100 protein-coding genes and 1 pseudogene (2 of these 101 only partly in view) are annotated in these 114510 nt (G+C 72.5%); 50 read left to right on the top strand and 51 right to left on the bottom strand.

Features of this window, described 5'->3' with window-relative positions; genetic code table 11:
• Positions 1 to 1846, bottom strand: the 5' portion of a protein-coding gene (locus U5C87_RS02120) for an NADPH-dependent 2,4-dienoyl-CoA reductase (RefSeq protein WP_330474994.1). The gene continues 176 nt to the left of window position 1, outside the view; the window shows 1846 of its 2022 coding nt (coding positions 1–1846); the start codon lies at positions 1844 to 1846; its stop codon lies beyond the left edge, outside the window.
• 87 nt (positions 1847 to 1933) lie between these two features.
• Here U5C87_RS02120 and U5C87_RS02115 point away from each other — a divergent pair, with 87 nt between their 5' ends.
• Positions 1934 to 3379 (top strand): flavin-containing monooxygenase, encoded by a 1446-nt coding sequence (locus tag U5C87_RS02115; protein ID WP_330474993.1) that lies wholly within the window; start codon positions 1934 to 1936, stop codon positions 3377 to 3379.
• Between the two features lie 101 nt (positions 3380 to 3480).
• Here U5C87_RS02115 and U5C87_RS02110 read toward each other — a convergent pair whose 3' ends face one another.
• Positions 3481 to 4440 (bottom strand): IS1595 family transposase, encoded by a 960-nt coding sequence (locus tag U5C87_RS02110; protein ID WP_330474992.1) that lies wholly within the window; start codon positions 4438 to 4440, stop codon positions 3481 to 3483.
• Positions 4441 to 4468: 28 nt separating this feature from the next.
• Between U5C87_RS02110 and U5C87_RS02105 the strand changes: the two are divergent.
• A pseudogene (locus U5C87_RS02105) lies at positions 4469 to 4729 on the top strand (DUF3072 domain-containing protein); the annotation flags it as partial.
• A 168-nt stretch (positions 4730 to 4897) separates the two neighbouring features.
• Here the strand turns inward: U5C87_RS02105 and U5C87_RS02100 are convergent.
• Complete coding sequence (locus tag U5C87_RS02100) at positions 4898 to 6163, bottom strand: DUF4921 family protein (RefSeq protein WP_330474991.1); 1266 nt, start codon at positions 6161 to 6163, stop codon at positions 4898 to 4900.
• Positions 6164 to 6194: 31 nt separating this feature from the next.
• Between U5C87_RS02100 and U5C87_RS02095 the strand changes: the two genes are divergently transcribed.
• From U5C87_RS02095 to U5C87_RS02085, 3 genes are read left to right on the top strand one after another with little or no spacing between them, the layout of a single operon-like run.
• Positions 6195 to 8483: a glycoside hydrolase family 3 N-terminal domain-containing protein gene (locus U5C87_RS02095; RefSeq protein WP_330474990.1), complete on the top strand. Its 2289-nt coding sequence runs from the start codon at positions 6195 to 6197 to the stop codon at positions 8481 to 8483.
• Positions 8484 to 8493: 10 nt separating this feature from the next.
• The gene (locus U5C87_RS02090; RefSeq protein ID WP_330474989.1) at positions 8494 to 9465 is read left to right on the top strand and encodes an NADPH:quinone oxidoreductase family protein; all 972 of its coding nucleotides are present in this window, start codon (positions 8494 to 8496) and stop codon (positions 9463 to 9465) included.
• Between the two features lie 10 nt (positions 9466 to 9475).
• On the top strand, positions 9476 to 10306 hold the full coding sequence (locus U5C87_RS02085; protein WP_330474988.1) for an SDR family NAD(P)-dependent oxidoreductase: 831 nt from the start codon (positions 9476 to 9478) through the stop codon (positions 10304 to 10306).
• A gap of 7 nt (positions 10307 to 10313) precedes the next feature.
• Here U5C87_RS02085 and U5C87_RS02080 read toward each other — a convergent pair whose 3' ends face one another.
• Positions 10314 to 10856 (bottom strand): AAA family ATPase, encoded by a 543-nt coding sequence (locus U5C87_RS02080; protein ID WP_330474987.1) that lies wholly within the window; start codon positions 10854 to 10856, stop codon positions 10314 to 10316.
• A gap of 123 nt (positions 10857 to 10979) precedes the next feature.
• Here U5C87_RS02080 and U5C87_RS02075 point away from each other — a divergent pair, with 123 nt between their 5' ends.
• Positions 10980 to 14501 carry an ATP-binding cassette domain-containing protein gene (locus U5C87_RS02075; RefSeq protein WP_443082120.1) on the top strand — a complete coding sequence of 1174 codons (3522 nt, stop codon included), beginning with the start codon at positions 10980 to 10982 and terminating at the stop codon, positions 14499 to 14501.
• Between the two features lie 62 nt (positions 14502 to 14563).
• Positions 14564 to 15244, top strand: a complete 681-nt coding sequence (locus U5C87_RS02070) for a class I SAM-dependent methyltransferase (RefSeq protein WP_330474986.1) — start codon at positions 14564 to 14566, stop codon at positions 15242 to 15244.
• Positions 15245 to 15314: 70 nt separating this feature from the next.
• Here the strand turns inward: U5C87_RS02070 and U5C87_RS02065 are convergent, their stop codons facing one another.
• Together U5C87_RS02065 and U5C87_RS02060 are read right to left on the bottom strand one after the other, a co-directional pair.
• A complete protein-coding gene (locus U5C87_RS02065; protein WP_330474985.1) occupies positions 15315 to 15779 on the bottom strand; it encodes a TY-Chap domain-containing protein in 465 nt (154 codons plus the stop codon).
• Positions 15776 to 16249 carry an acyl-CoA thioesterase gene (locus tag U5C87_RS02060; RefSeq protein WP_330474984.1) on the bottom strand — a complete coding sequence of 158 codons (474 nt, stop codon included), beginning with the start codon at positions 16247 to 16249 and terminating at the stop codon, positions 15776 to 15778. The genes U5C87_RS02065 and U5C87_RS02060 overlap by 4 nt, the downstream gene beginning before the upstream one ends.
• A 90-nt stretch (positions 16250 to 16339) precedes the next feature.
• Between U5C87_RS02060 and U5C87_RS02055 the strand changes: the two genes are divergently transcribed.
• The 3 genes from U5C87_RS02055 (at position 16340) to U5C87_RS02045 (ending at position 21129) form a co-directional block, all read left to right on the top strand.
• Positions 16340 to 19801, top strand: coding sequence for a DEAD/DEAH box helicase (locus U5C87_RS02055; RefSeq protein WP_330474983.1), 3462 nt, complete (start codon positions 16340 to 16342; stop codon positions 19799 to 19801).
• A gap of 76 nt (positions 19802 to 19877) precedes the next feature.
• Positions 19878 to 20354: a heme-degrading domain-containing protein gene (locus U5C87_RS02050; RefSeq protein ID WP_330474982.1), complete on the top strand. Its 477-nt coding sequence runs from the start codon at positions 19878 to 19880 to the stop codon at positions 20352 to 20354.
• A 154-nt stretch (positions 20355 to 20508) separates the two neighbouring features.
• The gene (locus U5C87_RS02045) at positions 20509 to 21129 is read left to right on the top strand and encodes a superoxide dismutase (protein WP_141822755.1); all 621 of its coding nucleotides are present in this window, start codon (positions 20509 to 20511) and stop codon (positions 21127 to 21129) included.
• A 55-nt stretch (positions 21130 to 21184) separates the two neighbouring features.
• Here the strand turns inward: U5C87_RS02045 and U5C87_RS02040 are convergent, their stop codons facing one another.
• The 7 genes from U5C87_RS02040 to U5C87_RS02010 form a co-directional block, all read right to left on the bottom strand.
• Entirely contained in the window at positions 21185 to 21784 is a 600-nt protein-coding gene (locus U5C87_RS02040; protein WP_330474981.1) for a hypothetical protein, read from the bottom strand.
• 10 nt (positions 21785 to 21794) lie between these two features.
• Complete coding sequence (locus tag U5C87_RS02035) at positions 21795 to 23237, bottom strand: pyridoxal phosphate-dependent decarboxylase family protein (protein ID WP_330476651.1); 1443 nt, start codon at positions 23235 to 23237, stop codon at positions 21795 to 21797.
• 5 nt (positions 23238 to 23242) lie between these two features.
• A complete protein-coding gene (locus tag U5C87_RS02030) occupies positions 23243 to 24652 on the bottom strand; it encodes an MFS transporter (protein WP_330474980.1) in 1410 nt (469 codons plus the stop codon).
• A 266-nt stretch (positions 24653 to 24918) separates the two neighbouring features.
• Positions 24919 to 26103, bottom strand: coding sequence for a galactokinase (gene galK, locus U5C87_RS02025; RefSeq protein ID WP_330474979.1), 1185 nt, complete (start codon positions 26101 to 26103; stop codon positions 24919 to 24921).
• On the bottom strand, positions 26100 to 27227 hold the full coding sequence (gene galT / locus U5C87_RS02020) for a galactose-1-phosphate uridylyltransferase (protein ID WP_330474978.1): 1128 nt from the start codon (positions 27225 to 27227) through the stop codon (positions 26100 to 26102). Before galT ends, galK begins: the two co-directional genes overlap by 4 nt.
• Complete coding sequence (locus tag U5C87_RS02015) at positions 27227 to 28003, bottom strand: DeoR/GlpR family DNA-binding transcription regulator (protein ID WP_330474977.1); 777 nt, start codon at positions 28001 to 28003, stop codon at positions 27227 to 27229. Before U5C87_RS02015 ends, galT begins: the two co-directional genes overlap by 1 nt.
• Positions 28004 to 28005: 2 nt before the next feature.
• The gene (locus U5C87_RS02010; RefSeq protein WP_330474976.1) at positions 28006 to 30003 is read right to left on the bottom strand and encodes a beta-galactosidase; all 1998 of its coding nucleotides are present in this window, start codon (positions 30001 to 30003) and stop codon (positions 28006 to 28008) included.
• 387 nt (positions 30004 to 30390) lie between these two features.
• Here U5C87_RS02010 and U5C87_RS02005 point away from each other — a divergent pair, with 387 nt between their 5' ends.
• Genes U5C87_RS02005 through U5C87_RS01990 form a run of 4 tightly spaced genes read left to right on the top strand, consistent with a single transcriptional unit; the run spans position 30391 to position 35775 of the window.
• Complete coding sequence (locus U5C87_RS02005) at positions 30391 to 31743, top strand: ABC transporter substrate-binding protein (protein ID WP_330474975.1); 1353 nt, start codon at positions 30391 to 30393, stop codon at positions 31741 to 31743.
• A 16-nt stretch (positions 31744 to 31759) separates the two neighbouring features.
• On the top strand, positions 31760 to 32653 hold the full coding sequence (locus tag U5C87_RS02000) for a carbohydrate ABC transporter permease (RefSeq protein WP_030198626.1): 894 nt from the start codon (positions 31760 to 31762) through the stop codon (positions 32651 to 32653).
• A gap of 1 nt (position 32654) precedes the next feature.
• Positions 32655 to 33572 carry a carbohydrate ABC transporter permease gene (locus U5C87_RS01995; protein ID WP_330474974.1) on the top strand — a complete coding sequence of 306 codons (918 nt, stop codon included), beginning with the start codon at positions 32655 to 32657 and terminating at the stop codon, positions 33570 to 33572.
• A gap of 1 nt (position 33573) precedes the next feature.
• Entirely contained in the window at positions 33574 to 35775 is a 2202-nt protein-coding gene (locus tag U5C87_RS01990) for an alpha-galactosidase (protein WP_330474973.1), read from the top strand.
• On the opposite strand, the gene U5C87_RS01985 is transcribed toward U5C87_RS01990, so the two are convergent.
• The 3 genes from U5C87_RS01985 to U5C87_RS01975 all read right to left on the bottom strand — a co-directional run bounded on the left by U5C87_RS01985 (position 35748) and on the right by U5C87_RS01975 (position 39125).
• Entirely contained in the window at positions 35748 to 37493 is a 1746-nt protein-coding gene (locus U5C87_RS01985; RefSeq protein WP_330474972.1) for an ABC transporter permease, read from the bottom strand. The two genes, U5C87_RS01990 and U5C87_RS01985, sit on opposite strands and share 28 nt — an antisense overlap.
• Positions 37490 to 38497: an ABC transporter ATP-binding protein gene (locus U5C87_RS01980; RefSeq protein ID WP_330474971.1), complete on the bottom strand. Its 1008-nt coding sequence runs from the start codon at positions 38495 to 38497 to the stop codon at positions 37490 to 37492. Before U5C87_RS01980 ends, U5C87_RS01985 begins: the two co-directional genes overlap by 4 nt.
• 94 nt (positions 38498 to 38591) lie before the next feature.
• On the bottom strand, positions 38592 to 39125 hold the full coding sequence (locus U5C87_RS01975; protein WP_330474970.1) for a Fur family transcriptional regulator: 534 nt from the start codon (positions 39123 to 39125) through the stop codon (positions 38592 to 38594).
• 32 nt (positions 39126 to 39157) lie between these two features.
• On the opposite strand from U5C87_RS01975, the gene tdh reads away from it, so the two are divergent.
• Positions 39158 to 40195: an L-threonine 3-dehydrogenase gene (gene tdh / locus U5C87_RS01970; RefSeq protein WP_030198646.1), complete on the top strand. Its 1038-nt coding sequence runs from the start codon at positions 39158 to 39160 to the stop codon at positions 40193 to 40195.
• A gap of 11 nt (positions 40196 to 40206) precedes the next feature.
• Positions 40207 to 40869 (top strand): alpha/beta fold hydrolase, encoded by a 663-nt coding sequence (locus U5C87_RS01965; protein ID WP_330474969.1) that lies wholly within the window; start codon positions 40207 to 40209, stop codon positions 40867 to 40869.
• 67 nt (positions 40870 to 40936) lie between these two features.
• On the opposite strand, the gene U5C87_RS01960 is transcribed toward U5C87_RS01965, so the two are convergent.
• Positions 40937 to 41317: a hypothetical protein gene (locus U5C87_RS01960; RefSeq protein ID WP_330474968.1), complete on the bottom strand. Its 381-nt coding sequence runs from the start codon at positions 41315 to 41317 to the stop codon at positions 40937 to 40939.
• A 143-nt stretch (positions 41318 to 41460) separates the two neighbouring features.
• On the opposite strand from U5C87_RS01960, the gene U5C87_RS01955 reads away from it, so the two are divergent.
• Entirely contained in the window at positions 41461 to 42027 is a 567-nt protein-coding gene (locus U5C87_RS01955) for a dihydrofolate reductase family protein (protein ID WP_330474967.1), read from the top strand.
• Here the strand turns inward: U5C87_RS01955 and U5C87_RS01950 are convergent.
• The 3 genes from U5C87_RS01950 to U5C87_RS01940 form a co-directional block, all read right to left on the bottom strand.
• Entirely contained in the window at positions 42017 to 45280 is a 3264-nt protein-coding gene (locus tag U5C87_RS01950) for a CHAT domain-containing protein (protein ID WP_330474966.1), read from the bottom strand. The two genes, U5C87_RS01955 and U5C87_RS01950, sit on opposite strands and share 11 nt — an antisense overlap.
• A gap of 3 nt (positions 45281 to 45283) precedes the next feature.
• The gene (locus tag U5C87_RS01945) at positions 45284 to 46111 is read right to left on the bottom strand and encodes a caspase family protein (protein WP_330474965.1); all 828 of its coding nucleotides are present in this window, start codon (positions 46109 to 46111) and stop codon (positions 45284 to 45286) included.
• Positions 46112 to 46199: 88 nt separating this feature from the next.
• Positions 46200 to 46619 (bottom strand): TIGR03668 family PPOX class F420-dependent oxidoreductase, encoded by a 420-nt coding sequence (locus U5C87_RS01940; RefSeq protein WP_330474964.1) that lies wholly within the window; start codon positions 46617 to 46619, stop codon positions 46200 to 46202.
• A gap of 37 nt (positions 46620 to 46656) precedes the next feature.
• Between U5C87_RS01940 and U5C87_RS01935 the strand changes: the two genes are divergently transcribed.
• Together U5C87_RS01935 and U5C87_RS01930 are read left to right on the top strand one after the other, a co-directional pair.
• Positions 46657 to 47592: an alpha/beta fold hydrolase gene (locus U5C87_RS01935; protein ID WP_330474963.1), complete on the top strand. Its 936-nt coding sequence runs from the start codon at positions 46657 to 46659 to the stop codon at positions 47590 to 47592.
• A gap of 62 nt (positions 47593 to 47654) precedes the next feature.
• Entirely contained in the window at positions 47655 to 48848 is a 1194-nt protein-coding gene (locus U5C87_RS01930; protein ID WP_330474962.1) for a glycine C-acetyltransferase, read from the top strand.
• A 98-nt stretch (positions 48849 to 48946) separates the two neighbouring features.
• Here U5C87_RS01930 and U5C87_RS01925 read toward each other — a convergent pair whose 3' ends face one another.
• From U5C87_RS01925 to U5C87_RS01915, 3 genes are all read right to left on the bottom strand, one after another.
• Complete coding sequence (locus U5C87_RS01925) at positions 48947 to 50368, bottom strand: PepSY-associated TM helix domain-containing protein (RefSeq protein ID WP_330474961.1); 1422 nt, start codon at positions 50366 to 50368, stop codon at positions 48947 to 48949.
• A 70-nt stretch (positions 50369 to 50438) separates the two neighbouring features.
• On the bottom strand, positions 50439 to 51146 hold the full coding sequence (locus U5C87_RS01920; RefSeq protein WP_330474960.1) for a hypothetical protein: 708 nt from the start codon (positions 51144 to 51146) through the stop codon (positions 50439 to 50441).
• A gap of 48 nt (positions 51147 to 51194) precedes the next feature.
• Positions 51195 to 51623, bottom strand: a complete 429-nt coding sequence (locus U5C87_RS01915; RefSeq protein ID WP_330474959.1) for a pyridoxamine 5'-phosphate oxidase family protein — start codon at positions 51621 to 51623, stop codon at positions 51195 to 51197.
• Between the two features lie 126 nt (positions 51624 to 51749).
• Here U5C87_RS01915 and U5C87_RS01910 point away from each other — a divergent pair, with 126 nt between their 5' ends.
• Together U5C87_RS01910 and U5C87_RS01905 are read left to right on the top strand one after the other, a co-directional pair.
• Complete coding sequence (locus tag U5C87_RS01910; RefSeq protein ID WP_330474958.1) at positions 51750 to 53792, top strand: NAD(+) synthase; 2043 nt, start codon at positions 51750 to 51752, stop codon at positions 53790 to 53792.
• Positions 53793 to 53802: 10 nt separating this feature from the next.
• Positions 53803 to 54303, top strand: coding sequence for a GNAT family N-acetyltransferase (locus tag U5C87_RS01905; protein ID WP_330474957.1), 501 nt, complete (start codon positions 53803 to 53805; stop codon positions 54301 to 54303).
• Between the two features lie 25 nt (positions 54304 to 54328).
• On the opposite strand, the gene U5C87_RS01900 is transcribed toward U5C87_RS01905, so the two are convergent.
• Complete coding sequence (locus tag U5C87_RS01900; protein ID WP_330476650.1) at positions 54329 to 55369, bottom strand: zinc-dependent alcohol dehydrogenase family protein; 1041 nt, start codon at positions 55367 to 55369, stop codon at positions 54329 to 54331.
• Between the two features lie 26 nt (positions 55370 to 55395).
• On the bottom strand, positions 55396 to 55863 hold the full coding sequence (locus U5C87_RS01895) for an Hsp20/alpha crystallin family protein (protein WP_330474956.1): 468 nt from the start codon (positions 55861 to 55863) through the stop codon (positions 55396 to 55398).
• A gap of 287 nt (positions 55864 to 56150) precedes the next feature.
• On the opposite strand from U5C87_RS01895, the gene U5C87_RS01890 reads away from it, so the two are divergent.
• The 6 genes from U5C87_RS01890 to U5C87_RS01865 all read left to right on the top strand — a co-directional run bounded on the left by U5C87_RS01890 (position 56151) and on the right by U5C87_RS01865 (position 61370).
• Positions 56151 to 57482, top strand: a complete 1332-nt coding sequence (locus tag U5C87_RS01890; protein ID WP_330474955.1) for an AMP-binding protein — start codon at positions 56151 to 56153, stop codon at positions 57480 to 57482.
• An 81-nt stretch (positions 57483 to 57563) separates the two neighbouring features.
• Entirely contained in the window at positions 57564 to 58577 is a 1014-nt protein-coding gene (gene pdhA, locus U5C87_RS01885) for a pyruvate dehydrogenase (acetyl-transferring) E1 component subunit alpha (protein ID WP_330474954.1), read from the top strand.
• Positions 58574 to 58750, top strand: coding sequence for a hypothetical protein (locus tag U5C87_RS01880; RefSeq protein ID WP_330474953.1), 177 nt, complete (start codon positions 58574 to 58576; stop codon positions 58748 to 58750). The genes pdhA and U5C87_RS01880 overlap by 4 nt, the downstream gene beginning before the upstream one ends.
• A 55-nt stretch (positions 58751 to 58805) precedes the next feature.
• Positions 58806 to 59672: an alpha-ketoacid dehydrogenase subunit beta gene (locus tag U5C87_RS01875; protein ID WP_330474952.1), complete on the top strand. Its 867-nt coding sequence runs from the start codon at positions 58806 to 58808 to the stop codon at positions 59670 to 59672.
• Positions 59665 to 61113, top strand: a complete 1449-nt coding sequence (locus tag U5C87_RS01870; RefSeq protein ID WP_330474951.1) for a 2-oxo acid dehydrogenase subunit E2 — start codon at positions 59665 to 59667, stop codon at positions 61111 to 61113. The genes U5C87_RS01875 and U5C87_RS01870 overlap by 8 nt, the downstream gene beginning before the upstream one ends.
• A 5-nt stretch (positions 61114 to 61118) precedes the next feature.
• Positions 61119 to 61370, top strand: coding sequence for an acyl carrier protein (locus tag U5C87_RS01865; protein WP_330474950.1), 252 nt, complete (start codon positions 61119 to 61121; stop codon positions 61368 to 61370).
• Positions 61371 to 61381: 11 nt separating this feature from the next.
• Here the strand turns inward: U5C87_RS01865 and U5C87_RS01860 are convergent, their stop codons facing one another.
• Together U5C87_RS01860 and U5C87_RS01855 are read right to left on the bottom strand one after the other, a co-directional pair.
• The gene (locus U5C87_RS01860; RefSeq protein WP_330474949.1) at positions 61382 to 62125 is read right to left on the bottom strand and encodes a phosphotransferase family protein; all 744 of its coding nucleotides are present in this window, start codon (positions 62123 to 62125) and stop codon (positions 61382 to 61384) included.
• Positions 62126 to 62223: 98 nt separating this feature from the next.
• On the bottom strand, positions 62224 to 64428 hold the full coding sequence (locus U5C87_RS01855) for a DEAD/DEAH box helicase (protein WP_330474948.1): 2205 nt from the start codon (positions 64426 to 64428) through the stop codon (positions 62224 to 62226).
• A gap of 343 nt (positions 64429 to 64771) precedes the next feature.
• Here U5C87_RS01855 and U5C87_RS01850 point away from each other — a divergent pair, with 343 nt between their 5' ends.
• Complete coding sequence (locus tag U5C87_RS01850; RefSeq protein WP_330474947.1) at positions 64772 to 66433, top strand: APC family permease; 1662 nt, start codon at positions 64772 to 64774, stop codon at positions 66431 to 66433.
• A gap of 147 nt (positions 66434 to 66580) precedes the next feature.
• Here the strand turns inward: U5C87_RS01850 and U5C87_RS01845 are convergent, their stop codons facing one another.
• Positions 66581 to 67330, bottom strand: a complete 750-nt coding sequence (locus tag U5C87_RS01845) for a VIT1/CCC1 transporter family protein (protein ID WP_330474946.1) — start codon at positions 67328 to 67330, stop codon at positions 66581 to 66583.
• A 193-nt stretch (positions 67331 to 67523) separates the two neighbouring features.
• Between U5C87_RS01845 and U5C87_RS01840 the strand changes: the two genes are divergently transcribed.
• Positions 67524 to 70808, top strand: a complete 3285-nt coding sequence (locus tag U5C87_RS01840) for a response regulator (protein ID WP_330474945.1) — start codon at positions 67524 to 67526, stop codon at positions 70806 to 70808.
• Between the two features lie 129 nt (positions 70809 to 70937).
• Here the strand turns inward: U5C87_RS01840 and U5C87_RS01835 are convergent, their stop codons facing one another.
• A complete protein-coding gene (locus tag U5C87_RS01835; protein ID WP_330474944.1) occupies positions 70938 to 71633 on the bottom strand; it encodes a hypothetical protein in 696 nt (231 codons plus the stop codon).
• A 148-nt stretch (positions 71634 to 71781) separates the two neighbouring features.
• Between U5C87_RS01835 and U5C87_RS01830 the strand changes: the two genes are divergently transcribed.
• The 6 genes from U5C87_RS01830 (at position 71782) to U5C87_RS01805 (ending at position 79328) form a co-directional block, all read left to right on the top strand.
• Positions 71782 to 72519 (top strand): response regulator transcription factor, encoded by a 738-nt coding sequence (locus U5C87_RS01830; RefSeq protein WP_030198718.1) that lies wholly within the window; start codon positions 71782 to 71784, stop codon positions 72517 to 72519.
• Positions 72497 to 74236, top strand: coding sequence for a sensor histidine kinase (locus U5C87_RS01825; RefSeq protein ID WP_330474943.1), 1740 nt, complete (start codon positions 72497 to 72499; stop codon positions 74234 to 74236). The genes U5C87_RS01830 and U5C87_RS01825 overlap by 23 nt, the downstream gene beginning before the upstream one ends.
• Before the next feature lie 296 nt (positions 74237 to 74532).
• On the top strand, positions 74533 to 75375 hold the full coding sequence (locus U5C87_RS01820; protein WP_330474942.1) for a CHAT domain-containing protein: 843 nt from the start codon (positions 74533 to 74535) through the stop codon (positions 75373 to 75375).
• Positions 75376 to 75468: 93 nt separating this feature from the next.
• The gene (locus U5C87_RS01815) at positions 75469 to 76605 is read left to right on the top strand and encodes a hypothetical protein (RefSeq protein ID WP_330474941.1); all 1137 of its coding nucleotides are present in this window, start codon (positions 75469 to 75471) and stop codon (positions 76603 to 76605) included.
• Positions 76606 to 76698: 93 nt separating this feature from the next.
• The gene (locus tag U5C87_RS01810) at positions 76699 to 78777 is read left to right on the top strand and encodes a glycosyltransferase family 39 protein (RefSeq protein WP_330474940.1); all 2079 of its coding nucleotides are present in this window, start codon (positions 76699 to 76701) and stop codon (positions 78775 to 78777) included.
• A 5-nt stretch (positions 78778 to 78782) separates the two neighbouring features.
• Positions 78783 to 79328 carry a GtrA family protein gene (locus U5C87_RS01805; protein ID WP_330474939.1) on the top strand — a complete coding sequence of 182 codons (546 nt, stop codon included), beginning with the start codon at positions 78783 to 78785 and terminating at the stop codon, positions 79326 to 79328.
• A 38-nt stretch (positions 79329 to 79366) separates the two neighbouring features.
• Here the strand turns inward: U5C87_RS01805 and U5C87_RS01800 are convergent, their stop codons facing one another.
• Positions 79367 to 80464: an MBL fold metallo-hydrolase gene (locus U5C87_RS01800; protein WP_330474938.1), complete on the bottom strand. Its 1098-nt coding sequence runs from the start codon at positions 80462 to 80464 to the stop codon at positions 79367 to 79369.
• Between the two features lie 151 nt (positions 80465 to 80615).
• Positions 80616 to 81932: an MBL fold metallo-hydrolase gene (locus U5C87_RS01795; protein WP_330474937.1), complete on the bottom strand. Its 1317-nt coding sequence runs from the start codon at positions 81930 to 81932 to the stop codon at positions 80616 to 80618.
• 105 nt (positions 81933 to 82037) lie between these two features.
• Between U5C87_RS01795 and U5C87_RS01790 the strand changes: the two genes are divergently transcribed.
• The 5 genes from U5C87_RS01790 to U5C87_RS01770 all read left to right on the top strand — a co-directional run bounded on the left by U5C87_RS01790 (position 82038) and on the right by U5C87_RS01770 (position 85038).
• Positions 82038 to 82598, top strand: a complete 561-nt coding sequence (locus tag U5C87_RS01790) for a toxin-antitoxin system HicB family antitoxin (RefSeq protein WP_330474936.1) — start codon at positions 82038 to 82040, stop codon at positions 82596 to 82598.
• A gap of 102 nt (positions 82599 to 82700) precedes the next feature.
• On the top strand, positions 82701 to 83570 hold the full coding sequence (locus U5C87_RS01785) for a DUF4097 family beta strand repeat-containing protein (RefSeq protein WP_330474935.1): 870 nt from the start codon (positions 82701 to 82703) through the stop codon (positions 83568 to 83570).
• Entirely contained in the window at positions 83567 to 83836 is a 270-nt protein-coding gene (locus U5C87_RS01780) for a hypothetical protein (RefSeq protein ID WP_330474934.1), read from the top strand. Before U5C87_RS01785 ends, U5C87_RS01780 begins: the two co-directional genes overlap by 4 nt.
• Before the next feature lie 166 nt (positions 83837 to 84002).
• On the top strand, positions 84003 to 84626 hold the full coding sequence (locus U5C87_RS01775; protein WP_330474933.1) for an FMN-binding negative transcriptional regulator: 624 nt from the start codon (positions 84003 to 84005) through the stop codon (positions 84624 to 84626).
• Between the two features lie 118 nt (positions 84627 to 84744).
• On the top strand, positions 84745 to 85038 hold the full coding sequence (locus U5C87_RS01770) for a hypothetical protein (RefSeq protein ID WP_330474932.1): 294 nt from the start codon (positions 84745 to 84747) through the stop codon (positions 85036 to 85038).
• A 143-nt stretch (positions 85039 to 85181) separates the two neighbouring features.
• Here U5C87_RS01770 and U5C87_RS01765 read toward each other — a convergent pair whose 3' ends face one another.
• The 4 genes from U5C87_RS01765 to U5C87_RS01750 all read right to left on the bottom strand — a co-directional run bounded on the left by U5C87_RS01765 (position 85182) and on the right by U5C87_RS01750 (position 90441).
• On the bottom strand, positions 85182 to 86867 hold the full coding sequence (locus tag U5C87_RS01765) for an FAD-dependent oxidoreductase (protein WP_330474931.1): 1686 nt from the start codon (positions 86865 to 86867) through the stop codon (positions 85182 to 85184).
• 10 nt (positions 86868 to 86877) lie between these two features.
• Positions 86878 to 87744 (bottom strand): phosphatase PAP2 family protein, encoded by an 867-nt coding sequence (locus U5C87_RS01760; RefSeq protein ID WP_330474930.1) that lies wholly within the window; start codon positions 87742 to 87744, stop codon positions 86878 to 86880.
• Between the two features lie 319 nt (positions 87745 to 88063).
• Positions 88064 to 89227, bottom strand: coding sequence for a fatty acid desaturase family protein (locus tag U5C87_RS01755; protein WP_330474929.1), 1164 nt, complete (start codon positions 89225 to 89227; stop codon positions 88064 to 88066).
• Positions 89228 to 89292: 65 nt separating this feature from the next.
• Complete coding sequence (locus U5C87_RS01750; protein ID WP_330474928.1) at positions 89293 to 90441, bottom strand: ferredoxin reductase; 1149 nt, start codon at positions 90439 to 90441, stop codon at positions 89293 to 89295.
• 86 nt (positions 90442 to 90527) lie between these two features.
• On the opposite strand from U5C87_RS01750, the gene U5C87_RS01745 reads away from it, so the two are divergent.
• Positions 90528 to 91769 carry a PucR family transcriptional regulator gene (locus tag U5C87_RS01745; protein WP_330474927.1) on the top strand — a complete coding sequence of 414 codons (1242 nt, stop codon included), beginning with the start codon at positions 90528 to 90530 and terminating at the stop codon, positions 91767 to 91769.
• A 4-nt stretch (positions 91770 to 91773) separates the two neighbouring features.
• Here U5C87_RS01745 and U5C87_RS01740 read toward each other — a convergent pair whose 3' ends face one another.
• Positions 91774 to 92268 (bottom strand): DUF4385 domain-containing protein, encoded by a 495-nt coding sequence (locus U5C87_RS01740; RefSeq protein WP_330474926.1) that lies wholly within the window; start codon positions 92266 to 92268, stop codon positions 91774 to 91776.
• Positions 92269 to 92318: 50 nt separating this feature from the next.
• On the opposite strand from U5C87_RS01740, the gene U5C87_RS01735 reads away from it, so the two are divergent.
• Positions 92319 to 92906 (top strand): DNA-3-methyladenine glycosylase I, encoded by a 588-nt coding sequence (locus tag U5C87_RS01735; protein ID WP_030198783.1) that lies wholly within the window; start codon positions 92319 to 92321, stop codon positions 92904 to 92906.
• A 6-nt stretch (positions 92907 to 92912) separates the two neighbouring features.
• On the opposite strand, the gene U5C87_RS01730 is transcribed toward U5C87_RS01735, so the two are convergent.
• From U5C87_RS01730 to U5C87_RS01705, 6 genes are all read right to left on the bottom strand, one after another.
• Positions 92913 to 94469, bottom strand: a complete 1557-nt coding sequence (locus U5C87_RS01730) for a phytoene desaturase family protein (RefSeq protein ID WP_330474925.1) — start codon at positions 94467 to 94469, stop codon at positions 92913 to 92915.
• Positions 94470 to 94570: 101 nt separating this feature from the next.
• Positions 94571 to 95644, bottom strand: coding sequence for an SGNH/GDSL hydrolase family protein (locus U5C87_RS01725; protein WP_330474924.1), 1074 nt, complete (start codon positions 95642 to 95644; stop codon positions 94571 to 94573).
• Between the two features lie 168 nt (positions 95645 to 95812).
• The gene (locus tag U5C87_RS01720; RefSeq protein ID WP_330474923.1) at positions 95813 to 96427 is read right to left on the bottom strand and encodes an AI-2E family transporter; all 615 of its coding nucleotides are present in this window, start codon (positions 96425 to 96427) and stop codon (positions 95813 to 95815) included.
• A complete protein-coding gene (locus tag U5C87_RS01715; protein ID WP_330474922.1) occupies positions 96424 to 96882 on the bottom strand; it encodes an AI-2E family transporter in 459 nt (152 codons plus the stop codon). Before U5C87_RS01715 ends, U5C87_RS01720 begins: the two co-directional genes overlap by 4 nt.
• 34 nt (positions 96883 to 96916) lie before the next feature.
• A complete protein-coding gene (locus tag U5C87_RS01710) occupies positions 96917 to 98662 on the bottom strand; it encodes an alkyl/aryl-sulfatase (protein WP_330474921.1) in 1746 nt (581 codons plus the stop codon).
• Positions 98656 to 98790 carry a hypothetical protein gene (locus U5C87_RS01705; RefSeq protein ID WP_330474920.1) on the bottom strand — a complete coding sequence of 45 codons (135 nt, stop codon included), beginning with the start codon at positions 98788 to 98790 and terminating at the stop codon, positions 98656 to 98658. Before U5C87_RS01705 ends, U5C87_RS01710 begins: the two co-directional genes overlap by 7 nt.
• 139 nt (positions 98791 to 98929) lie before the next feature.
• On the opposite strand from U5C87_RS01705, the gene U5C87_RS01700 reads away from it, so the two are divergent.
• The 5 genes from U5C87_RS01700 (at position 98930) to U5C87_RS01680 (ending at position 103151) form a co-directional block, all read left to right on the top strand.
• Positions 98930 to 99388, top strand: coding sequence for a DUF6325 family protein (locus U5C87_RS01700; protein WP_156035303.1), 459 nt, complete (start codon positions 98930 to 98932; stop codon positions 99386 to 99388).
• Positions 99385 to 99777 carry an SHOCT domain-containing protein gene (locus tag U5C87_RS01695; RefSeq protein WP_330474919.1) on the top strand — a complete coding sequence of 131 codons (393 nt, stop codon included), beginning with the start codon at positions 99385 to 99387 and terminating at the stop codon, positions 99775 to 99777. Before U5C87_RS01700 ends, U5C87_RS01695 begins: the two co-directional genes overlap by 4 nt.
• A 7-nt stretch (positions 99778 to 99784) precedes the next feature.
• Positions 99785 to 100456 carry a GAP family protein gene (locus U5C87_RS01690; protein WP_330474918.1) on the top strand — a complete coding sequence of 224 codons (672 nt, stop codon included), beginning with the start codon at positions 99785 to 99787 and terminating at the stop codon, positions 100454 to 100456.
• Between the two features lie 176 nt (positions 100457 to 100632).
• Entirely contained in the window at positions 100633 to 101337 is a 705-nt protein-coding gene (locus U5C87_RS01685; protein WP_330474917.1) for a PH domain-containing protein, read from the top strand.
• 50 nt (positions 101338 to 101387) lie between these two features.
• Positions 101388 to 103151, top strand: coding sequence for an AMP-binding protein (locus U5C87_RS01680; RefSeq protein ID WP_330474916.1), 1764 nt, complete (start codon positions 101388 to 101390; stop codon positions 103149 to 103151).
• A 17-nt stretch (positions 103152 to 103168) separates the two neighbouring features.
• On the opposite strand, the gene U5C87_RS01675 is transcribed toward U5C87_RS01680, so the two are convergent.
• On the bottom strand, positions 103169 to 104860 hold the full coding sequence (locus U5C87_RS01675) for a metallophosphoesterase family protein (RefSeq protein WP_330474915.1): 1692 nt from the start codon (positions 104858 to 104860) through the stop codon (positions 103169 to 103171).
• Between the two features lie 106 nt (positions 104861 to 104966).
• Here U5C87_RS01675 and U5C87_RS01670 point away from each other — a divergent pair, with 106 nt between their 5' ends.
• Positions 104967 to 105179: a hypothetical protein gene (locus tag U5C87_RS01670; RefSeq protein WP_330474914.1), complete on the top strand. Its 213-nt coding sequence runs from the start codon at positions 104967 to 104969 to the stop codon at positions 105177 to 105179.
• 9 nt (positions 105180 to 105188) lie between these two features.
• Positions 105189 to 105872, top strand: coding sequence for a histidine phosphatase family protein (locus U5C87_RS01665; protein ID WP_330474913.1), 684 nt, complete (start codon positions 105189 to 105191; stop codon positions 105870 to 105872).
• Between the two features lie 40 nt (positions 105873 to 105912).
• Here U5C87_RS01665 and U5C87_RS01660 read toward each other — a convergent pair whose 3' ends face one another.
• The 8 genes from U5C87_RS01660 to U5C87_RS01625 all read right to left on the bottom strand — a co-directional run bounded on the left by U5C87_RS01660 (position 105913) and on the right by U5C87_RS01625 (position 114272).
• Entirely contained in the window at positions 105913 to 106545 is a 633-nt protein-coding gene (locus tag U5C87_RS01660; protein ID WP_330474912.1) for a proteasome activator, read from the bottom strand.
• A gap of 99 nt (positions 106546 to 106644) precedes the next feature.
• Entirely contained in the window at positions 106645 to 109527 is a 2883-nt protein-coding gene (locus U5C87_RS01655) for an FtsX-like permease family protein (protein WP_330474911.1), read from the bottom strand.
• Position 109528: 1 nt separating this feature from the next.
• The gene (locus U5C87_RS01650; protein ID WP_443082095.1) at positions 109529 to 110269 is read right to left on the bottom strand and encodes an ABC transporter ATP-binding protein; all 741 of its coding nucleotides are present in this window, start codon (positions 110267 to 110269) and stop codon (positions 109529 to 109531) included.
• Positions 110266 to 110883, bottom strand: a complete 618-nt coding sequence (locus U5C87_RS01645) for a PadR family transcriptional regulator (protein ID WP_330474910.1) — start codon at positions 110881 to 110883, stop codon at positions 110266 to 110268. The genes U5C87_RS01650 and U5C87_RS01645 overlap by 4 nt, the downstream gene beginning before the upstream one ends.
• An 86-nt stretch (positions 110884 to 110969) precedes the next feature.
• Positions 110970 to 111581, bottom strand: coding sequence for a hypothetical protein (locus tag U5C87_RS01640; RefSeq protein WP_330474909.1), 612 nt, complete (start codon positions 111579 to 111581; stop codon positions 110970 to 110972).
• 172 nt (positions 111582 to 111753) lie between these two features.
• A complete protein-coding gene (locus tag U5C87_RS01635; RefSeq protein WP_330474908.1) occupies positions 111754 to 112737 on the bottom strand; it encodes an NAD(P)H-quinone oxidoreductase in 984 nt (327 codons plus the stop codon).
• Positions 112738 to 112747: 10 nt separating this feature from the next.
• Positions 112748 to 113464, bottom strand: a complete 717-nt coding sequence (locus U5C87_RS01630; RefSeq protein ID WP_330474907.1) for a Type 1 glutamine amidotransferase-like domain-containing protein — start codon at positions 113462 to 113464, stop codon at positions 112748 to 112750.
• Between the two features lie 37 nt (positions 113465 to 113501).
• Positions 113502 to 114272 carry an IclR family transcriptional regulator gene (locus U5C87_RS01625; protein ID WP_030198860.1) on the bottom strand — a complete coding sequence of 257 codons (771 nt, stop codon included), beginning with the start codon at positions 114270 to 114272 and terminating at the stop codon, positions 113502 to 113504.
• Positions 114273 to 114373: 101 nt separating this feature from the next.
• Between U5C87_RS01625 and hutH the strand changes: the two genes are divergently transcribed.
• Positions 114374 to 114510 carry the 5' end (the start) of a histidine ammonia-lyase gene (hutH, locus tag U5C87_RS01620; RefSeq protein WP_330474906.1) on the top strand. It continues 1462 nt past the right edge of the window, so 137 of the gene's 1599 nt are visible here — the first part of the coding sequence; the start codon lies at positions 114374 to 114376; its stop codon lies off the right edge, out of view.

Genomic DNA, 114510 nt, shown 5'->3' with positions numbered 1-114510 from the left:
CCTGCGGGTCCGAGTGCTCTTCGCCGTGGCTGATGTGCAGCCCGGCGTCGTCGATGCGCTCGTAGTTCACGCCGACGTGGTGGTGGACTCCCTTGGCCTTCAACGCCGCCCGGTGCACCCAGCCGGTCGTCTTGCCGAGCCCCTTGCCGATGGGCGTCGCCTTGCGCTGGAGCAGGTGCACTTCCCGCTGCGACGGTGACGGGTGCGGCTCGACGAGCCCGCCGCGCGACGCGTCCGGCTCGCCGACACCCCACTCGGCCATCCACTGCTCGACGGTCATCGGCGACTCGACGTGCGTCAGCAGCTCCGAGACGTCGACCCCGATCCCACCGGCACCCATGACGGCCACGCGCCGACCGAGCGGTGCCTCGCCGCGGATGGCGGCGGCATACGTCACGACCTTCGGGTGGTCGATGCCGGGCACGTCGGGCACGCGCGGCTCGACCCCGGTGGCGACGACGACCTCGTCGAAGTCCGCGAGGTCCTCGACGGTGGCGCGACGGCCGAGGTGGACCTTGACGCCGCCGAGCTCGAGCCGGCGGCGGAAGTAGCGGATCGTCTCGGCGAACTCCTCCTTGCCGGGGATGCGCATGGCGAGGGCGAACTGGCCGCCGATGTCGTCACCCGCCTCGAAGAGCTCGACCCGGTGGCCGCGCTCACCGAGGGCGACGGCGGTCGCGAGGCCGGCCGGCCCTGCGCCGACGACGGCCACGTGCTTGGAGCGGCGGGTCGGGGCGAGGACTAGCGTCGTCTCGCGGACGGCGCGGGGGTTCACGAGGCACGTCGCCGTCTGCTTGGAGAAGGTGTGGTCGAGGCAGGCCTGGTTGCAGGCGATGCACGTGTTGATCTCGTCGGCGCGGTCGCCCGCGGCCTTCGCCACCCAGTCGGGGTCGGCGAGGAAAGGCCGGGCCATCGAGACGAGGTCGGCGCTGCCGTCGGCGATGACCTGCTCGGCGAGGTCGGGCATCGAGATGCGGTTGCTCGTCACGACCGGGATGCCGACCTCGGGGCGCAGCTTCGCGGTGACGCGCGTGAAGGCGCCGCGGGGCACCGACGTCACGATCGTCGGGACGCGCGCCTCGTGCCAGCCGATGCCGGTGTTGATGATCGTCGCGCCCGCAGCCTCGACCTCGTGGGCCAGGGCGACGACCTCGTCCCACGACTGGCCCTCGGGCACGAGGTCGAGCATCGACAGGCGGTAGACGACGACGAAGTCGGGGCCGGCCGCCTCGCGGACCGCACGGACGACGTCGACCGCCAGGCGGCGGCGGTTCTCGGGCGACCCGCCCCACTCGTCGGTGCGCTGGTTGGTGCGCGGCGCGAGGAACTGGTTGATGAGGTAGCCCTCGGAGCCCATGATCTCGACGCCGTCGTAACCGGCCTCACGCGCCAGCCGGGCACAGCGGGCGTAGGCCGCGACCGTGCTCCGGATGCCGCGCGCACTGAGCGCCCGCGGGGTGAAGCGCGAGATCGGGGACTTCAGGGCCGACGCCGAGACGGCGAGCGGGTGGTAGGCGTAGCGGCCGGCGTGCAGGATCTGCAGGGCGATCTTGCCGCCCTCGCGGTGCACGGCGTTGGTGATGACCCGGTGTCGACGAGCCTGGCGCTCCGTCACGAGCACCGAGCCGCCGGGGTAGAGGGAGCCGGCGAGGTTGGGCGCGAAGCCGCCCGTGACGATGAGGCCGACCCCGCCGCGCGCCCGCTCGGCGTAGTAGGCCGCGAGCCGGTCGAAGTCCTTGGCGCGGTCCTCGAGGCCGGTGTGCATCGAGCCCATGACGACGCGGTTGCGCAGCGTCGTGAAGCCGAGGTCGAGCGGTTCGAGCAGGTGGGGGTATGCCGTCGTCACCCGCCCGAGGGTAGCCGCTGGTTACCGCTCGGTAGCTGCTCAGGCGGCCAGCGTCACAGTGCGGGACGCGTGGGTGAGAATGGCGAGGTGAGCGATCTCGAGCACCTGGACGTCCTCGTCGTCGGCGCCGGCCTGTCCGGCATCGGCGCCGGCTACCGCCTGCGCACCATGAGCCCCACCCGCACGTGGGCGATCCTCGAGGCGCGGGACTCGCTCGGCGGCACGTGGGACCTCTTCCGCTACCCGGGTGTGCGCTCGGACTCGGACATGATGACGCTCGGCTTCCCGTTCGAGCCGTGGACCGACCCGGACGCGATCGCCGACGGGCCGAAGATCCTCGACTACCTGCGCCGCACGGCCGACAAGCACGGCATCACCGAGCGGATCCGTCTGGGCCACAAGGTCGTCGCGGCTGAATGGTCGAGCGACGAGGCGCTGTGGACGGTGACCGTCGAGCACGGCGGCTCGCGACGGCAGCTGACGTGCAGCTTCCTCTACCTCTGCAGCGGCTACTACGACTACGAGCGCCCGCACGACCCGCAGCTGCCGGGCCTCGAGACCTTCGAGGGCCAGGTCGTGCACCCCCAGTTCTGGCCCGACGACCTCGACGTGTCGGGCCGGAAGGTCGTGGTCATCGGTTCCGGCGCGACGGCCGTCACGCTCGTGCCGTCGCTCGCCGACGCCGGCGCCGACGTGACGATGCTCCAGCGCACGCCGACGTGGATCGCGTCCCTGCCCAGGCAGGACCGGGTCCGCGACGTCCTGCAGAAGGTGCTTCCCGAGCGTGCGGCCGGGACCGCGGCCCGCTACAAGAACGTCCTCGGCACGATGGGCGTCTACGAGCTTAGCCGCCGCCGCCCCGCCGTCATGCGGTCGATGCTGTCCAAGGGCGCCGCGAAGTCCCTCGGCTCCACCGACCTCGTCGCGGACCACTTCACCCCGACCTACGACCCCTGGGACCAGCGCCTCTGCGTCGTCCCCGACGGCGACCTCTTCGAGGCCGTGCGCAGTGCACGCGCCCACGTCGTCACCGACACGATCGAGACGTTCGTGCCACACGGCATACGCCTGCACTCGGGACGCGAGCTCGACGCCGACGTCGTCGTCACCGCGACGGGACTGCGGATCAAGCTCGCCGGCGGCATCGCCCTGACCGTCGACGGGCAGGCCCGGCCCACCGGCGATCTCACCGTCTATCGCGGCGTCATGTTCGCCGGCGTGCCCAACCTCGCGGTGTGCGTCGGCTACGTCAACGCGTCGTGGACGCTGCGTGCCGACCTTGCCAGCCGCTACGTGTGCCGGCTGCTGGGCCACATGGAGCAGAACGCGTGGCGGGTGGCCACGCCGCACGCACCGGAAGGCATGAAGGGGCGGCCCCTGCTGCCGCTCGCCTCCGGCTACGTCCAGCGGGCCGCCGCCGACCTGCCGCAGCAGGGCGACGGCGCGCCCTGGCTGATGCGGCAGAACTACCTGCTCGACCGCCGCGACATGCTGCGCAGCGACGTCACCGAGGCGATGTCGTTCGGTCGCTGACCGGGCCCCTGCAGGGACGTGTCGAGGGTTCCGTGCCGGGCGGGTGACGATCGGGTACGGAGCCGGCATGAGCGACTCGAACACACCTTCTGCATATCTGCTTAGGTGAAGTCCGGTAGGCCGGTTTCTGTGGGCTTGAGGAGGTCCTTGAGTCGGTGGGGGTCGGTGTCGACGGCCTGCTCGAGCAGAGGGTAGAAGAGCAGGCCGCGGGACTTCGCGTTCCGCCGGTTGAAGCGGAAGGTGTACTCGTCGAGGTAGTAGGGCAGGTGCTGCTCCTCGACGCGGAAGTGCAGGGTGCCGATGAGCCAGCGCTTGAGCAGTGAGGCGACCAGGTGCACGCCAGGCAGGACGCTGGCCTTGTCGGGGGCGGAGTAGCCGAGGGTGAACTCGTGGGTGTAGCCGAGGTCGGCGAGCCGGCGCAGGGTGCGGGCTCCGTCGGTGCGGACCGTTGAGCCGGGCTCGATGACGGTGGTGGCGAAGTCGACGAGCTGGGACGTGCCGGGGTGGTCGGCGACAGCGAGCCGGACCCGGCCCAGGCGGCGGGTTTCGTTGTGCTCTATGGCGATCATGACGGCGACCTTGTCGCCGTAGCCGCCATGACTGTTCGCGGTGACACCGCCGATCATCGTCTCGTCGAGCTCGACGATCCCGGACAGCTTGTCGCGTTCGGGGCGGACCATGGCCCGGCGCAGCTTGTGCATCCAGGCCCACGCGGTCTCGTAGGAGCCGAACCCGAGGACGCGTTGCAGCCCGAGGGCTGACATGCCGTTCTTCTGCGAGGTCAGGAACCAGATCGCGGCGAACCAGGTCGACAGCGGCGTCCGGGTCCGGTCGAAGATCGTGCCGGCAGTCACCGACGTGCGCCGCCCGCACGAGCGGCACATCCACAACCCGGCCCCGGTGCGCCAGAACTCCCGCGCCCCACACTTGGGGCAGATGAACCCGTCCGGCCACCGCAGGCCCGCGAGGTAGTCCAGGCACGACTGGTTGTCCGGGAACCACTCCAGCAGCTGCTGGTACGTCGCCGGGTAGTCCACTCCCCGAACCGGATTCGTGGTCATCCACAGATGCTACTTCACCTAAGCAGATATGCAGAACACACCTTCGAACGACGACGTCATCGGCGCCACCGGCGCCACCGGCGCGGCAGCGGACGCCGGCGGCGACTCCGCCGTCAAGGACCCCGAGGACTGGGTGACCGGCGACGAGCCGATGACCGGCGCGCAGCGCAGCTACCTCGAGACGCTGGCCCGCGAGGCCGGCGAGACCCTGCCCGGCGACCTCACCAAGGCCCAGGCCTCCGAGCACATCGACCGTCTCCAGCAGTCGACGGGCCGGGGCGCCGACAGCGCCGGTGGCGCCGACAGCGCCGACAGCGCCGGTGGCGCCGACAGCGCCGGTAGCGCCGGCAGTGCCGACGTCGGCAACGGGCCCATCGGCGCGGACGGCAACGTCGGCCGCACCGAGGGCCACGGCAGCGAGCTCTGACGGGGCCGTGCCGAGATCGCCTGACTGCGGTCAGGCGATCTCGATGCGGTCGGAGACGAGCCCGTCGGCCGCGAGCCGCCGCAGCTGGGTGACCGCCCGCCGCTGCACGGCCCACGGGTCAATGGTGTTGACGTAGATCTTCGTGCCGCCCTCGAAGCCGGCGAGCGTCGAGATCCGCCACTTGATGACGGCCCGCAGCGGCATCGGCACGTCGACGGACGGCGGCCGGTGGTGCCACTCCTCGTTCGAGGGGACGTGCACCCCGGTCGCGGCGTGGCAGGCGTGGACGAGGTCCGAGAAGTCGCGCACCTGCTCCTCGCCCAGCTCCCACGGGCAGCCCTCGCCGTCGGTGACGTGGACGACGAGCGCGGGGTAGCGGTGCCCGACGCCGGCGAACGCGACCGCGTGCTCGGTGCGCGCGACGACGAGACCCTGCGACGCGGCATACTCCGCACCCCACCGGGCGAACATGTCGGGCTCGGTGCGCAGCCGCTCGACCTCGCGATCCTTCTGGGCGCCGAGCTCGTCGATCGCGACGACCTGCTTGTGCAGGTGGTCGAACGACGCGCCCGCGGGGGCCAGCCAGTTCTGGAAGACCGAGACGTAGCGCGCGCACTCGTTGTCGCGGTAGAGGTCACGCATCGCGCGGATCGTGAACTCCGTGTATCTCCAGTGCTCTTCGGGTGTCAGGGTGCCCGACCCGGCGAGCTGGGAGTCGTCCGTCGCGTCGTCGACGTAGTGGCGCCGGGAGATGACGACCTGGTGGTTGCCGGCGAAGAGCCCGACGGCCTCGCGCTCGAGGTCCTCCTCGGCGAGCGGCTCGGCATCGGCGCCGGCCGTGCCGCGCGCCCGCATGCGGATGCGGGCGAGGGACGTGACGTGCTCGCGGCCGCCGGGGGTGGAGAGGTATGCCGTCCGGCGGGCTCGCGAGTCGGCCGTGGGCTGCCAGCCGTGCGCGAGGTGCCAGTAGTCGTAGCTGAGGATCTCGAAGAGGTTGGGGATGAGCCGGAACTGCGGCGTGCTGTGGTCGAGGTCCTCGGCGAGCAGGCCCCGCACGTCGTGCCAGCCGTCGGGCTCGTAGACGAGCCGGGCTATCTCGGGGGTCGTCTCCCGCATGCGGCCCCAGCAGAAGGCGCAGTGCCGGTCGTGGTCGTGGGGGTCGATCGGCAGCGGGTGCCGGCTCAGCTGCCCCAGGGGACGGGCCGCCCTGCCCGGGAGCGTCCACACCTTGGTGCCGGTGATGGGGTTCACCTGCTTGATGGTCCCGTCGGGCAGTCGCGTCAGGGGCTCGATCACGTCTCCAGCGTAGGTCGACTAGCGTCGGAGCGTGCCCGCCGACGCCCCGACCGACCCGCCGTTCCGTGATCCGTCCCTCACCGTCGAGGAGCGGCTCGACGACCTGATCGGGCGGATGACGCTCCCCGAGAAGGTCGGCCAGATGCTCCAGCTCGACGCGCGGGGCGACCTCACCGACATCGTCCACGGCAAGCTCGCGGGCTCGATCCTGCACGCCTCGCCCGAGGACCTGCCGCGGGCCATGGCGCTCGCCGGGCAGACCCGCCTCGGCATCCCGCTCCTCACGGCGGACGACTGCATCCACGGCCACTCCTTCTGGCCCGGCGCGACGATCTTCCCCACCCAGCTCGGCATGGCCTGCTCGTGGGATGCCGAGCTCGTCGAGCAGGCCGCGCGCGTCACCGCGGTCGAGGTCTCGGCCACCGGTGTGCACTGGACGTTCTCGCCGGTGCTCTGCATCACGCGCGACCTGCGCTGGGGCCGTGTCGGCGAGACTTTCGGCGAGGACCCGCACCTCATCGGCGAGCTCGGCGCAGCGATGGTCCGCGGCTACCAGGGCGACGGACTGACCGATCCCACAGCGGTGCTCGCGTGCGCCAAGCACTTCGCGGGCTACTCCGAGACGCAGGGCGGCCGCGACGCGAGCGAGGCCGACCTCAGCCGCCGCAAGCTGACGTCGTGGTTCCTGCCGCCGTTCGAGCGCGCCGTCCAGGAGGGCTGCCGCACCTTCATGCTCGGCTACCAGGCGATCGACGGCGTGCCCGTCACGGCGAACGGCTGGCTGCTGGACGAGGTGCTCAAGGGGGAGTGGGGCTTCACCGGCACCCTCGTCACCGACTGGGACAACGTCGGCCGGATGGTCTGGGAGCAGAAGGTGTGCGCCGACGACGTCGAGGCCGCGGCTGTCGCGGTGCGCGCTGGCAACGACCTCGTCATGACGACGCCCGCCTTCTTCGAGGCTGCCCAGGAGGCCGTCGCCCGTGGGCTGCTCGACGAGCGTCGCATCGACGAGGCCGCTCGCCGCGTGCTGCGCGTCAAGCTCGAGCTCGGCCTCTTCGAGCACCCGCGTCCTCCGGACGTCGAGCGCCAGCAGCTGGTGATCGGGTCCCCGGACCACGCCGCGCTCAACCTCGAGGTGGCCCGCCGCTCGCTCGTGCTCCTCACCAACGACGGCTCGCTGCCGTATGCCGTGGGCGACGTCCCGCGCACCGTGGCCGTCATCGGCCCCAACGCCGACGACCCGCAGGCCAACCTCGGCGACTGGGCCGGCGCCTCCGGGCAGGTCGACTGGATGCCCGACGGCCACCCGCGCGAGACGGTCGAGACCGTCCTCGACGGCTTCCGCGCGGTCGTCCCGACGACGTGGACCGTCACCCACGCCCGCGGGGCCGAGATAGAGACGCTCGTGCCCGATCCCGAGGGCCCGCTCTTCCCCGACGGCCAGCCGCGTCCGCCGGTCTCGGCGCCGGCGCCCGTCGACCCCGACCAGCTCGCCGAGGCCGTCGCCGCGGCGCGGGTGGCCGACCTCGCCGTCGTCGTGCTCGGTGACACGATCGCCCTGACGGGAGAGGGCTGCTCGACCGCGACCCTCGACCTGCAGGGCGGTCAGGTGGCCCTGCTCGACGCCCTCGTCGACGAGCTCGACGGCACGGGCACGCCCGTGGTCGTCGTGCTGCTCCACTCCAAACCCAACGTCCTGCCGCCCAGCGCGCTCCGGGCCTCAGCGATCGTTGAGGCGTTCAGCCCCGGCATGCGCGGCGGCCGCGCCGTCGCCGAGCTCGTCCTCGGCCAGATCGAGCCCGCCGGACGCCTGCCGGTCTCCGTCCCGCGGCACGTCGGCCAGCAGCCGACCTACTACAACCAGGTCCGCGGCCAGCACGGCCACCGCTACGCCGACCTGACCCAGGAGCCGCAGTTCGTCTTCGGCGAGGGCCTGAGCTACACGACCGTCGAGTGGTCCGACCTGACCCTCGAGGCTGCCGAGCTCGCGCCCGACGACGTCCTGGTCGCGGAGGTCACGCTGACCAACACGGGCGGGCGGACGGCATACGAGGTCGTGCAGGCCTACGTCACCGACGTCGTCACGAGCGTCACGTGGGCGACCAAGGAGCTCAAGGCATTCCGTCGGGTCACGGTGCCGCCGGGCGAGTCGGTGCGGGCACGCGTCGAGGTGCCCGCGGCGGCGTGCTCGATCGTCGACGCCGGCGGTCGACGCGTCGTCGAGCCCGGCGAGTTCGAGCTGCGTGTCGGCCCGAGCTCCCGCGACGCCGACCTGCTCCGTGTGACCTTCACCATCACGCCGGGGGCTCCGCCTGACTAGGCTCGCAGGCATGAGAGCAGCGCGCGTCACCAGCCTCGGCGGCCCGTCCACCGTCACCGTCGACGAGGTCCCCGAGCCCACGCTCGAGCCGGGCCACGTCCTCGTCGACGTGCACGAGGCGGGGGTCAGCTTCCCCGACGTCCTCATGACCCGCGGGCTCTACCAGATGCGTCCCGACCTGCCCTTCGTGCCGGGCGCCGAGTGCGCCGGTGTCGTGCGCGAGGCGGCCGAGGGCAGCGCCTTCCGGCCGGGTGACCGCGTCGCCGCCTTCCCGGTGCTCGGCGCGTTCGCTGAGACCGTGGCCGTGCCCGAGGCGATGGTCTTCCCGCTGCCCGACGGCGTGTCGTTCGAGGTGGGCGCGGCGCTGCCGATGAACTACCTCACCGTCCACTTCGCGCTCACCCAGCGCGGCCGGCTCGAGCGTGGCGAGGTCGTGCTCGTCCACGGTGCGGCCGGCGGCATCGGCACCGCCGCGATCCAGCTCGCCCGGGCCATGGACGCCCGTGTCATCGCCGTCGTCTCGTCCGAGGACAAGGTCGAGACGGCCCGCGCCGCAGGTGCCCACCACGTCGTGCTCGCCGACGGGTTCCTCGCTGCCGCAAAGGAGCTCACCTACGGACGAGGTGTCGACGTCGTCGTCGACCCGGTCGGCGGTGACCGCTTCACGGACAGCCTCCGCAGCCTCGCTCCCGAGGGGCGCCTGCTCGTCATCGGCTTCACGGCGGGCCAGATCCCCGAGGTCAAGGTCAACCGGCTGCTGCTCAACAACATCAGCGTCGTCGGTGTCGGGTGGGGCGCCTTCTGGATGCCCGACCCCTCGTACCTTCGCACGCAGTGGGAGTCGATCCTGCCGCTCCTCGAGTCCGGCGCGCTCGCCCCGCCCATCGGCTCGCGCCACCCGCTCGACGACGTCGCCGCGGCGCTCACCGAGATCGACGAGCGACGCGCCCAGGGCAAGGTGACCCTCACCGTCCGCCAGTAGGTTGGGACGTATGCCGTCCCTGCCGCTCCGCGCGTCCGCTCGCTCCTCCGCCCCGACGTCCCCCCGGCGCGTCCTCGTGACGGGCGGCGCCTCCGGGCTGGGACTCGCCCTCGTGCGCGCCCTGGTCGCCCGGGGTGACCACGTGCTGGCGACCGACGTGCAGACCGACCGGCCCGACGCACTCCCCGAGGCTGCGGCATACCTCCCCCTCGACGTGCGCAGCGACGAGGCGTGGGCGGCAGCGCTCGCACACGTGCGCGAGACGTGGGGCGGCCTCGACCTGCTCGTCAACAACGCCGGCGTCGCCGCGGGCGGGCGCATCGACGTCGCGACGATGGACGAGTGGCACTGGATCGTCGACATCAACCTGCTCGGCGTCGTGCGCGGGTGCCGCACCTTCACGCCGCTCTTCAAGGAGCAGCGCAGCGGCCACATCGTCAACACCGCCTCGCTCGCCGGGCTCGTCCACGCCCCCGGAATGGCCGCCTACAACACCGTCAAGGCCGGCGTCGTCGCCCTGAGCGAGACGCTGTCGCACGAGCTCGCCCCGCACGGCGTCGACGTGTCGGTCGTCTGCCCGTCGTTCTTCCGCACCAACCTCGGCGCGTCGTTCCAAGGGGCCGACACCGAGATGGAGACCGCGGGCAAGAAGATGGTCAGCGGCTCCAAGCGCTCGGCCGAGCAGGTCGCCGACGTCGTCGTGCGCGGCATCGACGCCCGGCGTGACGTCATCCTCACCGACCGAGACGGCCGGATCGCCTGGCGCGCCAAGCGGTTCGCCCGACCCGCCTACACGGCCGTCATGAAGCGCGCGGCGAAGCGGGTGGCAGCCGGCCGCTGAGGTCGTGTCACCCGATCGACGAGGGCCAGCGGTCCCTGCGCCACTGCTCCCACGTCGCGAAACCCGCCGGCGGGTCATCGACGGGTTCGCTGCCGTCCAGCTCTCCGGCCGTGGGGATGCTGATGATCCCCGCCCAGGTGGCCAGCTCGGCGTCCGACATGTGCCAGGTCGTGTGGGGCTCCTCGGCCTGTCGCCGGTCGAGGCGTCGGCGCTGCTCGGACGGCGTGAGCTCGAAGTAGCGCAGCTCCACCGCAGCGCCCAGGTCGGCCGCGAGGGCTCGTAGGGCCGAGCGCTCGTCCCTGCCCCAGAGCCCGAAGTCGATCACGACGTTGATGCCGAGCTGCAGAGCGCGCAGCCCGATGTCGATGAGCCGACCCTCGACCACGTCCGAGGCCGCGGGAGGATTCGCCGGCCCGAACAGGGCCTTGACCCACTCGTCCTTCGTCAGACGGAGGGCGTCCTCCTCCGCCTCGATGGCTCGCGCCGCCGTGGTCTTCCCGGTGCCCGGAAGCCCCACGGTCAGGAACAGGGTCGGCCTCGTCGTCGTCACGGTCCCCATTGAAGCGGCTGCTCCGTCGGGTGGGTCCGCTTCTTCCGGTCGGAGCCGTCGGTGGGGCCTGAAAACGGGAGGCGTGGTGTCGGTGCCGGTCGGTACCGTCCAGTGATTGTGACGATGACGACGGTGGGGCACGACGACGCACGGGGAACGACGCACGACGGCGCTCCCCGCAGTGGCGGTATGCCGCATGGCCGGGTCCCCGTGGACTGGCGCCGGGTGCGTCGCCCCCTCACGATCGTGTGCTTCACGATGTCCCTCTTCGGGGCCGTGGCCGCGTCGCTCGGGTCCATGGTCGCGGGCCGTCTGGCCGAGCACGCCACGACGATGCTCGTCGTGCTGCTCGCGCTCTGTGTCGTCGGCGGAGCCGTCATCGACACCGTCGCCAAGACGATGTGGGCGACCGTCTGCGACCGCGCCGAGGGGCGGCTGCGCGCCGACCTGCTCGACGCCGCCATGGCCCAGCCCCTCTCCGAGCTGTCCGAGCAGGCCGTCGGGGAGGTGCTCGACCGCATCGACGACGACACCTGGGAGGTCGGCCAGCTGATGCGGTGGGGCGTGTGGCAGGCCGTGCGCACCTTGCTCGCGTCGGGGCCGCTCTGGGTCGTCGCGAGCCTCGCGTGGTGGCCCGCGGCCGTGCTCTTCCCGCTCACGGGTCTCGCGACGTACTGGGTCGTGCGTCGGCTCCTGCCGCAGGTCGCCGAGCGCAAGGTCGTCGAGGAGGCCGCCTGGACCGACCACGCGGCATCCACCGAGGAGGGCGTCGCCGCCCGCGACGACCTGCGCACCGCCCTGGGCCAGGCGCACGTCCTGCGCCGCAACGCCCGCCTCGCGGCCACGGTCCACGCGGCCCTCGACCGGGTGCTCGAGGTCGAGGTCCGCATCACCCGTCGCAGTGGCGGCCTGCTCCACGGCGCCCTGGCCGCGGTCGCCGTGGCCGGCACCGCCCTCGTGCTCGCCGACGACATGACCACCGCTCGTCTGGTCACCCTCTTCCTCGTGACCACGATGTTCGTCGGCGGCGTCGACATGCTGGCGCGTCACCTGCCCGACCTCCAGGAGGGCTTCGGCGCCGTCCTGCGGCTGCGCGCCATGCTCGCGTCCCCGGCGGAGCCCGTCGGCGGTCTGCCGCTGCCCGACGGCCCGCTCGACGTCGAGTTCCGGGGTCTCGAGTTCAGCTACGGCACAGGCACGTTCGCGCTCCGCGACGTCGACCTCGTCGTCCCCGCCGGACACACGTGTGCCCTCGTCGGCCGCACGGGCTCCGGCAAGTCCACGCTCGCGTCGCTGCTCTCACGGGCCGTCGAGCCGCCCGCCGGCACCGTGCTGCTGGGCGGCACCGACGTCCGGGACCTCGACCTCCAGCAGCTCCGGGCCGCGGTCGGCGTCGTCACCCAGCGCACCGAGGTGCTCGCGGGCACGCTCGCGGAGAACATGACGCTGTTCGGTGACGTGCCCCGCGCCCGCGTCGAGGCCGCGGTCGCCGAGCTCGGCCTGACCGACTGGGTGGCCGGCCTCCCCGACGGCCTCGACACCATGCTCGGCCCGGGTGGGACGACGCTCTCGGCCGGCGAGGAGCAGCTCGTGGCCTTCGCCCGGCTGCTCGTGCGCGACGTCCGCGTCGTCGTCCTCGACGAGGCGACGGCCCGCATGGACCCCGTCACCGAGGCGCGCGTGGTCCGGGCCGCCGACCGGCTCATCTCCGGGCGCACCGGCATCCTCGTCGCCCACCGCCTGTCGACCACCGAGCGGGCCGAGCAGGTGGCCGTCCTCGAGTCGGGCCGCGTCGTCCAGCACGGACCGCGCGGCCGGCTGGCCGCAGCCGACGGCCCCTTCCGCCGCCTGCTCGAGGCAGCCGCACACGAGGTCGCCGTCGAGGAGCACCACCACGACGACGCCGCGATCGGGTCGGTGCGGCGCAGCACCACCCCGCCGCCGCCCCCGGTGCTGGCCCCGACCCCGAGCCTGGCCCGCCAGGTCCTGCACGCCGTGAGCATCCAGCCGCGCTGGGGCCTGCTCGGCGCCTCGCTCTTCCTCGCTGCGTCGCTGACGGGTGCGTTCGGCGCCCTCACCGGCTGGACCTGGGGCCTGGTCGTCACGCGCCTTCAGGCCGGGGAGAACCCCGGCTGGGTCACCGCGGCCCTCGTCGCCTCGCTCCTCGTGGGCCCGCTGCTGCTCTCGCAGGCCTTCCGTTCCTACCCGCACTGGTGGATCGAGGTCCGGCTGCGGGTGCGCGCCGCAGTCCTCGCGGGTCAGACCTCGCAGCGGCGTCTCGTGCGCACCCCGCCCGGCGAGGTCGTCGCCCGCACGATGGACGCCGACCGACTGGCCCGCTACACCGACCGCTGGGTCGACTTCACCAACGGGCTCGTCGTCGCGTCGTTGACGGCGCTCATCGCCGGCACCTGGCTCGCCGGCGCCGTCCTGCTCGTCGTCATGGTCACCTCGGCGCTGGCCTCGACCCTCGGGCGACCCGTGGCCGGGCGCTCGGCGGCCGCTGCCTCGACGGCCCGCGCCGACTTCGGCCGCTCGCTCGTCTCCGCCCTCGAGTCCATCCGTACGGTCAAGCTCGCCGCGGCCACCCCACAGGTGCACCGGCACCTCCACCGGGTCGACGGCGGACGCGTCGACGCCGCCGTCCGCGAGCACCGCGTCCAGGCCCTGCTCGACGGCGTGCCCGTCGTCATGGTCCAGGGCGGCGTCGTCGCCGCGTGGGCAGGCTTCCTGCACGGCACGTGGCCCCTCGCCGTCACCCTGCTCGTCGCCAACGCCGTCAGCGGCTTTGACTGGTTCGGCCGGGTCGCCGGCTCGGTCGTGACCGAGGCCCCCGGCGTGCGGGCCTGGATGAACGCCACGAGCGAGCTCGCCGGTGGCGGCGACCTCATGGACCTGCCCCGGGGCATGGACCTGGTGCACGGCACGGCCGACGACCCGGAGCCCGGGTCGCGCGAGCCGCTGCGCAGCCTGACCCTGCGAGGGCTGACGGCGGTGCACGACGACGGGACCATCGGCGTCGAGGACGTCGACCTCACCGTCGGCGCGGGCGAGCTGGTGCTCCTGCTCGGCCAGGTCGGCTCGGGCAAGTCCAGCCTGCTCTCGACGCTGGCCGGGCTCACGTCGCACACCGGTGAGGTCCTCTGGAACGGGCGTGCCCTGACCGAGCCCGAGGTCGAGCTGCGCCCCGGTCGGGTCTCGCACATCGCCCAGGTGCCGCGGGTGCTCTCCGGCACGTTCACCGGCAACATCGCCCTCGACCACCCCGACCGGCAGGTCGAGCCGGCGCTCGCGACGGCCCGCATGGAGCGAGACGTCGCCGAGGCCGGCGGACCCGAGGCCCTCGTCGGCCACCGCGGCGTCCGGCTCTCCGGCGGTCAGGTGCAGCGTCTGGCACTCGCTCGCGCGCTCGCGTGCGAGGCGGACCTGCTGCTCGCCGACGACGTCTCCTCGGCGCTCGATGCGGCCACCGAGATCGAGCTGTGGGCCGCGCTGCGCTCCGGCGGGGCCACCGTCATCGGCGCGACGAGCAAGGCCGCCGCCTTGGCCCAGGCCGACCGCGTCGTCGTGCTCGAGCGAGGCCGGGTCGTCGAGACGGCACCCTGGCGCGAGCTGTCGCAGCGCTGGGCCCACCTCGCCGGGTGACCGTCCATGACCCGGCGGCGCCCGGGTTGCCGGACCGCCCCCTGCCTGATGTGCTGCCACCCGTGACCGACGAGCCGACAGGCCAGACCGCCGCGGGTGCCGGGGCATCAGACGCAACGGTCGGACCCGGACCCACGACCACCGGTCCGGGTGACGTGCAGCGTGCCTACTCGCTGCTCTCTCAGCTCTACATCGAGCGGCTCGGGTCGATGGAGATCGTGCACCACGACGACCTCCGGCTCATCGAGCGCCACCTCGGCTCCGTCGACGGCCCGGTCCTCGACGCGGGTTGCGGCCCCGGCCACCTGACCGGCTTCCTCGACTCCATCGGGTGCGAGGTGAGCGGGGTGGACCTCGTGCCCGAGTTCGTCGCCCATGCTCGCCAGGCGCATCCGGGAGTCCAGTTCGAGGTGGAGTCGCTGACCGACGCGAGCCGTCCGGACTCCTCGCTGGCCGGTGTGCTGGCGTGGTACTCCCTCATCCACCTCGACCCCGACCAGCTCGATGCCGCGATGCCCGCGATCCGCCGGGTCGTCGCGCCCGACGGCACCGTGGTCGTCGGCTTCTTCGAGGGACCCGTCCGCGAGGCCTTCGACCACAAGGTCATCTCCGCCTACCGGTGGCCCGTGGACGAGATAGCCTCTCGCCTGGCGGCGGCCGGCTTCGTCGAGGTCGAGCGCCTGCAGCGTGGGCACGAGGGTGAGCGACGGCCGCACGCGGTGCTCGTGGCCCGGGCGGTCTAGGCGCGCCGGGCGCCAGACCGCCAGCGCCGGGCACCGCCCCGCTCGCCCCGGAGCGGGCGACCGGGCGCGCTCACGGCCGGGGCGCGCGCCTCAGGTCGACGTCCGCCGGCGTCTCGGCGCCGAGCACCTCGGTGAGGCTCAGATGCACGAGGTCCGCCGCCTCCCGCCCGTCGGTGAAGGTGCGGCTGAACTCGGGGTCCCGGCCCTCCCGCTCCCAGCCGAGCTCTGCGAGCGCCGCCTGCTGCTCCGGGCTGAGGTCGGTCACGCCTTCGAACTCCGTGTCCCCGATGCACTCGAGTGCGAGCACGCCGTCGAGGCGGCGCACCTGCACGAAGACGTCGGGGACGCGGGTCCGAGCACCCGACCGACCACCCGACCGGCGCCATCCGCGCGGAGCCCGCGTGCCGGCATACGCAGTCGTGGTCGGTGCGAGCACCGTGAAGGTCATCCAGTCTTCCTCGGTGAGGGCCGCGAGGTCCGCGCCGACGCGTGCGGTCCAGGCGTCCCACGACTCCTCGAGCGGCCCGTCGGTCATGCCGGGACCTCCACCACCGCGGTCTCCATGAGCGCGCGCAGGTGGTCCGGGATGGGTGTCGGACGGCGGGAGGAGGCGTCGATCTCCACGTGCACCCAGTGCCCCAGCGCCTTGATCGCCGGGTCGGGCGCGGCGCTGCGCTCCGGGTCGACGAAGAGTCCGAGCTGGTAGGTGACGCTGCTGCGCCCGAGCCGCACGACGCGGACACCCACGACGAGCGGCGCCGGGAAGGCGACCTCGGCGTAGAAGGCGCACGACGACTCCGCGACGACGCCTTGGGTCGCGTCGGTCATCGGGTCCACCGTGACGTGCTCGGCCTGCCAGCCGTTGATCGCCGAGTCGAACAGCTCGTAGTAGACGGCGTTGTTGAGGTGGCCGTACATGTCGTTGTCGGACCACCGCGTCGTCACCGGCCGGTGCACCGGGAAGTCGGCGAGCGTCAGGTCACGGGGGTCGGGCGTGCTCGGCATGCGCCCATCCTGCCCGACGGCGTATGCCGTGACGCGGGGACGCTGTGGACGGCGGGCCTCGGTGTCGGCGGGCGAACGTAGAGTTCTGGGGTGGCATGGAGCGTGGGTCGGGCGACGTGGGTGGGTGAGGTCACCGACCCCGACATCGCGCAGCAGGTCGGCGCGCGCACCTTCGACCGGGGGAGGGCGTACGCGCTCGAGCGGCGGGTGCGCTCGCTCGCCACGCGCCCCGACGGGATGATGCTGCTCGGCACCATCGAGGGCAGCGGCAGCGAGACCTACCAGACGATCATCGAGGCGCGACCGCACCCGAAGGGGCGCTCGCACCTGTGGAGCGGCCGGTGCAGCTGCCCGGTCGCCGCCGACTGCAAGCACGTCGTCGCGCTCATGCTGACGGCGCGGGACGTGGCGCAGGGCAAGGTCGTCGAGCCGCGCACCGGGGACGAGGCGGAGGGGGCCCCGGCGCAGGTCGTGGCCGAGGCGGCGCCGCCCGTCGTGCCCCCGCACTGGGCCGACGTCTTCGGTCACGTCCGTGCGCGCCCGGTCGAGGCGACCTCGGCGCCCGCGCGCCCCGAACCGCGCGGCGACCTCATGCCGGCGGGCCTGTTCGTCGACACCGTCTACCGCGACCAGCGCGGTCGGCGCGGCGTCCCCGAGCTCAGCTACGGCCTGCGCCCGACCCGGTGGACCCGCGCCGGCACGTGGCACCGCACCCTCTCGTGGCACGACGCCCTGCCCCAGTGGCGGCCGGGCATCCGCTTCCTGCCCGAGCACGAGCGGATCATGGGGCGCCTGCACGACGTCGCGCGGCACGGGTCCGGCGGCACGACGTACTTCTCCGCCACGCCCCCGCTCTCGCTCGACGCGAGCCCCGACGTGTGGGGGCTGCTGCGCGAGGCTCGCGCTGCCGGCATCGAGGTGATGCCCGGCGAGGGTGTCACCGGTCCGATCCACGTCGTCGACGACGCGGCCTCTCTCGTGCTGCTCGTCAAGCGCGCCGCCGACGGCAGCGGGGACCTCGACCTCGACGTCGAGCTCGAGGGGCTGCCCCCGGAGGTCACCGGCGAGCGGCTCTACCTCGGCGACCCCGTGCACGCCGTGGCGGTCGAGGGCGACGACGGGTCGCTGACGTTCGTGCCGCTCGACCAGGAGCTCGACCTCGGGCCCGACGCCCTCGCCTCGGCGCTCGCCGGGCTGCGGGTGCCCGCCGACGAGCGCGGCCGGTTCCTGCGCTCCGTCGTGCCGGGCCTTCGGCAGCGGTTACGGGTGCGCTCGGAGGTGCCGCTGCCGGCGCCCGAGCCCTCTGACGAGGCGGAGCCCGAGGTCGTCACCGTGCACGTCAAGGTCGTCAGCGACGTGCCGGGCGAGCTGCGCCTCGACCTCGGGCACGCCTACGACGGCACGCCCCGACCCTTCACGACGGCCCGGTTCGGCACCGTCGGCGGGCGCGACCGCGACGCCGAGGCCGCAGCCGTCCAGGCCGCGACGTCGCTGCAGTCGGTGCCGGGCGCGCTGCGCTCCGACATCGTCGGGCACGCCTACCTCGTGCCCCGCCTCGTGCTCAAGGGCCTCGCCGCGGCCCGGTTCGTCGCCGACACCCTGCCCCTGCTCGAGGCCGACGAGCACGTCACCGTCGAGGTCGACGGCGACGTCCCCGCCTACGAGGAGGTCACCTCGGCGCCCGTCGTGCGCCTCGGCGCGACCGAGGCCCCGCACGGTGGGGCCGGTGAGGCCGGTGGGGACGGCGCGCGGTCCGAGCGCCGCGACGCCGAGCCCGGCGACTGGTTCGACCTGCGCGTCTCCGTCGAGGTCGACGGCGAGGAGGTCCCCTTCGAGCCGCTCTTCGGGGCCCTCGCCCGCGGCGACGACATCATGCTGCTCGACTCCGGCGCCTTCTTCCGGCTCGACCGGCCCGAGCTGCACCGGCTGCGCGACCTCATCGAGGAGGCCCGCGACATCGCCGACCCCGAGACCGGTGGCTTGCGCCTCAGCGCCCACCACGCCGACCTCTGGGACGAGCTCGTGGCCCTCGGCGTCGTCGACGAGCAGAGCGCCCGCTGGGCGGCCAACGTCGAGGCGCTCGGCTCGCTCGAGTCCGGCCCGCTCGCCGAGGTCCCGCCCGACCTGCGGGCCACGCTGCGCCCCTACCAGCTCGACGGCTACCGCTGGCTCGCCCGCCTCTGGGACGCCCGCATCGGCGGCATCCTCGCCGACGACATGGGCCTGGGCAAGACGCTCCAGGTCATCGCGGCACTGGTCCGTGCGCACGACCGCGGCGAGCTCGGTGGTGACGGGCCCGAGGCGAGAGGCCCGGTGCTCGTCGTGGCGCCCACGAGCGTCGTCGGCACGTGGATGGGCGAGCTCGAGACCTTCGCGCCGCATCTGCGCGCCGTCGCGGTCACCGCCACCGAACGCAAGCGGGGAGTGCCGCTCGCCGAGGTCGTCGCCGACGCCGAGGTCGTCATCACCTCGTATGCCGTCCTGCGCCTCGACGACGCCGCCTTCCACGGCGTCCGGTGGGGTGGGGTCGTCCTCGACGAGGCGCAGTTCGTCAAGAACCGGCAGGCCAAGACCCACGTCGCCGTCCGCCGGCTAGGCGCCCCGTTCACCATCGCCGTCACCGGCACCCCGCTCGAGAACTCCCTCATGGACCTCTGGTCGCTGCTCTCGCTGACGGCGCCCGGGCTCTACCCGCGACCCGACGTCTTCACCAAGAGCTACCGCAAGCCCATCGAGTCGGGCGAGCGGCCCGAGCTGCTCGACCTGCTGCGTCGGCGCATCCGGCCGCTCATGCTGCGCCGCACCAAGGAGCAGGTGGCGGTCGACCTGCCGCCCAAGCAGATCCAGGTCATGTCGCTCGACCCGCACCCGGTCCACCGGCACATCTACGACCAGCACCTGCAGCGCGAGCGGCAGCGCGTGCTCGGCCTGCTCGACGACCCCGAGGCCAACCGCGTCGCCATCCTCGCCGCGCTGACCCGGCTGCGACAGCTCGCCCTCGACCCCGTCCTCGTCGACGAGGTCCACGCCGGCAAGGCGACGGCCGCCAAGATCGACTTCCTCGTCGACCAGCTGCGCGAGCTCGCCGCCGAGGGGCACCGGGCTCTCGTCTTCAGCCAGTTCACCGGCTTCCTGCGCATCGTCGAGGCCGCGCTGACGCGCGCGGGCCTCCACACGGCATACCTCGACGGGTCGACGACCGACCGGCAGTCGGTCGTGCGCGGCTTCCGTGAGGGCGACGCGGTCGCGTTCCTCATCAGCCTCAAGGCGGGCGGGTTCGGGCTGACGCTCACCGAGGCCGACTACGTCTACGTCCTCGACCCGTGGTGGAATCCCGCCGCCGAGGCGCAAGCCATCGAGCGCGCGCACCGCATCGGCCAGAACCGTCCGGTCACGGTCTACCGCCTCGTGTCGGCCGGCACGATCGAGGAGAAGGTCGTGGGGCTCCAGGAGCGCAAGCGCGACCTCTTCCAGCGCGTCGTCGACGAGGGCGGCTCGCTCTCGGGCGCCATCACGGCCGACGACGTGCGCGACCTGCTGACGCTGGCGTGACTGACGTCGTCGTGACCGATGTCGTCGTGACCGATGTCGTCGTGACGTCCTGACGGTCCGGGTGGACAATCAGGCGGTGACCGAGCACCCGACCCTCGACGAGCTCGCGGCCCAGGAGGCCCGGCTCGTCTTCGACCGCTTCGACGACGACACCGCGTGGGAGCTCGGCGTCGCCCTGCGCGAAGCCGCCTCTGCCGCAAAGGCGCCCGTGGCGATCTCGATCCGGCGCAACGGACAGCGCCTCTTCCACACGGCCCTGCCGGGCGCGACCGCCGACAACGACGGGTGGCTCGAGCGCAAGAGCGCCGTCGTGGACCGCTACAGCCACTCCTCCCTCTACGTCGGCGCGGAGTTCCGCGCGGGGGGCAAGACCTTCGAGGACAGCTCGCGGCTCGACCCGGGCCGCTACGCCGCGCACGGTGGCGCCTTCCCCGTCCTCGTCCGCGGCGTCGGCTGCATCGGCACGATCGCCGTGTCCGGTCTGCCGCAGCGCGAGGACCACTGGCTCGTCGTCGAGACCCTCGAGGTCTTCCTCGCCCGCGACCGCGCCTGAGCCCCTGTCGATTTGACCTCAACCGAGGTTGAAGTCGGAGGGTGGCCGAAGTGGGTACGTGACCCACAGCCCTGCTCACGGACACCCTTGTCTGCGCCCCGACGGCGCGGCATAGAGTGGACGGAGCCGGATGGTCTCCAGAAAGGAACGACAAGTGGCTTACACGCTTCCCGAGCTCGACTACGACTACGCCGCCCTCGAGCCCCACATCAGCGCTCGCATCATGGAGCTGCACCACAGCAAGCACCACAAGGCCTACGTCGACGGCGCCAACGCCGCCGTCACCAAGCTGGAGGAGCTGCGCGAGTCGGGCGACTACGCCGCCCTCAACGGTGTGGAGAAGAACCTCGCCTTCCACCTCGGTGGTCACACGAACCACTCGGTCTTCTGGAAGAACATGAGCCCCGACGGTGGTGGCCAGCCCGAGGGTGAGGTCGCCGCGGCGATCACCGAGTACTTCGGCGGGTTCGAGAAGTTCCAGGCGCACTTCAACGCCAACGCCAACGCGATCCAGGGCTCCGGCTGGTCGATCCTCGCGTGGGACACCATCGCCGAGCGGCCGCACATCATGCAGCTGTTCGACCAGCAGGGCAACATCCCCGTCGGTCAGATCCCGCTGCTCCAGCTCGACATGTGGGAGCACGCCTTCTACCTGCAGTACGAGAACGTCAAGGCCGACTACGTCAAGGCCTGGTGGAACGTCGTCAACTGGGAGGACGTCGCGGCTCGCCTCGAGCGTGCCAAGGCCACCAAGGGACTCATCCTCCCCGCCTGACCCCGCTCAGCACGCAAGGCGGTCACCCCCTCGAGGGTGACCGCCTTCGTCGTGCCTAGGCCTGCTCGTCGAGGCAGGCGATAGCGCGCTGCGCGGCCCGCTGCCCCGCCGCGAGGGTGTCGCCGGTCCACGTGACGCGGTCCCACGAGACGGGGGTCCTGTCGGAGACATCGACGCTCAGCGGGATCATCGCCACGGTTCCGTCCGTCTTGCGGGCCTGGTTGGTCAACGCCAGCGAGCGCGAGTGGTCTCCGTTCGGCCCCATCGCGGGGCTGCCGTCATCGTGCACGTACTTCCGGTCGACGCCCAAGACGTACCAGTCGCCCGTGTCGGTCGTCGCAGCGAAGACGTAGGCCGTCGCAGTGACAGCGCCCGGATGAGCGGCGATGGACATCCCGGCCCGGTCGACGAGAACCTTCGGGGCCGTGCCGCAGGCGAGCGCGGTCGCAGGAGGGTCCGGCGTGGCCGTGGGGCCACCGGCAGTGTTCGTCGTCTCAGTTGTCGCGGTCGTCGTGGTCGTCGTGGTCGTCGTGGTCGTCGTCACGGGTTTCGTCGCCGCCTGATCAAGGCCCGCCGACGCGGTGCACCCCGCCAGCGCGCCGACGACCAGGAGGAGTCCGACCGCGCGCCCACCGTTCCCCTGTGCGTTCGTCATGTGGTGGATGCTAGGCGAACGGCGCTGACGGTGTCGGGCGGGCGAGGCGGTCGACGACGCCGAGCAGCAGCAGCTCGCGCAGCTCGGGCGGCAGGGCGTCGAGCAGGGCGTTGACCGGGGCCATCCGTTCGGGCAGCACGAGCTCGCCGTCGCTGCCACCGAGCCCGGCCGCTGCGAGCAGCCCGGTGAACGTCGCCTCGTCGAGTGTGGCCGGGTCGATGGCCGAGGCCATCGCGACGAGCTCGGCCGGCGGGACGGCAGGTCCGGCCGCGCGGGCCGCCGCCGTCGCGTCGGCGAGGTCGGTGGCGATGAGGTCCGACGACGCGGCGGTCGCCGCGCTGAAGGTGAGGTGCAGGGTGGCAGGCAGGTCCCGGAAGCGCATCTGGGGCTGCACGAACCACCCGCGCTCGAGCATCCCGTCACTGATCGTGAAGACGTCGCACGAGTCGTCGGTGACGAGGGAGAGCAGGGTCGAGTCCGGGGGAGCCGCGACCGACAGACCGGGTATGCCGTCCACCGCGGTCGCGAGGTCGAGCGTGGCCTGGCGCGCGTCGCGGGCGAGCGAGGCGTAGCGGTCGGGCCCGATGTGGTGCACGACGGCCCAGGCCGCGGCGACCGGACCGCCCGACTTCGTCGACTGGGCCGTCGTGTTGAGCATCGTGTAGCCCGGCCACCGGGCCGAGGCGAAGAGGTGGGGGCGGCGCAGCTCGGCGGAGGCATGGAGCAGGACCGACACGCCCTTGGGGGTGTAGGCGTACTTGTGCAGGTCGAGCGACAGGCTCGTCACGCCGTCGACGCCGAAGGTCCACGGCAGCTGGCCCGGATCCGAGTCGCGCAGGTGGGGCAGCACCCACCCGCCGATGCACGCGTCGACGTGACAGCGCACGCCGGCGGCAGCGGCCGCTGCTGCGATCGGCTCGACCGGGTCGATGACGCCGTGGGCGTAGGAGGGCGCCGAGGCGACGACGAGCACGGTTCGGTCGTCGATCGCGGCCGCCATCGCCGCCGGGTCGGCCCGCTTCGTCACGGGGTCGACGTCGACGAGCACCGGCTCGACCCGGAGCCAGTGGGCCGCCTTGTGGAAGGCGGCATGCGCCGTCGTCGGCAGGACCATCCGCGGCTCGGCGACGTCGGGGCGGGCATCGCGGGCCGCGAGCACCGCGAGCAGGATCGACTCGGTGCCGCCGGAGGTCACGACGCCGGCGAAACCGTCCGGCGCGTCGACGAGCCGGCCGGCGATGCCGACGAGGTCGTTCTCCATCTGCAGCAGGGAGGGGAAGGCTGTCGGGTCGAGGCCGTTGGTCGAGGCGAAGGCGGCGAGGGCCTCGCGACCGATGGCGTCGGCCGAGGCCAGGCCCGAGTCGTAGACGTAGGCGAGCGTGCGACCACCGTGGGTCGGCAGGTCGCGGGCCCGCATGGCCTGCAGGGCGTTCCGGATCTCGTCGTGGTCCATCGCCGTCACGGCTCCTCGTCGTCGTCGCTGCTGTCCGCCGTTCGATGTATCTGCGCGGCCCCGGGGCCGCGCAGATACATCGAACCGGGGGTCGGGGGTGGGGCGAGGGGGAAGGCTCGGAGGGCCAGGAGGGAGACGGCGACGAGGACCGCCGGCACCAGCGAGAAGCCGAGGACGATGGCGGTCAGGGTGCGTTCGCCCTGGACCGCGACCCAGCCGGCCCCCGAGGACTCGTAGCCGCCGAGGGCCAGCACGGCGGCATACACGGCAGGTCCGAGGGCGAGGCCGAGCGTCTCGCCGGCCGTCCAGACGCCGGTGTAGAGGCCGACGCGGGTGCGGGCCTCGGCAGTCCGGCTCGCGACGTCGGCCAGCATGGCGAGCGGAAACATCTGCGCTCCGGCGTAGCCGATGCCGACGACCGCCACGCAGGCGTAGACCGCCGGCTCGGGCAGGGCTCGCAGCAGCACGAGGGCGAGCGCGCCACCACCGAGCAGCAGCGACGCGACGAGGTAGCCGGGCTTCTTGCCCCGAGCGGTGCCGAAGCGCTGCCACAGCGGCGTCACGACGAGGGCGGCCGCGACGAAGCAGACGAAGAGCAGCGTCGCCGACAGCGGCGTGCCGAGCACCCAGCGTGCGACGTAGTCGACGCCGGCGAGCATCGCGCCGGTCGCCAGGGCCTGGAGCACGAACGTCGTCAGCAGGAGCCGGAACGGCCTGTCGGAGCGGATGATCCGCAGCTGGTCGCCGAAGGTCGCACTCGTGACGACGCCGGTGCGGACCACCGCCGACCTGGTGCTGCGCCAGGCTCCCCACGCGCCGAGCGCGATGAGTCCGGCGACGAAGAAGCCGACGGCGCGATAGCCCGACTCGGGGCCGAGCGCGTCACGGATCGCCGGTGAGGCGCCGCCGCTGACAAGGATGGCGAGCGCGAGGATCGCGACCCGCCACGTCATGAGCCGGGTGCGCTCGTCGTAGTCGTCGGTGATCTCGGCCGGCATTGCGACGTAGGGCACCTGGAAGAAGCTGTAGGCCGTCGCGCAGGCGAGGTAGGCGACGGCGACCCACCCGGCGGCCAGCCACTGCGGCGCGGTGGGGCCGAGGAAGAGCAGCGCGAACGCCGCGGCGAGGAGCAGCCCGGCGCGGATGAGGAAGGGGCGGCGACGGCCGTCCGGGTGGGTCGAGCGGTCGCTGATCCGGCCCGCGACGGGGTTGAGCACGACGTCCCACGCCTTGGGGGCGAAGACGATGACGCCCGCCGCGGCGGCCGGCACCCCGAGCCGGTCGGTGAGGTAGGGCAGCAGGAGCAGTCCCGGCACGGTGCCGAACGACCCCGTCGCCACGGAGCCCAGGCCGTAGCCGCGACGCACCGAGGCGGGCAGGGGCGGGCTCGAGGCCGGCGTCGTCGCCGAGGTCATGCCCGCACCCTAGTGAGTGCGCGCACCCGGGTGGCCGCTTCGGCGTGGACCCGGTTCGCGCCCTCGCCCGCTGCCCGGCCGGCGCCCGAGTGCCCGGCCGTCCGTCGACTGCCCGGTCACCGGTCGACTGGCCCGGTATGCCGCGTCACTCGGTCACCGCGAGAGCAGCCGTGTCGCGTGGGGTCAGTCAGGCTGCGTCGGGCAAGCGTGCCGCGTCGGGGAGTGGGCACTCGACGGGCGTGTCGTCGAGTGCCCACTTCCGGACGTCAGGCGTCCCGGTGGGCGGGGCCCGAGGCGGTGACGGTGAAGGATGCCGGCGCGGTGAAGCCGGCCTCGTCGAAGGCCGCCGCGATCGCGTCGGCCACGGCGTCGGCCTCCGGCGCCCGCACGATGGCGATGCACGAGCCGCCGAAGCCGCCGCCGGTCATGCGGGCACCGAGGGCGCCCTGCGACCGTGCGGTCGCGGTCGCGACGTCGAGCTCGTCGCACGAGACCTCGTAGTCGTCCCGCAGCGAGGCGTGGGAGGCGTCGAAGAGCCGGCCGACCTCGCCGAGGTCGCCGGCCTCCAGCGCGGCGACCGCCTGGGTGACCCGCTCGATCTCGGTGACGACGTGGCGCACGCGGCGGCGCACCTCGTCGGAGCCGAGCTGCTCGAGAGCGGCGTCGAGCCCGGACGGGTCGATCTCGCGCAGCGTGTCGACGCCGAGGTCGCGCGCCGCGGCCTCGCAGGCGTCGCGCCGCGCGGCGTACTGTCCGTCGACGAGCGCGTGCTCGGCCCTGGTGTCGGTGACGAGCAGGACGTAGCCGGCGGCGTCGAGGTCGAAGGGCACCTGGCGGGTCTCGCCCGACCGGCAGTCGAGCAGCAGCGCGGCGGCCTCGTCGCACAGCAGCGACGCCGACTGGTCCATGCCGCCGGTCGGGGCGCCGGCGATCTCGTTCTCGGCCTCGACGCAGCGCGCCGCGAGCCGGGCCCGACCGTCGGCGGTGCCGAGCAGGTCGAGGTCGAAGAGGTCGCTCGCGGCCGCGGCCACGGCGCACTCGAGGGCAGCCGAGCTCGAGAGCCCGGCCCCGAGCGGCACGGTGGAGTCGACGAGCACGTCGAGCCCGCCGACGGGCAGGCCGTCGCGCCGCAGCGCCCACAGCACGCCCGCGACGTAGGAGCCCCAGCCGCCGGGCCGCTCGGGCGAGATGTCGTCGAGCGCGACCTCGACGACGCCGTCCTGCTGGGCGGAAGCCATCCGCAGGACGTCGTCGTCGCGTCGGGACACGGCGGCATACGTCCTGTGCGGCAAGGCGATCGGCAGGCACAGGCCGCCGTTGTAGTCGGTGTGCTCGCCGATGAGGTTGACCCGGCCGGGCGCCGACCACACGCCCGTCGGCGCGGCTTCGAAGGCCGCCTCGAAGGCGGAGGTCACGGCGTCGACGACCTCGCCAGGGGCGCGCTCGCTCACAGGGCCACCTCGCGCAGCCGGGCGGCGGCCCGCTCGGGGGCCACGTCGTTGACCCATCCGCCCACGCCCGACTCGGACCCCGCGAGGAACTTCAGCCGCCCAGGGCCGCGCAGCACCGACATCAGCTGCAGGTGCAGCCGGGAGACGTCACGGCCCACCCGCGCCGGCGCCTGCTGCCACGCGGCGATGTAGGGCAGCTTCACGGGCGAACCGTCCTCGCCCACGTAGTAGCGGTCGAGCCGCCCGAGCAGGTCGCGGTAGATGACGGCCAGCTCGTCGCGCTCGTCGTCGTCGAGGGCGACGAGGTCGGGCACGTCCCGGTGCGGGGCGAGGTGCACCTCGACCGGCCACCGCGCGGCGAAGGGGACGTATGCCGTCCAGTGCGTCCCCGAGACGACGACCCTCGAGCCGTCGGCGCGCTCGGCGGCGAGGATGTCGGCGCCGAGCAGCCGGCCGGTGCGCTCGTGGTGGCGGCGGGCCGCCTCCAGCAGCGCCTTGGTGCGGTCGGGCACGTAGGGGTAGGCGTAGATCTGGCCGTGCGGGTGCGGCAGGGTCACCCCGATCTCCTTGCCGCGGTTCTCGAAGGCGAAGACCTGCTCGACCTCGGGGATCGCGCCGAGGGCCTCGGTGCGCTGGGCCCACGTGTCGATGACGGTGCGCACCCGTTCGACCGGCAGGTCCTTGAACGAGGCCTCGTGGTCGCTCGTGAAGCACACGACCTCGCAGCGACCTACGGCCGGGCGGGTGCCGAAGATCCCCGTCGGGTCGGGGGCGTCGGCGCCGACCGAGGTGACGGCATACGACGGGAAGCGGTTCTCGAAGACGACGACCTGGTAGTCGCTCTCGGGGATCTCGGACGGCACCGAGCCGTGCCCGGCCGGGCAGAGCGGGCACTCGTCCTTGGGCGGCATGAAGGTGCGGTGCTGGCGGTGGGCCGCGACGGCCACCCAGTCGTCGACGAGCGCGTCGTGGCGCAGCTCGCCCGACTGGACCCGTGGCTCGACCGGGCGAGAGTCCTCGGCCGTGCGCTCGGGCGTGCCCGGCTCGTCGACGTAGATGATCTCGCGACCGTCGGCGAGGCTGCGCGACGTGAAACGGATCCCGGTCCGGCTGGGGGTGGACATCATGCCTCCGCGATCTCGAGGGAGCCGACGACCTCGCGGGCGGCGGCGCGGGCGCGCTCCGGGAAGGCGTCGTCGGTGACGAACAGGTCGACGTCGGCCAGGTCGGCGAAGGTGCTGAGCCCGACGGTGCCCCACTTCGAGGAGTCGGCGAGCAGGCACACGTGGCGAGCCGACGACACGAGCGCCCGGTTGGTCTCGGACTCGACGAGGTTGGGGGTCGTCAGGCCCGTGCGGTCGTCGACGCCGTGCGCGCCGAGGAAGAGCAGGTCGACGTGCAGCGCCCGCAGGGCCGCGACGGCGACGGGGCCGACGAGGGCGTCGGACGGGGTGCGCACGCCGCCCGTCAGCACGACCGTCTGCCCGGGGGCGCCGGACTCGTGCAGCAGCTGCGCCACGGGGACGGAGTTCGTGACGACGGTCAGCTGGGGGATGTCCTTGACCGCACGGGCGAGCTGGTAGGTCGTCGTGCCGGCCGAGATGCCGATAGCGCTGCCGACCTCGACGCGCTGCGCGGCGGCACGTGCGATGGCCTGCTTCTGCGCCAGCTGGAGCAGCGACTTGGCCGAGAAGCCCGGCTCCTCGCTGCTGCGCGCGTCGCCGAGCGCCAGGGCACCGCCGTGCACCCGCTCGAGCAGACCGTCGCTCGAGAGGCGCTCGATGTCGCGGCGGATCGTCATGTCGGACACGCCGAGACGCTCGACGAGGTCGGAGACCTTGACCGCTCCCGACTCCTCGACGAGCTCGAGGATGACGGAGCGCCGCTGGCTGGCGAGCATCGTCAGTCCTCCCTGAGCACGGCCACGCCACCGGGGGCGAGGCGGACCGGGCCGTCGACAGGGGCGTCCGCGACGAGGTCGTACCCGTTCGCGGCGACGACCTGCTCCGCGTCGGTGTGGTTGAGCAGGAAGAGCCAGGACCGGGTGCCGTCGCTGCGCCGCGTCGTCTCGACACCGCGTGGGAGGTCGGCCACCGCGGGCTCGACCCCGCCGGCGGAGAGGACGTCGTCGAGCAGGGCGCCGAGGGTCGCCTCGTCGGGGAGCGTGCTGAGGTACCAAGCGGATCCGGCGTCGCCCTCGCCCGCCCGACGCGTTACCGCGGGGCGGCCGACGAGGGGGCCCGCGGCATACGTCGTCACGACCTCGGTGCCGGGGAGGGCGGTCACGTCCTCGCTCCACCACGTGCCGGTGCCGTCGGCGAGGGCGACGGTGCCGCCGGGGCCGAGCGGGAAGAACTCCTCGACGCGGACGCCGAGCAGGTCGCGGAACGCACCGGGGTAGCCGCCGAGGCGCACGTGGTCGTCCTCGTCGCTGATGCCGGAGAAGTAGGTGACGACGACCTGGGTGCCCGCCTCGGCCGCGGCCGCCACGCCCGCCGCGTGCTCGTCGGTGACGAGGTAGAGCTGCGGCACGACGACGACGGCGTATGCCGTGAGGTCGGCCGAGGGGTGCACGACGTCCGCCGTGACCCCGCGGTCGTGGAGCGACCGGTGGATCGCCTGCGCAGCCGTCAGCGCGTCGAGCTCGGAGCTCGGCATGCACGGCCCCTCGGCGGCCCAGATCGCCTGGTAGTCATGGAGGATCGCGACGCGTGACTCGACCCGGCTGCCGACGAGCTCGCCGAGACGGCCGGCGATGCGACCGAGCTCCTCGACCTCGCGGAAGCGCGCGCTGTTGGCGCCGGCGTGGGGCACGACGGCGCTGTGGAACTTCTCCGAGCCGGCCCGCGACTGGCGCCACTGGAACCAGCCGATCGTGTCGGCGCCGCGGGCCACGTGCGCGAGCGCGTCGCGGATCGTCTGGCCGAAGTCCTTGGCGTGGTTGGTCGGCTGCCAGTTGACCGCGCTCGTCGAGTGCTCCATGAGCATCCACGGCGCGCCGCCGGCGAGACCGCGCGTCAGGTCGCCGCTGTAGGCGAGCTCGGCGCGCGGGTGGGGCAGTGCGTCGACGATGTAGTGGTCGGTGCTGACGACGTCGACGAGGGGCGTCCACTGCGTGTAGTCGAGGTGGCGGAAGTGGTCGAGCGTCATGAAGTTCGTCGTGACCGGCACGCCGGGGGAGAGCTCGTCGAGGACGGCGCGCTCGGCCCGCAGGTGCTCGAGCAGGGCGTCGGAGCTGAAGCGCTTGTAGTCGAGGACGTGGGTAGGGTTGTTGAACGTCGTCGACCGGCGCGGCGGCAGGATCTGCTCCCAATCGGTGTAGCGCTGGCTCCAGAAGGCCGTGCCCCACGCGTCGTTGAGCACGTCGAGGCCCTCGTAGCGGCGCTGGAGCCAAGTGCGGAAGTGGCGCGCGCACTCGTCGCAGTAGCAGGGCAGGTTGTGGCAGGCGTACTCGTTGGAGACGTGCCACATCGCGAGGGCCGGGTGCTCGTGGTAGCGCGTGGCCAGCTGCCGGGTCAGGGCGACGGCGTACTCGCGGAAGACGGGCGAGGTGGGGCACCACGTCTGGCGGCTGCCCGGCCAGAGCGTGTGGCCGTCGACGTCGACGGGGAGGATCTCGGGGTGCGCGGCCGAGAGCCACGGGGGCGGGGTGGCCGTCGCGGTCGCGAGGTCGACGGCGATGCCGCCCGCGTGCAGCTTGTCGAGGATCGTGTCGAGCCACTCGAACTCGTACTCGCCCTTGGCCGGCTCGAGCCAGCTCCACGAGAAGATGCCGAGGCTGACGAACGAGATGTTGGCTCGCTGCATCAGCTCGATGTCCTCGTCCCAGACAGGGCGGGGCCACTGCTCGGGGTTGTAGTCGCCACCGAGTGCCAGGGTCTTCGTCGGCCATGAGCGCATGGGACACAGGGTGTCGCCTCGCTCGGCGCGATGTCAACATTTTCAAACACATTCGTCGCGAGGTGTCGCGGGTCGACTTGGGGGAGCCGACGGGCGGCGCGGCCGATGGGGCGGCGGCCGCCTCACCGCGCCGACCGGGAGGGGCCAGGAGGCCTCGATGCCCTTGTTTGTGCACGAATTCCGTTTACAACGGTGTAAATCCGCGAGGGGTACGGACGGGCAGGTCTCGGTTCGGTCGCGGACTTCCGCGGGTCTGGACGAATCCCTTGACAGCGCCACCGTGCGCCGACATCCTCTGTTTGTTGTTGGAGGTTTCTGGTGACGGATGTTCGACTCTGTCCCCTTCACCCGACAACGAACCCGGCACAGCGTCAAAGGAGACCGCACATGACCCGCCCCACGAGCGAGGCCGAGTACCTGGCCCGCATGGTTCCCCCCTCCGTCCGCGGCGTCGACCGCCGGACCCTGCTGCGCGGCGCCCTCGGCGTCGGCGCCCTGCTCGGAGCCGGCGGCCTCGCTGCCTGCAGCTCGGGCAGCACCGGCAGCTCCGGCGTCCCGACCGGTGCCGTGACCGGCACCGTCACCCTCGGCTCCAACCAGTCGGACGCGGTCCCCAAGGCGGCCGTCCAGTCCGTGATGGACGCCTTCCAGAAGGCCAACAGCGGCCTGACGGTCAAGATCAACACCGTCGACCACAACTCCTTCCAGGAGAACATCAACAACTACCTGCAGGGCTCGCCGGACGACGTCTTCTCGTGGTTCGCCGGGTACCGCATGCAGTTCTTCGCAGAGAAGGGTCTCGTCGGCGACATCTCCGACGTGTGGGCCAACATGACCGGCATGTCCGACGCGCTCAAGAAGGCCTCGACCGGCGCCGACGGCAAGCAGTACTTCGTGCCCATGACGAACTACCCGTGGGCGGTCTTCTACCGCAAGAGCGTCTTCCAGGAGAAGGGCTACGAGGTCCCCAAGACCCTCGATGACCTCAACGCCCTCGGCGCGCAGATGAAGAAGGACGGTCTGGCCCCGATCGCCTTCGGCGACAAGGACGGCTGGCCCGCCATGGGCACGTTCGACCAGATCAACCTCCGCGTCAACGGCTACGACTTCCACGTCAGCCTGATGGCCGGCAAGGAGGACTGGACCAACCCCAAGGTCAAGAAGGTCTTCGACACCTGGGCCGGCATCCTCCCGCTGCACCAGTCGGACTCGCTCGGCCGCACGTGGCAGGAGGCGGCCCAGTCGCTCCAGCAGAAGAAGTCCGGCATGTACGTCCTCGGCTCGTTCCTCGCCCAGCAGTTCACCAAGGGCGCCGAGCAGGACGACCTCGACTTCTTCGGCTTCCCCGAGATCGACTCGACCATCGGCACGGACGCCGTCGAGGCACCGATCGACGGCTACATGATGAGCGCGCGGCCCAAGAACGAGGGCGCTGCCAAGAAGCTGCTCCAGTACATCTCGCAGCCCGAGGCCCAGCTCCTCGCCCTCAAGGCCGACCCGAGCGTCATCGCGACGAACGACAAGGCCGACACGAGCGGCTACACCGCCCTGCAGAAGAAGTCCGCCGAGTTCGTCAAGTCGGCCAAGTCGATCACGCAGTTCATGGACCGCGACACGCGCCCGGACTTCGCGTCGACGGTCATGATCCCGGCGATCCAGAGCTTCATCAAGAACCCGAAGGACATCGACGGCCTGTGCACCAGCATCCAGGCCCAGAAGAAGAGCATCTTCGGTTCCTGACAGGAGGCGACTGACCATGGCGAGCAAGCGCAGGTACAGAGGCATCGACCAGCTCTCCGCACGCGACAAGATCGTCGTCGCGCTCATGGTCGTCGTGCCGACCCTCTTGGTCCTCTGGCTCGTCTGGCTTCCGGCGATCGGCTCGGTCCTGCTCTCCTTCACCAACTGGGACGGGATCGGGCCGCTCTCCGGCATCAAGTCGGTCGGGCTGCAGAACTACCGGGACATCGCGACGATCTATCCGCCGTTCTGGCCGGCGATCCAGCACAACCTCATCTGGCTGGCGGTGATGTTCTTCATCGCCACCCCGCTCGGCATGCTCTTCGCGATCCTCGTGGACCGCGGGGTGGCCGGGACGCGGTTCTACCAGACGAGCATCTATCTCCCGGTGGTGCTGTCCCTGGCCCTCATCGGCTTCATCTGGCAGCTGATCTACTCGCGTGACCAGGGCCTGCTCAACGCGATCACGGGTGGCACGACCGACTGGTACGGCGACCCGGACGTCAACCTGTGGGCGGCCCTCGTCGCGGCGACGTGGCGCCACTCCGGCTACATCATGCTGCTCTACCTGGCCGGCCTCAAGGGCGTCGACCCGTCGCTGCGCGAGGCCGCCAAGATCGACGGCGCGAGCGAGACGACGACCTTCTTCCGGGTCGTCTTCCCGGTCATGCGACCGATCAACATCATCGTCCTCGTCGTCACCTTCATCGAGTCGCTGCGTGCCTTCGACCTCGTGTGGGTCATCAACAAGGGCCGCAACGGGCTCGAGCTCATCTCGACCCTCGTCACCCAGAACGTCGTCGGGGAGGCGAGTCGCATCGGCTTCGGGTCGGCGCTCGCGACGATCATGCTCGCCATCTCGAGCGTGCTCGTCTTCATCTACCTGCGCATCGCCATGAAGGAGGACTGACATGTCCGTCACTGCCGACCCGGTCGAGGACCGGACGCAGGCGCTGCTCAAGCCTCGCGAGGGCGGTCCGCAGTCGGGGCGTCGCTGGTTCCTGCCGGTGATCCTCACGGTCATCTCGCTCATCTGGCTGTTCCCGCTGCTGCTCGCGCTCGTCAACTCCTTCCGCGACTACGCGTTCACCGCCAAGAACGGCTACATCTCGTGGGGCGGTTTCACGCTCGACAACTACAAGAACGCGTGGAGCCAGGGCGACTTCGGCCTGCACTTCTGGAACTCCTTCATCATCACGGTCCCGGCCGTGGTGCTGACGCTGTTCCTCTCGGCATGCGTCGCCTTCGTCGTCGCGCGCTTCTCGTGGAAGATCAACCTCGCGCTCCTCGGCTTCTTCATGGCCGCGAACCTGCTGCCGCCCCAGGCGCTGCTCATCCCGGTCTACCGGATGTTCCGCGCCATCGAGGTGCCGTTCTGGTTCAGCGAGTCGGGCACGCTGCTCAACAGCTTCCAGGGACTCATCCTCGTCAACGTCGCGTTCCAGACGGGCTTCTGCGCCTTCGTGCTCAGCAACTACATGAAGGCGCTGCCCAAGGAGCTCTACGAGTCGGCCGTCATCGACGGCGCGAGCGTGACGCGGCAGTTCTTCCAGATCACCCTGCCGCTCTGCCGTCCGGCCCTGGCCGCCCTGGCCGTGCTGCAGACGACCTGGATCTACAACGAGTTCTTCTGGGCCACGGTGCTGCTCCAGCAGGGCGACAAGTACCCGGTGACGAGCTCGCTCAACAACCTCCGGGGACAGTTCTTCACCGACAACAACCTCGTTGCGGCAGGGTCGATGATCATCGCGATCCCCACCCTGGTGATCTTCTTCGTGCTCCAACGACACTTCGTGGCGGGCCTGACGCTCGGCGCGACCAAGGGATGACGTGACAGACCTGTTCGACCAGTCCATCGTCCACCTGGAGTCCGCCGGGACCGCGCTCGTGCTCGAGCCGCGCCCCGGCGGCTCCGGCCTGCCCGAGGTGCTCCACTGGGGTCCCGTGCTCGAGGGCGGGGCGAGCGCGTATGCCGCCCTGGCCGCGCTCACGACGGCGCCGCGGCCCCCGAGCTCGCTCGACGAGCCGTGGCCGCTCACGGTGCTGCCGGGCGAGGCCGACGGCTGGGAGGGCACGCCCGGCTGGGCGGGCCACCGGGCCGGCAGCGCCGGCGCCGTGCGCTGGCACGACGTCACCTGCGCGGCCGAGGGCGGCGCGATCGTGACGCGCGCGAGCTCGCCGGACGGCATACGCCTCGAGCTGCGGCACGCGCTCGACGAGCACGGCGTGCTCCGCGTCGACGCGTCTGTCACCAACACGGGCGAGGACTCCGTCCCGCTCGACGTCGCCGCGCTGCGGGCGCTCCTGCCGCTGCCGCTGCGCGCCGACGAGATCCTCGACCTCACCGGCCGCTGGTGCCGCGAGCGCTCGCCGCAGCGCAGCGCCCTCGACCACGGCACCCACCTGCGGGCGAGCCGTCGTGGTCGCACCGGCCACGACGCCACCCTGCTCCTCATGGCCGGCACCCGCGGGTTCGACTGGGGCAGTGGCGAGGTCTGGGCCGTGCACACCGCGTGGAGCGGCAACCACGAGCACCTCGTCGAGGCCCTCCCCGAGGGCGCGGGCCGCCACCACGCCGTCATCGGCGGCGGCGAGCTGCTCGCACCCGGCGAGGTCCGTCTCGCGCCGGGGGAGTCGTATGCCGCCCCGACGGTCGTCTTCGTCCACTCCACCGACGGTCTCGACGGCCTCTCGCGCCGCCTCCACCGCAGCCTCCGCGCCCGCGCCGGGCACCCCACGCGACCGCGACCCGTCGTGCTCAACACGTGGGAGGCCGTCTACTTCGAGACCGACCTCGGCCAGCTGAAAGCCTTGGCCGACAAGGCCGCCCGTATCGGGGTCGAGCGCTTCGTCCTCGACGACGGCTGGTTCGGCGGCCGGCGGCACGACCGCGCCGGGCTCGGCGACTGGGTCGTCTCGACCGACGTGTGGCCCGAGGGCATGCACCCCCTCGTCGACCACGTGAAGGGACTCGGCCTCGAGTTCGGGCTGTGGTTCGAGCCCGAGATGGTCAACGAGGACAGCGACCTCGTCCGCGAGCACCCGGATTGGGTGCTCGGGCCGGCCGCCGGTGCGCCGCGCGAGTGGCGCTGGCAGCAGCTGCTCGACCTCACCAACCCCGCCGCCTACGACCAGCTGCTCGAGCGGATCAGCGGACTCGTCGCCGACCTCGGCATCGACTACATCAAGTGGGACCACAACCGCGACCTCCTCGAGGCCGTGCACACGGTCCGCGACCCCGGTGCCCCCGGAGGTCGGCGGGTCGACGCCGTCGCCGTCCACGAGCAGACGCTCGCCTACTACCGCCTCCTCGACGACCTCCGGGCCCGTCACCCGCGGCTCGAGATCGAGTCGTGCAGCAGCGGCGGCGCGCGCGTCGACCTCGAGGTGCTCGACCACACCGACCGCATCTGGACGAGCGACTGCAACGACGCGCTCGAGCGGGCGAACATCCAGCGCTGGACGAGCCTGCTCGTGCCGGCCGAGCTCATGGGCACGCACATCGGCCCGGCGACGGCGCACACGACGCACCGCACCGTCGACCTCGGCTTCCGCATGCTCATGGCGCTCCAGGGCCACCCGGGCCTCGAGTGGGACATCACGACGTGCTCCGACGACGAGCTCGACGCCCTCACGAGGTGGACGGCGCTCGCGCGCGAGCTGCGTCCGCTGCTCCACACCGGTGACCTCGTGCGCTCCGAGAGCCCTGACGGCACGGTGCTCGTGACGGGCACGGTCGACGCGGACCGCAGCCACGCGGCATACACGATCGCCCGGCTCGTGACGGGCCGCGACGCGGTGACCGGCTCGCTGCCGCTCCCGGGCCTCGACCCCAGCCGGTCGTATGCCGTCCGCGTCCGTGCCGAGGCCGGGCTTCCCGCCGTCGTGCAGCACCAGGGTCCGCCGTGGTGGGACCTGGCGCTCACCGACGAGGGCCTCGTCGTGCCGGGCTCGGTCCTGGTCGGGGTGGGGCTGCCCGTGCCGGTCGTCGGACCGGCCCAGGGCTACCTCCTCGATGTCCGGGCGGTGTGACCGGACTCCCTCGCCTCCCAGCGGAACCGGCGTGACAGCACCACGGCGGCAACGGCGGTCCACGCCACGAGCACGCCGAGGTGGCCGAACGCCAGGCCCGTACCGGTGACGTCCGGCGCGAGCGCCTCGGTCATGGCCGCCGAGGCGTGCCGCAACGGGAAGAACCACGAGACCCACTCGAGCACGGTCGGGAACTTCGCTCCGACGACGAAGATGTCGGAGACGAAGGCGAGCGGCAGGAGCGTGCCGAGGGTGACCCCGATGACCGCCTGGGCCGAGCGGACGAACGTCATGACGGCCTGGCCGACGACGGCGCAGCAGACCGTGGCGACGACGAGGGTCAGGACGGCCGCCGCCAGCCCCGGCGGCCACGCGGGCCGGTAGGCGAGCGCGGTCAGCACGGCGATGGCCAGGCCCGTCACGAGGGCGACACCGACCGCTCCGGCGACGCGCCCGGTGACGAGCGCCGCCGCCGGCAGGGGAGTGCCGCCGGTGCGCTTGAGCACGCCGCGCTCGCGGTCCTCGGCCAGGCCCTGCGGCATGTTGACGTAGGCCGTCACGGCCGCGCCGTAGACCGCCATCGCTCCGGCGTAGAACGTGCTGAGCGCCAGGCCGCTCGCCATCAGCCGGTCACCGCCACCGTTGACGGACGGGATGATGGCGACGAGGACGACGGGGAACGCCACCGCGAAGAAGACGGCCGACGCACCGCGCCACAGGAGCGCCTGCGCGTGCCGCAGCTGGTCGACGAGCAGCTCGACGACAGAGGGCGATCCGCTGCGACGGGGGACGGCGTCCGCGGCCAGGCGGCGGGCCCGGGCGCCCACGTGCGCACCCACTTTCGCGCCCGCGTGGGCACCGGTCGCGACGGCCACGCGCCGACCGCGTGCGGTGCTGCGCTCCTCGTCGCGGCGCAGCAGCGCCGTGGCCACGACGGCCCCGAGCAGCCCCCAGAGCGCGATGACCGCGAGGTGGCCCGCCTGGAAGCCCGAGCCCGTGAGGTAGGGGTTGAGCGCATCGGCGAAGATCGCGGTCAAGTGCTTGAGCGGGAAGATCCACCCGAGCGTCGACAGGGCCGGCGGCATCGTCGCGCCGACCATGAACATGTCGCTGACGAAGGCGAGCGGGATGACGACGCCGTTGCTCACCGCGAGCGTCAGCTGCATCGTCGGCAGGGCCGTCGCCAGCGCGAGACCGAGCGCGCTGAAGCTGGCCGACGCGAGCACCAGCGTCACGAGCACCGCGACCATCGAGCGCCCGGGCAGCACGAGGCCGTAGAAGAGGACCCCGGTCACGAGCACGAGCGCGGTGGCGACGAGCCCGAGGACGAGCGCCGCGCACACCCGGCCGCCGACGAGGACCCAGCGCGGGACCGGTGTGCCGGCCTGGCGCTTGACGACGCCGGTGGCGCGGGCCTCGGCGAGTCCGACGGCGAGGAACGAGAACGTCGCCATGACGACCCCGAACGAGGCCATGCCCGGTGCGAGGAACTGGACGAGCCGCACGCCCTGCACCGGGTCGAGCACCTCGTTGCCGATGAGCGCCGACAGCAGGACGAAGAAGAGCAGGGGCAGGCCGATGCTGAGGATGAGCGTGACCGGCGTGCGGACGAGGCTGACGAGCTCGTGCCGCGTCTGGCGCCCGAGCATGGCGGCCTCCGCGACGTGCGGACTGCCGGTTCCGGTGCCTGCGCCCGGCCGCGCGGCGAGGGCGGTCATGACCGGGCCTTCGTGCGGGCCGCCGTGCGCGTGAGTGGCCCGTGCGGGTCGGCCGGGTCGGCCGAGCCGGAGTCGGGGTGGGGGTCGGGGTCGGAGCCGTTCCGGCCGGCCTCGCCGACGAGGTCGAGGTAGACGTCCTCGAGCCGCGGGCGCATGAGGGTCAGGGCCTCGAGCTCCTCGCCGCGGCCGAGCGCCCATGTGGCGAGGGCCGCGACGTCGGCCGTCGGGGTCTCGGTGCGCACCTCCACGACGCTGCCCGCGACGCGGCGTTCGAGGCCGAGCGGGGGCAGGTCCTCGGGCTCGAGGCCGGCCGGGAGGCGGAAGGAGATGACCGTCGCCGCGCCAGCGGCCTTGGCCAGCTCGTCGGGGGTGCCCTCGGCCAGGACCGTGCCGTGGTCGATGACGACGACGCGGTCCGCGAGGTGCTCCGCCTCGTCGAGGTAGTGCGTCGTCAGCAGGATCGTCGCGCCGAGGTCGCGCAGTCCCTCGACGAGCTCCCACGCCCGCCGACGGGCCGACGGGTCGAAGCCCGTCGTCGGCTCGTCGAGGAAGAGCACGTCCGGGTCGCCGACGATGCCGAGCGCGAGGTCGAGTCGGCGCCGCTGGCCACCCGAGAGGGTGCGCACGCGCGCGTCGGCCTTCTCTTCGAGGCCGGTGAGGGTGATGACGTCGGCGACCGGGCGCGGGTGCGGGTAGTAGCCCGCGTGCAGCCGCAGCAGCTCCCGGGGAGTGAAGCTGTCCTCGAAGCCCGCCTCCTGCAGCACGACCCCGATGTGCTCGCGGAAGGCCCGGCCGCCCGAGCCCGGGTCGTGCCCGAGCACCGACACGGTGCCGCCGTCGCGGGTCCGGTAGCCCTCGAGGACCTCGACCGTCGTGGTCTTGCCCGCGCCGTTGGGCCCGAGCAGGGCGACGACCTCGCCCTCCTGCACCGTCAGGTCGATGCCGTCGACCGCGGCGACCTCCCCGTAGACCTTGCGCAGCCCGCGCACCTCGATGGCGGCCATGCTCCTCGCCTCCCGATCCCGTCGACCGCGTGGCGCGCTGCTGGGCGCGAGCGCGCCTCCCCTCCAGTCAACTCCGTGCCGAGCGGCCCGGCGCTCAGGTGTGAGCGATGCCTCCGTCGGCGCACTCGCGGCACGTGCCGAGCAGGGCCGCGTGCCCGGTGTCGAGGACGAAGCCGAGCTGCTCCCGCAGCTGCGCCGCGACCGCGTCGAACGTGTGCGGCGGCACGTCGAGCACGCGACCGCACGTATGGCACTGGACGTGCGCGTGGTGGACCAGGCGGGCATGGCGGGCGGCATCGTGGTCGTGGCCCGCCGGCGCCTCGGTGAGGTGGTAGACCGTGGCCGCGCCGCCGAGGTGCACGTGCGAGAGCACTCCCGTCTCGACGAGCGAGGTGAGGGTGCGGTAGACGGTGGCCCGGTGCACGGTCGGCTCGACGTCGGCCACCCGCGCGCCGATCTGCTCGGCCGTCAGGTGCTCGTCGGCGAGGTCGGCGGCGTCGACGACGCGCAGGACGGCATACCTCGCCGGGGTGACGCGCTCACCCGCGGACCGCAGCCGGGAGACGGCGCCGGCCACGCGGGCACTGTCGCGCGAACTGTCGCGCGCGCTCTCGGGTGACGGGGACATCTGCCCATTATCGGCAGTGGCAGACTCTCCCCGTGCGCGCACTCACCAAGCTGACCGCAGGCCCCGGCCTCTCGCTCGTCGACCGCCCCGAGCCCGAGTGCGGGCCCGCGGACGTCAAGATCCGCGTCATGCGGGCCGGCCTGTGCGGCACGGACCTGCACCTCGCGGGCTGGGACGACTGGGCGGCGGCCACCGTGAAGCCGCCGCTCGTCATCGGCCACGAGTTCTACGGCGAGGTCGTCGAGGTCGGCGAGGACGTGACGGGTGTCGCCATCGGTGACCGCGCGTCCGGCGAGGGCCACATCGTCTGCGGTCGCTGCCGCAACTGCCGCGCCGGCCGGCGCCACCTCTGCATCCGCACCCAGGGCATCGGCGTCAACCGTGACGGCGCCTTCGCCGACTACGTCGTCATCCCGGCGAGCAACGCGTGGGTCCAGCCCGCCGACCTCGACCCCGACCTCGGCGCCGTCTTCGACCCGCTCGGCAATGCGACCCACACGGCGCTGCAGTGGCCGATGGTCGGCGAGGACGTCGTCATCACCGGGGCCGGGCCGATCGGTGTCATGGCCGCCGCGATCGCGCGCCACGCCGGCGCCCGCTACGTCGTCGTCACCGACGCGAGCGACTACCGGCTCGGGCTCGCCGAGCACGCCGGCGCCGACCTGACGATCAACGTGACGCGCGAGAGCCTCGCCGACGCGCAGGCCCACCTCGGCATGAAGGAGGGCTTCGACATCGGCCTCGAGATGTCGGGTGCCGCGCCGGCCGTGAGCGACATGATCGCCAACATGAACCACGGCGGCCGCATCGCGCTCCTCGGCCTGCCGCACCAGTCCTACGAGCTCGACTGGGGCAAGGTCATCACCCACATGATCACGCTCAAGGGCATCTACGGCCGCGAGATGTACGACACCTGGTACGCCATGTCGCAGATGATCGCGACGTCCGAGCGCTTCCGGTCGGCTGTCTCGCAGGTCATCACGCACCGCTTCCCGGCCGAGCAGTGGGAGGAGGCCTTCGAGACCGCGCGGTCCGGCCAGTGCGGCAAGGTCGTCCTCGACTGGAGCTGAGGGGCTTTCGTATGCCGTCCGCTCCCGACCCGCAGGACCGTCCCCGTCCGCTCGTCCTCCTCCACGGCCTCGGCCAGTCGCCGATCGCGTGGCAGGACTTCGTCTCGGCCTACGGCGCCGGCCGCCCGATGACCGCCCCGTGGATGAAGGGCCTCAAGCCCAAGGACCCCGTCGGTTTCGACCTCGGGGCCGCGGCCTCCGGCGTCGCGGACGAGCTCGAGCTGCAAGGGGTGCGGCAGGCCGACTTCGTCGGGGTGTCGGTCGGGGCGAGCGTCGCGCTGCGCCTCGCGGTCGAGCGGCCCGAGCTCGTCGGGCGCCTCGTGCTGGCCGGCGCGCTCGTGCGACCGTCCAAGGGCGCGCTGCGCATGCAGCGGCTCGCGATGCGGCTCGTGCCGGAGAGCAAGCTCGTCGATGCCGGAGTCTCTCGCCCCCGCATGCTCGCGGTGCTCGACGCCCTCAAGGACTTCGACGGCACCGAGTCGCTGCGCTCGGTCACGGCGTCCACGCTCGTCGTCGCCGGGTCCAAGGACAAGGCGGGCGTCGCTGCGGCACAGGAGCTCTCACAGCAGCTGCCCGACGCGCGCGTCCAGGTCATCGACGGTGCCGGACCGCTGGTCAACACCGAGTCGGCGCGCGAGCTCGCCGACCTCACGCACGCCTTCCTCGACAGCTGACCCGCGGTTCGATGTATCCGCGCGGCTCCAGGGCCCCGCGGATACATCGAACGCGGGGGAGGTCGGGTCAGCAGAGGTTGATGCCGCCGGCGTCGAGCAGCTTGGCGACGACCTTCTCGTCGGTGACGGCCGGGACCATCCAGTCCTTGCCGGCCACCGACTTGGTGCCGGTCTTGCACTCGAACGTGCTGACCCGGCGGTCGAGCTGGACGGCCTCGTCGTAGAAGGCGGCCTCGAGCGGCTTGCCGTCGGCGCCCGCACAGGTGATCTTGTGGTCGGCCAGCGAGCCCTCGAAGTCACCGCTCGACGGGCAGACGAGCTCGGCCACGACGGCCCAGGTGGGGTGCGCACCAGCCTCGGGGGACGAGGCCGGGGAGCTGGCGCCGCAGGCGGCGAGGGGGAGGGCGACGGTCGCCGTGGCGCAGGCGAGGAGCAGACGTCGAAGCACGAGAGCGTTCCCTGAGGGTGGGGGATGGAGGGGTCGCGCCCGGAGGTGGTCGGGACGCGAGCGCCGACAACTCTAGAGGGCAGCGACGCCCCGGCCCCACTCGAACGGGTGCCCTGAGCGTGCGGGAGTGACAGAGTCGACACATGGCCCGGCTGCGCATGACGACGATCGCCTCCCTCGACGGCTACGTCAACGACGCGTCGGGCGGCTTCGCCTGGGCCGCACCCGATGCCGAGGTGCACGCCTTCGTCAACGACCTCGAGCGCGACGTCGGCACCTACCTCTGCGGCCGAAGCCTCTACGAGACGATGGTCTACTGGGAGACCGCCCCGACCGACGACACCGGCGACCCCGACGACATCGGGCACGACTACGCCCGGATCTGGGAGGCCGCCGACAAGGTCGTCTACTCCCGCACGCTCGACGCGGTCTCGAGCGAGCGGACGACGCTCGAGCGTGACCTCGACCCGGCGGCCGTCGCCCGGTTCGTCGCCGCGGCCGACCGCGACGTCAGCATCGGCGGCCCGACGCTGGCGGCCGAGGCCCTGCGCGCCGGCATCGTCGACGAGCTGCAGCTGCTGACGGTGCCCGTCGTCGTCGGCGGGGGCACGCGGGCCCTGCCGGACGGCATACGCCTCGACCTCGAGCTGCTCGACGAGCGCCGCTTCGCCGGCGGCACGACGTACGTGAGGTATGCCGTCAGGCGGTGACCGTGCCCCCGGGGACCTCCGCGCCCTCCCCGTCCGCAGACTCCGTCGTGCCGTCGGTCGGGGTGTCGAGGGCGACGAGCCCGTCGTGGAGCGTGCGCAGGAAGGCGACGCGGCGGTGCGCCTCGGTCCCGGCCATGACGAGCAGGAAGTCGACCTGGTCGCGGACCTGGCGCAGCTGCTCCTCGCTGCCCAGCTCGCTCGCGCGGCGGTAGAGGTCGAGGGCCTGCTGCGCCTCGTCCGCCGTGGCACGCGGGCTCCACAGGGCTGCGAGCACGAGCAGGTCGGCGTAGACCGCGACGGTCCAGAAGGTCGGGGCGAGGTAGGCCTCCTCGCGCGCCGCCTTGAGGGCGTCGTCGATGAGGTCGCGGGCCTCGGACCGGTCGAGCGCCGTCCGGCCCTCGACCGCGCGCCAGCGCAGGGCCAGCTCGGCGGCCAGCCAGTTGGCGAGCGCGCCGTGCCGGCGCCGGTCGGTGGCCCCCGAGGCGGTGCGCGCCGCGGCGTACCACTCCGACATCGCGACGAGGGCCTGGTGGGTCTGCGTCCAGTCGCCGGTGTGCGGGCCGCCCGGGCGCTCGGGGCAGGTGACGAGCGCGAGGCGCTTGTAGGCGCTGGCCACCCGCCACAGCCGGTCGATGCCGACCCCGCCGGGCGACGGGTGGGTGTCGCCCGGCAGGAAGGCCGTCCGCTCCGGTGCATGGGCGCCGAGCACGAGGGACGCCGGGTTGTCGAGCAGCGCGCGCAGGCGCTCGATGGCCGACTCGATGGTGGCGACCGCGTCGTCGACGGCGTCCTCGCTCGTGGCCGCAGCCCGCACCACCTGGTCGATCCAGACCTCGAAGTCGCGGACCGTCAGGGCGGTCCCGCCGCTCTCGAGGGTCTGCTGGAAGTACTGCGTGGCGTGGGCGAAGTCGCCGAACTTGTTGTAGGTCCGGGCGATGAGCACCTGCAGCGCATCGTCCTCGCGGTCCTCGGGCGTCAGCGCCTCGTAGAGCTCGCGCAGGCGGTCGAGGCCGTAGCGGGTGTTGCGGCTGACGTCGACCGACTGGCTGAGGTTCTCGATCTCGACCCGCGCCTGCTCGGCGCTCGCGGGCGCCCGCCGGACGGTGGTGGCCCGGTGCACGACGGCGTCGGGCGCCAGCCGGTAGTCCGGGTCGCCGTAGCACTGGTAGGCGCCCCACGTGTTGACCGCCGGGTAGTCGTTCCATGTCTGCCAGCGGGCCGCGCCGAGGGCCTCCCCGAAGGTCAGTCCCGAGAGCATCCGGTCGTAGAGCGTCGTCGCGAAGGTCGACGCCGCACCGTCGTCGACGGCCCAGCCGCAGGCCACGACGGCCCGGACCCCGATGTCGATGAGCTCGGTCGCGAAGCTCGCTGCGAGCCGGTGGTAGTTGCCCGTGCGCGGCGCCGGGCCGCTCGTGCCACCCGGGCCCGGGACGCCTCCCGGGCCGGCCGGACCGCCCGGGGCGCCGGTGCCGACGGCGCCGACCGGGGCGACGGGCCCCATCGACCCGAGGTGGCAGCAGTTGACGACGACGAGCTCGGGGACCTGCCTCATCTGGCCCACCTCGCCCGCGGTGAGGTACATCCCGTTGCCCAGGACCATGCCCGTCACCGTGGCGTCCGTGCCGTCACCGAGCGGCCACTCGTAGACGCCGTGGCCCGCGAGGTGGACGACGCGGTAGGACGACGCGAAGAGCGCCTGGACGACCTTGGTGCCGCTCTCGGCGATGAGCGGCTCGGCGTCGAACCCGCTGGCCCGCAAGGCTTCTGCGACGTCGCGGGCCTCGCGTTGCGCAGCAGGCAGGGCACTGAGGCCGCTCGCGGTGTCGCCGACGACGAGGGCCCGGCTGCTCGTCGCCGAGAGCACGTGGCTGCGCATCGACGATCCCTCGAGCTGCCGCACGAGGCCACGGCGCACGCCGAGCGGCTCGCGGTCCTCCTGCGTGCCCTGGTCGTCGAGCAGCTCCCACGGGTAGTGCGCGGAGCCGCGGTCGACGAGGAGCACGAGGTTGTCGGTGTCGGGGGCCTGCGCCTTGAGGTCGTTGGGGAAGAGCAGCTCGAAGAGGGTCCGGGCCGCCGACGGGTCGGGCGACGGCGAGTCGACGAGCGACTCGACGAGCCGGTCGACGAGGGCCCGCTGCGTCGGGACGGTGCGCGTCGGGGTCCCGGCCCGCCGGGTGGAGGCCTCGAAGGTGAGGCTCCCGTCGGCCTCGCTGCGCACGCGCACCTGCTGCCACCAGCCGGAGGGCTCGGAGAAGAGCAGCCGGCGCTGGCGTCCGGGGCGCTCCTCGAGGCGCAGGTCGGCCGTGAAGGAGTCGGCGAGCTCTCCGCTCGTCAGGGACGACCCGAGCGCCTCGACCGCCTGGAGCGCGCGGTCCTGCCACAGCTCGATGACCTCGAGCTCGGCGATGTGCACGCCGAGCTCCGTGTCGGCCAGCCGGTCGTTGGCGCGCTGCACGCCGGTCAGCAGGGCCTGCACGCTGTCGCGCACGGGCAGGCCGCCCTGCCCGGTGCCGATGAGCAGGCTGGAGAGGCGCAGCTGGAGCACCTCGGTGCTGGTGGCGGACGCCCCGCCGGTGAGGTGGCCGAGGGCCGCGGTCAGCGACGCGTGCGCGACGGCGCGTGCGAGCGTCGCCGCGCTGAGGCCTCCGATCGGGCCGAGGCCCGCGACGACGGCGCCGGGCGGCCGGGTCCACTGCTCGGGGTCGGTGAAGACCTGGCAGGTCTCGATGGGTCCCGGGTAGATCCCGAGCAGCGCGGCCCGGGACAGCCGGCCGTCGAGCAGCTCGTCGAGGGCACCCTCGCCACCGACGAGGGTGCTGCCCGGGTAGTGGCCGACGAGGACGTGGTGGCGGGCAAAACGCAGGTCGCCGTGCGAGATCCGCACGCGGGTCAGGGGTCGCGACGGGTCGGCGTCGGGGTCGACCTCCTCGGCCGCCGGCGCGGTCCGCGCGGGGGTCGCCACCGGCGCTGCGGGCGCAGGCGCGGGAGGTGTGACGACCGGGGAAGCGGCAGGTGGCGCGGCCGGCGGTGGAGCCGCTGCAGCCGGGGGCGCCGGGGGCACTGGCTCCGTCCCGCGTTCCCCGGGCAGCGCGGCGTGCTCATCGGGGCCCGTCGCCCCGGTCGGCTCCGGCAGGTCCTCCTGCCCGGTGGGCTCGGGAAGGAACTGCTCGGGGAGGACGGGTGCCCCCTCGGGTGGCGTGACGGCATACGGCTCGGGCTGCGTCGGGGACGTGCCGCCCACGAGGGTCGACACGGCTCAGTCCCCCGCGGACAGGAAGGTCTGGTCGAGGCGCGGGGCGCGGCCCTCGAGCTGCGGCACCTGGTCGTAGCTGCCGGTGAGGCCCGCGAGGGTGCGGGCGTGCAGGCGCCGGTAGGTCGCCTGCGGGTCCTCCCGCATGGCGCGCACGAGGTAGTAGGTGAGGGCGCCGTTGTACGTGCCGTCGATGTACGCGTCCGCCGAGGTCTGGTCGTCGCGGCAGCCGCTCACGAGGGTCTCGGGCATGTCGACGACGTGGACGTCCTCCTCGCGGCGCCGCCTCCGGCTGCGGCGAGGGGTGCCCGTGTGCTCGCCGCCGCGCTCCTCGTCGTCGGGGTTCGGCAGGAAGCGCGGCAGGATCTCGGGCGGTGGTGCGTCCGGGCGGACCGGCGCGCGGGTGTTGCTGCCCGAGTGGCAGCAGTCCATGACGACCGTGAGCGAGGCCCCGGGGTCGAGGCGGTCGAACGTCGTCCGGAGCCAGTCGTCGGTGAGCGGGTCGTTCCAGTCGAGGTCGTGGGGGCAGAGGATCTCGTCGCGGCCGTCGGTCGTCTCGTCACCGTTGGTGTCGGGCACGTTGGACCCGTGCCCCGAGTAGTGCAGGTAGAGCACGTCACCCGGTTTGGCCGAGTCGACGAGGTCGCTGATCGCCCCGGTCATCGCGGCCTTGGTCGCCGCGCCGTCGAGCAGCGTGGTGATGTCGGACTCGGCGAAGCCGTAGAGCTCGGTCAGGGCAGCGGCGACGTCGTTCACGTCGTTGACGCAGCCGCGGAGGTTGGCCCCCGGGATCGCGTACTCGTTGACGCCGATGAGCAGCGCGCGCTTGGACATGGTCAGCTCCTTCGACCCACGGCCGTGCGGCAGGCGCGACGGCCCCTGCGAACCAGTGTTCTCCTCCCTGCCCGCTGATACATCCGGTTCAGGAGGAGTGGCCGTGGCTCCATCCCGACCACCGGGTGACGTTGACCCGCACGAAGGGACCGGCGGGCCGGTGCGCTGCGTACTGCGGGTACTTCAGCGCGAGCGAGTCCAGGGCCTCCGCCGTCCCGGCGGCCCCCAGCTCGACGACCTCGGCCCGGCCTTCCGCCCTCACCCACCACAGCTGCGTCCAGTCGTCGTCGTAGTGGTCGACGAGCAGGGCGACGGAGGGGTTGGCCTCGATGTTGGCGAGCCGCTGCAGCGCCCGCGTCGACTTGGGCTTGTCGTCGACGGCGCTCCACACGACGTCGCCGCTGACGACGAAGACGACCGGCACGAGGTGGGGCCGCCCGCCGGGGCGCACCGTCGCGAGCCGCGCCACCCGTGCCGCCGCGAACCGCGCCCGCACGTCCTCGTCCACCTGCCCGAGCCTAGGCCCGGCGTGGTTGCATGAGGGCATGTCGACCCCGGAGACGCACAAGACGCACGAGACCCCCGAGACGCACGAGACGCACCTCGTCCGCACCCCCGACGGCCGCGACCTCGAGGTCCTCGTGACCGGCCCGGAGGACGGGCTGGCGCTCGTCTTCCACCACGGCACCCCGCAGGCCGCGGTGCCCTTCGGCATCCTCGAGCGGCCGGCCGTCGAGCGTGGCCTGCGGACGATCACCTGCTCGCGACCGGGCTACGGACGCTCGACCCCGCGGACCGACGCGGCCACGACGGCGACCGTCGCGGACGACGCGGCCGACACGGCGGTCGTGCTCGACGCCCTGGGCCACGACACCTTCGTCACCCTCGGCTGGTCGGGGGGTGGCCCGCGGGCGCTCGCGTGCGCGGCCATGCTCCCGGGCCGCTGTCTGGCCGCGACGTCCGGCGTCGGCATCGCCCCGCCGGACGCCGAGGGGCTCGACCTCACGGCGGGCATGGGACCCGAGAACGTCGCGGAGTACGCCGCGGTGGCCGCCGGCCCCGAGGCCCTGATGGCCTTCCTCGAGGAGCACGGCCTACCGGTCCTGCGTGCGAGCGCCGACGAGATCGTCGACGAGCTGAGCGGGCTGCTCCCGCCGGTCGACCGGGCCGCCATGACGGGTGAGCTGGGCGAGTACCTCGCCGCGGCCTCGCGCCACGCCGGCGCCCAGGGCATCGTCGGCTGGCGCGACGACGACCTGACCCACACCCGCCCGTGGGGCTTCGACCTCGCTGCGGTCCGGGTGCCGACGGCGGTCTGGCAGGGCACCGAGGACCTCATGGTCCCCTTCGCCCACGCGCAGTGGCTCGCAGCCCACGTCGCAGGCACCCGACCGCACCTCGTCGAGGGCGAGGGGCACGTGTCGCTGCTCATGCGGATGGGTGACATCCTCGACGACCTGCTCGCGATGGCAGGCCGCTGAGGACCGCGCCACACGGCATACGCTGGGTGGCGCACCTCCCCGCCGACCCGCGAAGGACACCGATGTACGGCTCAGTCAAGGACGAGATCGCCGCGACCCTGCAGGAGATCAAGGACGCCGGCCTCTACAAGAACGAGCGGGAGCTGACCTCGCCGCAGTCGGCGCACGTGACGACCCTCAAGGCCGAGGCGCTCAACTTCTGCGCCAACAACTACCTCGGCCTGGCCAACGACCCGACCGTGGTCGAGGCGTCGAAGAAGGCGCTCGACGAGTGGGGCTTCGGCATGGCGTCGGTCCGCTTCATCTGCGGCACCCAGACGCTGCACACCTCGCTCGAGCACCAGCTCAGCGAGTTCCTCGGCACCGAGGCGACGATCCTCTACTCCTCGTGCTTCGACGCCAACGGCGGTGTCTTCGAGGTGCTCTTCGGGGCCGAGGACGCGATCATCAGCGACGAGCTCAACCACGCCTCGATCATCGACGGCGTGCGGCTGTCCAAGGCGATGCGCTACCGCTACAGGAACGCCGACATGACCGACCTGCGGGCGCAGCTCGAGGCCGCCGTCGCTGCGGGCGCCAAGCGCAAGGTCGTCGTCACCGACGGCGTCTTCTCGATGGACGGGTCGTATGCCCCGCTCGACGAGATCTGCGACCTGGCCGACGAGTTCGGTGCCCTCGTCTTCGTCGACGACTCGCACGCGGTCGGCTTCGTCGGCGACGGCGGCCGTGGCACGCCCGAGCTCTTCGGCGTCATGGACCGCGTCGACATCCTCACCGGCACGCTCGGCAAGGCGCTCGGCGGCGCCTCCGGTGGCTACGTCAGCTCGCACCAGGAGATCGTCGATCTGCTGCGCCAGCGCTCGCGGCCCTACCTCTTCAGCAACTCCGTCGCCCCGTCGGTCGTGGCCGGCTCGATGGCCGCCCTCCAGCTCGTCGAGAGCTCGGCCGAGAAGCGCGAGACGCTCAAGGCCAACACGGCGCTCTTCCACTCGCTCATGACCGAGGCCGGCTTCGAGCTGCTTCCGGGCACCCACCCCATCCGCCCGGTGATGTTCCCCGGCGAGGACGGCGCCCGGCAGGCCGCCCAGATCGCCGACCACATGCTCGGCAACGGCGTCTACGTCATCGCCTTCAGCTTCCCCGTCGTGCCGCGCGGCAAGGCCCGCATCCGCGTGCAGCTCTCGGCCGCGCACTCCGAGGCCGACGTGCGTGCATGCGTCGACGCGTTCGTCGCGGCCCGGGACGCCGTCGGCTGACCGGTCGTTCCGCTCCTTGTCAGCGCCGGGGCTCTTCGTCGGTGACACACCACTGACGAAGAGCCCCGTTCGCCGACAGACGGACCGAGCAGCGCCCGCTACCTGGCCGCGTCGAGCCGCCGCGCGAGGCCTGGCACGCGCCGGACGACGAACCGGTCGAGCAGCAGCACGAGCACGAGTGATGCGCCGAAGACCGGCAGGAGCACGGCCAGCCCCACGACGAGCACGGCAAGCAGCGGCGACGCAGCGAACGGCATACGTCCTCGGGGAGCTCCGACGGAGCCGGCCCCGCGCGGGCGTCGCCGCCACCACATGAGCGGGCCGGTCACGCACGACACGACGACCGCGACGCAGAAGAGCGCCGTGACCCAGAAGTTCACCGTGCCGAAGCGACGCCCCTCGTGCAGCGCGATGCCCTGGCTCACGACCTTGGCGAGCGCCGGGTAGTCGTCGTAGCCGTAGGTACTGACGGCCTGCCCGCCGAACCGGTCGACGTGGACGGTGCGCTCGGCGGTGGGGTCGTCGAACGCGTAGCCGATGACGGAGTAGACGCCGCGCTCGTCGGAGGGCAGGGCCACCGTCATCGGGTGCGCGAGGCCGGACCGCGACCCGACCTCCACGGCCGTGTCGAGGTCGGCCGCACTGACCTCGTCGTCGTCCTGCGGGTTCGACTGGGGCACAGGGCTCTTGCCCTGTCCCCAGGGCACGGCGTGGTGGCTGTGCGGCAGCGACTCGTCCAACGTCGACGTCGGGTCCGACAGGGCCCCGGGGTCCTCGGCCCACATCGACGTGCCACGGTCCGTGGCGAGCCTCTGCACCTGCTCGCCCCAGACGCCCGTCCACGGGAGGCCGGAGACGACGAGGAGCAGCAGGCCGACCCCGACGAACACCCCCGTGCGGGCGTGGAGGCTGCGCAGGCGCGCGTTCGGGGCGCCGGCGAGCCGCTGGCGGCGCCGTGCCCGGCGGCCCCTGAAGAAGAGGACGTAGCCGGTGACCGCCATGACGATCGCCCAGCACGCGCCGAGCTCGAGGAGGGTGTCGCCGAGCCGGCCGGCCATGAGGTCGGCGTGCAGCCGGACGGCCGTGCCACTGATCGTCGAGTCGGGATCGAGGGAGCCGAGCACGCGCACCGTGTAGGGGTCGACGAAGACGTCGCGGGTCAGCCCCTGCGCGGTCTCGACGGTGAAGCGCGAGCTGTCGTCCACGCCGGCCGGCTCGGTGAACGACACGACGGTCGCGCCCGGGTCAGCCTCCTGGACGGCTTCGAGCTGGGTCTGCCACGGCTGCGTCAGCTGGCCCTGCGCGTGCTCGACGCGCATGAGGTCGGGATGCAGGAGCGGCTCGATCTGGAAGCGGAAGAGGTAGACGAGGCCGGTGACGGCCAGGACGAGCAGCACCGGCACGACGACGGCGGAGGCGTAGAAGTGCCATCGCCAGAAGGCTCGGAAGAGGCCGCTGGTGGGTCGGCGGGCGTTGCCTGGGTGGGGTTTCGGGCGTGCGGGATCGTCGACGACGGACATGCGTGGAGCTCCTCGGGCATGACGGTAGGGGGCAGCGCCCGGTCTCTCGCCGGGGCTGCAGGGGGTGGTGTCAGGTGAGGAGGAGAGATGGTGGGCCGCGCCGCACCGGGGTGCGGGCGCGCCACACGTCGGAGGGCGCGGGCGCGTCCGACGGATGCGGGCGTGGGCCGCGGAGGCCGCTGGTGGCGAGGCCGAGGGCGTGCCAGAGGGTGACGGCGCCGTGGGTCAGGGCGCGGACGACCTCGGTCGTCGCCGCGCCGAGGAACGCGAGCAGGAGGCACGCCACCCACCACGACCGCTCCCCACGGGTGAGGACCACGCCGAGGGCGAGCGCCGCGACCGCGTGCGCCAGGAGCATCGCCGGACTCGGCAGCAGGTCGGTCAGCGCGCCAGACATCGCCGGGTCGGTCAGGCCGCCCGAACCCGCGGTGCCGGTCCCGATGCGCCCGAGAGGACGTATGCCGTGTGCTTCGTGGGTGGGACCCGTGGCCCCTCCGTGGGCGGTCGGGTCACCGGCCAGCGCCGCGAGCCCGTGCACGACGTGGGCGACGACCTGGAGGGCGACGAGCAGCGCCGTGGCCGGGAGGGCCGACAGGCGGGCTCGTACGAACGGCAGGGTCGCGCCGGTGAGCAGGGCCGTCGCGACGACGACGCCGCTCCCGGAGATGAGGTGGCCACCACCGATCGCGTGGGCGATCGTGGCGCCGCCCGAGGCCGTGGCCGCGAGCACGAGCGCGCGTGCGGTCTGCGCGTGCGGGCTCGGAGCGGTGGACGGCACGGGCCAAGGGTAGGCGACGTGGTCCTGACGGTCAGCCCGCCAGCCGGCTCAGCCGGTGGGCAGGTCCCGCAGCCAGGGCCGCGTCAGGTCGAAGCGGCGCCCCGAGATCTCGTCGACCTCGATGGCGACGACGACCGACTTCGGGGTGTCGACCCACGGCCGGACCGGCAGGCGCTCGACGACGTAGGCGGCCTGGCCCTCGAGGGTGCGTGCGCGCCCGCGACAGATGACGCTCGTCGCGCGCTCACCGACGATCTCGTCGACCTCGAAGGCGACGTCGGTGTTGGCCGTGACGCCGAAGAGCTTGCTGCCCTCGGCGGTCTTGAAGACGAGGCGGTCGCCGTCGACGGCGTAGTTGATCGGGGTGATGTGCACCTCGCCGACCAGATGGAAGGCGAGCCGGCCGAACTCGTGCGACCGCAGGAAGCCCCAGGACTCCTCCGGGTGAAGGACGTGGACCGGGTCGTGGTCAGTCATGGCGACCTCCTTGGTATGCCGAATGGCGACTGCCTGGCTACTACCCATGGTAGTAACAACCGCGTCCGACGCACCGGGCCGTGTGACGAGTCCCCTGTCACACGAGGCGTGCGATTGACTGTGCCCATGGACTTCTACAGCTCGTGGGCCCAGGGGTTCGCGCGGGTCGCGGCGTGCACGCTGCCGATCGTCGCCGTCGACCCCGAGCGCAACGCCGACGCCGTCATCGCCCAGCTGCGCGACCTCGACGACGACGGCGTGGGGCTCGCGATCTTCCCCGAGCTGTGCCTGTCGGGCTACGCCATCGACGACCTGTTCCTCCAGGACACGCTGCTCGACGCCGTCGACGACGCCCTGGCTCGCATCGCCGAGGCCACCGCCGACCTGCGCCCCGTGGTCGTCGTCGGCGCGCCGCTCGAGAAGGGCTCGCGCGTCTACAACTGCGGCGTCGTGATCCATCGCGGTCGCATCATCGGCGTGGCCCCGAAGTCCTACCTGCCGACCTACCGCGAGTTCTACGAGCGGCGGCACTTCGCGCCGGGCGACGACCAGCGCGGCCAGAGCATCGACGTCGCGGGCGACCGGGTCCCGTTCGGTCCCGACCTGCTCTTCCGCGCAACCGACGTGCCCGGCTTCGTGCTGCACGTCGAGGTGTGCGAGGACATGTGGGTGCCCGTCCCGCCGAGCCACGAGGCCGCGCTCGCCGGCGCCACGGTGCTGACCAACATCTCCGGCTCGCCGATCACGGTCTCGCGTGCCGAGGACCGCCACCTGCTCGCCCGCAGCGCCTCCGCCCGCTGCCTCGCGGCCTACCTGTATGCCGCAGCCGGCGAGGGCGAGAGCTCGACCGACCTCTCGTGGGACGGCATGACGATGGTCTACGAGAACGGGGCCCTCCTCGCACAGAGCGAGCGCTTCCCCGAGGGGGCGCGCGCCTCGGTCGCGGACATCGACCTCGACCTGCTCCGCCAGGAGCGGCAGCGGCAGGGCACGTTCGACGACAACCGCCGCACGCTCGCCGCCCGGACCGACGGCTTCCGCACCGTCGAGCTCGAGCTGGACCCGCCGACGGGCGACCTCGGACTGCTCCGCAAGGTCGACCGCTTCCCCTTCGTCCCCGACGACGCGGACCGCCTCGCGCTCGACTGCTACGAGGCCTACAACATCCAGGTCTCCGGCCTCGAGCAGCGGCTGCGTGCCATCGGCCAGCCCAAGGTCGTCATCGGCGTCAGCGGTGGCCTCGACAGCACCCACGCGCTCATCGTCGCGGCCAAGGCCATGGACCGGCTCGACCGGCCGCGCAGCGACATCCTCGCGTTCACGATGCCCGGCTTCGCCACGAGCGACCACACGAAGACCAACGCCATCGCCCTGATGGAGAGCCTCGACGTCACGTGGGAGGAGCTCGACATCCGTCCCGCGGCGACCCAGATGCTCCAGGCCATGGGTCACCCCTTCGGCCGGGGCGAGGAGGTCTACGACGTCACCTTCGAGAACGTCCAGGCCGGCCTGCGCTACGACTACCTCTTCCGCATCGCCAACCAGCGCGGCGGCATCGTGCTCGGCACCGGAGACCTCTCCGAGCTCGCCCTCGGCTGGTGCACCTACGGCGTCGGCGACCAGATGAGCCACTACGGCATCAACAGCGGCGTCCCGAAGACCCTCATGCAGCACCTCATCCGCTGGGTCGTCTCGTCACGGCAGTTCGACGAGGAGGTCGCCGGGACGCTGACCTCCATCCTCGACACCGAGATCAGCCCCGAGCTCGTCCCGGCCAAGGAGGGCGACAAGCCGCAGAGCACCCAGGCGGTGATCGGCCCGTACCCCTTGCAGGACTTCACCCTCTTCCACGTGCTTCGCCGCGGCTACCGCCCGTCCAAGATCGCCTACCTCGCATGGAACGCGTGGCGCGACAGCGAGGCGGGGGAGTGGCCCGCGGGCTACCCCGATGCCGAGCGGACGGCATACGACCTCGCGACGATCCGGCACTGGCTCGAGGTGTTCGTCAAGCGCTACTTCGCCAACCAGTTCAAGCGCTCCGCGCTGCCCAACGGTCCCAAGGTCGTCGCCGGCGGGTCGCTGTCCCCACGGGGCGACTGGCGCATGCCGTCGGACGCGACCTCCGTCGCGTGGCTCAACGAGCTCGACGCGAACGTCCCTGAGAAGTAAGGCGATCCGAGTGGCATCGAAGATCATTGTCCGCGACTACGACGACGCCGACTGGCCCGTCGTGTGGCCGGTCATCGAGGAGGTCGTCCGAGCCGGCGACACCTTCCCGTTCCCCCTCGACCTCACCGAGCAGGAGGCCTGGTCCATCTGGCTCGAGAACGGCCCCGGTGGCCGTGTCACCGTCGCCACCGACGGTGACCGCGTGCTCGGCACGGCGAAGATGGGGCGCAACCGGCCGGGTCCCGGCTCGCACGTCGCGACGGCGAGCTACATGGTCTCCAGCGAGGCGCGCGGCCGTGGCGTGGGCCGTGCGCTCGTCGTCGACTCGCTCGACTGGGCTCGCGAGTCCGGCTACGCCGCAATGCAGTTCAACGCCGTGGTCGCGACGAACACCGGCGCGGTCAGGCTCTACGAAAGCCTCGGCTTCACCGTCGTCGGCACCGTGCCGCGGGCCCACGAGCTCCCGAGCGGGGAGCGCGTGGGCCTGCGCATCATGCACGTCGACCTCTGAGGGTCGACCGGCTGACGAGCTGGGCTCAGCTCGTCAGCACGACCTTGAGGGCGCCGGTGTCCGCCGCCCGGGCGAACGTGTCGTAGGCGTCCATGAACTCGGCCATCGGGAAGCGGTGCGTGACGAACCGCGCCAGGTCGATGTGGTGGGCGGCCAGCAGCCGCAGCAGGGTCGGGGTCGAGTACGTGTCGACGAGTCCCGTGGTGATCGTGACGTTCTTGATCCAGAGCTCCTCCAGGTGCAGGGTGGCCGGGCCGCCGTGGACCCCCACGTTGGCGACAGTGCCACCCGGACGCACCAGGGCGGTGCACTGCTCGAACGTCGGTGCCACCCCCACCGCCTCGATGGCGACGTCGGCCCCGAGACCCTGCGTCAGGTCCCGGAGGATCGCGACGGCGTCCTCGCGCGAGGGGTTCACCGTGATGTCGGCCCCGAACTGCTTGGCCGCCTCGAGTCGGGCATCGGCCAGGTCGATGGCCACGACGTGCGCCGGACTGAAGAGCTTGGCACCCATGATGGCGGAGAGCCCGACCGGGCCGGCGCCCACCACCGCTACGACGTCACCGGGACAGACCCGGCCGTTCAGCACACCGACCTCGTAGCCCGTGGGCCCGATGTCGGCGAGCATGAGTACTTCCTCGTCAGTCACTCCTTCGGGGACGGCATACGTCGACGTGTCCGCGAAGGGGACACGGACGTACTCCGCCTGTGTGCCGTCGATCTTGTGGCCGAGGATCCAGCCGCCGCCACCGATGCACTGGCCGTAGCTGCCCTCGCGGCAGTAGCGGCACGCACCGCACGCGGTGATGCAGGAGACGAGCACGCGGTCACCGACCTTGACGTTCTTGACGCCGGCGCCGACCTGCTCGACGGTCCCGACCGCCTCGTGCCCGAGGATGCGGCCGTCCGTCACGGCGGCGACGTCACCCTTGAGGATGTGCAGGTCGGTGCCGCAGATGGTGACGGTGTCGACCTTGACGATCGCGTCCGTGTCATCCTCGATCATCGGCTTGGCCACCTGCTCCCAGGCCTTCTGCCCGGGGCCGTGGTAGACGAGCGCCCGCATGATGGATCCGTTCCCGGCCATGGCGATCAGCTGATCTCGACGTGCGTCGTCTTGGCCTCGGTGGCCTTGGGCATCGTCACCATGAGCACGCCGTCGGCGAGCGAGGCCGTCACGGCCTTCTCGTCGACCGCGACCGGGAGCACCGCCTCGTAGGTGAAGCTGCCGGACGTCCGCGTCGTGTGACGCAGCGTGCCCTGGCCCTCCTTCTCCGTCGACTTCGTGCCACGCACGCTGAGCCGGCGGCCGGAGAAGTCGATGGTGATGTCCTTCTTGTCCACGCCCGGCAGGTCGAGCTCGAGCGTGAAGGCGTCGTCGGTCTCGCGCAGCTCGCCCCCCGGGGCGAAGTCGCCGACCCCCAGGCCGGGCGACCACATCTGCTCCATGAGGTCCTGCATCCGACCGGCCCACGGTCCCAGCTCGCCCCACGAGAACGGCTCCGGCCGCGGCTGGACGGCCCGGCGCTCGGGGGCCTTCGACCCGGTGTTCGTGCTCATGTCTCCTCCTCGTCGTCGCGCCGCACGGCATCAGCGGCGCCATCACCAGTGCACGTCGGCGAGAGTCCCGAGAAACAGGGCCGTTGGTCCCTACCTGCCCTCGGGACCCGGCGGGACCGTGGCCTCATGGGCGACTTGGCAGTGCAGGGGCGCACCGCGCAGCGGGAGCCGATCGAGCACGTGCCCTCCCTGCGCCGCTCGTCGGCGACTACGCGGAGCGGCGGGGCACCTTCAGCTGGGACGGTGCGCGCGACTGGCTGCAGGGCGACGCCGAGGGCCACGTCAACATGGCCCATGAGGCCGTCGACCGGCACGCGCAGGGCGAGCTCGCCCAGACCGTCGCGATCCGCTTCCTGGCCCGCACGGCGCCAACGGCAGAGCTGACGTACGCGCAGCTGCGCGAGCAGAGCGACATCACCGCCACGGCGCTGCGTCGCATCGGCATCGGCGCCGGCGACGGGGTCTGCACGCTCCTGCCGCGCTCGCCCGAGCTCTACCTGACGGTCCTCGGCACCCTCAAGGCGGGCGCCGTCTACTGCCCGCTCTTCCCGGCGTTCGGGCCCGAGCCGGTCGTGGAGCGGCTGCGGCTCGGCCACATCCGCGTCCTCGTCACCGACACCCAGTCCTACGTGCGCAAGGTCGAGCCGCACCGAGACTTGCTGCCCGAACTCGACCACGTCCTCCTCACCGACGCCGGTGACGCCGATGCTCCCGCGGGGACGACACCGTGGTCGGCGGCGCTGGCAGCCGGCGCGGCGGCATACGACCCCGAGACCTTCACCGTCGCGCCCACCCGGCCGGACGACCCCGCGCTGCTGCACTTCACGAGCGGCACGACGGGCAAGCCGAAGGGCGCCGTCCACGTGCACGAGGCGATCCTGGCCCACCACGTGACGGCGCAGTTCGCGCTCGACCTGCGTCCCGGCGACGTCTACTGGTGCACCGCCGACCCCGGCTGGGTCACGGGCACGTCCTACGGCATCCTCGGGCCGCTCAGCTGCGGCGTCACCATCGTCACCGACTCCGCGGACTTCGACGCGCGGCGGTGGTACCGCATCCTCCAGGACGAGCGCATCACCGTCTTCTACACCGCTCCGACCGCGCTGCGGATGCTGATGCGCGCCGGTGTCGGCCTCGCCCACGAGCACACCTTCCCCGCGCTGCGCCACGTCGTCAGCGTCGGCGAGCCGCTCAACCCCGAGGCCGTCGTGTGGGGTCTCGAGGCGTTCGGCCTGCCGATACACGACACGTGGTGGCAGACCGAGACCGGCGCGATCATGGTGAGCAACTTCCCGGGTATGCCGGTGCGCCCGGGCTCGATGGGCCGCCCGGTCCCAGGGGTGGCGGCCGCCGTGCTGGCCCAGGGAGCGGACGGCCGGGCGGCGGTCGAGGGCGGTCGGGTCCGGGTGCTCGGCCCCGACGAGGTCGGTGAGCTGGCGCTGCGGCCGGGGTGGCCGTCGATGTTCCGCTCCTACCTCGACGACCCAGAGCGCTACGCGAAGGCGTTCGCCGACGGGTGGTACCTCAGCGGCGACCTCGCCCGCATCGACGCCGACGGGGAGCGGCAAGGTGATGCGCCGGCTGCTCAAGGCCCGCGAGCTCGGGCTGCCCGAGGGTGACCTCTCGACGGTCGAGCGGCCCGCCACAGGGGGCGCGACGGAGGTCGCGGGCACGGGCACGACGGAGGGGGAGGGGCGCTCATGACCGAGGAGCTGTTCGTCGAGCTGTTCACCGGGCTGCTGCGCGAGATGATCCGCATCCGCCGCTTCGAGGAGAAGTGCGCCGAGCTCTGCAGCGCTACCAAGATCCGTGGCTTCCTGCACCTGTGCATCGGCGAGGAGGCCGTCGCGGTCGGCGTCGTCGGCGCGCTGGCCGAGGCCGACGCCGTCGTGTCGACCTACCGCGAGCACGGGCACGCCCTCGCCCGGGGCGTGCCCATGGACTCGGTCATGGCCGAGATGTTCGGCCGGGCGACCGGGTGCAGCGGCGGGCGCGGTGGCTCGATGCACCTCTTCGACGCCTCCCGCCGCTTCTACGGCGGCAACGCCATCGTCGCTGGCGGTCTCCCCGTCGCGACCGGGCTCGCGCTCGCCGACCACCTGACCGCCGACCCCGCCGTGACCGTCTGCCTCTTCGGTGACGGCGCCTTCGCCGAGGGCGAGTTCCACGAGAGCGCCAACCTCGCCGCGCTCTGGCACCTGCCGGTCCTCTTCTGCTGCGAGAACAACCGCTACGCGATGGGCACGGCCCTCGCCCGGGAGCACGCGGCCACGGACCTCGCCACGCGAGCCGCGGCATACGGCATGGTGGCCTGGGCGGTCGACGGGATGGACGTCCTCGCCGTGCGGGAGGCGACCGAGCGGGCGCTGGCCTACGTGCGCGACAGCGGGCAGCCGTGCTTCCTCGAGCTGCGGACCTACCGCTACCGCGCGCACTCGATGTACGACCCCGACCGCTACCGCACCAAGGACGAGATCGAGCGGTGGAAGCAGCTCGACCCGATCCAGGCGCTCGCCACCCGGCTCGTCGACGAGAAGCTCATGACGGCAGCCCAGGTCGAGCAGTGGCGGGCGCGGGTCGAGGCCGAGGTCGATGCGGAGATCGCGGCGGCCGTCGAGACCGCGGACGCCGCGCCGCTCGAGCCGGTCGAGGGACTCACCCGGTTCGTGACGACGGTCGCGGGCGAGACGGCTGCGGCGGGGAGTGCGTCATGAGCAGGCATCCCACGACGGCAACCGGGCACAAGGTGACGAGCCGGGGACCCACGGAGCGCACGACGGAGACGGCCGACAGCACGGGAGCGGGCGGCGCCCCCGTCGCGACGACCTACCGCGAGGCCCTGCGCGAGGCCCACCGCGAGGCGCTGCGAGCCGACCCACGGGTCTGACCCACGGGTCTTCCTGCTCGGCGAGGACGTCGGCCGCTACGGCGGGTCGTTCGCCGTGAGCCTCGGGCTGCTCGAGGAGTTCGGCGAGGACCGGATCCGCGACACGCCCCTGTCGGAGTCGGCGTTCACGGGCGCCGGGATCGGCGCGGCACTGCGCGGGATGCGGCCCATCGTCGAGATCATGACGGTCAACTTCAGCCTCCTGGCGCTCGACCAGATCGTCAACAACGCGGCGACCCTGCGGCACATGTCGGGCGGTCAGCTGTCCGTGCCGCTCGTCATCCGCATGACCACCGGCGCCGGGCGACAGCTCGCCGCGCAGCACTCGCACAGCCTCGAGGGCTGGTACGCCTCGATCCCCGGCATCCGCGTGCTCGCCCCGGCGACGCTCGAGGACGCGCGCGGCATGCTCGCGCCGGCGCTCGCCGACCCCGACCCCGTCGTCATCTTCGAGCACGGCTCGCTCTACAACCTCGCTGGCACCCTGCCCGCCGAGCCTGTGGCCGTCGACATCGAGCACGCCGCCGTGCGCCGCAACGGCACCGACGTCACCCTCATCGCGTATGCCGGTGGGCTGGGCAAGGCACTCGCCGCGGCGGACCTGCTTGCGGCAGAGGGCATATCGGCCGAGGTGGTCGACCTCCGGGTGCTGCGCCCGCTCGACGACGAGACAGTCATCGAGTCCGTGACGCGCACGCACCGGGTCGTCGTCGTCGACGAGGCCTGGCGCACCGGCAGCCTCGCGGCCGAGGTGTCGGCGCGGATCGCCGAGCAGGCCTTCTACGAGCTGGACGCCCCGGTCGAGCGGGTCTGTGGCGCAGAGGTGCCCGTGCCCTATCCACACCACCTCGAGGAGGCCGCGCTGCCGCAGCCGGCCGACGTCGTCGCGGCCGCGCGTCGGGCGGTGGGGCCTCGTGGCTGAGTTCCGGATGCCGTCGCTCGGCGCCGACATGGAGTCGGGCAAGCTCGTCGAGTGGCTCGTCAAGGTCGGTGACCCCGTGCACCGGGGCGACATCGTCGCCGTCGTCGAGACGCCGAAGTCGACCGTGGAGGTCGAGTGCTTCGACACCGGCACGGTCGAGGAGCTGCTCGTCGAGGAGGGCGAGACGGTGCCGGTGGGATGGGCCCTGGCCCGGCTCGGCGAGGGTGCGGCAGCCGTGCCGGCAGTCCCGGAACCCGTTGTCGCCCAGCCTGCTCCGCCGACACCCGAGCTCGCGGCGCCTACACCTCCGCGACTCACGGCGCCCGGCCTGTCGCCGGTGCTGCGGCACCGGGCCCGGGAGCTCGGCGTCGACCCGACGACCATCCGGGGCACCGGACGCGACGGGGCCGTCACCCGGCACGACGTCGAGCAGGCGGCCGCTGCTGCTGCCTCCGCAGCCGCCCCACCCGCTGCCGCACCGGTCCCCCTCGTTGCGGCAGCGGCTGGGACGGCCGCGCCGGCAGTGGCGGCACCGACAGCACCGGGTCCGTCGCTGCGGCAGAGGGTCACGCCGCTCGCGCGGCGGCTCGCCGCCGAGGAGAGCGTCGACCTCGCGGCGGTCATCGGCAGCGGGGCGGGCGGCGCGATCCGCGCGGACGACGTGCGCCGCGCGACACGGCATACGACCCCCTCCGTCCCGGCGGCCCCGGTCGCTCCGGTGGCGCCTGAGCCCACCACGACGTCCGAGCCGACCACGGCTGTCACCGCGGGCACGCCGATGAGCGACATGCGCCACAGCATCGCCGCGCTGATGACCGTCTCCAACCGGGAGATCCCGCACTACCACCTCACCCTCACCGTCGACCTGCACCGCAGCATCACGTGGATGAAGGAGCGCAACCGGGAGCTCGAGATGGCCGACCGGCTCGTCCCCGCGGCGCTCCTGCTCGCGGCGACCGCGCGGGCCGCGCGGGCCGTGCCCGAGCTCAACGGGCACTGGGTCGACGGCGGCTTCCGCCCCGCACCCGACGTCGACCTCGGGCTCATCCTGTCGCTGCGCACCGGCGGCCTGCTCGTGCCGGCCATCGCGGGCGCCGACCGCCTCACCGTCGACGAGACGATGGTGCGGATCCGCGAGCTGACCCGTCGGGCCCGGGCCGGGAGGCTGCGTGGGTCCGACCTCGTGCAGCCGAGCATCACCGTGTCCAACCTCGGGGACCAGGGGGTCGACAGCGTGCTCGGCGTCATCTACCCGCCGCAGGTCGCGCTCGTCGGTTTCGGTGCCGTGTCGGAGCGGCCGTGGGCCGTCGACGGGATGCTCGGCGTGCGCCATCTCGTCACGGTCAGCCTCGCGGGGGACCACCGCGCCACCGACGGCGCGACGGGGTCTCGGCTGCTCAAGACGATCGACCGACTGCTGCAGACACCTGAGGAGCTCTGAGCGCCATGGACACGACGACGAGGACGATGCTCGAGACCGTGCTGCGCGAGATCGTGCCCGACGCGAGCCTCGACGGCCTGCCGGGCGACACGGACCTGCGCGACACCTTCGAGCTCGACTCACTGGACTTCGTCGAGCTCGTCGAGCGGCTCGGCAAGCGGGCCGGCTTCCGCATCGAGGACGACGACGCCGACCAGCTGCGCACCATCGACTCGGCCACGGCCTTCCTGGAGCGCGGCGCCCGTCGCGCCGGCTGAGGCCTACGGCCTCACAGCTGGGCCTTGAGCACGTCGACCTCGCAGCCCGGCGCGCTCGGGTCGAAGCCGTGCTCGACGAGCCAGCGGATCGCCGTCAGGCTGCGCAGCGCCCACCAGCCGCGGATCACGTCGAGGTCGACGTCGGTGCCGTAGCCCGCGACGACGTCGTCGAGGTGCTCCGGGTGTCCCATCGTCAGCGTGGCGAGGTCCCACAGGGCATCGCCCCGACCGGCCTCGGACCAGTCGAGGACGCCGGTCACCTCGTCGCCGTCGACGAACACGTGGGCCACCTGCAGGTCCCCGTGCACGAACACAGGCGACCACGGCCGGAGCGCGGCCTCGGCCACCTGGCGGCCCCGCTCGACGAGGTCGGCAGGGAGCACCTCGTCGGCCAGCAGCCACGCGCACTCGTCCGCGAGGCTAGACGCCCGCTCGTCGAGATCGGGCCCGGGCCCGGGCCAGGGTGGCAGCGGTGCGTCGTGCAGCGCCCTGACCACAGCACCCGCCGCGGTCCAGGCGGCCGGCCCCGCGGTCGAGCGCTCGCCCAGGCGACCGAGGGGCCTGCCCCGGAGCGCGGCGAGCGCGAGCACCGACGGCTGGTGCCACAGCACCTCGGGCGTCGGGACGGGCGCCGTCCTCGTCGCCTCGGCCTCGAACGCGGTGCGCGCGGGGTCGGCGTCGACCTTGAGGAACATCTCCCCGACCCGCAGCGTCGTCCGCTCCTGGTGCCCCACGACGACCTCGACCTCGTCCACACCGGTCAGTCTCGCGCACGAGGCCGAGCGACTCCCACCGGTTTGTCGCGGGGCAGCAGGGGGAGCGTCAAGCAGCGCCGAGCCCGGGAGGGCTCGCCTCAGCGGGGCGACTCCAGGGCCTGGCGGAGCAGCTGCACGAGCGCCTCGAGCTGGAGGGTGTCGCCCGCGGTGATGTCCTCGTCGCTGCCGTCGAGGGCACGCGCGGCGAGCCCCTGCTTGGCGTCGATGAGCTCGGCGATCTTGGAGTCGATGGTGCCCGAGGCGAGGATGCGCCAGGCGGTGACCGGCTCGTCCTGGCCGATGCGGTGCACGCGGTCGATGGCCTGCTGCTGCTCGGCCGCGGTCCACGACAGCTCGGCGAGCACGACGTTGGAGGCGGCGTGCAGGTTGAGGCCGACTCCGGCAGCCGTCAGCGAGCAGACGGCGACGGCCACCTCCGGGTCCTTCTGGAACGCGTCGATCGCCTCCTGCCGCTGCTTGGAGGTCTGGTCGCCGCGCACCGACACGGTGCGCAGGCCGGCCGAGGCCAGCACCCGCTCGGCCGCGTCCATGACGTCGATGTGCTTGGCGAAGAAGACGACCTTGCCCACCGAGTGCGACAGCTGCACGGCGTAGTCGGCAGCGAGCGTCGACTTGGCCTGGCCGATGCGGCGCACGAGCGAGAAGACGTTGTCGGTGCCCTTCTCGGCCGAGGTCGAGCGCAGCTCGGCGGCGGCGACGCGACGCATGAGGTCGGTGTCGGGCTCGTCGTCCTCCTCGCGCCCCTCGCCCTGGGCCAGCAGGGCGCGGTAGCGCTCGGCCAGACGCCGTCCGAGGGCGCGCTCTGCCTCGCGGATCGAGCGGCCGAGGTCGTCGTCGAGCTCGACGGTGATGTCGGCGATCCGCTTGTCGGGCAGGTCCTTGGCGACGTCGACCTTGCGGCGGCGCACGATGCCCATGTCGATGACGGCGCGGCGCGCCTCGGGGTAGAAGGCGCGGTCGGCCGGCGTGTGGCCGGTCTCGTCGAGGCGCCGCAGGATCGGGGCGGTCGGCTTGCCGTCCTTGATCCAGCCGAGGAAGCGCCAGATCGCGTCGAAGTCCTTGACGTCGTTGATGAGCGGCGTGCCGGTGAGGGCGATGAGCAGCGGGTCGCCGCCGGGCGTCGTCTCGCGCAGGCGGTCGCCGAGCGCGAGCACCTGCTGCGAGCGCTGCGAGCTGAGGTTCTTGATGAAGTGCGCCTCGTCGACGACCATCGAGCGGAAGCCGAAGCTCGAGAGCCACCCGAAGTGCCGGTCGAGGATCTCGTAGTTGACGACGAAGACGTCGGCGAACGCGTCGACGTCGTTGCCGTCGCCGTGGATGACCGTGACGCGGCGCTGCGGCGTCCAGCGCTCGACCTCGCGGGCCCAGTTGATCTTCACGACGTTGGGCACGACGGCGAGCATCGGGTAGGCGCCGGCGATCGAGGCGGCCATGACCGACTGGGCCGTCTTGCCGAGGCCGGGCTCGTCGGCGAGCAGGAAGGTGCGGTGCCCCTCCTGGACGCTCTGCAGGAAGCGGGACTGATGGACCATGAGCTGCGAGCCGGGCGGGGAGAAGCGGTCGATCTGCGGCGTCGGCGGCAGCTCCATCGACGCGGCCTCGCCGCCGGCGCCCTGCTCGAAGGCGCGGTAGAGCGGGCTCAGCAGGTCCCACCCGGCGAGGCGGCCGGGGAGGTAGTCGCTGTGCCCGCGGGTGAGGTCGGGCGTCAGGAACGGGTTGGCGAGCGCGCGGGACGGGACCGACTGCGGCGTGACCTGGCGGGCCGCGATCTGCGGCGGGACGACCGGCCGCGGGGGCTCGGGGGCCTGGATGACGAGGTCCTCCTCGGCGAGCTCGGCGCCCGACTCGAGGAGCCAGTCGCGGCGCATCTGCTGCGCGGCGGGACCCGGCTTGGCGTTGGCGTCGAGGAGCGTCAGCAGGCTCGTGTCCCGGGCGGCGACCTGGGCGAGGATCGTCGCGATGCCGTCGAGGCGCTTGAGCAGGTCGGCGCGCGTGGCCGACGGGATCGAGGTGTCCTCACGCACGCGGGAGCGCTCCGAGCGCATGAGCAGCGCCACGACGAGGAACTTCGTCCGGTTCGTCGGGCTGGCCTTGCCCTTGCTCGAGACTCGGGCCTCGACCTCGCGGACCCGGCGCGCGAGCACGGGGATGAGCGGGGCCGGCTCGTCACGGCGCTGCGTGGTCTTGCGCAGGCCGGAGCTCTGGCCCTGCTTGGAGCCCTGCTTCGACCCCTGCTTGGGGCCCTGGCCGTCGGTCGGTCGGCGGCGGACGCGCGTTGCCATGTTCCTCCTGATGACGCGGAGGACGTCGAGCGGGCTGGCCCCCGGGCGACACCCTGACGAAAGTGTCGGCGGCGGACTCGGCTCGAGTCCCGGTGGACGCGCCATCGCGCGCCCGATGCCCCGAGCGCCGGACCGGCGGACGCGCCACGGACGGGCGCTGGGACACCTCGACTCTACAGCCCCGCCAGCACGGATCGGGCCGTATGCCGTGTGGCCGTGCCGCGCGCGTCGTCGTCGTGCGTGGGGCGCACCCCTTTGGTGCGATTTGTCGCGATTGGGTACGTCCTCTGCCGCGTAGCGCCGCACCGAGGCGGCGATACGACCGCGCGACGAGAGGCAACCCATGGCAACAGTCGAGACCAGAGCCAGAGACGAACAGCAGACGCCGGTCCTCAAACGGCACGTCGGCGTCGTCGGCCTGCTCTTTGCGAGTGTCGGCTCGATCATCGGGTCCGGATGGCTCTTCGGTGCCCTCAACGCCTCGCAGCAGGCCGGCCCGGCCTCGATCCTGTCGTGGGTCTTCGGCGCGATCCTCATCATGCTCATCGCGCTCTGCTACGCCGAGCTGGGAACGATGTTCCCGCTGTCCGGCGGCGTCGTCCGCTTCCCGCACATGGCGTTCGGCAACTTCGCGAGCTTCACGAGCGGGTGGATCACCTACGTGGCGGTCGGCACCACGGCCCCGATCGAGGTCGAGGCGGCGCTGCAGTACGGCACCCAGTACGCCGACTTCACGACCAAGCACATGATCGCCGGCGAGCCGGTCTACACGCTGACCCCGCTCGGCTACACCGCCGCGGTCGTGCTCATGGCGGTCTTCGTCGTCATCAACTACTACGGCGTCCGCTGGTTCGCGCGCATCAACAACGCGCTCGTGTCCTGGAAGCTCTTCATCATCCTGCTCGTCATCGTCGCGTTCTTCGTCGCGGCCTTCCACGGCGACAACTTCACGAGCCACGGCTTCACGCCCTCGGGCTGGCACGGGGTCTTCACCGCCATCGCCACGAGCGGGATCGTCTTCTCCTACCTCGGTTTCCGGCAGGGCATCGAGCTCGCGGGCGAGACCGACAACCCGAAGCGCAACGTGCCGCTCGCGGTCATCGGGTCGGTGCTCATCACGGCTGTCATCTACGTCCTCCTACAGGTCGCCTTCATCGGCGCGCTCGACCCGGCGACGCTCAGCTCGTCGGGCGGGTGGGCCAGCCTGGCGTTCAAGAACGACTTCGGCCCCCTCGCCGCCCTCGCGACGATCCTCGGCATGGGATGGCTCGCGATCCTGCTGTACGTCGACGCGATCGTCTCTCCCGGCGACACCGGCCTGATCTACACGACGGTCACGTCGCGCATCTCCTTCGCGATGGCGCGCAACGGCAACGCACCGAAGGCCCTGGCCCGCACCAGCGAGCGTGGCGCGCCGGTCATCGGGCTCGTCCTCGCCTTCGTCATCGGGCTCATCGCGTTCCTGCCGTTCCCGAGCTGGCAGCAGCTCGTCGGGTTCATCACGTCCGCCACCGTGCTCTCCTTCGCGTCCGGTCCGCTCGTGCTGGCCGCGCTGCGCAAGCAGGTGCCGGACGCCGAGCGTCCCTTCCGCCTGCCGGGCGGGCACGTCATCCCGTTCCTCGCCTTCTGGGGCTCGAACCTCATCGTCTACTGGTCGGGGTGGCAGACCGACTGGAAGCTCATGGTCGCCGTGCTCATCGGCTTCGTCCTGCTCGCCGTCTTCTCGGCCACGGCAGTCCTGAGCGGACAGTCGCTCGACCTCAAGGCCGGACTGTGGGTGCTGCCGTGGCTGGGCTCGCTGACACTCGTGTCGTGGCTCGGCGACTACGACGGCGGCCTCGGGCTCATCGGCTTCGGCACCGCGATCCCGGTGCTCTTCGTCGTCTCGCTCGCCATCTACGTCATGGCCTACCGGATCCGGCTGCCCGACGACCAGGCCCGTGCCTACATCGACGCGACGACTCGGGAGGCCGCCGTGGAGGAGCACCAGCTGCAGAGCAGCTGACGGTCCCGCCCGCCGCCCCGCCGCCCCGTCGCCCGTCAGTGGCGGGGCGGCGGAGTCGTGCGGGCAGCTCGTATCTCTCGCCGGTCGAACGCAGCGGTTCGTATGCCGTGTGCCGCACGCCGTGTGCGGGTGTGCCTAGCGACCCGCTCAGCCCAGGTTGACCCCGACGAGCGCGCCGATGGCATACGTCACGCCCATGGCGAGCAGACCGCCACCGACGTTGCGCAGCACGGCTCGCGTGGCGGGGCTTCGCCCGAGGCGCGCGCTGGCCCAGCCCGTGAGGGCGAGGGCGGCGGCGACGCTGAGGACCGTGACGTGGATGCGGTAGGTCGCCGGGCTGAAGGTGATCGTCAGCATCGGGAGGATGGCCCCGACGACGAAGGCCAGCATCGAGGCGCCGGCGGCGTGCCAGGGGTTCGTCAGGTCGTTCGGGTCGATGCCGAGCTCGGCCTCGGCGTGCGCGGCGAGCGCGTCGTGCGCGCTGAGCTCGCGGGCGACCTCCTCGGCGAGCTCGCGGCGCATCCCCTTCGCCTCGTAGATCTGGGTCAGCTCCTCTAGCTCGCCCTCGGGGTCCTCGCGCAGCTCGCGCGTCTCGAGCTCGATGAGGGCGCGCTCGGAGTCGCGCTGGGTGCTGACCGAGACGTACTCGCCGGCGGCCATCGACATGGCGCCGGCCGACAGGGCCGCGATCCCGGCGAGCACGATGGCGCCCTTGTCCGCGGTGGCACCGGCCACACCCACGACGACACCGGCCGTCGAGACGATGCCGTCGTTGGCGCCGAGGACACCGGCCCGCAGCCAGTTGAGCCGGCTGCCCACGTTCGCGTCGTGGGGCTCGTCGCGGTCGTGGTTCGAGTCGGTGGGCGTCGGCTCTTCGGACGCGCGGACCTCGGACATGGGTGGTGCTCCGATCGCTGTTTCGCTGGGGGTCGCTGACGGGCAGCGGGACGTTGGCGTGAGGCTGGCTCGACCCTGATCGTCGCACCCGGCCCGTGGGGTGTCACGGTAGGTGAGGCTCACCTGACGACCCGCCCGGGCCGATGACGGCGACATTCGCGCGCGGCGGCCCCACATGCGCGAGGATCAGGACATGTCGGGCGTTCGGGGCGAGGACGGCACGGTGGGGGAGGACCTCTACCGCTGGATGGTCGCGGCCTCGCCTGACGGGCTCTGGGTCTTCGACGAGGCGGGCCGCACGCTCTTCGCCAACGGGCGGATGGCCGAGCTGCTCGGCCGCGACCCTGACGACATGGTCGGCTTCTCGGTCTTCGACGCGGTCGACGACATCGGCAAGGAGCAGTTCCGCCACCACCTCGAGGAGCTCGCGACGCAGGGCGTGCCGGGCGACAACATCGAGTGCAGCCTGCTCGACGCCCACGGCAACCGCTTCTGGGCGCTCGTGTCGCACACCCCGCTGCTCGACGAGACGGGCACGCGACGCGGCTGGATGCACCGGGTCAGCGAGCACAGCGACCAGCGCAGGCTGCTCGACCAGCTGGCCGAGGCCCAGTCGATCGCCAAGATCGGCAGCTGGGAGTGGGACGTCGGCGCCGACCGGGTGTCGTGGTCCGACGAGCTCTACCGCATCTACGGCCTCGACCGCACCGACCTCACGCCGACCTACGAGGGCTTCCTCGCGCGCATCCACGCCGACGACCGGGCCCTCGTCGCACGGGTCGTCGGCGCCGCCCTGGAGTCGGAGGACTCCTTCGAGTTCGACGCCCGGGTCGTGCAGAGCAACGGCGAGATCGCGTGGATCCGCGGCCGGGGACTCGTCACGCGCGACCCCGAGGGGCGCGCGATCCGCATGGGTGGCACGACGCAGGACATCACGGAGAAGAAGGATGCCGAGCAGGCGCTCGGCCTCGTGACGGCCATGGCCACCGCGGCCAACGAGTCCGCGACGCTCGACGAGGCCATCCCGGCGATCCTCCGGGAGGTGGCTCGGCACACCACGTGGCGGCCGGTGCTCGGCTCGGTCGTCGACGTCGAGGGCCGCCTCGCCGACCCGATCCGGCCGGGAGAGGACGTCGAGGTGAGCAGCCTGTCCGTCGCTGCCGGCCTGGAGTTCGCGACCCGGGCGGTGTCGAGCGCGTCGGTCGTCGCCGGGCCGTCGCACGAGGGTTCGACGATCGTCGCCGTGCCCGTCGTCAACGAGGGCCGCGTGGCCTGCGTCGTCGTGCTCGACATGCGCAGCGCCGCCCCGCCGGTCGAGACCGACGCCGCGACGATCTCGCAGATCACCTCCCTCTTCGCGCGCGTCGCCGACCGGGAGTGGACGGCCGAGCGGCTCGAGCAGGCCCGCGACGCCGCCGAGGAGGCCTCGCGCGCCAAGTCGGAGTTCCTCGCGACGATGAGCCACGAGATCCGCACGCCGCTCAACGGCGTCATCGGGCTTGCCGAGCTGCTCGGGCGCACCGAGCTGACGACCTACCAGCGCCGACTGTCCGACGGCATCGACCAGGCCGGGCGGGTGCTGCTCGGGCTCGTCAACGACATCCTCGACCTGTCCAAGATCGAGGCCGGCCGGCTCGAGCTCGAGGCCGTCGACTTCGACCCGGCGGCGGTGCTCGAGCGCAGCGTCGCGCTGCTCGCCGAGCGGGCCCGCGCCAAGTCCCTCGACCTGTCGGTCGCCCACGGTCCCGACGTGCCCTACATGGTGTCGGGCGACCCGGTGCGCTTCGGGCAGGTCGTCGCCAACCTCACGACCAACGCCGTGAAGTTCACCGACGCGGGCAGCGTCACCATCCACCTGGGCCTCGAGCGGATGACCGCCACGGGTCCGGTGCTGCGCGTCGAGGTCACCGACACCGGCGCCGGGATCGCTCCGCAGGTGCGCTCGCGGCTGTTCGAGTCGTTCTCGCAGGGCGACTCGTCGACGACGCGCGAGTACGGCGGCACCGGCCTCGGCCTCGCGATCAGCCGCCAGATCGTCACGGCCTTCGGCGGCGAGATCGGGGTCGAGAGCGAGCCGGGCGAGGGCAGCACCTTCTGGTTCACCGCCGGCTTCGGGACTGCCTCGACGCGCACGGCCGGACGCTCCGCCTCGCAGACCGCCGCCGTGTCGGGGCTGCGGGTCCTCGTCGTCGGGGCCGACGTGCTGCACCGCGCACGCGTCGAGGAGCAGCTGACCACGTGGGCGATGACGGTGACGTCGGCGGACTCCGGTGTCGACGGCCTCGTCCAGCTCGACCGGGCCGACCGCAGCGGCAGTCCCGTCGACGTCGTCGTGCTCGACGACCCCGCGTCGGGCGCCGCCGGGCTCCAGGTCGCACGGATGATCCGCTCGGACGAGCGCTTCGCGGGCGTACGCGTCGTGCTCGTCTGCGCGCACGTGCCCCCACCCGACGTGGCGAGCTCGGGAGAGGCCGGGGTCGACGCGGTCCTGACGGCGCCCGTCATGCCGTCCTCGCTCTTCGACGCCATGGCAGACGTCGCCGGTCGGCACCTCGCGGCCGAGAAGGTGCGGCCGGTGGTCGCCTCGCCGGGGTCCGACGGGCACCTCGGCACAGTCCTCGTCGTCGAGGACAACGAGGTCAACCAGCTCGTCGCGCAGGGCGTGCTCGAGAGCCTCGGCTACGCGGTCGTGCTCGCCGGCAACGGGGTGGAGGGCGTCGAGGCGCACCGTGCGCACGGCGACGACTTCGTCGCCGTCCTCATGGACTGCCAGATGCCGCAGATGGACGGCTACGCGGCGACCCGCGCCATCCGCGAGCGCGAGCAGACGGGTCGACGCGTGCCGGTCATCGCCATGACGGCGTCGGCCATCGCGGGCGAGCGCGAGCGCTGCCTGCAGGCCGGTATGGACGACTTCCTCACCAAGCCGATCGACGTCGCGCTGCTCGCGGCGACGCTGCGTCGGTGGACCGGTGGCGAGGCCGGGCCGAGGTCACTGAAGGCTGTCGGCGCCGGGGCCGATGTGCCCGGTGCGCCCGAAGCGCCCGGTGCGCGCGTCTCGCCCGACCAGGCCGCGCCCGTCGACGGTCCCGTCGATGGTCCGGAGCAGGGCGACGGCGCCGGGGTGCTCGACCACGGACGGCTCGAGGAGCTGCTCGATCTCGACCCTGGCGACCCATCGATGCTGCTGCGCTTCATCGACCGGTTCGGGGTGGGTGCCCGTCAGCGGGTCACCGAGCTGCGCGACGCGCGCGCCTCAGGTGATGCCGGCACCCAGGGTCGGATCGCCCACGCGCTCAAGGGAACTGCGGCCAACCTCGGGGCGACGGCCCTCGCCGAGGTGTGCCTGAACATCGAGGACCTCGGCGCCGCGGGCCAGCTCGCCGACGACGCCCTGCTGTCGCGCCTCGACGAGGAGGCGGATCACGCCGTCACCGCCCTCGAGCACTACGCCCGGTCGCTGCGCGCATCCTCCTGAGAGGTTGCCCCCGGACCGGGGTCGCGCCTGCTCCGCAGGTCCGCGCCGACACACGGCCGGGTCAGCGGCACACCGTGCACCGTGTGCCGCTGGCTGCAGGGTGTGCGGCTGGCTCCCGTGGTCCTGGCGTCAGGTGGTGTGGGCGCCGCCGGTGCCGCTCGAGCCGGAGTCGTCCTGGTCCTGGTCGTCGGAGAACAGGTCCGAACCTGGTCCGCCCTGGCCCAGCTGGCGGAGCAGGTCCCGCGGGTCGAGCTGGCTCAGCTGGTTGGGGTCGATGCCGTTCAGGCCCCCGCCGTTCTGCAGGTTCGGCAGCTGCTGCGGCGTCGTGCCCTGCTGGTTCTGCAAACCTTGGAGGCCCTGCTGGCCCTGCTGGCCCTGCTGGTTCTGCTGGCCACGCTGACCACCCGGGAACTGGAAGTTGCGGCCCCCGCCCGGACCGCGGAAGCCGCCGTCGTCCCCGGACGAGCCTGACGGCATAGCTGCGGCCGCGGCGACGGCGCCCGCCGACGCGAGCACGATGGCGAGCCCGGCGGTCACGGCCGTCTTCTTCGCGTTCCAACGCGACCCGTCGCCCGAGTTCCCGTTCTCGCGAACAGGCAGGCCGGTGGGTGAGAGCGGCACACCCGGCCCGGCGATGGGGGCCGCGGCACCCGGCGACACGGCATACGCGTACGGCGTGGACGGCGGGGTCACGGGGATCTCGCTCGTCGCCGCCGTCGGCAGGTGCTGCGTGTCGTCCGCGGTCGCCGGGCCGCTCGGGTCGAACTGCGGGAGCGCCGGCTTCGGCTGCTCCGCCGGCACCTGGGGCGTGGACTCGTTGCTCATGGGGATCACGGTCCGGCGGCTGCCTGTGCGAGCGCTGTGGCAGAGCCGTCGGCGGGCTGGGACTTGTCGGGGCCGGGACAGAGGCTCCACAGGAATCACACAGGGAGGTACTGGTCATCGCACAGTCCCTCGGGTTTCACTGGATGACATGAGCGAGAAGACCAAGCCCGCAGCAGCGCGACTCCAGCGGCTCGACGGCTCCCCGGTGCGGGTGCTCGTCGTCGACGACGAGGCCAACCTCACCGAGCTGCTCGGCATGGCGCTGCGCTACGAGGGCTGGGAGGTGCGTGCAGCCGGGACTGGCATGGAGGCCGTGCGCGCCGCGCGCGAGTTCGACCCCGACGCGGTCGTGCTCGACATGATGCTGCCCGACTTCGACGGTCTCGAGGTGCTGCGCCGCATGCGCGCCGACAACAGCAACGTGCCGGTCCTCTTCCTCACCGCCAAGGACGCCGTCGAGGACCGCGTCTCGGGGCTCACCGCCGGCGGCGACGACTATGTGACCAAGCCGTTCTCCCTCGAGGAGGTCGTCGCCCGCGTCCGTGCGCTCATGCGCCGCACGACGATCGCCGTCTCGTCCTCGGACTCGATGCTCGTCGTCGGCGACCTCACCCTCGACGAGGACAGCCACGAGGTGATGCGCGGCAGCGAGGAGATCCACCTGACCGCAACGGAGTTCGAGCTCCTGCGCTACCTCATGCGCAACCCGAAGCGGGTCCTGTCCAAGGCGCAGATCCTCGACCGCGTCTGGAACTACGACTTCGGCGGCCAGGCCAACGTCGTCGAGCTCTACATCTCCTACCTGCGCAAGAAGATCGACGCGGGACGGGAGCCGATGATCCACACCATGCGAGGAGCTGGGTATGTCCTCAAGCCGGCCGTCTGACATCGGCCACGCCGACACGGACCTCCCCGACCCCGCCGACCTCCCCGAGGCCGACGGCGCCGCAGCGCCCGACCTCTTCGCGGACGGGGTCGGCTTCACCGACGAGAGCAGCCGTACGGCTCACGGCACCGACGACACGATGGCGTATGCCGTGTCGCCGGGCACCGCTCCCGCCACACCTGCCGGGTCGGCCGGGGCCACGTCCACGTCTGGTCCGAGGGACCCGGGCGGGCCCACGCTGCGCGAGCGGTGGGACGCAACGCGTGAACGGGTGCGGCCGTGGTCGGCGTGGACCCTGCGCGCCAAGCTCGTCGCCTCGATGCTCGCCCTGTTCACCGTGCTCAGCATGATGACCGCCGTGTTCACGGTGACCGCGCTCAACCAGGCCCTCATCGGCCAGGTCGACCAGCAGCTGTCCGACTCCCTCAACCGTCCCAGCCGGGGTGGTGACGACGACGGAGGCCCGGGTGGCGGCCCGGGGGCGGACCGGATGGAGGTCTACCTCACGGCGGACGGAAACGCCGGCTACGTCTACCGATCCGGCGTGCGCACCAGTCTGACGAGCTCCCAGATCGCGCTCGTCAAGGCGGCCGGGCTCGGGTCGACGCCGAAGACGCTCGACCTCGGCGGCGAGATCGGCCGCTACCGCACGGTCGCGGCCACCCGGCCGATCCGGAACCTCCAGACCGGCGACCAGGTCATCGGCACCTACGTGGCCGGCATCTCGACCGGACCGACCGACGTCATCGTCGGGCGCATGATCGTCATCGCGATCGCGACCGTCGCGGCCGGCATCATCCTCGTGGCCCTGCTCGGCACCTGGCTCGTGCGGCGCAACCTCGAGCCGCTCCGCCGGGTGGCGGCCACGGCCACGAAGGTCTCGCAGACGCCGCTGGCGTCGGGTCGGGTCGCCCTGGGCGAGCGCGTCGACCCGGCAGACACCGACACCCGCACCGAGGTCGGGCAGGTGGGGGCCGCCTTCAACGAGATGCTCGACCACGTCGACGAGGCCCTCAACGCCCGGCACCAGAGCGAGCAGCGCGTGCGCCAGTTCGTCGCCGACGCCTCGCACGAGCTGCGCACGCCGCTTGCCTCGATCAAGGGCTACGCCGAGCTGTCGCGGCGCGAGCCCGACGTCGTCCCGCAGACGGTCACCCACGCGATGGGCCGCATCGAGTCCGAGGCCAACCGCATGAGCTCGCTCGTCGAGGACCTGCTCCTTCTCGCGCGCCTCGACGCCGGACGCCCGCTGGAGGAGGCGCCGGTCGACATGTCGATGCTCGTCATCAACGCCGTCAGCGACGCCCACGCCGCCTCACCCGGCCACCGGTGGGACCTCGACCTCCCGCCCGAGCCCGTCGAGGTGACCGGAGACGGCGCCCGGCTGCACCAGGTCGTGGCCAACCTGCTGGCCAACGCGCGCACGCACACCCCCGACGGCACCCGTGTCACGACGTCGGTGCGACCCGAGGGCGAGTGGGTGCGTGTGGCCGTCCACGACGACGGACCCGGCGTGCCGGAGTCGTTGCAGCCCAACGTCTTCGAGCGGTTCGCCCGAGGTGACGGGGCACGGGTGCGGGCGAGTGGCAGCACGGGCCTGGGCCTGTCGATCGTCGCGGCCGTGAGCAAGGCCCACGGCGGACGTGTCGAGCTCGACAGCCGCCCGGGAGACACGACCTTCAGCCTCCTGCTCCCAGCGGCGTCCGCCGTGGCCTGACGCGCTCACGCCGTGCCCGTCGGAGGTGACGAGGCCGACACGGGCACCTCGTCCGTTCCCGTCAGGTCGGGCCCAAGCCGGGAATACGGTGGACGTGAGAGCGGGGCATCGCCTGCCTCGGCGCAGGGTGCCGCGGAGCTTCCGGTGAGGCCCGACTCGCGATTCGCCGTGAGGGGGAGATCGCGATCAAGGAGCTGGAGTACGACGAGTTCGAGGTCCTGCTCGAACGCAGCGGCGAGGGGTACACGGCGCGCGTCGTCGAGTCCCCGACGGGGCCGGTCCCGCCGCTCCCGTTCGTGCCGCCGCAACCCCCTGGAGGCCTCCCCGCGCTGCGGCTCGCCGTTCGGGGACAGCGGAGACTGGTCCCGGGCGCCGTCGCGGGACCGGGTGCGAAGGAGTTCGGCGCGGACCTGTTCCGGGCACCCTTCAACGACAAGGCGCTCGCGATCCTGCGCACCAGCCAGTACGTCTCGGCCCAGAGGCAGCGCGGGTTGCGCCTGCGGATCCGCTTCGCCGACGCCACGTCGCTGGCGAACCTCCCGTGGGAGCTGCTCTACGACCCCGAGCGGCACTGGTATCCCTGCCAGCTCAGCCGATTCCCGACGCTCCGCTTCGTCGACCTGCCAGAGCCGGTGCTGCCCTTGCGAGTGACCGGCCCGCTCCGGATGCTCGTCGTGATCTCCAGCCCGACAGACCTTCCTGCGCTCGAGGTGGAGCGGGAGTGGACCCTCCTGCGGACCGAGCTCCAACCCTTGGTGCAGTCCGGGCGGCTCGAGCTCGTTCGGCTGCCGTCGTCCTCGTTGGAGGACGTGCGCGAGACCTTGATGCACGAGGACTTCCACATCTTCCACCACATCGGGCACGGCGGCGTCGACGCCGAGACGGGGGAAGGGCACCTGGCCTTCACCGGTCCGGACGGACGCCAGCGCCGTGTGAGTGGCAGCCAGCTCGGCGTCATGCTGTCGAACGCGCCGATCCGGCTCGCGGTCCTCAACTCGTGCGAAGGCGGACGCGTCAGTGACGTCGATCCGTATGCCAGCACGGCGATCGCCTTGGTGGAGCAGGGGATTCCTGCCGTCGTGGCCATGCAGTTCCAGATCACCGACGGGGCGGCAACGGCGTTCAGCCGCACCCTCTAGGACTCGGTTACGGCCGGAAGACCCGTGGACCTGGCCGTGACCCTTGCCCGGCAGGCCGTCCTCGCCGTCAGCGAGAGCGAGTGGGCCACCCCGGTGCTCTACCTCCGCGCCGTCGACGGGGTGCTGTTCGACCTGACGACCCGTGACGAGACCGCCGCGGACGCCGCGCCCCCTGTGGAGACCCGAGCCCCCGGTCCTGAGCCTCCGGCCCAGCCCCTCCACCTGCGTGCCGAGGTGGTCGACGGGGTGGTCAACCTGATGTGGCAGCAGCCACCGGACCATGCGCTGCCCGTGAGCGCCTGGGAGGTGTGGCGCGACGGCGTCCGTCACGCGATCGTCTCCTTGCCCATGGCTCTGGATGACACCCCGGTTCAGGGCGAACACCAGTATTCGGTCGTCGCCCTGGGTGACGGGGGCGAGCGCTCGGTCCGGTCGCGGACGTGCACGGTGGACGTCACCAAGCCGGAGGGGAAACCGGCTCCTCCGGCGTCGCTCGTGGCCGCCGTCACCGACGTGGCCCGCGACGCTGTCCCGGCCGGAGGCGGTGGCGGGCCCCCGCGCGACAAGACCTCGCCGCTGAGCTGGCCGGAGGAGGACCAACCGCTCGTTTTCGGGCGACCCGCACGGCGACGCGGCCGACTCGTCTTGATCTTGTTGGTCCTGGCTGGGGCGGCCGCCTTCGGTCTCTGGCGGGTCGTGCAGCCCGGCCCCGTCGTCACCAGCCCGCCGACCATCAGTTCCGACACCTCGACGACGGGCGTCGGGGAGTCGCCGGACGTCGGAAAGCAGCCGGCCGTCTCGAATCCTCCGGACCAGTACCTGCCCCAGCCCGATCTCGTGGTGTCCTATCTGCGTGAGTTGCCCAACAACAAGACGCTCGTCTTCGAGGTCGTCAACCAGGGGGCGGACGTGGGCAAGCAGGTGACGGTCGAGGTCACCGTGGGCGGTGGCGACTCCACGAGCCTGTCGGGCGTGACCGTGCAGCCGCCTGACGGCAGGGACCAGAACTGTCCCGTCGGTGCGGGGGCGATCAGCACCACGTGCACGATCGACGACCTGACGAAGGATGCGCCAGTCAAGGTCTACGCCACCGTGTCGACCCCGATGGAAGTTACCGTCACCGTCACGGTCACCGTCACCAGCCAGGCGGGCGATGAGAATCCGGGCGACAACTGCAAGACCCACTCGTTCTCACCGGACCCGTCGACCCCAACCCCCGCAGGGAGCTAGTAGCCAAGGGCGAATTGCCGGATCGCAACCGCTCATCAGCGCACCAAAGTCATGTCATAGGAAGGGCACAGACCCGGGCTCGACGGTGGGGACATGGACACGATGACCCTCACCACCACGGGCGGGACCGGCACCGCGTCGGCGCCCGCCGGGCCGGCGGACGCCCGGCCCCACACCTCCCAGCCCACCGCCCGTGCGGGTCGTCCGGGTCGGATGAAGCGCCTGTGGCGCGGCTCCGACGCCGACCCGTCGTGGGCCCGTCCCGCGCTCCTCGGTCTCCTGCTCGTGACGCTCGTGCTCTACACCTGGAACCTCACGGCGAGCGGCTACGCGAACTCCTTCTACTCCGCCGCGGTCCAGGCCGGCAGCGACAGCTGGAAGGCCTTCTTCTACGGCAGCTCCGACGCGGCGAACTCGATCACCGTCGACAAGCCGCCGGCCTCGCTCTGGGTGATGGCGCTCTCGGTTCGCCTCCTCGGGCTCAGCTCGTTCGCGATCCTGCTGCCGCAGGCCCTCATGGGTGTCGCGACGGTCGGCGTCGTCTACACGACGGTCAAGCGCCAGTTCGGCGCCGCCGCCGGCCTCATCGCCGGCGTCGTCCTCGCGCTGACACCGGTCGCCGCGCTGATGTTCACCTTCAACAACCCGGACGCGCTCCTGACGCTGCTCATGGCGCTCGGCGCGTGGGCCACCATCAAGGCCATCGAGCAGGCCTCCCCGAAGTGGATGATGATCGTCGGCGTCTTCATCGGCCTCGGCTTCCTCACCAAGACCCTCCAGGTCCTGCTCGTCGTGCCGTTCTTCGGCCTCGCCTACCTCATCGCCGCGCCGACGACCCTGCGCAAGCGGATCGTCCACTCGCTGCTCGCCGTCGGCACGATGGTGCTGTCGGCCGGTTGGTGGGTCGCGATCGTCGAGCTCGTGCCAGCCTCGGCCCGCCCGTACATCGGTGGCAGCCAGACGAACTCGTTCCTCGAGCTGACCTTCGGCTACAACGGCCTCGGCCGCCTGAGCGGTGACGAGACCGGCTCCGTCGGCGGCGGAGGAGGCGGCGCTGCGGGCGGTGGCATGTGGGGTGAGACCGGGCTCTTCCGGATGTTCTCCTCGACCGTCGGCGACCAGATCTCCTGGTTGATCCCGAGCGCGCTCATTCTGCTCGCGGCCGGCCTGTGGCTGCGTGGCCGTCGCCCGCGCACCGACCTGCGCCGCGCGGCCTACCTCGTCTGGGGCGGCTGGCTCGTCGTCACGATGCTCGTCTTCTCGTTCATGGCCGGCATCTTCCACGAGTACTACACCGTGGCCCTCGCCCCCGCGATAGGCGCCCTCGTCGGCATGGGGGCGGTCGAGGCCTGGCAGCGCCGCTCGACCGCGGTCGGCACGGTCGCCCTCGCCGCTGCGACCGCGGCCGCCGCGACGTGGAGCTTCATCCTCCTCTCGCGCACCACGGCCTACGGCGACTGGCTGCGCATCTCGGTGCTGGCCGTCGGCATGGCCGCGGCCCTGCTCATCCTCGCGACCCGCTGGATGCACGCCCGCGCCGTCCCGTTCGTCCTCGCCGCGGCGCTCGTCGCCGGCCTTGCCGGCCCGGGGGCATATGCCGTGTCGACCACCGCCCAGGGTCACAGCGGGTCCATCGTGACGGCCGGTCCTGCCGGCTCGAGCCGTGGGCCGGGTGGCGCCGGCGGCTTCGGGGGCGGCGGCACGCCGCCGTCGCTGCCCGGGCAGACCGGCACCCAGCAGGGCGCGAACGGCACGACGCAGCAGGGCGGTCCGCAGACCGGGGGCACCGGGGGCGGCATGGGCGGCCTGCTCGACGCCTCGACCCCGAGCACCGCCGTCGTCGCGGCACTGTCGGCCGACGCCAGCAGCTATACGTGGGTGGCCGCGGCGGTCGGGTCGCAGACCGCAGCCGGGCTCCAGCTCGGCACGCAGCTCCCGGTCATGGCGATCGGCGGGTTCAACGGCTCGGACCCGAGCCCGACGCTCGCCCAGTTCCAGCAGTACGTCGCGAACGGCCAGATCCACTACTTCGCCGGTGGCGGCAGGGGGTTCGGCAACCAGAACGGTGGCAGCAGCGCCTCGTCGGAGATCAGCTCCTGGGTGCAGGAGAACTTCACCCCGGTGACGATCGACGGCTCGACGTTCTACGACCTGACCCAGCCGCTCCAGTGACCACCATGTCGACGCCAACGACCGGACCCCTGTCGGTGCGACGAGTCCGCCTGTCCCAGCAGATCATCCGCTTCGCGGGCGTCGGCCTGCTGTCCACCGCCCTGCACCTCGGCCTCTTCGCGGCCCTGGTGCGGGGCGGTGCCCCCTCGCAGCTGGCGAACGGGGTGGCGCTCGTGCTCGCGACGCTCTTCAACACGGCCCTCAACCGGGCGTGGACGTTCGGCGTCTCGGGGCGTCGCAAGCTCGTCTTCCACCACAGCCAGGCGCTCGTCATCTTCGCGATCACGTATGCCGCCACGACCCTCGCGCTGGCCGTCCTCGGAGCGGTGTCGCCTGATGCAGGCACCGTCGTGCAGACGGTCGTCGTCGCCGTGGCCAACGTCCTGTCGACGGCAGCCCGGTTCGTGGCGATGCGGCGCTGGATCTTCCGCACCCCGGTCACGGCAGAGCCGGCCGAGTCCGCCGGGGTGTCACCCGGCGGACCCACGGACCGCCACGACCCGGCATACGTGGTCGACGGCGTGCTCGAGAGCCCGCACAGCGACGGTTGATGGCGGTCCGCCGGGCCGTCCGGCGGACCGCATACGAACTAGTCGCGGTCCTCGGGGGCCGCGCACGCCTCCCACCACGGGTCCTGGTGAGCGGCGACGACCTCGTCGATGTCGTTGTCGCTCAGCTCGATCCGCGTGCCGACGCGCGGAGCGACCATGCGCACGCCACGGTCGGCGGCGACCTTGCGCGCCCAACGGATGGGCTCGCTCCACCAGTGCGTGGCGAGGTTGAAGGTGGCCCAGTGGATGGGCAGCAGCACCGAGTCGGTCTCGCCCTTGTTGACCTCGAGGTGGGCCTCGATGGCCTCCTCGGGGTTGAGGTGGATGTCGGGCCAGTGCACGCTGTAGGCCCCGATCGGGATGATCGTCAGGTCGAACGGCCCGAGGTCGGCGCCGATGTCGGCGTAGCGGTGCGTCGGCCCGGAGTCACCGCCGAAGAAGACCGAGTGGCGAGGGCCGTGCAGCGACCACGCCGCCCACAGCGTCTGGTTGCGCACGAAGCCGCGCCCGGAGAAGTGCCGGGCCTCGGTGCAGGTGAGGCGGATGCCGGCGACCTCGGTCTCCTCGCGCCAGTCGAGGCTCGTGATGCGGCCCGTCGGCACGCCCCACTCGCGGAGGTGCGCGTCGACCCCGATGGGCACGACGTAGTGCGGCCGGTGGGTGCGCTCGAGCTGGCGGATCGACGGCTCGTCGAGGTGGTCGTAGTGGTCGTGGCTGATCACGACGGCGTCGAGGTGCGGGATCTCGGCGATGCGGCCGGGCACGGGGTGCAGGCGCTTGGGCCCGGCGACGACGGACGGCGACGCGCGCCGGCCGAAGACCGGGTCGAGCAGGAAGCGCCGGCCGTCGAGCTCGACGACGCTCGTCGCGTGGCCGTACCAGGTGACGGCCAGGTCGGCGGGCTCGTGCGGGTGGCGCGGGGTCACGAGCGGCACGGTGCCTCGGGGGCGGCCGCGCCCGAACTCGCGGACCATCGTCGCGAACATGCTGCCGGGCCCCTCGGCCTCGGACGTCGCGACGACGTGCGTCGGCTCGTGGGAACGGAACTCGCCGTCACGGTAGTGGGGCGATCCGGTGACGCGCTGGCGCTGCGACGCGGTCGACGCACCCATCCGGCGGAGGATCGGGAGCTGCACGGGCTTCTCCTGCCTGTCGTGCCTCACGGCTCGGCAGCCACGCGGGCGCGGGCTGTCGTCATTCTCGTCCAGCGTCGGGGCGAGCGCCCGAGTTCCCGCGGTGGGCTCCCGGCGCGCGCGCCCGATGGCGTATGCCGTGTGGTCGGGCGCGTCAGTCGCGGTCCTCGGGTGCCGCGCACTCCTCCCACCACGGCTCGGAGTGGGCGGCCGCGACCTCGGCGGCGTCTCCGGTCGTGAGGTCGACGCGCTGCCCGACGCGGGGGAAGGCGACGGGCACGTGCGCCTCGACAGCGGCCTTGCGGATGCGACGGACCGGCTCGGCCCACCAGTGCATCGAGAGGTTGAAGGTCGCCCAGTGGATCGGGACGAGCAGCGACTCGCGGGCGGCGGTCTGCACGGTGCGGGTCGTCTCGGTGCGCTCGCCCTCCTCGTGGGTGCCACCGGGGGTGTCGATGCGCTGGTCGCCCTCGATGAAGGCGTCGGCGATCCCGGCGGCGTCCTCGGTCAGGGCGTGCGCCTCGTCGCCGATGCGGTTGACGTCGCGGTGCGCGGCGAGGGCCTGCTCGGGGTCCATGTGGATGTCGGGCCAGAACGAGTCGTAGGCCCCGACCGGCATCAGGGTCACGTCGAACGGGCCGAGGTCGGCGCCGATCGCGGCGAACCGCTTGGACGTGCCGGAGTCGCCGGCGAAGTAGGCCGTGTGCCGGGGGCCGTGCAGCGCCCAGCCCGCCCAGAGGGTCTGGCTGTCGACGAGCCCGCGACCGGAGTTGTGCCTCGCCTCGGTGCAGGTCAGGCGGATGCCCGCGACCTCCGTCTCGCCGCGCCAGTCGAGGGCCGTGATGCGCGACTCGGGCACGCCCCAGGAGAGGAGGTGCGCGTTGACGCCGAGCGGCACGACGTAGTGCGGGCGGTGGGTCTCCTCGAGCCGCACGATGGAGGGCTGGTCGAGGTGGTCGTAATGGTCGTGGCTGAGCAGCACGGCGTCGATGCTCGGGAGGTCGGCGATGGCGCCCGGGACCGGGTGCATGCGCTTGGGGCCCGAGTGGCGGATCGGTGAGACGCGCTCGCTGAAGACCGGGTCGATGAGGAAGCGGGCGCCGTCGATCTCGAGCACGCTCGTCGCGTGGCCGTACCAGGTGACGGCGAGCTCCCCGGGCTGCTGCGGCGGCTCGGCGGTGACGACGGGCACGGTGCCCGCAGGCTGACCGCGGCCGCTGACGCGGATGGCTGCGAGCAGGGCGCTCGTCTGCGCCTTGACCCGGGGCCGCAGCGACGGCTCCTCGCCCTCGAAGCGTCGGCCCTTGAAGTTCGGCGAGTCCTGCACGAACGGCAGGATCGCGGCGGGCGAGGCGCCCATCCGGTTCATCACCCGCACGAACTGGCGCGCTCGGGTGCGCGAGGAGACCGTCTCGATGGCGGAGGAGAGGGCTCGGACGGACGGACGGTCGGAGGTTCCGAGGCTGCGCATCGAGCACCTTTCAGCAGGAGCGAGGGGTGTGCTGAACGTACCCCGCCCGCATTGAGCGTCATCATGGTGTTGACGTGACACCACAGTGGTGTCATAGTGATGCGCATGGACATCACCGAGTACGTCGACGCACTGCGTCGGGATCTCGCCCAGGCGGCCAGGGCGATGGGTCCGGAGACCGAGCAGGCCGCCGAACGGATCGGCTTCGCGCTCGACTCCTCCGCCCGCCTCGCCCTGATGGACGCGCTGTCGCACGCAGCGGCCGAGATCACGAACGAGCTCGAGGGCACGTCCGTCGAGGTCCGCCTCCAGGGCCGCGAGCCCGTCTTCGTCGTCGTCGGGGGCGGGCCCTCCGCGCTCGTCGACGACACGCAGACCATCGCCACCGATGACACCACCGTCGTGTCACCCGACGACGAGGGTGCCGAGACCTCCCGGATCACCCTGCGCCTGCCCGAGGCCCTCAAGGTCCGCGCCGAGGAGCTGGCCGCGGGCCGGGGCCAGTCGCTCAACACGTGGATCGTCAACGCGGTCCGCGCCGCCACCTCGTCGGGACCGGGCCCGATGCCGCCCTTCCCTTCGATGCCGCCCGGACCGCAGTTCGGTCCCGGCGCCCCCGGCCGCAACCGCTCGTCCAACAAGCGGGTCCAGGGCTGGGTCCGCTGACCAGCGGGCGACCGAGCCACCACGCGCCCAGCCACCACGCGCACGCAGCACGACACGGCATACGACCACCACCAGCGCACCACGAGCAAAAGGGGACTTCCCATGGGCACCACCCTCGAGACCCGCTTCGACACGACGGGTCCCATCAACCTCAAGGTCGAGCTCCTCGTCGGCGACCTGATCCTCACGGTCGGCACCGGCACGGCCACGACCGTCCGCCTCCACCCGCGCGGCAAGTCCGGCGCCGAGATGGCCGAGAAGTTCACGGTCGAGGCGCACGGCAACGACGTCTCCGTCATCGCGCCGAAGCTGCGTGACAGCTTCTTCTCCCTCGGCACCAAGGGCTCGGTCGACGTCGACATCGAGCTCCCCGCGGGCAGCTCGGTCGACGCCAAGACGGGTGCCGGCGACGTCACCGCCGCAGGGCTGCTCGGCGAGGTGCGCGTCAGCACCGGGGCGGGCGACCTCGTCTTCCACGAGGTGGCCTCGGCCCGGCTCAAGTCCGGGTCCGGCGACATCACCCTCCAGGCCGCGAGCGGCGACCTCGACGCCAAGACGGGGTCCGGCGACATCACCGTCGGCACCGGCGGCGGACGCCTCGACCTCGTCTCGGGCAGCGGCGACATCTCGCTGCGCCGCTCGGACGCGTCCGTCAAGGCCAAGACCGGGTCGGGCGACCTGCAGATCGGCGCCTCGACCGGCGACCTCGAGCTCACCACCGGCACGGGCGACGTCAGCCTGGCCGGCGTCCACGGCGGCGACGTCCGGGCGCGGACGGGCACGGGCGACGTCACCATCGCCGTCGCGCACGGCGTCGCGGCCTACCTCGACCTCAACACCGTGACCGGAGACGTCGACATCGACCTCGAGGGCACCTCGGGTCCCGGTGACGCCGAGGCCCAGGCGCGGCTCACGGTGCACTCGGGCAGCGGCGACATCCGCGTCAAGCGGGCGCAGGTGAGCCTCGCATGAGCCTGTCGCTCCAGGAGGCGGTGGCCCGCGAGCGCATCGTCGAGCGCGTCGCCGCGGCGCACCACGCGCAGCCCGCTGCCCGCCACGCGGGCCGCATCCGCCGTCACGTCCGCGCGGCGCTCCTGCTCCGCAGCCTCGCCGAGCGGCTCGACCCCGCCGCCGAGCCGGCACCCGTCCCGCCGCACCACCCCGTGACGGCGCCGCACGCCGGCAGCCCGCGGCCGTGGACCGCGGCACCTCGCCGGACACCGCACCGGCACAGCTGATCCCGTCCCTCCCCGCGGAGCCCGTCGACACTGTCGGCGGGCTTCGTGCGTGGTGTGGCTCCTCGTCGCGCCAGGGGCACCCCGTCAGTGGTGCACCGGTGACGAGAAGACGCACCACTGACCAGGAGCCCGGCCGAGGCCGAGCCGCGCGTGACACCATCGGAGGATGTACGTGCCCAAGGCCAACGCCATGGACGACCCCGGCGTGTCGGCGTTCCTCGCCGCCCACGCCTCAGCGCACCTCGTGACCGTCGGTCCGGACGGCCGTCCCGACTCGACGCTGCTGCCCGTCATCGTGGACGGCGACCGGGTCGTCGGGCACCTCGCGCGCGCCAACGACCACTGGACGCGGATCGCGCCGGCGTCGCCGGGGCTCGTCGTGGTCGCCGGCGCCGATGCCTACGTCTCGCCGGGGTGGTACGCCAGCAAGGCCGAGCACGGACGCGTCGTGCCGACGTGGAACTACAGCGAGGTCCAGCTCCGAGGCGCCGTCACGGTCCATGACGACCTCGACTGGGTGCTCGATGTCGTCACCCGGCTCACCGAGCGGCACGAGTCCGGTCGCGAGCAGCCCTGGGCCGTCAGCGATGCGCCGGCGAAGTACGTCCGGGGCAGGTTGCGCGCCATCGTCGGTATCGAGGTCGTCGTCGAGTCGGTCGAGGGCAAGGCCAAGCTGAGCCAGAACAGGTCCGACGCCGACCGCGAGGGCGCGATCGAGGGGCTGCGCGCCCAGGGCGACGCCGTGGCACACCTCGTCGCGGACGAGATGGAGCGGGCGCTCCGCGGCTAGACGCTGCGCCTGCCAGCCGCTCGGGGTGAAAGACGCTGCGCCGCAGGGCTTCCCGACGCATGAGCAACGCACCCCTCAGGCACAGACGCCCCACAGGAGCGGGCACGACGGTGGAGCCATGGACACGACACCTCGCCCCGGGACCGCCCCCTCGACCCTCCGCTCCACGTTGCGTCGTGGCCTCGGCGCCGCCGGTGCGGCTGTCGCCGTCGCCTTCGTCGGCACGGCCGCGCTCGGTGCCGGCCAGGCGCACGCCGCCGGTGTCGCCGGTGGCCTGACGCCGGTGCGCGCCGCCACGGAGCCGGCTCCGCACCCGCACCGCCACCACGCGTCGCACCCCGCCAACCTGCCGGCCGCCACGACGACGGCCTACCGCTACTCGTTCCGCGACGGGCAGCTCATCCGCCTCTGACGAGGAAGCGGAGCCCGGGAGTTCTGCGTCGAGTGCCCAGTTCCCGACGCCAGAAGTTGGGCACTCGACGGGAGTTCTGCGTCGAGTGCCCAGTTTCCGACGTCAGGAAATGGGCACTCGACGGGATGGGGGTGCGGGTCGGGTCAGCGGGACGGGTCGAGCCAGGCGTGCACGAGCGGCACGACCGACGCGCCCTCTCCGCTCGCCGCGGCCACCCGCTTCATCGACCCGGCGCGGATGTCGCCGGCCGCGAAGACGCCCGGCACCGTCGTCTCGAGGCTCTCGGGCGGCAGGCCCCCGCGCCAGAGCTCCAGCGGGACGTCGCGCCCGGTCAGGACGAAGCCGCGCGCGTCGCGGACGACCTCGGCGGGCAGCCAGTCGCAGTGCGGCTCCGCGCCGATGAGCAGGAAGAGCCCTCGGCACTCGCGCCGCTCGTGCGTCCCGTCGGACGTGTTGCGCACCGTGACCCAGCCGAGCCGGGCGTCGTCGCCGGCCCCGCCCTCGACGACCTCCGAGCAGCCCTGCACCGTGATCCGCGGGTTGTAGGCGATCTCTCCGACGAGGTAGTCCGACATCGTCTCGGCGAGGGTCTCGCGCCGGACGAGGATCGTCACCGACCGCGCGAAGCGGGCGAGGTGGATCGCGGCCTGGCCGGCGGAGTTGCCCCCGCCGACGACGATGACGTCGTACCCCTCCATCTCCCGGGCGGCCGTCATGGCGCTTCCGTAGTGGACGCCGAGGCCGACGAGCTTCTCGATCCCGGGGGCGTCGAGCCGGCGGTACTTGACGCCCGCCGACACGACGACGGCACGGGCGAGCAGGTCGCCGCCGTCGGTGTGCAGCCGGTGCGGCTCGCGCTTGCCCTCTGCGTCGACCGCGCCCGGCTCGAGCGCGGTGACCGGCCAGCCGGAGAAGAACTGGGTGCCGAAGCGGATCGCCTGGTTGCGCGCGCGCTGGGCCAGACGCATGCCGCTGATGCCCCTCGGGAAGCCGAGGTAGTTGCGGATCATCGACGACGTGCCCGCCTGTCCGCCGACGGCTTCCGCCTCGAGCACGACCGTGCTGAGGCCCTCGGACGAGGCGTAGACCGCGGCGGCGAGACCAGCGGGTCCGGCTCCGACGATGGCGACGTCCACGACCCGGTCGACGTCGACGTCCGCCGGCCGTCCGTAGATGGCCGAGGCGACGTCGCGCACGCTCCGGGCGCTGCCGACGCGCTGGTTGAGGTCCATGAAGACCGGGAACTCCGGCTCGGCGCCCTCGGCCGCCAGGAGCTCGAGGACGTGCCGGCCCTTGTCGCTGTCGGGCGGGTAGACGCGGTTGGGCAGGCCCATCCGGTCGAGGTAGTCGCGGATGCTCAGCGTCAGTGCGTCCTCGACGGGCGAGACGATCGCGACGGCGACGACCTCGGGCTCGGCGACGGTGGATCCCCAGTCGGACAGCAGCTCGCAGATGGCCGTGTGGAACTCCTCGTCGCGGGCGCCGCGCGGCGCGAGGAGGTAGGCGTCGTACTTGCCCTTGGCCATGCCGCCCCGCAGGCTCTCGGCGTCCTCGCGGAAGGTCGACAAGTGCGCGGCGATGACCCGTCGCGCCGTGGGCACGGTCGCGCGCCACCAGTGGAAGGCCTCGAACACCTCCGCGTCGGGCAGCCGCGACTCGGTGACGAACATCGCGACCTGGCCGCCCTCGGCGACGACGCGCTTCGCCGCCTGCTTGGCCTCGCGGGCCGACGTCGCCGTCGGCAGGTCGTAGTCGCGGGCGTAGCGCCCGAACTCGCCCCGCAGCTCGTCGGAGCGCGTCTCGGACACGAGGATGATCGCCGGCTTCACCCGATCGATCCTAGGAGGCTGCGCCCTCCTGGGGTATGCCGTCGGGCGAGCCCGCGACCGCCGGTCGTTCGCGCAGGGTGAGCCACAGGCGGTGGGCGGTGATGACGGCCAGGGCCCAGGCGAGGCCGATGAGCCAGCCCGCGAGCACGTCGGTGAGCCAGTGGTGCCCGAGGAAGACGCGGGAGAGGCCCATCGCCAGGACGAAGAGCGTGCCGAGCGTGATCGTCAGCGTGCGCTGCCACGCGGCGGTGGTCTCGATGAGGACGAGGTAGACGATGACGGTGGTGAGCACCGTCGCGTTGAGCGTGTGGCCGCTGGGGAAGGACGCCGACACCTCGAGCGGCGGCACGGCCAGGTCGGCCGGCGGCCGGGCCCGGTCGACGAAGCCCTTGCCGACGATCGTCATCGCGAGCGAGCCCGCAGCGGCGATGAGCATCAGGACGACGGGGGTCCACCGCCGCCGGCGCCACGTGATGACCGCGACGGCCACGAGCGCGAGGATCGGCATGCCGACCGGGCCTCCGACGTCGGTGAACGCCGTGACGGCCGAGTCGAGGCCGGGGGAGCGTAGCGTGATCGCGGCGTCGAGGACGGGCTGGTCGACGACGGTCAGCCCGTCGCGTCCGACGACCCCCTCGTAGACGGTCTCGACGCCCTCGACGAGGGCAGCCATGACGACGAGGGCGACCACGGCGAAGACGACGAAGGCCAGGTGCGCCGACGACCACGAGACGACCCGGCGCGCCGCGGGCCGCGAGGCGTGGGCCACGCCGGCGAAGAGCCCGACGAGCCACCGTCCGGAGCGGGTGTGCCACGCGGTGAGGTCCCGGGCACCGATCGTGTCGTCCGGCGTGCGCGAGCGCGGGGAGTCTGGCATGACCCATCCTTACCCGCAGTGACCCGCAGCGGCGGCGCGACCCGGCGAACACGCTCGGCGCCGCCACGCGGCATACGCGATCGGTGGCCGAGGGTGGCCGAGGGGGCAGCACAGAGCCCCCGCTCAGTTGGGCGAGCGGGGGCTCTGTTCGGTGCTGCCCGTCCCCGACGGGCCAGCCCTGGGCGCCCCTCCACGAACACCCGGGCTGTTGCCAGGACGCCCGAGGGCGTCCCTTCACCATGTAGACGAACGGGCACTCGTTTCATGACACGGTTTCTGCCGCGTCGAGCCACGAACTTTCCGGGAGGGGCGACGAGCCTCAGGCCGCGGCGTGCTCGCGAGCCGGCGCGGAGGCCGGCAGGTCGGTCACGGTGGCACGGCGACCCCGACGCAGGGCGCCGTTGGGCAGCGAGAGGCGGAAGACCTTCTTCCACGCCGAGGCGACCTGCCGGGGGAGCGAGCCCGTCGTGTAGGTCAGGCCGTAGCGGCGGAAGAGGTCCTGCACCTGCGGTGCGATCTGCTGGTAGCGGTTGCTCGGCAGGTCGGGGAAGAGGTGGTGCTCGATCTGGAAGCTGAGGTTGCCGGTCATGAAGTGCATGGCCTTGCTTCCGCTGATGTTGGCGGAGCCGAGCATCTGGCGGAGGTACCACTCGCCGCGGGTCTCGCCGACGATCGAGCGGCGCTCGAAGGTCTCGACGCCCTCGGGGAAGTGGCCGCACATGATGACCGAGTGGGTCCAGAGGTTGCGGATGAGGTTGGCCGTGGCGTTGGCGCCGAGCGTGCTGAGGAACGACGGGCCCGACAGCAGCGGGTGGATGACGTAGTCCTTCGTCATCTGGTTGCGGATCTTCTTCAGCGTCACCTTGGCCCGCGCACGGAAGTCGGGGTCCTGGCGGCGCTCCTTGGTGGCGAGGTTCTTGCCGAGCTCGAGGTCGTAGGCGGCGATGCCGTACTCGAAGAAGCAGGCGTTGACGAAGTTCCACAGCGGCTGCGCGGCGTAGAGCGGCACCCAGCGCTGGTCCTCGTCGACGCGCATGATGCCGTAGCCGAGGTCGTTGTCCTTGCCGATGACGTTCGTGTAGGTGTGGTGCAGCTCGTTGTGCGAGTGCTTCCACTGCTCCGACGGGCTCGCGTTGTCCCACTCCCACGTCGTCGAGTGGATCTTCGGGTCACGCATCCAGTCCCACTGGCCGTGCATGACGTTGTGGCCGATCTCCATGTTCTCGATGATCTTGGCGACGGCGAGGCCGGCCGTCCCGACGACCCAGGCGGGCGGGAACATCGAGACGAGCAGCACTGCGCGAGAACCGAGCTCGAGCTTGCGCTGGGTCGCGATGACCTTGCGGATGTAGGCCGCGTCGTCGGCTCCGCGGGTGTCGATGACGGGCTGGCGGATCGCGTCGAGCTCGACGCCGATCTGCTCGATGTCCTCGGGGCTGAGGTGCCCGATGGGGTTGTGGGCCTTCTTCTGCAGGACGGTCATGGTGACTCCTCTGGTCCGGGGTCGGGTGGGTCTGTGGGTCGGGTGGGGGTGGTGCGGCCGGGCGGTCAGTGGTCGATGACGCAGGCGCCGGCGGCGGCGGAGATGCAGGTCTGGACGGGGACGCCTCGGCCCTCGGTCTCGCCGGGCGTCGCGGTCGTCACCTCGCCGGTGCGCAGGTCGCGGACGGCGCCCTCGCGCAGGGGCAGGACGCAGCCGAAGCAGATGCCCATGCGGCACCCGGACGGCATGAGCACGCCGGCTGCCTCGGCGGCGTCGAGGATGGGGGTCGCCCCGTCGGCCTCGACGGTCGTGCCCGAGCCGGTGAAGCCCACGGTGCCGCCCTCGCCGACGACGAGCGTCGAGGCGCGGAACTGCTCCGTGAGCAGGGAGAGCCCGCGGGCGTCGTGGTGGGTCTGGAGGGCGTCGAGCAGCCCGCCGGGACCGCAGGCGAGGGTCTGCCGGTCGTGCAGGTCGGGCACGAGCGTCTCGAGGTCGGCGACGTCGAGCACCCCGTGCTCGTCGTCGTAGCGCGCGACGAGCTGGATGAGTCCCGCAGCATCGAGTGCGCGGAGGTTGTCGATGAAGATCGAGTGGGGCTCGCTGGGCGCGACGTGCACGACCACGATGTCGTATGCCGCCGCGCGGGGCAGGCGCACGACGCCGGAGTCCGCGACGGGGAAGAGGTTGCGCAGCATCCCGATGACGGGCGTGACGCCGGATCCCGCAGTGACGAAGAGGAACTTGCCGCCGTCGGTGGGGAGCACGAACTCGCCCTGGGCCTGCTCGAGGTGCACGAGGGTGCCCGGCCGCGACTCGCGCACGAGGTGGGTGCTGACGAGGCCGTCGGGCACGGCCTTGACGGTGATCGAGATGTTGCCGTCGGCGCGCGGGCCGTGGGTGAGGGAGTAGGCCCGCCACTGGCGCACGCCGTCGACGTCGACGCCGATGCGGACGTACTGCCCGGGCACGTGCCCGGCCCAGTCGGCGCCGGGGCGGATGACGATGGTGGCGGCGTCGGCGGTCTCGGGGTGCACCTCGACGATGCGTCCGCGCAGGTCGGCGCCGGGCCGCAGCGGGTCGAAGAGGTCGAGGTAGTCCGCGGGCAGCAGGGGCGAGGTGGCGCGCTCGGCGAGCTGGAGCAGGCGCCCGCGCAGGGTGGGGCGGGGTGCTCGGGGCGAGGGGCTCGAGATCTTCGAGAGTCCGGTCAGGCTCATGTCTCCAGCATGACTGAGGAGCGAGGGTAAGATCCTGACCGCAGGGCGTGAAGTGCGGGGGAACTCTTGTTCGGAGGGAACAGTCGATGGTCAAGGACACCGCGAGCGCCACGGCCCTCGGCGCGGCCGACCTCCAGCTCGACGACGCGGTGCTGCGGGCCCTGCGCGAGCGGCTGCCCGCCATCGCGACCACGACGGTGGCCGCCGTCGTCGACGAGGTCCCTGACTACCGCGGCGCCCTGGGCGGCACGGCGGGTGCCACGATCCAGCGCGCCGTCCAGATGGCCATCGCCGGCTTCCTCAAGCTCGCGGGCGGGGGCCGCGACGTCGACCCGAGCACCCCGCTCGGCCCGACCCGCGAGGGTGCCTACGCCCTGGGCCGCGGCGAGGCGCGAGGAGGCCGGTCCATGGACAGCCTGCTCGCGGCGTACCGCGTCGGTGCCCGGGTGTCGTGGCGCCAGCTGGCCCTGGCCGCGGCCGAGGCCGGACTGCCAGCGACGACGATGGCCAAGTTCGCCGAGCTGCTCTTCGCCTACATCGACGAGCTGTCGGCGGCCAGCGTGGCCGGGCACACCGACGAGCTGACGACGAGCGGGCGGGTGCGCGACCGCTACCGCGAACGGCTGGGCCAGCACCTGCTCGCCGGCGCGGGCACCGACGTGCTCACGGCGGCCGCGGCGCGAGCCGAGTGGTCACCGCCGGCCTCGCTCACGGCCGTGCTGCTGCCTGCGGCCGAGGCGCGTCGCGCGCTGGCGTCGCTGGGCGCCGACACGCTCCAGGTCGGCGAGGACCTCGAGGGCATCGCCGACGCCGATCCCGACCACCCGCTGACCCTCCTGCTCGTCCCCGACGCCGACGGCCCCGGCCGGGTGCACCTGCTGCGCGTGCTCACCGGCCGGCACGCCGTCGTGGGGCCGGCCCGGCCATGGGCCCTGGCCCGCTCGTCCTACGACCGCGCCGCACGCACCGCGACCCTGGCCCGGCCACCGCGCAGCGGAGCCGCCGTCGACACCGAGCGACACCTGGCCGACCTCGTGCTCACGGCCGATCCCGAGGCGCTCGCCGACCTCCGCGACCGGGTGCTCGCGCCGCTCGCCGACCTGCCGCCGGCCACGCAGGACCGGCTCGCCGAGACGCTCCTGTCGTGGCTGCTGCACCAGGGTCGACGCGACGCGGTCGCCGCCGAGCTGCATGTCCACGCCCAGACGGTGCGCTACCGGATGGGTCAGGTGCGCGAGCTCTACGGCGACCGGCTCACCGACCCCGCCGTGGTCCGCGAGCTCGTCATCGCCCTGTCCGGCCCCTCGGGCACGTCCCCGCGGGGGTAGCGGCTCAGCCGTGGAGCGACCGGTGCTCGGACCGCCAGTCGGTGTAGGCCTCGACCTGCTCGACCGCGTCCCACGCCTCCTTGAAGATCCGCGCGGACTCGGCCTTGTCGGGGTCCTCCGGGCCGCGGGGCAGCTCGCGCCGCCCGTGCGAGCCGCTGCGTCCGCGCTGGTCCTCCGGGACCGGACCGTCGTACTTCCGGCCGCCGGCGTGGTTGGCGTAGCGGCGCGAGCGCGTGTAGCCCATCTGGAGGAACTTGCGCGCCATGTCGGCGCCGACGAGGTCGCCGGCGGCGACGTAGTCGTCGAACCTGGCCCGCAGGGCCGCCGCGCTCTCCCGCGCGACGTCGGGCGTGCGGAACCGCCAGAGCGGCAGCAGCTCGTCCTTGTAGGGCTGCACCCGCAGCACGCCCTGCTCGCCACGGCCGACGCGGTAGAGCTCGGGCTGCGCGCGCAGGTCGAGCGCGTCGAGGTCGAGGCCGGCGTAGGGGTCGGACGTCACGTCCCCATCCTGTCGCGGACGGTGTCGTCCGGGTGTCCTAGGGTCGCGGCATGACGGTCGTCGGCACTGATGGGCTCGCCCGCCCCGCCTGGGCGTCGGTGGACCCGCTCCTCATGGACTACTACGACACCGAGTGGGGCATGCCGATCCGCGACGAGCGCGGGCTCTACGAGCGGATCTGTCTCGAGGGCTTCCAGGCCGGCCTGTCGTGGGCGACGATCCTGCGCAAGCGGCCCAACTTCCGGGCCGCCTTCGCCGGCTTCGACCCCGACGTCGTCGCGACCTTCACCGACGACGACGTCGAGCGGCTGCTCGGTGACGCCGGCATCATCCGGCACCGCGGCAAGATCCAGGCCACGATCACCAACGCGCGCGCCACGATCGCGCTCCGTGAGGACGGCGGCCTCGTCGACCTCGTGTGGTCCTTCCAGCCCGCCGACACGCCGCGCCCGCACGACCACTCCCAGGTGCCGACGGTGTCCGACGAGAGCAAGGCCCTGTCGAAAGCCCTGCGCAAGAAGGGTTTCGCCTTCGTGGGCCCCACGACGATGTATGCGTTGATGGAGGCCGTCGGCATCGTCGACACGCACCTGCTCGCCAGCCACCGCCGCGGCAGCTCGGGCGTCTGGCCCGCCTAGGTCGGGTCAGCCCAGGATCGCGCGGGCGGCGTTGTGGCCGGGGATCGCGCTGACGCCGCCACCCCGCCTCGCCCCCGCCCCGCCGAGCAGCACGTTGTCGTATGCCGTCTCGACGCCCCAGGTGCCCACCTCGGAGTCGCGTTCGGCCCACGGCCACTGCAGCGAGCGGTGGAAGATGTTGCCGCCCGGCAGGCCGACCGCCTGCTCGAGGTCGACGGGGCTCTTGACCTCGATGCACGGGTTGCCGTCGGCGTCGCGGGCCAGCACTGACGCGATGGGCTCCCCGAGCACCGAGTCGAGCGAGCGCAGGGTCGCCTCGAGCGCCTGCTGGGTCGCCGCCTCGTTGTCGGCACGGAACAGCCTGGCCGGCAGGTGCAGGCCGAAGAGCGTCAGGGTCTGCGCGTCGCTCGCCGCCAGGTCGGGTCCGAGGATCGAGCGGTCCGACAGGGTGTGGCAGTAGATCTCGCACGGCGGCAGGTCGGGGATGCGCCCGTCGCGCGCCGCGGCATACGTCTGCTCGAGCTGGCCGTAGCCCTCGTTGATGTGGAAGGTCCCGGCGAAGGCGGCCGCGGGGTCGACGGCCGCGTCGCGAAGGCGGGGGAGTCGGGTCAGCAGCATGTTGACCTTGAGCTGCGCGCCCTCGACGTCTGGCTCGGTGTCGACGGGGTCGGCGCCGGCGGCCGCGAGCAGCCGGTTGAGCACTGCGGGCGCGCAGCCGGCGACGAGGGAGCCGCCCACCGCGCTGCCGCTGCCGGCGCTCCCGCCGGACCACGCCACCTCGCCCGTCGACGGGTCGACCGAGGTGACGTCGGCGCCCGTGAGGATCGTCGCCCCGGCCGAGACCGCTGCTGCCGCAAGGGAGTCCGTGAGGGCGCCCATGCCGCCGACGGGCACGTCCCAGTCGCCGGTGCCGCCGCCGATGAGGTGGTAGAGGAAGCAGACGTTCTGGCGCAGGTCGCTCTCGCCCAGCGAGGCGAAGGTGCCGATGAGCGCGTCCGTCGCGATGATGCCGCGCAGCGTGTCGTCGCTCGTGACCGACTCGATGAGCTCGCCGACCGGGTGGGTCGTCAGCGCGTCGAAGAGGGCGGCGTCCCCCGAGAGCGACCGCACGTCGTCGCGCGACCGCAGCGGCTCGAGGACCGTCGGGAAGACCCGCTCGGCCACGCCGGCCATGCGGGCGTAGAAGTCGGACCACCCGGCATACGCCTCGTCGCCACCGGTCAACGCGCGGAAGGCTGCTCGTGTCGCGGCCTCGTCACCGTGGTCGACGAGCAGACCACGGTCCGGATCGGACGGCACGGGCGTGTAGGACGAGAACCGGCGCCGGATGAGCCGCAGGTCGAGGTCGAGGTCGGTGAGGATCTGTCGGGGCAGGAGCGACACGAGGTAGGAGTAGCGCGACAGCCGCGCGTCGACGCCCTCGAACGCACGGGCTGACACGGCGGCACCGCCCACGTGGTCGGCGCGCTCGAGCAGCAGGACCCGGCGCCCCGCGCGGGCGAGGTAGGCGGCCGCGGTCAGGCCGTTGTGTCCGGCCCCGATGATGATGTCGTCGTAGCGCACGCGCTCACCCTAGGCGACCGTGGCGAGGCGCTCGCTCGACCGGTGCGAAAGCGCCCACCCGACATCCTGGGACGTCGAGTGGGCACTCTCCTCCTTGCGGGTCAGCGGCGCGCCGCGTCCTGCCGGGCGTTGTAGAGCCGGTCGGCGGCGTCGATGCTCGCGCGGCTGCTCAGGTCGACCCCGGCTCGGGCCGCTGCGGCGCGGGCGGCCGGTGTCGTGAGGTCGGGAGCGACGAAGCGCTCCGGCGTGATCGTGCGGTCGACCGCGGCATACCGCCTCGCGTCGCGGGCCAGCCTGTCGGCGGACGCGACCGCCTTGGCCTCGGCCTGGGCGGCGGAGAGCTTGAGCGCGAGCCCGAACGCCGGCTTGGTCAGCACGGCATAGCCGTCGCGGTGGCCCGCGACGTTCGGGTGGTAGCTCTCGCTGACCGGGTTCGACAGGCCGTTGAGCCACTCGACGTTGTCGCACACCGCGTGCCCGACGAACTTCGACGTCGGGTTGACGAAGGTGAAGCCGGCGTTGGAGGCGGCCGTGGCGGTCCTGGAGTTGAGCAGGTCCGCCGTGGCGTTGAGCCGTGACTCCTCGGTGGGCGAGAACCACGTCAGGGCGTTGCAGTCCTCGCCGTTGAAGATGCGCGGGTAGCCGACGACGATGACGCGCGCGTTGGGCGCCTTGGTGCGGATCGAGGAGTAGAGCGTGGCGAGACGGCCCGGGATGGTGTTGTTGATGGTGCTCTGGGCCGAGTCGATCGCGCCGTTGCAGTTGCTGAGCCAGCTCGGCTGAGCGCACGTCGTCAGCACGCTCGCGAAGCCGGCGTCGTTGCCGCCCACCGAGATCGTGACGTATGCCGTCGTGCTCGAGAGTGCCGACAGCTGGGTGTTCGTGACGTCGGCGACCGTGGCTCCCGAGCAGGCTCGGAAGTTCAGGGCCAGCCCGAGCGCCGAGGCATCGAGCGAGGGGTAGGCGTAGACCGAGCGCTGGCACGACGTGCCGTCGCTGATGTAGGTCCGGGTGCCGGTGCCGGAGGAGTACGAGTCACCGAGGGCGACGTAGGTGGTGCCGGCCGCGACGGCGGGGGCGCCGAGCGCGAGCGCGGCACCGAGGCCGATGAGCGCGGACAGGCCGGCGCCGATGGCGCGGCGGCGGGTGGATGACATGAGGGACCTGCTCTTCACGACACACTCCTTTGTGGGTGGAAGGCTTGCTGACGCTGAGCACTGCAACCGCTCGGGGCGTCGCCCGGCGACCACGATGTGCCCCGTGTCACACGTCCCACTACCGGACAGTAGGGCCGGCCGTCCGGGCCCGCGAGCCGAAGTGTCATCGCCCGGCGAGGCCGGAGGTCAGGAGGGTTCGGCCGTCGTCAGTGCTCGCCGGTCCCCGAGCAGCCCCCCGAGCCAGCGGCTGTCGGGATCGACGTCGACGAGGAGCGCCTTGACGAGCAGCGTCAGCGGGACGGCGAGGACCGCGCCGATGCCCCCGCGCAGCAGCGACCAGACGACGAGCGACAGGACCGTCACCACGGCCGACAGGCCCACGGTGTCGCCGACGAGCTTCGGCTGGATCACCGACTGGATGACGAGGTTGACGACGCTGTAGACGACCACGACGAGGACGAACATGCCCCAGCCGCCCTCGAGCAGGGCGAGGATCGCTGGCGGCACCAGGCCGATGAGGAAGCCGATGTTGGGGATGTAGTTCGTGATGAACGCGAGCAACCCCCAGAGGATGGCGCCGGGCACGCCGACGAACCACAGGAACACGGTGTCGATGACGGCCACGACGGCGCCGAAGACCGTTGACACGACGAGGTACTGGCGCGTGCCGCGGGTGAACGACGTCATCGCCGACGCGAACGCCGGACGGTCCGTCTCGAGCCGAGCCAGCGTGTCCGAGAAGCCGCGGGCGTCCATGGCGGAGAAGAGCACGAGGGCGAGCACGAAGACGAGGCTGGTCACGAGCGACAGGACGTCCGCCAGCAGGGACGTGATGAAGCTCGTGACCCGTCCCAGGTCGAGGGACGAGACGAGCGCCTGGGTCTGGGCGGCTGGACCCCGCGCGCCGCCAGCCAGTCCGTCAGCCCGGCCACGAGCGAGCGGAGGTCGTCGGCGTACTGGGGGAGCAGGCCGGCGAGCTCAGCCCCGGACACGACGACGAGCACCGCGAGGGCGACCGTGCCGAGGTAGATGGCGAGGATGACAGCGACCGTCCCGAGCCAGGGCGGCACGCCGCGACGCACCAGGGCGTTGCGGACCGGAAACGCGGCGATCGTCAGCACGAGGGCGAGGAAGAGCGGGCCGACGATGCCCGACGCCAGACGGATGCCGAAGGCCACGACGAAACCGGCGGCCAGCGCCACGAGGATGAGGACGCCACGCGGCGCCACCACCTGTCGCACGGGCTCCACGGTCACGACGGCCTCGACACTCTCGGGGTGCTCGGCGTGCTCAAGGGGTGACGATGGCGAAGTCGGGGTCCGGTGCGTCGAGCGCGCCGAGCAGCGCCTGGAGCACGCCGGGGTCGCCCGAGACATCCACCCCGTCGATGGTGCCCGGGTCGGCGCCCGACATCAGGACCCCGACGGCGGCCCTCGGCATCCGCAGCGTCAGGTCCGGCTCGTCGTGCCGGGTCGCCGAGGAGTAGGTGAGGACGCCGTTGCGCAGGGTGAGGTGGAAGCGGTCGCCGTCCGTCAGGTCGACGTCCAGGCGCAGGTGCAGGTCCCACGACCGCGGCCCGTGCACGCGGATCGCGAGCGCGTCGAAGAGCTGCTCCGGCGTCAGCTGGGCCAGCAGGTCGGGCGCCGCCGTCGCGGTCGGCGTACCGAAGCTGCCGTGTCGCAGCTCGTACGCGCCCGACAGGTAGAAGTTGCGCCACGTGCCGTTCTCGGAGCCGTACGCCAGCTGCTCGAACGTCGCGGCGAGCAGCTCGCGAGCTCCGGCGTGGTGCTCGTCGGAGAAGATGACGTGGCTGAGCACCCCTGCGGCCCAACGGAAGTCGCCCGCGTCGTAGGAACCCTGCGCCTTGCGCACGACCTCGTCGGCCCCGCCCATGAACTCGACGTAGCGACGGCCCGCCTCGACCGGTGGGTGCTGCCAGAGGTGGGCAGGGTTGCCGTCGAACCAGCCCATGTAGCGCTGGTAGATGGCCTTGACGTTGTGGCTGACCGAGCCGTAGTAGCCGTGCGTGTGCCACGCCGCCTCGAGAGCGTGCGGCATCTGGATCTCCTCCGCGATCTCGGAGCCGGTCATGCCCCGGTTGAGCATCCGGAGCGTCTGGTCGTGCAGGTAGGCGTAGAGATCACGCTGGACGGAGAGGTACTCGGTGCACTCCTGCTGGCCCCACGTCGGCCAGTGGTGCGAGGCGAAGACGACGTCGGTCTGCTCACCGAAGAGGTCGATGGCCTCGGTGAGGTAGCCCGACCAGGCGTGCGGGTCGCGCACGAGGGCCCCGCGCAGCGTCAGCAGGTTGTGCAGGGTGTGCGTCGAGTTCTCGGCCATGCAGAGGGCCCGCAGGTCGGGGAAGTGGAAGTGCATCTCGGCCGGAGCCTCGGTCCCGGGTGCCATCTGGAAGACCATGCGCACGCCGTCCACGACGAGCTCCTCGCCGGTCGTCGTGACGTCCACGGTCGGGACGATGAGCGTCACCGAGCCCGAGGAGGTGGTCTGGCCCAGCCCCGCCCCGACCTGTCCCCGCTCGCCGCGGGGGAGGGAGGCGCCGTACATGTAGCCGGCGCGGCGGCTCATCGCCGTCCCGGCGTAGACGTTCTCTGACACCGCCTCCCCGACGAGGCCGACCGGCGCGATGACCGGGCAGCGCCCCGCGTTGACGTCCTCCTGCGTCGTCACGCCCTTGACGCCACCGAAGTGGTCGATGTGGGAGTGGGTGTAGACGACCGCGACCACCGGCCGGTCACCGCGCTGCTCGCGGTAGAGGCCCAGCGCGGCCGCGGCGGTCTCCGCACTGATGAGGGGGTCGATGACGATGACGCCGCTCTCGCCCTCGACGAACGAGATGTTCGACAGGTCGAGCCCTCGGACCTGGTAGATCCCCGGCACGACCTCGTAGAGCCCCTGCCGCGCGACGAGTCCCGACTGCCGCCAGAGACTCGGGTTGACGCTGTCGGGCGCCTCGCCTTGCAGGAAGGCGTAGCTGTCGTTGTCCCAGACGGTGCGCCCCTCGGCATTCGTCACCACGCCGGGTCGAGCGAGGCGATGAAGCCCCGGTCGACGGCCTCGACGTCGTGCTCGTCCGAGAAGGGCAGGCGCTCCAGCACGGCCTGCTGCTGGGCGGTGATGGTGGGGCTGACGTCTGCTGCGCTCATGTGCTCATGTGCTCATGGCACCACCGGCACGGGGACGTGGACCTCACCCCGCCGGGGTGATGCCCGTCCCCGGCACGCGACGGAGCATGAGGTGAGCGGCGACGGTCACGACGTCGCGACGAACCCGGAGGGGAGTCCCATGTCGAGTGCGACGTCAGCGCCGATCGGACCAGTGGACCTGGCCGTCATCGGCTTCCGTGGGGAGCTGCGGCAGGGCGGCATACGCGATGCCGTGGCCCGCGCCGTCGACCGGGGCGCCGTCCGGGTGCTCGACGTGCTCCTCGTCCGCAAGGACGACGACGGCAGCGTGCGCATGTACGACGCCGAGTCGCCCGAGGGCGCCGAGGAGCTGCTCGGCTTCCCGACCGTCATGCCCGACCTCGTCGGGGAGGAGGATGCGCTCGCGATCGCCGCCGAGATGGACCCGGGCACGACGGTGCTCGTCATCGCCTGGGAGAACGCGTGGGCGTCGGAGATCGCCGCCGAGGTGCGTGAGCTCGACGGCCAGCTGCTCGTCATGGAGCGGCTGCCCCACGAGGACATCGAGACGGCGCTCGCTGCCATCTCGTCGAAGGCATCGAACGAGGAGGGGTCATGAGGGGACGCATGGGACGGCCCGGCCTGCTGGGGCTCGCGGCCCGCACAGCCGTCGTCGCCGGCACGGCCAACGCCGTGAGCGGCAGGATGCAGCAGGGCCAGCAGGCCAAGGCGCAGCAGGCCGCCGAGGCCGAGGCCTACCGGCAGCAGCAGGAGGCCGCGGCCCAGGCCGCCGCCACGCAGGCCGCCGTCGCCCAGGCACTGGCTGCCCATGCGCCACCGCCTCCTCCTCCGCCGGCGCCCGCAGCTCCAGCGGCTCCGGCAGCGCCCGCCGCGATGGGGGCCGACGACATGATCGCCGCACTCGAGCGCCTTGCGGCACTGCATGCGCAGGGCATCCTCACCGATGAGGAGCTCGCGCAGCAGAAGGCACGCATCCTGGGGGGTTGAGCCGCCCGTGGGGGCGACCATCGGGGCCCTGCTGGCCAACGCCGTCGGGGTGGCGATCAGCCCGGTGCCGGTCATCGCCGTCATCCTCATGCTCTTCTCGCCGTCGGCGGCGCGCAACGCCTCGGCGTTCCTCGTCGGCTGGCTGCTCGCCCTGTCGGCCGTCGTGGGCCTCGTCGCCGCGCTCGGCGGCCTGGGTGGGTCGGACGGCGGCCGGGTCGTCGGCGACGTGGTCAAGATCGTCGTCGGCGTGCTCTTCCTCCTGCTCGCCCTGCGGCAGTGGCGCTCGCGTCCTGCCCCCGGGACCGAGCCGGAGCCGCCGGCGTGGATGGCCTCCATCGACTCCTTCACCGCCGCCAAGGCGGTCGGCTTCGGGGCGCTCTTCGCCGGTGCCAACCCGAAGAACCTCGGACTGGGCGTGGCGGCCGGAACGACGATCGCGGCGAGCGGCCTGCCGGCGGGTCAGCAGGTCGTCGTGGGCGCCGTCTACGTCGTGCTCGCCTCGCTCACCGTCGTCGGGCCCGTCGTCGCGTATCTCGTGGCGCGAGAACGGGTCTCGCCGGCGCTCGACCGGGCGAAGCTCTGGCTCGTCGCCAACAACGCCACGGTCATGGTCGTGCTCTTCACCGTGCTCGGGGCCAAGGTGCTGGGCGACGGGCTCGGGTCGCTGCTGGCCCGGTGAGCGCTGGTGAGGGGCTGGCGAGGGGCTGGTGAGGGGCCGCGCAAAGGGCAGGGAGCGGCGCCGCGTCGGGGTCCGGCGCGACGTCGCGTCGTGCCGGGTCGCACAGCGACCGGGGAGTCGTTTCCCCCTAGGCTGAACGGGTACTCGTGGTCCACCCGGACCGTGACGACAGGAGGATGACCGTGGGCTTCCCGGAGAACGTGCTGGCCAAGGGTGAGAAGGTCGAGCGCGACCTGCACCCGCACTGGCTCACCGTCGTCGTGCCGACGATCTTCGGGCTGCTGCTCGCGGCCGCCTGCATCGCCGTCGCCGTCGTGACGCCCGACGACGAGACCGGCAACCGCATCCAGTGGATCGCGGTCGCGGTGCTCGTCGTCGTCGCGATCCCCGCCGTCGTCGTGCCCTACCTGCGCTGGCGCACGACGCACTACGTCATCACCTCGCACCGCGTCATGGTCCGCCGCGGCATCCTGACGAAGAACGGCAAGGACATCACGCTGTCGAAGATCACCGACGTCAGCTTCCAGCAGACCGTGCTCGACCGGCTCATCCGCTCCGGATCGCTCCACATCGAGTCGGCCGGCGACAGCCCCGACGAGAACCTCTCGAACATCCCGCGCAGCAACGAGGTCCAGCAGCTGATCAACCGCCTCATCGACGAGGACGACCTGCGGCGCCGCACGCTCGGCCGCGGCCTGGGCGTGCCGGACGCACCGGGATCGGACCCCGCCTACGCCGCCGGCGACGAGGGCTACCGGGGCACCGGGGGCTACGAGGGCGACACGACGGCGATCCCGCGCAGCCGTCCCGACCGGCCCGAGCTCGCCGAGGAGCGGCGCCGCCCGCGCGACCTCGGCGACGGCAGCGACCAGCCGCTCTGACCTGTCGGGTCCCCGTACTCGGCCCCGACCCGGTGTGGCATCGTCGGGTCATGACCTCACCTGTCGACGAAGCCGGTGTGACCGCGAGCTACCGAGCCGCCCGTGACCAGCTCCTCGCCCTGCGCGGTGACCACGCCCGCGCCGTCCGCGAGTTCACCTTCCCCGACGTCGGGGACCGCTGGAACTGGGGGGTCGACTGGTTCGACGCCGTCGCCCGCGGCAACGACCGCCCCTGCCTGACGATCGTCGAGCAGGACGAGTCCTCGCGGTCCTGGTCCTGGGACGAGATGGCCCGGCGCTCCGACCAGGTGGCGGCCCGGCTGGCCGCTCTCGGCATCGGTCGCGGCGACTCCGTGGTGCTCATGCTCGGCAACCAGGTCGAACTCTGGGAGTCGATGCTCGCCGTCATCAAGCTGGGCGCGGTGGTCATGCCGACGACGACCGCCGTCGGGCCCGGTGACCTCGTGGACCGGATGACGCGGGGCACCGCCCGCGCGGTCATCACGAACGCCACCGAGTTGCACAAGTTCGACGACGTGCCGGGCGACTACGTCCGCATCGCCGTCGGAGGGGCCGACCCGGCTGGGACTGCCACGGACGGTTGGGAACGCCACGACACGGCATACGCGATGGACGTCGCACCCACCGAGCACCCGGGCACCGGACCCGACGACCGGATGCTCCTCTACTTCACGTCGGGTACGACGAGCCGGCCCAAGCTCGTCGAGCACACGCAGCGGTCCTACCCCGTCGGGCACCTGTCGACGATGTACTGGATCGGGCTGCAGCCGGGCGACGTCCACCTCAACATCAGCAGCCCCGGCTGGGCCAAGCACGCGTGGTCCTCGTTCTTCGCCCCATGGGCGGCCGAGGCGACGGCGTTCGTCTACAACTACAGCCGGTTCGACCCGGCGGCGCTGCTGCGCGTGCTGCACACCCACGAGGTCACCTCCATCTGTGCGCCGCCGACCGTGTGGCGCATGCTCATCAACAGCGACCTATCGTCCGGGCCCGGCTCGCTGCGCGAGGTCATCGGCGCAGGCGAACCGCTCAACCCCGAGGTCATCGCGCAGGTCGAGAAGGCGTGGGGCCTGACGATCCGCGACGGCTACGGCCAGACCGAGATGACGGCCGCCGTCGGCAACACGCCCGGCTCGATCGTCAAGCCCGGCTCGATGGGCCGGCCGCTGCCCGGCTGCCCGGTCGTCGTGGTCGACCCGATCACCAACACCCTTGTCACGCAAGCGGACCCGGACGGCAACCGCGAGGGCGAGATCTGCCTCGACCTGTCGCAGCACCCCGTGCCGCTCATGACCGGCTACCAGGGTGACGAGCAGCGCAACGCGGACGCGATGGCCGGCGGTTTCTACCACACGGGTGACGTCGCCTCGGTCGACTCCGACGGCTACATCTCCTTCGTGGGGCGCACCGACGACGTCTTCAAGTCGAGCGACTACAAGATCAGCCCGTTCGAGGTCGAGTCGGTCCTCATCGAGCACCCGGCCGTCGCCGAGGCCGCGGTCGTGCCGGCCCCCGACGCGGTGCGTCTCTCGGTGCCCAAGGCCTACGTCGCCCTCGCGCCGGGCCACGAGCCCGGCGCCGACACCGCGCGCTCGATCCTCGCCCACGCCCGCGAGAAGCTCGCGCCGTGGCAGCGGGTGCGCCGCATCGAGTTCTACGAGCTGCCCAAGACCATCTCGGGCAAGATCCGCCGCGTCGAGCTGCGGGGGCGCGAGAACGACCTCGACGCGACCGGCGGTGCGCAGCCCGAGAACGAGTGGCGCGACGACCAGTTCCCCGACCTCAAGGGGTGAGCGTCAGGGGATGAGCGTCACGGCCTGATCGTCGAGGTCGTCGGCGGGGTGGCCGCCGTCGACCTCGGGGCCGTCGTGCTGCCCGGCGACGGCGGGTCCTGGGGCGCCAGCGGCAGCGTGCGCACCGTCGTCTCGTCGATGCGGCTGCAGAGGCGCTTGGCCGGGTCGGGCCGGTCCTGGCCCGGCTGCTGCGCGGTCGTCGTCGCGGGCCGGTAGGGGTCGATCCGGGCGCCGCTGATGACCTGGACGCTGTCGTAGGCGGGTCGGCCCTCGAGCAGGTTGCGGAACGAGTAGCGGGTCAGCGAGGTCAGTTCGCACGACGTGCCGAACTGGGCGATGTCGAAGGCGTAGGGCTGCCCGTCGAGCTCCTGGCCCGGCCCCTCGGAGTAGTGCGACACGACGCCACCGCCCGTGAACGTGCCGACCTGGATCCGATTGCCCTCGATCGCGGGCGTGTGCATGTGCCCGTTGACGAGCAGGCGGGCGCGGTCGACCTGCTCGGCGGCATACGGCTCGTGCGTCACGACGAGGTCGGGCTCCGGCTGGTCGGCGAGGGCGGCGTTGTAGCGGTCGGCGGCCGGCTTGGCCTTGGCGGTGGGGTCGGCGTTGTCGTCGCCGAAGTAGCGGGGGTCGTTGAAGCCGGTGATCCGCAGGCCGTGGAAGGTCAGCTCGCGCAGCGAGCCGGCCGCGTCCTCGAGGAGCACGACGTTGGGGATGCGCCCGAGGCGTGCGACGAGGGCGCGGTCGCTCGCCGAGGACTGGTCGTGGTTGCCGCTCGTGAAGATGTAGGGCACCCCGAGCGACTGGATCGAGCGGTAGAGGTCGGCGGCGTCGCCCTCCTGGACGCGGCCGAAGTTGACGAGGTCGCCGCTGTCGATGACCGCGTCGATGTCCTCCTCCGCGATGATCGTCTTCATCAGGGCGTACTGGTTGGCGCCGTGGATGTCGGAGACGAGCAGCAAGCGCGCCGAGACGGGCTCGTTGACGTTGCCGGCGACGTACTTCTGCTGGAGCGCCTGAGTCACGGCGAGGAGGTTGCGGAAGTAGGGCGTCACCTGGCTGGCCCGCGCCTCGACGTCGGCGAGCAGTCCGGCGTTGCGCTGGACGACGCCGAGCACGCCGCTCGTGCGGTACTCCGCGAAGCGGCTCGGCTGGTAGGTCAGGGCGATCCCGCCGAACGTGCCGACGGTCGCGACGACCATGGCCGACGCGACGAAGAGCACGTGGTGGCGGCGGGTCGTGCGCTGCCGCACGTAGTGCGAGGCCAGTGCGAGCAGCACCGCGATGGCCAGCGCGCCGAGGGCGAAGCGCACGCCGACACCGACCGCGGCCTGGGAGATCGCCGACGAGATCTCGTCGGCCGACGGCTGCAGCGCCTTGATGTCGACGTTCGGGCGGGTAAAGAGGTTGGTGATCTCCTCCCGCACGGCGACCTGCACGTCGAGACCGGGCGCGACCAGGGGAGAGGCGAACTGGACGTCGACGTCGCCGACGATGGTCGGCGCGTGCAGCACGGGGGAGTGACGGGGCACCGGGTCGAGGCGCAGCACGGCGCGGTACTGCGACGTCTCGGCCACGGTCGGCGCGAGGTTGGTCGCGGCCACGCCGCCGAGGTAGCAGGCGGCGAGCACCGCGAGCCACTTGAGGACGTGCGACCCACGGCGCAGCCAGGGGCTGTCGCGGGCCAGCAGGGTCCCCACCTGTCGCATCGCCTCACCCTAACCGGACCCGGACGCGTCACCGGGACGGCACCGCGCGTTCACGTCGGCGTGCTGGCATGGAGGCATCAGCGCACCGGAGCGAGGAGGGGTCGCCGTGTGGGCACGTCGCAGGACCGTCGTCGTCACGTCGGTGACGGCGTATGCCGTCCTGCTCGTCGTCGGGCCGCACCTCCTCGGTGCGTGGACGGGTGCGGTGGTGCTCGTCGCGAGCTATGTCGTCGGCTTCGCGTGGCTCGTGCTCGTCGTGGCGCCGTGGGCCGCGAGAGGCCGACCGCGGGGCACGCCCGTGCGGCACCCGCGACCGTAGTCTGACCGGGTGAGCCTCGAGCACCGACCGAACCGGATCATCCTCGTGCGGCACGGCGAGTCCGAGGGCAACCTCGACGACACGATCTACGAACGGCTGCCGGACCACCGGATCGGCCTGACGCCCAAGGGTTTCGAGCAGGCTCGGCAGACCGGGGCCGCGATCCGTGACGTGCTCGACGGGGAGAGCGTCGAGGTCTACGTCTCGCCGTACGTCCGCACCCGGCAGACCCTCGAGGCGCTCGCCCTGCCGGTCGCCGACCGGGACGTGCGGGTCGAGCCGCGCCTGCGCGAGCAGGACTGGGCCAACTTCCAGGACCCCGCCGACATCGCCGAGCAGAAGGCGCAGCGCGACCGCTACGGCCACTTCTTCTACCGCTTCCGCGAGGGCGAGTCCGGCTCGGACGTCTACGACCGCGTCTCGACCTTCCTCGAGTCGATGCACCGCAACTTCGAGACGCCGGCCGCGCCGCGCAACGTCGTCGTCGTGACGCACGGGCTGACGATGCGCCTCTTCTGCATGCGGTGGTTCCACTGGAGCGTCGAGTACTTCGAGTCGCTCGACAACCCCGAGAACGCCCAGCCGGTCGTCCTGCTGCGGCAGCAGGACTTCCGCTACAAGCTCGAGCGACCCTTCACGCAGTGGGACGCCGGCGTCGTGCCGACCGAGCGCGAGCGCTCCAGCTGGCTCTGACGGCCGTCACCACACGGCATACGCGATCCTCGGGTGTGGCCTAGAGGTACTGGCCCGTGGGCCCCGCCTCGCCCGGGTGGCCCTCGCCGGGCTGCATCCCGGGAGGCGTGCCGTACGAGGAGCCGGGGCCGGGCGGCAGGGCGCGCATCTGCTGGAGCTGCTGCTGGGCCGCCATCTGCTGCGCGACGAGCGCGGTCTGGATACCGTGGAAGAGGCCCTCGAGCCAGCCGACGAGCTGGGCCTGGGCGATGCGCAGCTCGGCGTCGCTCGGGGATTCGTCGCGGAAGGGCAGCGCGATGCGGTCGAGCTCGTCGACGAGCTCGGGCGCGAGGCCGTCCTTGAGCTCCTCGAGGGACCGGTGGTGCACCTCGGCGAGGCGGCGACGCCCGGCCTCGTCGAGGGGCGCGTTGCGCACCTCCTCGAGCAGCTGCTTGATCATCGAGCCGATGCGCATGACCTTGGCCGGTTCCTCGACGAGGTCGGCCGGGTTGGTGCGCTCGCGCGGCTCCTCGCGGGGGTGCTCCGCGTGGCCGTCCTCGCGCTCGGGGCGCCGCTCGTCGCCCGAGGGGTCGGCGACACCCATGCCGTCGGGCGTCACGACGACGATTCGGGGCTCGTCGCCGTTCGCGGTGCTGTCGGGGTGCTGGTCCGGTCGGCTCGCGTCGTCGCTCATGCGCTCCATCCTGCCGCACGGGTCGGGGTCCGTGCGTCCCCCCGTCGGGCGCACGGACCCCTGGCTGGTGGCGTATGCCGTGTGGCCGGCTCCATCGGATCAGGTGGCCCTGCGCACGACCACGGGAGCGCGGCGGATCGAGACCCAGGCGAGCGCGCCGGCGACGAGCGGCACGAGCAGGACCGGGAGCAGGATCTGCAGCCACGGGACGGGGATCGTGGGCGGCAGGACCCGCGCCCCGTCCACTCCCGCCGTGGTCAGCACGATCCGGGCCAGGCCGATCCCGGGCGCGAGACCCACGAGCAGGCCCAGCGCCGCACCGAGCAGGCCGAGGTAGAGCGCCTGGGACCCCGCCAGGGCCCGCCGGGTCCGCCGGGTCGCCCCCACGGCTGCGAGGGTCCCGAGCAGCGGGGCGTTCTCGGTCTGGCTCAGCGCGGTGGCGATGAGGGTCGCGACGAGGATGACGAGGCCGATGACGCCGAACAGAATGGTGAGGGCGAGGCCGTCGTCGCGCTGGTAGCCCCGCTCGACGCTGACGGTCGCGTCGCCCTGGCTGGCCCGCAGGGCATCCGTGAGGCGGGACTCCAGGTCCGGGGAGATGCCGCCGTCGGCGCGGACCACGAGCGCCGTGGGCGTGGTGGCCACACCGAGCTTCTCGGCCGTCGCCGTCGTCACGACGCCGGCCGGGCCACCCGAGTAGAGCACCAGCAGGCGTGTCCACTGTGCCTGGGTCAGGTGCGCCACCTGCATCCGGACGACCTCGGTCCGGGCCGCGGTCGGCGCCACCCAGTTGCCCTGGGCGTCGACGGACTGTCGCCAGCGCAGGAAGGTGGCCGAACCGGCTGTCTCGTCGAGGACGACGGGCCGTGCCCGGTCGACGTCACGGAGCAGGTAGCCCCCACGGTCGGGCAGGGGCAGGCTCGCCACCTCGGCCGGGTCGACCGTGGCGACTCCGCCGCTGCGCAGGACCTGTTGCTGCGCGGACGTCAGGTCGAGGAACTCCGTGAGATCGGTGAGGTCCGCCGCCTGGAGGGTCGCGAACGGCACGTCGTTGCTGAAGTTCGAGGCCGTCACGCACTTCGTGCTGGGGTCCGGGATCTCGTTGCCACCGACGGGGCGGGGGATCACCTGTGCGTCCGTGCAGCCGGGGCGACGGGCAGCCAGCATGACCCGGCCGTCCTCCTGGTTGTAGTCGGCGAGCTCGCTGAGCACGAGTGGTCGCAGGGTCGGGTCCGTGGCCTTCACCGTCCGGGCCAGGTCGAAGAGGCGAAGGGGCGTGAGGCCGCCCTGCACGACGGCCTGCCCCTGCCTGGTCACGGGGATGTGGTCACGGGCTGCTCGGGTCGTGTCGGCCTCGAGGCCGATGCAGACGACGGACAGCACGGCGGCTCCACCCATGATGGCGGCCACGGTCGGAGTGGCACGTCCGCGCTGGCGTCCGGCCTCACGGGCGGCCATGCGCAGCGGAAGCGGTAGTCGGTTGGCGCCCCGGGCCACGAGCGCGAGGCTGAGCGGGACGACGAGGAGCGAGCCGATGACGATCGCGAGGGACCCGCCGACGAAGGCGGCGACGGCCGAGGAGGGGTCGCGGAACGACGCCCACGTCACGGCGACGGCCCCGGCCGCCACGAGCACGGCGCCGACGACCGGTACGCGCCGTCTTAGCTTCGGCGACACGCTCTGGCCGCGCAGCACGGAGACGACGTCGAGTCGTCCGAGCCCTCGGCTCGGCAGGACGGCTGCGACGACCGAGCTGAGCACGGCGGCTGCTGCCACCGCGACGACGGCCGGCCACGGCACCTGCACCGGGCCGACGAAGAGGTCGGGCCGCACGAGGCGCGTCACGAGCACGGATCCGACACCGCCGGCGACGCCCAGGGCCGCCCCGACGACGGCGGAGAGCACCCCGAGGACCAGGGCCTGCGCGAGAACGGTGCGCCGCAGCTGCCGGGTCGTGGCGCCGTTGGACGCCGCGAGGGCCAGCGTGCGTCGCTGACGGGCCGCCCCCACGGCGAAGGCCGGCCCCGCGAGGAGCGTCGTGAGCAGGACGAGTCCGAGCGCGGCCAGCGCGATGACGAGGGCCACCGTGTTGTCGGACGAGGCGCCCTCAGAGCGACGCGTCATCGTCTCGGGGTGCTCGGCGACGAACCGGCTGAAGGCTCCCACGCCGTAGGTGTTCAGGCGCTCGACCTCGCTCCAGGTCATGGGCTCGGTGCGGTTTACGAGCCACTGGCGCTGGGCGTAGTCCGACGGCAGGGGAGTCGTCACGAGATCGGACTGCCTGACGTACTGGCCGCCCTGCGCGTCGAACCCGCGACCGACTCCGACGATGGTGAGGGCTCGTTCGGGAGCCTCGCCGGCGGAGCCGAGCACCCGCAGCCCGACCGTGCCGCTGCGCGGCAGGCCGTTCTCGATGCCTGCGGCGGTCACGAGCGCCTCGCCAGGGCTGGCGGGCCAGCGACCGGAGTCGAGCGTGACCCGCGGTGCCAGCACCGCCGGGTCGCGGCTGTCGACCCCGAGCGCGTTGCCGGAGAGGTAGTGGTCACCGACGCGGATCGTCGCGGGCACCGAGGTGACCTCGACGAGCCGCGCGTGCAGCAGGGTCGAGAGGGCAGCAGCTTCGCTGCCATCACCGAGGCCGGGGACGGCCCTGGCGGCAGGGGGCTCGGTCTTGCCGGGCCACTCCTGCTGCTCCATCGGGTCGAGCAGCTGGCGCAGCTGCAGGGGCTGGGGCGGGATGACGTAGCCCTGGCTCTGCCCGAGCTGGAAGGGCAGGCGCTCGGATGCGTCGAGGTCGTCGGTGAACCACAGCGTCGTCGCGGCGGTGAGGAGCAGGACGGGCAGGCCGACCATGATGACGACGAGCAGGCTGCGGCCGCGGTGGCGGCGGACGTCGCGGCGAGCCATCCGCAGGGAGACGCGCCAGCCGGCGCGCCACGGGGCGAGGCGCGACGCCGGCGCCGAGGTGTTCTCGTCGCCCACGTCAGCGGGCCTCTGCGAGGAGGGAGTCCGCCGTCGGCGCGGCGCCGGTCTCGTCGACGATGACCCCGTCGCGCAGGAAGACCACGCGGTCGGCCCAGGCGGCGTGCCGGGCCTCGTGCGTGACGAGCAGTCCTGCGGCCCCGGCGTCGCAGCGCTGGCGCAGGATCTTGAGCACGCCCTCGCCCGTGTGCGAGTCGAGGGCTCCGGTCGGCTCGTCGGCGAGGACGAGCGTCCGCTCGCCGACGAGGGCGCGGGCGATGGCCACCCGCTGCTGCTGGCCGCCCGACATCTGGTCGGGGTAGCGGTCGGCGAGCTCGCGCAGCTTGAGCCGGTCGAGCGCGTCGAGGGCTTGTGACCGGGCCCGGCGGACCGACCAGCCGTCGAGCTCGAGCGGCAGGCCGATGTTCTCCGCCGCCGTCAGGCTCGGGATGAGGTTGAGGTCCTGGAAGACGAAGCCGATCGAGCGACGGCGCAGTGCCGCCAGTCCCTTGACGTCGAGGGACGAGACGTCCACGCCCTCGACGACGACCCGGCCGCTCGTCGCGCGGTCGAGGCCGCCGGCGAGGTTGAGCAGGCTCGACTTGCCCGAGCCGGACGGGCCCATGACCGCCACGAGCTCACCGCGGGCGACGGTCAGCGACGCGTGGCTGAGGGCCACGACCTCGGTCTCGCCCGCGCCGTGGACGCGTGAGACGTCCTCGAGGACGAGGACCGGACTGTCCGGACGGGAAGAGGCGCTCACGACCGGCCGCCCTTCGACGCGGCGGTCGCCCGCGGGGCGTCGTCCTCAGCCACGGAGCCGGCCGCGCGCGCCCCACGGAGGGTGGCTGACGGCATACGGCTCAGCGTGGACTCCACGTGGTCGAGCCAACGGACCTCGGCCTCGGCGGCGAAGAGGAGGTTCTCGAGGACGAGCAGCCAGGCGAGGTCGTGCGCGTCGGGCTCGTCGCTCGCGCGGCTCTTGAGGCGCGTCAGGTCGCGCAGGTGCTTCAGCGTCGCGGTGCGCTGGGTCTGCACGACGCGCTGGACGTCGACGCCCGGCGAGGTGACGGCGAGCGCGAGCTTGATGACGAGCTCGTCGCGCGGCGTCGAGTCGCGGTCGACGGGCGTGAGCCACCACGACTCGATCTCGGACCGCCCGGCCTCGGTGAGGCGGTAGGCGATGCGCCCCTCGTCGTCGCTGCCGCCGACCGGCTCGACGAGACCGTCGCGCTCGAGCCGGGCGAGGGTCGTGTAGACCTGCCCGACGTTGAGCGGCCACGTGCCGCCGGTGCGTGCCTCGAACTCGCTGCGCAGCCGGGCGCCGTACATCGGCTCCTCGGCGAGCAGTGCGAGCAACCCCTGCTTGACGGACATTCGCGAACCCCCTGCATACTCGGTATTCCCTCAGGTGAGGACATGTATACCGAGTATGCCGAGGGCTGGCAAGCAAGGACGCGCGGTCAGTGCGCGCCGGCCGTGGCGAACCACGGGTGGTGCAGGTCGTGGTAGCTGACGTCCTGCATCATCGAGCTCATCTCGTCCATCTCCTGGCGGGCCTCCGGCGGCGGGCTCTTGTGCTCGCCCTCGCGCGCCTCGGCCTCGGTGCGGAACGCCATCGTCTGGGTGAAGAAGCCGTCCGCGTCGATCGCCACCGTGCCACCGATGATGTCGGGTCGCGCCTCGTGGAGCATGTCCATCGGCCGCTCCATCATGTGCCGGAACCGCTCCGGGTCGCTGAGCCGGCCCTGGATGACCTGGACGAAGCCGGCGTCGTCGCTGCCGCCGTCGAGCATCATCGTCACGTCGTCGCAGTCGTGGAAGCTCGCCTCGCCGTCGAAGAGCCGCGCCGCCTCCTGCCACCACGCGCCCTGCTCGGGCCGCGCAGAGTTGGCCTCGGCCGAGGCGCGCGAGTCGAAGCGGACGACCCCGACGAACTCGTTGTCGTCGGTGATGCCGTACGTCCCGCCGAGCCAGCCCTGCGCCCCCGGCTCGAGCTCCTCGCGCCACCGGTCCATCTGCCGGTGGAGTGCGTCGGCGTCAGTGCACCGACCCTGGATGACCTGGATGAACACCGTGAACCTCCCGTGGGATCAGGGGCCGCTTCGCGCCGAAGTGGTCCATCGATCGACGGTACGCCGGTCGGGGTCGACCGTCACGGGACGAGTCCGACACGGCCGGATCGTCCCGCGCGACAGGGCTGTTCGCGTCCCGCTGGGGGTGAAGGTCGAGGGTCGGGAGGTCCGGTCAGCGTCCGGTGGTGAGCAGGATCTTGCCGATGTGGCCCGAGGCCTCCATCTCGCGGTGCGCCTCGGCGGCGTGCTCGAGCGGGTGGCGCGAGTGGATGACGGGTCGCACGGCGCCGGACTCGATGAGCGGCCACACGTGCTCGCGGACGGCGGCGACGATCGCCGCCTTCTCCGTCGCGGGCCGCGCCCGCAGCGAGGTCGCGATGACGGCCGCGCGCTTGGCGAGCAGCATGCCCATGTCGAGCTCGCCCTTGCGACCGCCCATGAGGCCGATCGTCACGAGCCGCCCGTTGATCGCCAGCGCCTCGACGTTGCGGGCGAGGTACTTCGCGCCCATGTTGTCGAGGATGACGTCGGCGCCGTGGCCCTTGGTCAGCTCGCGCACCCGCTCGACGAAGTCCTCCTCGCGGTAGTTGACGAGGAACTCGGCGCCGAGCTCGCGACACACGTCGAGCTTGGCCTGGCTGCCCGCCGTCACGGCGACGTGGGCGCCGACGGCCTTGGCGAGCTGGATGGCCATCGTGCCGATGCCGGAGCTGCCGCCGTGGACGAGGAGCACCTGCCCGGGCTGGATGTTGGCGACGAGGAAGACGTTGGACCACACCGTGCACGCCACCTCGGGCAGCCCGGCGGCGTCGACGAGCGAGACGCCGCGCGGCACGGGGAGCAGCTGGTCGGCAGGCACCGCCACGCGCTCGGCATAGCCACCGCCGTCGATGAGGGCGCACACTTCGTCACCGACCTGCCAGCCCTCGACGCCCTCGCCGAGCGCCGCGATGCGTCCGCTGACCTCGAGCCCCGGGTACTCCGACGCACCGGGCGGGGGCGGGTAGTGGCCGAGCCGCTGCATGACGTCGGCGCGGTTGACGCCCGCGGCGACGACGTCGAGGAGCACCTGCCCGGCCTGCACCTCGGGGTCGGGGACCTCGTCGAGGACGAGGCTGTCGGCGTCTCCGGGCTCCGGGATCGTGATGGCGCGCATGGGACCGAGCCTATTGACCTGCGGCCTCCGCACGAAGGAGCGCCCCGCCCGGGGCCGACGTGTCCGCGGTGACGTGCCACACCCGACCGGCACCCACGACCCGTCCGTCCGGTCCGAGACGGGTGCCCTCGTCGATGGCGACGCCGCTCGGCGCCAGCCCCGCCGCCACGACGGCGACGAGCCGTGACACGTTGCCCCACTGGGCGGCATGGACGTCGACGGACCCCGGCACCAGGCCGATCCCCTCGACGACCGCGACGGCGTCGAGGTCCTCGTTGCTGTCCTCCGGGCAGACGGCTCGACCGTCGAGGCGCCAGCCGCCGATCACCGCGTGGGACCCCGCGATGGCAGCGCCGGCCGAGAACCCGGCATACGGCATACCTGACTCGACGAGCGTGCGGATGCGGCCGTAGGCACCCGCGAGGGATGCGTGGTACTCCGGCGTCGGACCACCGCCGACGAAGAGCCCGTCGACCCCGTCGAGCGCGGTCACGTCGAACGGCGAGCCCTCCGGCACCCGCTCGACGACGAGCTCGTGGCCGCCGACGAGCCCGAGGGTGTGGACGTACTTCTCGTGGTACTCGCGGGACTCGGGGTCGGTGCCCATGACGACGAGGAGGATGCGCGGGGTGGCGCCGGCGCGGCGGGCCGCGGCCTCGACGAAGTCGCCGTAGAGCGCGGGGGCGAGGTCGTCGTCCCAGCCGCCGCCGATGAGGTGGACGTCCATGTCGGCACCCTAGGAGAGGTCGGGCCCCCGCGGGGGCTCAGCGACGGGCGGCGTTGGGGCTCAGGCGTCGTGCGATGTCGTCGGCGGCAAGGCGCGCCCGGGCGACGAGCTCCGTCACGTGCTCGGTCGTGGCATCGGCGGTGCGCAGCGTCAGCGCGATCGCGGCGAGCGGGCGGCCCGCGCGGTCGAGGACGGGCACGGCGACCGAGGAGAGGTCCGTCGTCACGGTGCCCTCCTCGCGGGCGTAGCCGTCGGTCCGCGTCCGGGTGAGGACGCTGCGCAGCTCGCCCAGAGACCGCGGTCCGCCGCCACTGCGCTCGACGAACGACGCGCGGTCGGGATAGAGCGCGCGCACCTGCGTCGCCGGCAGCGCCGAGAGCATGGCGAGCCCGCTCGCGGTGAGGTGGGCGGGCAGGCGCACGCCGACGTCGGTGACGAGCATCGGCTGGCCGGGCGCGCGCTCCTCGAGGAGGTAGATGACGTCGCGTCCGTCGAGCGTCGCGAAGTGGGCGTTGCGCCCGCACTGGTCGACGAGCCGGCGCATCGCGGCTCGCGCGACGCGGGCCAGGGGCGCCTGACGCTGGTAGGCGGAGCCGAGCTCGTAGGCCGCCTGGCCGAGCCCGAAGCGCCGCTCCTCCACGTAGTGCGTGACGTAGCCGCGCCCGTGCAGCACCTTGAGCAGGTGGTAGACCGAGCTGCGGGGCAGGCCCAGGTCGCGCGCGATGGACGCGGCGGGCACCGGCTCGGCGTGGCGGGAGAGGTGCTCGAGGACGTCGAGCGCATTGGCGGCGGCCGGGGCGTTGGACACGTGGGCCCACCTCCAGTCCGCGATCGACGACGTCTCGCATCCGAGACAATTGTCCACCCTGGCGGGCCGTCGCGCCAGCGCCGGGGCGGTTCGATGGGTCCATGAACGCAGCACCCGCCACCGCCGGCCTCCACGCCCCCCTCGGTTCCGCCGGCCCCGTCGGTCCGGTCACCGTCGGCACCGGCCCGCTCTCGCCCGACGAGGTCGTCGCCGTCGCCCGCCACGGCGCCCGCGTCGA

It is taken from the genome of Terrabacter sp. C0L_2, from assembly GCF_036352015.1.
GTDB classification, from domain to species: domain Bacteria; phylum Actinomycetota; class Actinomycetes; order Actinomycetales; family Dermatophilaceae; genus Terrabacter; species Terrabacter tumescens.
The sequence above is the reverse complement of the archived record's forward strand: the minus strand, read 5'-3'. Positions and strand labels throughout refer to the sequence as shown.

Excerpts from the sequence above, each read along its gene's own strand:
- U5C87_RS02110 (WP_330474992.1), bottom strand. The coding sequence starts at position 4,440 with ATGACCACGAATCCGGTTCGGGGAGTGGACTACCCGGCGACGTACCAG.
- U5C87_RS02090 (WP_330474989.1), top strand. The coding sequence starts at position 8,494 with ATGAGAGCAGCGCGCGTCACCAGCCTCGGCGGCCCGTCCACCGTCACC.
- U5C87_RS02085 (WP_330474988.1), top strand. The coding sequence starts at position 9,476 with ATGCCGTCCCTGCCGCTCCGCGCGTCCGCTCGCTCCTCCGCCCCGACG.
- U5C87_RS02075 (WP_443082120.1), top strand. The coding sequence starts at position 10,980 with ATGACGACGGTGGGGCACGACGACGCACGGGGAACGACGCACGACGGC.
- U5C87_RS02065 (WP_330474985.1), bottom strand. The coding sequence starts at position 15,779 with ATGACCGACGGGCCGCTCGAGGAGTCGTGGGACGCCTGGACCGCACGC.
- U5C87_RS02060 (WP_330474984.1), bottom strand. The coding sequence starts at position 16,249 with ATGCCGAGCACGCCCGACCCCCGTGACCTGACGCTCGCCGACTTCCCG.
- U5C87_RS02040 (WP_330474981.1), bottom strand. The coding sequence starts at position 21,784 with ATGACGAACGCACAGGGGAACGGTGGGCGCGCGGTCGGACTCCTCCTG.
- U5C87_RS02035 (WP_330476651.1), bottom strand. The coding sequence starts at position 23,237 with ATGGACCACGACGAGATCCGGAACGCCCTGCAGGCCATGCGGGCCCGC.
- U5C87_RS02030 (WP_330474980.1), bottom strand. The coding sequence starts at position 24,652 with ATGACCTCGGCGACGACGCCGGCCTCGAGCCCGCCCCTGCCCGCCTCG.
- galT (WP_330474978.1), bottom strand. The coding sequence starts at position 27,227 with ATGTCCACCCCCAGCCGGACCGGGATCCGTTTCACGTCGCGCAGCCTC.
- U5C87_RS02015 (WP_330474977.1), bottom strand. The coding sequence starts at position 28,003 with ATGCTCGCCAGCCAGCGGCGCTCCGTCATCCTCGAGCTCGTCGAGGAG.
- U5C87_RS02010 (WP_330474976.1), bottom strand. The coding sequence starts at position 30,003 with ATGCGCTCATGGCCGACGAAGACCCTGGCACTCGGTGGCGACTACAAC.
- U5C87_RS02005 (WP_330474975.1), top strand. The coding sequence starts at position 30,391 with ATGACCCGCCCCACGAGCGAGGCCGAGTACCTGGCCCGCATGGTTCCC.
- U5C87_RS02000 (WP_030198626.1), top strand. The coding sequence starts at position 31,760 with ATGGCGAGCAAGCGCAGGTACAGAGGCATCGACCAGCTCTCCGCACGC.
- U5C87_RS01995 (WP_330474974.1), top strand. The coding sequence starts at position 32,655 with ATGTCCGTCACTGCCGACCCGGTCGAGGACCGGACGCAGGCGCTGCTC.
- U5C87_RS01985 (WP_330474972.1), bottom strand. The coding sequence starts at position 37,493 with ATGACCGCCCTCGCCGCGCGGCCGGGCGCAGGCACCGGAACCGGCAGT.
- U5C87_RS01980 (WP_330474971.1), bottom strand. The coding sequence starts at position 38,497 with ATGGCCGCCATCGAGGTGCGCGGGCTGCGCAAGGTCTACGGGGAGGTC.
- U5C87_RS01975 (WP_330474970.1), bottom strand. The coding sequence starts at position 39,125 with ATGTCCCCGTCACCCGAGAGCGCGCGCGACAGTTCGCGCGACAGTGCC.
- U5C87_RS01965 (WP_330474969.1), top strand. The coding sequence starts at position 40,207 with ATGCCGTCCGCTCCCGACCCGCAGGACCGTCCCCGTCCGCTCGTCCTC.
- U5C87_RS01955 (WP_330474967.1), top strand. The coding sequence starts at position 41,461 with ATGGCCCGGCTGCGCATGACGACGATCGCCTCCCTCGACGGCTACGTC.
- U5C87_RS01945 (WP_330474965.1), bottom strand. The coding sequence starts at position 46,111 with ATGTCCAAGCGCGCGCTGCTCATCGGCGTCAACGAGTACGCGATCCCG.
- U5C87_RS01935 (WP_330474963.1), top strand. The coding sequence starts at position 46,657 with ATGTCGACCCCGGAGACGCACAAGACGCACGAGACCCCCGAGACGCAC.
- U5C87_RS01930 (WP_330474962.1), top strand. The coding sequence starts at position 47,655 with ATGTACGGCTCAGTCAAGGACGAGATCGCCGCGACCCTGCAGGAGATC.
- U5C87_RS01925 (WP_330474961.1), bottom strand. The coding sequence starts at position 50,368 with ATGTCCGTCGTCGACGATCCCGCACGCCCGAAACCCCACCCAGGCAAC.
- U5C87_RS01915 (WP_330474959.1), bottom strand. The coding sequence starts at position 51,623 with ATGACTGACCACGACCCGGTCCACGTCCTTCACCCGGAGGAGTCCTGG.
- U5C87_RS01910 (WP_330474958.1), top strand. The coding sequence starts at position 51,750 with ATGGACTTCTACAGCTCGTGGGCCCAGGGGTTCGCGCGGGTCGCGGCG.
- U5C87_RS01900 (WP_330476650.1), bottom strand. The coding sequence starts at position 55,369 with ATGCGGGCGCTCGTCTACCACGGCCCCGGGCAGAAGGCCTGGGAGCAG.
- U5C87_RS01895 (WP_330474956.1), bottom strand. The coding sequence starts at position 55,863 with ATGAGCACGAACACCGGGTCGAAGGCCCCCGAGCGCCGGGCCGTCCAG.
- U5C87_RS01890 (WP_330474955.1), top strand. The coding sequence starts at position 56,151 with ATGGCCCATGAGGCCGTCGACCGGCACGCGCAGGGCGAGCTCGCCCAG.
- pdhA (WP_330474954.1), top strand. The coding sequence starts at position 57,564 with ATGACCGAGGAGCTGTTCGTCGAGCTGTTCACCGGGCTGCTGCGCGAG.
- U5C87_RS01880 (WP_330474953.1), top strand. The coding sequence starts at position 58,574 with ATGAGCAGGCATCCCACGACGGCAACCGGGCACAAGGTGACGAGCCGG.
- U5C87_RS01865 (WP_330474950.1), top strand. The coding sequence starts at position 61,119 with ATGGACACGACGACGAGGACGATGCTCGAGACCGTGCTGCGCGAGATC.
- U5C87_RS01855 (WP_330474948.1), bottom strand. The coding sequence starts at position 64,428 with ATGGCAACGCGCGTCCGCCGCCGACCGACCGACGGCCAGGGCCCCAAG.
- U5C87_RS01850 (WP_330474947.1), top strand. The coding sequence starts at position 64,772 with ATGGCAACAGTCGAGACCAGAGCCAGAGACGAACAGCAGACGCCGGTC.
- U5C87_RS01845 (WP_330474946.1), bottom strand. The coding sequence starts at position 67,330 with ATGTCCGAGGTCCGCGCGTCCGAAGAGCCGACGCCCACCGACTCGAAC.
- U5C87_RS01840 (WP_330474945.1), top strand. The coding sequence starts at position 67,524 with ATGTCGGGCGTTCGGGGCGAGGACGGCACGGTGGGGGAGGACCTCTAC.
- U5C87_RS01835 (WP_330474944.1), bottom strand. The coding sequence starts at position 71,633 with ATGAGCAACGAGTCCACGCCCCAGGTGCCGGCGGAGCAGCCGAAGCCG.
- U5C87_RS01830 (WP_030198718.1), top strand. The coding sequence starts at position 71,782 with ATGAGCGAGAAGACCAAGCCCGCAGCAGCGCGACTCCAGCGGCTCGAC.
- U5C87_RS01825 (WP_330474943.1), top strand. The coding sequence starts at position 72,497 with ATGTCCTCAAGCCGGCCGTCTGACATCGGCCACGCCGACACGGACCTC.
- U5C87_RS01810 (WP_330474940.1), top strand. The coding sequence starts at position 76,699 with ATGGACACGATGACCCTCACCACCACGGGCGGGACCGGCACCGCGTCG.
- U5C87_RS01805 (WP_330474939.1), top strand. The coding sequence starts at position 78,783 with ATGTCGACGCCAACGACCGGACCCCTGTCGGTGCGACGAGTCCGCCTG.
- U5C87_RS01795 (WP_330474937.1), bottom strand. The coding sequence starts at position 81,932 with ATGCGCAGCCTCGGAACCTCCGACCGTCCGTCCGTCCGAGCCCTCTCC.
- U5C87_RS01790 (WP_330474936.1), top strand. The coding sequence starts at position 82,038 with ATGGACATCACCGAGTACGTCGACGCACTGCGTCGGGATCTCGCCCAG.
- U5C87_RS01785 (WP_330474935.1), top strand. The coding sequence starts at position 82,701 with ATGGGCACCACCCTCGAGACCCGCTTCGACACGACGGGTCCCATCAAC.
- U5C87_RS01780 (WP_330474934.1), top strand. The coding sequence starts at position 83,567 with ATGAGCCTGTCGCTCCAGGAGGCGGTGGCCCGCGAGCGCATCGTCGAG.
- U5C87_RS01775 (WP_330474933.1), top strand. The coding sequence starts at position 84,003 with ATGTACGTGCCCAAGGCCAACGCCATGGACGACCCCGGCGTGTCGGCG.
- U5C87_RS01770 (WP_330474932.1), top strand. The coding sequence starts at position 84,745 with ATGGACACGACACCTCGCCCCGGGACCGCCCCCTCGACCCTCCGCTCC.
- U5C87_RS01760 (WP_330474930.1), bottom strand. The coding sequence starts at position 87,744 with ATGCCAGACTCCCCGCGCTCGCGCACGCCGGACGACACGATCGGTGCC.
- U5C87_RS01755 (WP_330474929.1), bottom strand. The coding sequence starts at position 89,227 with ATGACCGTCCTGCAGAAGAAGGCCCACAACCCCATCGGGCACCTCAGC.
- U5C87_RS01750 (WP_330474928.1), bottom strand. The coding sequence starts at position 90,441 with ATGAGCCTGACCGGACTCTCGAAGATCTCGAGCCCCTCGCCCCGAGCA.
- U5C87_RS01745 (WP_330474927.1), top strand. The coding sequence starts at position 90,528 with ATGGTCAAGGACACCGCGAGCGCCACGGCCCTCGGCGCGGCCGACCTC.
- U5C87_RS01735 (WP_030198783.1), top strand. The coding sequence starts at position 92,319 with ATGACGGTCGTCGGCACTGATGGGCTCGCCCGCCCCGCCTGGGCGTCG.
- U5C87_RS01705 (WP_330474920.1), bottom strand. The coding sequence starts at position 98,790 with ATGAGCGCAGCAGACGTCAGCCCCACCATCACCGCCCAGCAGCAGGCC.
- U5C87_RS01700 (WP_156035303.1), top strand. The coding sequence starts at position 98,930 with ATGTCGAGTGCGACGTCAGCGCCGATCGGACCAGTGGACCTGGCCGTC.
- U5C87_RS01695 (WP_330474919.1), top strand. The coding sequence starts at position 99,385 with ATGAGGGGACGCATGGGACGGCCCGGCCTGCTGGGGCTCGCGGCCCGC.
- U5C87_RS01685 (WP_330474917.1), top strand. The coding sequence starts at position 100,633 with ATGACCGTGGGCTTCCCGGAGAACGTGCTGGCCAAGGGTGAGAAGGTC.
- U5C87_RS01680 (WP_330474916.1), top strand. The coding sequence starts at position 101,388 with ATGACCTCACCTGTCGACGAAGCCGGTGTGACCGCGAGCTACCGAGCC.
- U5C87_RS01675 (WP_330474915.1), bottom strand. The coding sequence starts at position 104,860 with ATGCGACAGGTGGGGACCCTGCTGGCCCGCGACAGCCCCTGGCTGCGC.
- U5C87_RS01660 (WP_330474912.1), bottom strand. The coding sequence starts at position 106,545 with ATGAGCGACGACGCGAGCCGACCGGACCAGCACCCCGACAGCACCGCG.
- U5C87_RS01645 (WP_330474910.1), bottom strand. The coding sequence starts at position 110,883 with ATGTCCGTCAAGCAGGGGTTGCTCGCACTGCTCGCCGAGGAGCCGATG.
- U5C87_RS01635 (WP_330474908.1), bottom strand. The coding sequence starts at position 112,737 with ATGCGCGCCATCACGATCCCGGAGCCCGGAGACGCCGACAGCCTCGTC.
- U5C87_RS01630 (WP_330474907.1), bottom strand. The coding sequence starts at position 113,464 with ATGGACGTCCACCTCATCGGCGGCGGCTGGGACGACGACCTCGCCCCC.